112 protein-coding genes (1 of these 112 only partly in view) are annotated in these 115,343 nt (G+C 33.2%); 61 read left to right on the forward strand and 51 right to left on the reverse strand.

The annotated features are described in order from the left end of the window. Nucleotides 1–33 precede the first annotated feature (33 nt). Complete coding sequence (gene rplS, locus NAT50_RS03690; protein WP_250591621.1) at nucleotides 34–384, reverse strand: 50S ribosomal protein L19; 351 nt, start codon at nucleotides 382–384, stop codon at nucleotides 34–36. Between the two features lie 431 nt (nucleotides 385–815). On the opposite strand from rplS, the gene NAT50_RS03695 reads away from it, so the two are divergent. After that, the gene (locus NAT50_RS03695) at nucleotides 816–1,631 is read left to right on the forward strand and encodes an SDR family NAD(P)-dependent oxidoreductase (RefSeq protein WP_250591623.1); all 816 of its coding nucleotides are present in this window, start codon (nucleotides 816–818) and stop codon (nucleotides 1,629–1,631) included. Between the two features lie 37 nt (nucleotides 1,632–1,668). Here the strand turns inward: NAT50_RS03695 and trmD are convergent, their stop codons facing one another. Both trmD and NAT50_RS03705 read right to left on the reverse strand, forming a co-directional pair. Continuing rightward, nucleotides 1,669–2,346, reverse strand: coding sequence for a tRNA (guanosine(37)-N1)-methyltransferase TrmD (trmD, locus tag NAT50_RS03700; RefSeq protein ID WP_250591625.1), 678 nt, complete (start codon nucleotides 2,344–2,346; stop codon nucleotides 1,669–1,671). A 134-nt stretch (nucleotides 2,347–2,480) separates the two neighbouring features. After that, on the reverse strand, nucleotides 2,481–3,197 hold the full coding sequence (locus NAT50_RS03705; RefSeq protein ID WP_250591627.1) for a 3-ketoacyl-ACP reductase: 717 nt from the start codon (nucleotides 3,195–3,197) through the stop codon (nucleotides 2,481–2,483). Nucleotides 3,198–3,386: 189 nt separating this feature from the next. On the opposite strand from NAT50_RS03705, the gene NAT50_RS03710 reads away from it, so the two are divergent. After that, the gene (locus NAT50_RS03710; RefSeq protein WP_250591629.1) at nucleotides 3,387–4,319 is read left to right on the forward strand and encodes a peptidylprolyl isomerase; all 933 of its coding nucleotides are present in this window, start codon (nucleotides 3,387–3,389) and stop codon (nucleotides 4,317–4,319) included. A gap of 97 nt (nucleotides 4,320–4,416) precedes the next feature. Here the strand turns inward: NAT50_RS03710 and NAT50_RS03715 are convergent, their stop codons facing one another. The 5 genes from NAT50_RS03715 to gloA2 form a co-directional block, all read right to left on the reverse strand. Then, nucleotides 4,417–8,811 (reverse strand): T9SS type B sorting domain-containing protein, encoded by a 4,395-nt coding sequence (locus tag NAT50_RS03715; protein WP_250591631.1) that lies wholly within the window; start codon nucleotides 8,809–8,811, stop codon nucleotides 4,417–4,419. A gap of 33 nt (nucleotides 8,812–8,844) precedes the next feature. Continuing rightward, complete coding sequence (locus tag NAT50_RS03720) at nucleotides 8,845–11,130, reverse strand: choice-of-anchor L domain-containing protein (protein ID WP_250591633.1); 2,286 nt, start codon at nucleotides 11,128–11,130, stop codon at nucleotides 8,845–8,847. Nucleotides 11,131–11,234: 104 nt separating this feature from the next. Continuing rightward, nucleotides 11,235–12,293, reverse strand: a complete 1,059-nt coding sequence (locus tag NAT50_RS03725; RefSeq protein ID WP_250591635.1) for a nucleoid-associated protein — start codon at nucleotides 12,291–12,293, stop codon at nucleotides 11,235–11,237. 104 nt (nucleotides 12,294–12,397) lie between these two features. Continuing rightward, nucleotides 12,398–12,934 carry a plasmid pRiA4b ORF-3 family protein gene (locus NAT50_RS03730; RefSeq protein WP_250591637.1) on the reverse strand — a complete coding sequence of 179 codons (537 nt, stop codon included), beginning with the start codon at nucleotides 12,932–12,934 and terminating at the stop codon, nucleotides 12,398–12,400. Between the two features lie 85 nt (nucleotides 12,935–13,019). Continuing rightward, nucleotides 13,020–13,409, reverse strand: a complete 390-nt coding sequence (gloA2, locus tag NAT50_RS03735) for an SMU1112c/YaeR family gloxylase I-like metalloprotein (RefSeq protein WP_250591639.1) — start codon at nucleotides 13,407–13,409, stop codon at nucleotides 13,020–13,022. Between the two features lie 392 nt (nucleotides 13,410–13,801). Between gloA2 and NAT50_RS03740 the strand changes: the two genes are divergently transcribed. The 6 genes from NAT50_RS03740 to NAT50_RS03765 all read left to right on the forward strand — a co-directional run bounded on the left by NAT50_RS03740 (nucleotide 13,802) and on the right by NAT50_RS03765 (nucleotide 17,706). Beyond that, a complete protein-coding gene (locus tag NAT50_RS03740) occupies nucleotides 13,802–14,029 on the forward strand; it encodes a hypothetical protein (protein WP_250591642.1) in 228 nt (75 codons plus the stop codon). Beyond that, nucleotides 14,026–15,369, forward strand: a complete 1,344-nt coding sequence (locus NAT50_RS03745) for a 2TM domain-containing protein (protein WP_262918582.1) — start codon at nucleotides 14,026–14,028, stop codon at nucleotides 15,367–15,369. The genes NAT50_RS03740 and NAT50_RS03745 overlap by 4 nt, the downstream gene beginning before the upstream one ends. A gap of 18 nt (nucleotides 15,370–15,387) precedes the next feature. Beyond that, nucleotides 15,388–15,756 (forward strand): 2TM domain-containing protein, encoded by a 369-nt coding sequence (locus NAT50_RS03750; RefSeq protein ID WP_250591644.1) that lies wholly within the window; start codon nucleotides 15,388–15,390, stop codon nucleotides 15,754–15,756. 53 nt (nucleotides 15,757–15,809) lie between these two features. Next, complete coding sequence (locus NAT50_RS03755) at nucleotides 15,810–16,562, forward strand: LytR/AlgR family response regulator transcription factor (protein WP_250591645.1); 753 nt, start codon at nucleotides 15,810–15,812, stop codon at nucleotides 16,560–16,562. Nucleotides 16,563–16,624: 62 nt separating this feature from the next. Continuing rightward, a complete protein-coding gene (locus tag NAT50_RS03760) occupies nucleotides 16,625–17,116 on the forward strand; it encodes a TlpA family protein disulfide reductase (RefSeq protein ID WP_250591647.1) in 492 nt (163 codons plus the stop codon). After that, nucleotides 17,113–17,706: a thioredoxin family protein gene (locus NAT50_RS03765; protein ID WP_250591649.1), complete on the forward strand. Its 594-nt coding sequence runs from the start codon at nucleotides 17,113–17,115 to the stop codon at nucleotides 17,704–17,706. Before NAT50_RS03760 ends, NAT50_RS03765 begins: the two co-directional genes overlap by 4 nt. Nucleotides 17,707–17,746: 40 nt before the next feature. Here NAT50_RS03765 and NAT50_RS03770 read toward each other — a convergent pair whose 3' ends face one another. The 4 genes from NAT50_RS03770 to NAT50_RS03785 form a co-directional block, all read right to left on the reverse strand. Continuing rightward, nucleotides 17,747–18,766: a COX15/CtaA family protein gene (locus NAT50_RS03770; protein ID WP_250591650.1), complete on the reverse strand. Its 1,020-nt coding sequence runs from the start codon at nucleotides 18,764–18,766 to the stop codon at nucleotides 17,747–17,749. A gap of 73 nt (nucleotides 18,767–18,839) precedes the next feature. Further along, nucleotides 18,840–20,255 carry a CCA tRNA nucleotidyltransferase gene (locus NAT50_RS03775; RefSeq protein ID WP_250591652.1) on the reverse strand — a complete coding sequence of 472 codons (1,416 nt, stop codon included), beginning with the start codon at nucleotides 20,253–20,255 and terminating at the stop codon, nucleotides 18,840–18,842. A gap of 26 nt (nucleotides 20,256–20,281) precedes the next feature. Beyond that, the gene (locus NAT50_RS03780; protein ID WP_250591654.1) at nucleotides 20,282–20,665 is read right to left on the reverse strand and encodes a GxxExxY protein; all 384 of its coding nucleotides are present in this window, start codon (nucleotides 20,663–20,665) and stop codon (nucleotides 20,282–20,284) included. A 34-nt stretch (nucleotides 20,666–20,699) separates the two neighbouring features. Then, on the reverse strand, nucleotides 20,700–21,269 hold the full coding sequence (locus NAT50_RS03785) for an L-threonylcarbamoyladenylate synthase (protein ID WP_250591656.1): 570 nt from the start codon (nucleotides 21,267–21,269) through the stop codon (nucleotides 20,700–20,702). Between the two features lie 107 nt (nucleotides 21,270–21,376). Between NAT50_RS03785 and NAT50_RS03790 the strand changes: the two genes are divergently transcribed. Together NAT50_RS03790 and NAT50_RS03795 are read left to right on the forward strand one after the other, a co-directional pair. After that, entirely contained in the window at nucleotides 21,377–22,489 is a 1,113-nt protein-coding gene (locus tag NAT50_RS03790) for a glycosyltransferase family 4 protein (protein ID WP_250591658.1), read from the forward strand. A gap of 141 nt (nucleotides 22,490–22,630) precedes the next feature. Continuing rightward, the gene (locus NAT50_RS03795) at nucleotides 22,631–23,374 is read left to right on the forward strand and encodes an ATP-grasp fold amidoligase family protein (RefSeq protein WP_250591660.1); all 744 of its coding nucleotides are present in this window, start codon (nucleotides 22,631–22,633) and stop codon (nucleotides 23,372–23,374) included. A gap of 93 nt (nucleotides 23,375–23,467) precedes the next feature. Here the strand turns inward: NAT50_RS03795 and NAT50_RS03800 are convergent, their stop codons facing one another. From NAT50_RS03800 to NAT50_RS03810, 3 genes are read right to left on the reverse strand one after another with little or no spacing between them, the layout of a single operon-like run. After that, the gene (locus NAT50_RS03800; protein ID WP_250591662.1) at nucleotides 23,468–24,265 is read right to left on the reverse strand and encodes a glycosyltransferase family 2 protein; all 798 of its coding nucleotides are present in this window, start codon (nucleotides 24,263–24,265) and stop codon (nucleotides 23,468–23,470) included. 46 nt (nucleotides 24,266–24,311) lie between these two features. Beyond that, nucleotides 24,312–25,037 (reverse strand): 7-cyano-7-deazaguanine synthase, encoded by a 726-nt coding sequence (locus NAT50_RS03805; protein ID WP_250591664.1) that lies wholly within the window; start codon nucleotides 25,035–25,037, stop codon nucleotides 24,312–24,314. Beyond that, nucleotides 25,038–25,889, reverse strand: a complete 852-nt coding sequence (locus NAT50_RS03810) for a glycosyltransferase (protein WP_250591666.1) — start codon at nucleotides 25,887–25,889, stop codon at nucleotides 25,038–25,040. 76 nt (nucleotides 25,890–25,965) lie between these two features. Between NAT50_RS03810 and NAT50_RS03815 the strand changes: the two genes are divergently transcribed. From NAT50_RS03815 to NAT50_RS03825, 3 genes are all read left to right on the forward strand, one after another. After that, a complete protein-coding gene (locus tag NAT50_RS03815) occupies nucleotides 25,966–26,733 on the forward strand; it encodes a lipopolysaccharide kinase InaA family protein (RefSeq protein ID WP_250591668.1) in 768 nt (255 codons plus the stop codon). A 77-nt stretch (nucleotides 26,734–26,810) separates the two neighbouring features. Continuing rightward, nucleotides 26,811–27,635, forward strand: coding sequence for a glycosyltransferase family 2 protein (locus NAT50_RS03820; protein WP_250591670.1), 825 nt, complete (start codon nucleotides 26,811–26,813; stop codon nucleotides 27,633–27,635). Beyond that, a complete protein-coding gene (locus NAT50_RS03825; RefSeq protein ID WP_250591672.1) occupies nucleotides 27,635–28,579 on the forward strand; it encodes an NAD-dependent epimerase/dehydratase family protein in 945 nt (314 codons plus the stop codon). The genes NAT50_RS03820 and NAT50_RS03825 overlap by 1 nt, the downstream gene beginning before the upstream one ends. Here the strand turns inward: NAT50_RS03825 and NAT50_RS03830 are convergent. Together NAT50_RS03830 and NAT50_RS03835 are read right to left on the reverse strand one after the other, a co-directional pair. Further along, nucleotides 28,569–29,621 (reverse strand): glycosyltransferase family 9 protein, encoded by a 1,053-nt coding sequence (locus NAT50_RS03830; RefSeq protein WP_250591674.1) that lies wholly within the window; start codon nucleotides 29,619–29,621, stop codon nucleotides 28,569–28,571. The two genes, NAT50_RS03825 and NAT50_RS03830, sit on opposite strands and share 11 nt — an antisense overlap. A 15-nt stretch (nucleotides 29,622–29,636) precedes the next feature. Beyond that, entirely contained in the window at nucleotides 29,637–30,452 is an 816-nt protein-coding gene (locus NAT50_RS03835) for a 2,3,4,5-tetrahydropyridine-2,6-dicarboxylate N-succinyltransferase (protein ID WP_250591676.1), read from the reverse strand. Between the two features lie 107 nt (nucleotides 30,453–30,559). On the opposite strand from NAT50_RS03835, the gene NAT50_RS03840 reads away from it, so the two are divergent. From NAT50_RS03840 to NAT50_RS03870, 7 genes are all read left to right on the forward strand, one after another. Beyond that, nucleotides 30,560–31,408: an META domain-containing protein gene (locus tag NAT50_RS03840; protein WP_250591678.1), complete on the forward strand. Its 849-nt coding sequence runs from the start codon at nucleotides 30,560–30,562 to the stop codon at nucleotides 31,406–31,408. A gap of 31 nt (nucleotides 31,409–31,439) precedes the next feature. Next, a complete protein-coding gene (gene ruvX / locus NAT50_RS03845) occupies nucleotides 31,440–31,853 on the forward strand; it encodes a Holliday junction resolvase RuvX (RefSeq protein ID WP_250591680.1) in 414 nt (137 codons plus the stop codon). Between the two features lie 94 nt (nucleotides 31,854–31,947). Continuing rightward, entirely contained in the window at nucleotides 31,948–33,444 is a 1,497-nt protein-coding gene (locus NAT50_RS03850; RefSeq protein ID WP_250591682.1) for a malate:quinone oxidoreductase, read from the forward strand. 193 nt (nucleotides 33,445–33,637) lie between these two features. Continuing rightward, a complete protein-coding gene (def, locus tag NAT50_RS03855) occupies nucleotides 33,638–34,228 on the forward strand; it encodes a peptide deformylase (RefSeq protein WP_250591684.1) in 591 nt (196 codons plus the stop codon). A gap of 27 nt (nucleotides 34,229–34,255) precedes the next feature. Continuing rightward, nucleotides 34,256–34,759 carry a DUF5606 family protein gene (locus NAT50_RS03860; RefSeq protein WP_250591687.1) on the forward strand — a complete coding sequence of 168 codons (504 nt, stop codon included), beginning with the start codon at nucleotides 34,256–34,258 and terminating at the stop codon, nucleotides 34,757–34,759. Nucleotides 34,760–34,836: 77 nt separating this feature from the next. Then, entirely contained in the window at nucleotides 34,837–35,610 is a 774-nt protein-coding gene (gene mazG / locus NAT50_RS03865; RefSeq protein ID WP_250591689.1) for a nucleoside triphosphate pyrophosphohydrolase, read from the forward strand. 170 nt (nucleotides 35,611–35,780) lie between these two features. Continuing rightward, nucleotides 35,781–36,572 (forward strand): hypothetical protein, encoded by a 792-nt coding sequence (locus NAT50_RS03870; RefSeq protein ID WP_250591691.1) that lies wholly within the window; start codon nucleotides 35,781–35,783, stop codon nucleotides 36,570–36,572. A gap of 15 nt (nucleotides 36,573–36,587) precedes the next feature. Here NAT50_RS03870 and NAT50_RS03875 read toward each other — a convergent pair whose 3' ends face one another. Continuing rightward, nucleotides 36,588–38,453, reverse strand: coding sequence for a DUF349 domain-containing protein (locus NAT50_RS03875; protein ID WP_250591693.1), 1,866 nt, complete (start codon nucleotides 38,451–38,453; stop codon nucleotides 36,588–36,590). A gap of 191 nt (nucleotides 38,454–38,644) precedes the next feature. Here NAT50_RS03875 and NAT50_RS03880 point away from each other — a divergent pair, with 191 nt between their 5' ends. Further along, nucleotides 38,645–39,007 (forward strand): hypothetical protein, encoded by a 363-nt coding sequence (locus NAT50_RS03880; RefSeq protein ID WP_250591695.1) that lies wholly within the window; start codon nucleotides 38,645–38,647, stop codon nucleotides 39,005–39,007. Here NAT50_RS03880 and NAT50_RS03885 read toward each other — a convergent pair. The 15 genes from NAT50_RS03885 to NAT50_RS03955 form a co-directional block, all read right to left on the reverse strand. Then, nucleotides 39,004–39,741 (reverse strand): shikimate dehydrogenase family protein, encoded by a 738-nt coding sequence (locus NAT50_RS03885; protein WP_250591697.1) that lies wholly within the window; start codon nucleotides 39,739–39,741, stop codon nucleotides 39,004–39,006. The genes NAT50_RS03880 and NAT50_RS03885 overlap by 4 nt on opposite strands. Continuing rightward, nucleotides 39,738–41,135 (reverse strand): tetratricopeptide repeat protein, encoded by a 1,398-nt coding sequence (locus tag NAT50_RS03890; protein ID WP_250591699.1) that lies wholly within the window; start codon nucleotides 41,133–41,135, stop codon nucleotides 39,738–39,740. Before NAT50_RS03890 ends, NAT50_RS03885 begins: the two co-directional genes overlap by 4 nt. A 105-nt stretch (nucleotides 41,136–41,240) precedes the next feature. Further along, complete coding sequence (locus NAT50_RS03895) at nucleotides 41,241–42,443, reverse strand: aspartate aminotransferase family protein (RefSeq protein WP_250591702.1); 1,203 nt, start codon at nucleotides 42,441–42,443, stop codon at nucleotides 41,241–41,243. 72 nt (nucleotides 42,444–42,515) lie between these two features. Continuing rightward, the gene (locus tag NAT50_RS03900; protein WP_250591704.1) at nucleotides 42,516–44,201 is read right to left on the reverse strand and encodes an OstA-like protein; all 1,686 of its coding nucleotides are present in this window, start codon (nucleotides 44,199–44,201) and stop codon (nucleotides 42,516–42,518) included. A gap of 72 nt (nucleotides 44,202–44,273) precedes the next feature. After that, entirely contained in the window at nucleotides 44,274–46,094 is a 1,821-nt protein-coding gene (locus NAT50_RS03905; RefSeq protein WP_250591706.1) for a chloride channel protein, read from the reverse strand. 137 nt (nucleotides 46,095–46,231) lie between these two features. After that, complete coding sequence (locus NAT50_RS03910; RefSeq protein WP_250591707.1) at nucleotides 46,232–47,503, reverse strand: adenylosuccinate synthase; 1,272 nt, start codon at nucleotides 47,501–47,503, stop codon at nucleotides 46,232–46,234. Between the two features lie 24 nt (nucleotides 47,504–47,527). After that, nucleotides 47,528–47,980, reverse strand: coding sequence for a Fur family transcriptional regulator (locus tag NAT50_RS03915; RefSeq protein WP_250591709.1), 453 nt, complete (start codon nucleotides 47,978–47,980; stop codon nucleotides 47,528–47,530). 180 nt (nucleotides 47,981–48,160) lie between these two features. Then, entirely contained in the window at nucleotides 48,161–50,377 is a 2,217-nt protein-coding gene (locus NAT50_RS03920) for a RelA/SpoT family protein (protein ID WP_250591711.1), read from the reverse strand. Nucleotides 50,378–50,587: 210 nt separating this feature from the next. Next, on the reverse strand, nucleotides 50,588–52,093 hold the full coding sequence (locus NAT50_RS03925) for a serine hydrolase (protein WP_250591712.1): 1,506 nt from the start codon (nucleotides 52,091–52,093) through the stop codon (nucleotides 50,588–50,590). A gap of 174 nt (nucleotides 52,094–52,267) precedes the next feature. Continuing rightward, nucleotides 52,268–53,059 (reverse strand): TrmH family RNA methyltransferase, encoded by a 792-nt coding sequence (locus NAT50_RS03930; RefSeq protein ID WP_250591713.1) that lies wholly within the window; start codon nucleotides 53,057–53,059, stop codon nucleotides 52,268–52,270. Nucleotides 53,060–53,156: 97 nt separating this feature from the next. Then, the gene (locus NAT50_RS03935) at nucleotides 53,157–54,488 is read right to left on the reverse strand and encodes a DUF58 domain-containing protein (protein WP_250591714.1); all 1,332 of its coding nucleotides are present in this window, start codon (nucleotides 54,486–54,488) and stop codon (nucleotides 53,157–53,159) included. Between the two features lie 43 nt (nucleotides 54,489–54,531). Then, complete coding sequence (locus tag NAT50_RS03940) at nucleotides 54,532–55,524, reverse strand: AAA family ATPase (RefSeq protein ID WP_250591715.1); 993 nt, start codon at nucleotides 55,522–55,524, stop codon at nucleotides 54,532–54,534. 4 nt (nucleotides 55,525–55,528) lie between these two features. Then, nucleotides 55,529–56,734 carry a DUF4350 domain-containing protein gene (locus tag NAT50_RS03945; RefSeq protein ID WP_250591716.1) on the reverse strand — a complete coding sequence of 402 codons (1,206 nt, stop codon included), beginning with the start codon at nucleotides 56,732–56,734 and terminating at the stop codon, nucleotides 55,529–55,531. Then, nucleotides 56,731–57,462, reverse strand: coding sequence for a DUF4129 domain-containing protein (locus tag NAT50_RS03950; protein ID WP_250591717.1), 732 nt, complete (start codon nucleotides 57,460–57,462; stop codon nucleotides 56,731–56,733). Before NAT50_RS03950 ends, NAT50_RS03945 begins: the two co-directional genes overlap by 4 nt. 12 nt (nucleotides 57,463–57,474) lie before the next feature. Further along, nucleotides 57,475–58,461, reverse strand: coding sequence for a stage II sporulation protein M (locus NAT50_RS03955; RefSeq protein ID WP_250591718.1), 987 nt, complete (start codon nucleotides 58,459–58,461; stop codon nucleotides 57,475–57,477). Between the two features lie 20 nt (nucleotides 58,462–58,481). Between NAT50_RS03955 and NAT50_RS03960 the strand changes: the two genes are divergently transcribed. The 5 genes from NAT50_RS03960 to NAT50_RS03980 all read left to right on the forward strand — a co-directional run bounded on the left by NAT50_RS03960 (nucleotide 58,482) and on the right by NAT50_RS03980 (nucleotide 63,526). Next, a complete protein-coding gene (locus NAT50_RS03960; RefSeq protein WP_250591719.1) occupies nucleotides 58,482–59,225 on the forward strand; it encodes an RDD family protein in 744 nt (247 codons plus the stop codon). Nucleotides 59,226–59,229: 4 nt separating this feature from the next. After that, the gene (locus NAT50_RS03965; protein ID WP_250591720.1) at nucleotides 59,230–60,180 is read left to right on the forward strand and encodes a FemAB family protein; all 951 of its coding nucleotides are present in this window, start codon (nucleotides 59,230–59,232) and stop codon (nucleotides 60,178–60,180) included. Continuing rightward, nucleotides 60,177–61,256 (forward strand): DegT/DnrJ/EryC1/StrS family aminotransferase, encoded by a 1,080-nt coding sequence (locus NAT50_RS03970; protein ID WP_250591721.1) that lies wholly within the window; start codon nucleotides 60,177–60,179, stop codon nucleotides 61,254–61,256. The genes NAT50_RS03965 and NAT50_RS03970 overlap by 4 nt, the downstream gene beginning before the upstream one ends. Continuing rightward, nucleotides 61,256–62,248 (forward strand): glycosyltransferase family 2 protein, encoded by a 993-nt coding sequence (locus NAT50_RS03975; RefSeq protein WP_250591722.1) that lies wholly within the window; start codon nucleotides 61,256–61,258, stop codon nucleotides 62,246–62,248. The genes NAT50_RS03970 and NAT50_RS03975 overlap by 1 nt, the downstream gene beginning before the upstream one ends. Before the next feature lie 66 nt (nucleotides 62,249–62,314). Beyond that, entirely contained in the window at nucleotides 62,315–63,526 is a 1,212-nt protein-coding gene (locus tag NAT50_RS03980; RefSeq protein ID WP_250591723.1) for an O-antigen translocase, read from the forward strand. On the opposite strand, the gene NAT50_RS03985 is transcribed toward NAT50_RS03980, so the two are convergent. Then, nucleotides 63,465–64,400 (reverse strand): glycosyltransferase, encoded by a 936-nt coding sequence (locus NAT50_RS03985; RefSeq protein WP_250591724.1) that lies wholly within the window; start codon nucleotides 64,398–64,400, stop codon nucleotides 63,465–63,467. The genes NAT50_RS03980 and NAT50_RS03985 overlap by 62 nt on opposite strands. Nucleotides 64,401–64,445: 45 nt before the next feature. Here NAT50_RS03985 and NAT50_RS03990 point away from each other — a divergent pair, with 45 nt between their 5' ends. Both NAT50_RS03990 and NAT50_RS03995 read left to right on the forward strand, forming a co-directional pair. Further along, nucleotides 64,446–65,540: a glycosyltransferase gene (locus tag NAT50_RS03990; RefSeq protein ID WP_250591725.1), complete on the forward strand. Its 1,095-nt coding sequence runs from the start codon at nucleotides 64,446–64,448 to the stop codon at nucleotides 65,538–65,540. A gap of 1 nt (nucleotide 65,541) precedes the next feature. Continuing rightward, complete coding sequence (locus tag NAT50_RS03995) at nucleotides 65,542–65,937, forward strand: sugar 3,4-ketoisomerase (RefSeq protein WP_250591726.1); 396 nt, start codon at nucleotides 65,542–65,544, stop codon at nucleotides 65,935–65,937. On the opposite strand, the gene NAT50_RS04000 is transcribed toward NAT50_RS03995, so the two are convergent. From NAT50_RS04000 to rlmH, 3 genes are read right to left on the reverse strand one after another with little or no spacing between them, the layout of a single operon-like run. Beyond that, a complete protein-coding gene (locus tag NAT50_RS04000) occupies nucleotides 65,934–66,869 on the reverse strand; it encodes a glycosyltransferase family 2 protein (protein WP_250591727.1) in 936 nt (311 codons plus the stop codon). The genes NAT50_RS03995 and NAT50_RS04000 overlap by 4 nt on opposite strands. Then, a complete protein-coding gene (locus NAT50_RS04005; RefSeq protein WP_250591728.1) occupies nucleotides 66,870–67,766 on the reverse strand; it encodes a glycosyltransferase family 2 protein in 897 nt (298 codons plus the stop codon). It lies immediately after the preceding gene. Beyond that, on the reverse strand, nucleotides 67,767–68,240 hold the full coding sequence (rlmH, locus tag NAT50_RS04010; protein WP_250591729.1) for a 23S rRNA (pseudouridine(1915)-N(3))-methyltransferase RlmH: 474 nt from the start codon (nucleotides 68,238–68,240) through the stop codon (nucleotides 67,767–67,769). It abuts the gene before it with no gap. A gap of 119 nt (nucleotides 68,241–68,359) precedes the next feature. Here rlmH and nadC point away from each other — a divergent pair, with 119 nt between their 5' ends. Genes nadC through priA form a run of 4 tightly spaced genes read left to right on the forward strand, consistent with a single transcriptional unit; the run spans nucleotide 68,360 to nucleotide 73,059 of the window. Further along, entirely contained in the window at nucleotides 68,360–69,217 is an 858-nt protein-coding gene (gene nadC, locus NAT50_RS04015) for a carboxylating nicotinate-nucleotide diphosphorylase (protein ID WP_250591730.1), read from the forward strand. Next, the gene (locus tag NAT50_RS04020) at nucleotides 69,218–70,162 is read left to right on the forward strand and encodes a YihY/virulence factor BrkB family protein (RefSeq protein ID WP_250591732.1); all 945 of its coding nucleotides are present in this window, start codon (nucleotides 69,218–69,220) and stop codon (nucleotides 70,160–70,162) included. A 23-nt stretch (nucleotides 70,163–70,185) separates the two neighbouring features. Next, the gene (locus tag NAT50_RS04025) at nucleotides 70,186–70,608 is read left to right on the forward strand and encodes a DUF2147 domain-containing protein (protein ID WP_250591734.1); all 423 of its coding nucleotides are present in this window, start codon (nucleotides 70,186–70,188) and stop codon (nucleotides 70,606–70,608) included. Next, nucleotides 70,609–73,059, forward strand: a complete 2,451-nt coding sequence (gene priA / locus NAT50_RS04030; protein WP_250591737.1) for a replication restart helicase PriA — start codon at nucleotides 70,609–70,611, stop codon at nucleotides 73,057–73,059. Here the strand turns inward: priA and NAT50_RS04035 are convergent. Next, nucleotides 73,056–73,748, reverse strand: coding sequence for a LytR/AlgR family response regulator transcription factor (locus NAT50_RS04035; protein WP_250591739.1), 693 nt, complete (start codon nucleotides 73,746–73,748; stop codon nucleotides 73,056–73,058). The genes priA and NAT50_RS04035 overlap by 4 nt on opposite strands. Before the next feature lie 169 nt (nucleotides 73,749–73,917). Here NAT50_RS04035 and rpsF point away from each other — a divergent pair, with 169 nt between their 5' ends. The 6 genes from rpsF (at nucleotide 73,918) to NAT50_RS04065 (ending at nucleotide 78,475) form a co-directional block, all read left to right on the forward strand. Further along, nucleotides 73,918–74,259 (forward strand): 30S ribosomal protein S6, encoded by a 342-nt coding sequence (gene rpsF / locus NAT50_RS04040; RefSeq protein WP_250591741.1) that lies wholly within the window; start codon nucleotides 73,918–73,920, stop codon nucleotides 74,257–74,259. A 5-nt stretch (nucleotides 74,260–74,264) separates the two neighbouring features. Further along, complete coding sequence (gene rpsR / locus NAT50_RS04045; RefSeq protein ID WP_014164395.1) at nucleotides 74,265–74,561, forward strand: 30S ribosomal protein S18; 297 nt, start codon at nucleotides 74,265–74,267, stop codon at nucleotides 74,559–74,561. Between the two features lie 66 nt (nucleotides 74,562–74,627). After that, nucleotides 74,628–75,071: a 50S ribosomal protein L9 gene (rplI, locus tag NAT50_RS04050; protein WP_250591743.1), complete on the forward strand. Its 444-nt coding sequence runs from the start codon at nucleotides 74,628–74,630 to the stop codon at nucleotides 75,069–75,071. Between the two features lie 145 nt (nucleotides 75,072–75,216). After that, complete coding sequence (locus NAT50_RS04055) at nucleotides 75,217–75,687, forward strand: DUF6495 family protein (protein ID WP_250591745.1); 471 nt, start codon at nucleotides 75,217–75,219, stop codon at nucleotides 75,685–75,687. Nucleotides 75,688–75,765: 78 nt separating this feature from the next. Further along, complete coding sequence (gene ligA, locus NAT50_RS04060; protein ID WP_250591747.1) at nucleotides 75,766–77,769, forward strand: NAD-dependent DNA ligase LigA; 2,004 nt, start codon at nucleotides 75,766–75,768, stop codon at nucleotides 77,767–77,769. After that, entirely contained in the window at nucleotides 77,759–78,475 is a 717-nt protein-coding gene (locus NAT50_RS04065) for a hypothetical protein (RefSeq protein ID WP_250591749.1), read from the forward strand. The genes ligA and NAT50_RS04065 overlap by 11 nt, the downstream gene beginning before the upstream one ends. A gap of 143 nt (nucleotides 78,476–78,618) precedes the next feature. Here the strand turns inward: NAT50_RS04065 and NAT50_RS04070 are convergent, their stop codons facing one another. Continuing rightward, nucleotides 78,619–79,533: a bifunctional metallophosphatase/5'-nucleotidase gene (locus NAT50_RS04070; RefSeq protein ID WP_250591751.1), complete on the reverse strand. Its 915-nt coding sequence runs from the start codon at nucleotides 79,531–79,533 to the stop codon at nucleotides 78,619–78,621. 4 nt (nucleotides 79,534–79,537) lie between these two features. Continuing rightward, the gene (locus tag NAT50_RS04075) at nucleotides 79,538–80,293 is read right to left on the reverse strand and encodes a 5'-nucleotidase C-terminal domain-containing protein (RefSeq protein ID WP_250591753.1); all 756 of its coding nucleotides are present in this window, start codon (nucleotides 80,291–80,293) and stop codon (nucleotides 79,538–79,540) included. Nucleotides 80,294–80,393: 100 nt separating this feature from the next. Here NAT50_RS04075 and NAT50_RS04080 point away from each other — a divergent pair, with 100 nt between their 5' ends. The 13 genes from NAT50_RS04080 to NAT50_RS04140 all read left to right on the forward strand — a co-directional run bounded on the left by NAT50_RS04080 (nucleotide 80,394) and on the right by NAT50_RS04140 (nucleotide 93,242). Next, a complete protein-coding gene (locus tag NAT50_RS04080) occupies nucleotides 80,394–80,912 on the forward strand; it encodes a DUF6913 domain-containing protein (RefSeq protein ID WP_250591755.1) in 519 nt (172 codons plus the stop codon). Between the two features lie 2 nt (nucleotides 80,913–80,914). Beyond that, on the forward strand, nucleotides 80,915–81,796 hold the full coding sequence (gene dapA / locus NAT50_RS04085; protein ID WP_250591757.1) for a 4-hydroxy-tetrahydrodipicolinate synthase: 882 nt from the start codon (nucleotides 80,915–80,917) through the stop codon (nucleotides 81,794–81,796). A 106-nt stretch (nucleotides 81,797–81,902) separates the two neighbouring features. Then, nucleotides 81,903–82,697, forward strand: a complete 795-nt coding sequence (locus NAT50_RS04090) for an outer membrane protein assembly factor BamD (RefSeq protein WP_250591758.1) — start codon at nucleotides 81,903–81,905, stop codon at nucleotides 82,695–82,697. Between the two features lie 8 nt (nucleotides 82,698–82,705). Continuing rightward, nucleotides 82,706–83,020 (forward strand): DNA-directed RNA polymerase subunit omega, encoded by a 315-nt coding sequence (locus NAT50_RS04095; protein WP_250591759.1) that lies wholly within the window; start codon nucleotides 82,706–82,708, stop codon nucleotides 83,018–83,020. An 8-nt stretch (nucleotides 83,021–83,028) separates the two neighbouring features. After that, nucleotides 83,029–84,237, forward strand: a complete 1,209-nt coding sequence (gene coaBC / locus NAT50_RS04100; RefSeq protein WP_250591760.1) for a bifunctional phosphopantothenoylcysteine decarboxylase/phosphopantothenate--cysteine ligase CoaBC — start codon at nucleotides 83,029–83,031, stop codon at nucleotides 84,235–84,237. Then, on the forward strand, nucleotides 84,230–85,117 hold the full coding sequence (gene porD / locus NAT50_RS04105) for a type IX secretion system protein PorD (RefSeq protein WP_250591761.1): 888 nt from the start codon (nucleotides 84,230–84,232) through the stop codon (nucleotides 85,115–85,117). The genes coaBC and porD overlap by 8 nt, the downstream gene beginning before the upstream one ends. 15 nt (nucleotides 85,118–85,132) lie before the next feature. Further along, nucleotides 85,133–86,785, forward strand: a complete 1,653-nt coding sequence (recN, locus tag NAT50_RS04110; protein WP_250591762.1) for a DNA repair protein RecN — start codon at nucleotides 85,133–85,135, stop codon at nucleotides 86,783–86,785. Nucleotides 86,786–86,832: 47 nt separating this feature from the next. Further along, complete coding sequence (fabV, locus tag NAT50_RS04115; RefSeq protein WP_250591764.1) at nucleotides 86,833–88,023, forward strand: enoyl-ACP reductase FabV; 1,191 nt, start codon at nucleotides 86,833–86,835, stop codon at nucleotides 88,021–88,023. A gap of 86 nt (nucleotides 88,024–88,109) precedes the next feature. Then, nucleotides 88,110–89,219 (forward strand): T9SS type A sorting domain-containing protein, encoded by a 1,110-nt coding sequence (locus NAT50_RS04120; protein ID WP_250591767.1) that lies wholly within the window; start codon nucleotides 88,110–88,112, stop codon nucleotides 89,217–89,219. Nucleotides 89,220–89,299: 80 nt separating this feature from the next. Further along, a complete protein-coding gene (locus NAT50_RS04125) occupies nucleotides 89,300–90,298 on the forward strand; it encodes a glycosyltransferase (protein ID WP_250591769.1) in 999 nt (332 codons plus the stop codon). After that, nucleotides 90,298–90,882 (forward strand): dephospho-CoA kinase, encoded by a 585-nt coding sequence (gene coaE / locus NAT50_RS04130; protein WP_250591771.1) that lies wholly within the window; start codon nucleotides 90,298–90,300, stop codon nucleotides 90,880–90,882. The genes NAT50_RS04125 and coaE overlap by 1 nt, the downstream gene beginning before the upstream one ends. Nucleotides 90,883–90,953: 71 nt before the next feature. Next, the gene (locus NAT50_RS04135; RefSeq protein WP_250591772.1) at nucleotides 90,954–92,537 is read left to right on the forward strand and encodes a sensor histidine kinase; all 1,584 of its coding nucleotides are present in this window, start codon (nucleotides 90,954–90,956) and stop codon (nucleotides 92,535–92,537) included. 3 nt (nucleotides 92,538–92,540) lie between these two features. Next, a complete protein-coding gene (locus NAT50_RS04140; RefSeq protein WP_250591773.1) occupies nucleotides 92,541–93,242 on the forward strand; it encodes a response regulator transcription factor in 702 nt (233 codons plus the stop codon). 68 nt (nucleotides 93,243–93,310) lie between these two features. On the opposite strand, the gene NAT50_RS04145 is transcribed toward NAT50_RS04140, so the two are convergent. Beyond that, nucleotides 93,311–93,592, reverse strand: coding sequence for a hypothetical protein (locus tag NAT50_RS04145; RefSeq protein WP_250591774.1), 282 nt, complete (start codon nucleotides 93,590–93,592; stop codon nucleotides 93,311–93,313). A gap of 89 nt (nucleotides 93,593–93,681) precedes the next feature. On the opposite strand from NAT50_RS04145, the gene NAT50_RS04150 reads away from it, so the two are divergent. The 3 genes from NAT50_RS04150 to NAT50_RS04160 are packed head-to-tail and all read left to right on the forward strand — an operon-like array spanning nucleotide 93,682 to nucleotide 97,328. Then, nucleotides 93,682–94,530 carry an aldose 1-epimerase family protein gene (locus NAT50_RS04150; protein ID WP_250591775.1) on the forward strand — a complete coding sequence of 283 codons (849 nt, stop codon included), beginning with the start codon at nucleotides 93,682–93,684 and terminating at the stop codon, nucleotides 94,528–94,530. Between the two features lie 2 nt (nucleotides 94,531–94,532). Continuing rightward, nucleotides 94,533–95,081, forward strand: coding sequence for a GNAT family N-acetyltransferase (locus tag NAT50_RS04155; RefSeq protein ID WP_250591777.1), 549 nt, complete (start codon nucleotides 94,533–94,535; stop codon nucleotides 95,079–95,081). Between the two features lie 54 nt (nucleotides 95,082–95,135). Further along, entirely contained in the window at nucleotides 95,136–97,328 is a 2,193-nt protein-coding gene (locus NAT50_RS04160; protein ID WP_250591779.1) for a TonB-dependent receptor plug domain-containing protein, read from the forward strand. 48 nt (nucleotides 97,329–97,376) lie between these two features. On the opposite strand, the gene NAT50_RS04165 is transcribed toward NAT50_RS04160, so the two are convergent. Next, complete coding sequence (locus NAT50_RS04165; protein ID WP_250591781.1) at nucleotides 97,377–98,882, reverse strand: S8 family peptidase; 1,506 nt, start codon at nucleotides 98,880–98,882, stop codon at nucleotides 97,377–97,379. Between the two features lie 176 nt (nucleotides 98,883–99,058). Further along, nucleotides 99,059–99,694 (reverse strand): hypothetical protein, encoded by a 636-nt coding sequence (locus tag NAT50_RS04170; RefSeq protein WP_250591783.1) that lies wholly within the window; start codon nucleotides 99,692–99,694, stop codon nucleotides 99,059–99,061. 139 nt (nucleotides 99,695–99,833) lie between these two features. Here NAT50_RS04170 and smpB point away from each other — a divergent pair, with 139 nt between their 5' ends. Further along, entirely contained in the window at nucleotides 99,834–100,289 is a 456-nt protein-coding gene (gene smpB / locus NAT50_RS04175; protein ID WP_250591785.1) for an SsrA-binding protein SmpB, read from the forward strand. A gap of 56 nt (nucleotides 100,290–100,345) precedes the next feature. Here the strand turns inward: smpB and NAT50_RS04180 are convergent, their stop codons facing one another. From NAT50_RS04180 to NAT50_RS04190, 3 genes are all read right to left on the reverse strand, one after another. Then, on the reverse strand, nucleotides 100,346–100,978 hold the full coding sequence (locus NAT50_RS04180) for a PAS domain-containing protein (RefSeq protein ID WP_250591787.1): 633 nt from the start codon (nucleotides 100,976–100,978) through the stop codon (nucleotides 100,346–100,348). Nucleotides 100,979–101,065: 87 nt separating this feature from the next. Next, entirely contained in the window at nucleotides 101,066–101,707 is a 642-nt protein-coding gene (locus NAT50_RS04185; RefSeq protein WP_250591789.1) for a protein-L-isoaspartate(D-aspartate) O-methyltransferase, read from the reverse strand. 195 nt (nucleotides 101,708–101,902) lie between these two features. Continuing rightward, nucleotides 101,903–103,195, reverse strand: a complete 1,293-nt coding sequence (locus NAT50_RS04190) for an MgtC/SapB family protein (RefSeq protein ID WP_250591791.1) — start codon at nucleotides 103,193–103,195, stop codon at nucleotides 101,903–101,905. A gap of 178 nt (nucleotides 103,196–103,373) precedes the next feature. On the opposite strand from NAT50_RS04190, the gene NAT50_RS04195 reads away from it, so the two are divergent. The 4 genes from NAT50_RS04195 (at nucleotide 103,374) to NAT50_RS04210 (ending at nucleotide 107,348) form a co-directional block, all read left to right on the forward strand. After that, nucleotides 103,374–104,339 (forward strand): Gfo/Idh/MocA family protein, encoded by a 966-nt coding sequence (locus NAT50_RS04195; RefSeq protein ID WP_250591792.1) that lies wholly within the window; start codon nucleotides 103,374–103,376, stop codon nucleotides 104,337–104,339. 87 nt (nucleotides 104,340–104,426) lie between these two features. Continuing rightward, nucleotides 104,427–105,317 (forward strand): 3-hydroxyacyl-CoA dehydrogenase family protein, encoded by an 891-nt coding sequence (locus NAT50_RS04200; protein WP_250591794.1) that lies wholly within the window; start codon nucleotides 104,427–104,429, stop codon nucleotides 105,315–105,317. A 62-nt stretch (nucleotides 105,318–105,379) separates the two neighbouring features. After that, nucleotides 105,380–106,612, forward strand: a complete 1,233-nt coding sequence (locus NAT50_RS04205; protein WP_250591796.1) for a DUF1015 domain-containing protein — start codon at nucleotides 105,380–105,382, stop codon at nucleotides 106,610–106,612. Nucleotides 106,613–106,694: 82 nt separating this feature from the next. Next, the gene (locus NAT50_RS04210) at nucleotides 106,695–107,348 is read left to right on the forward strand and encodes a YggS family pyridoxal phosphate-dependent enzyme (RefSeq protein WP_250591798.1); all 654 of its coding nucleotides are present in this window, start codon (nucleotides 106,695–106,697) and stop codon (nucleotides 107,346–107,348) included. Between the two features lie 18 nt (nucleotides 107,349–107,366). Here the strand turns inward: NAT50_RS04210 and NAT50_RS04215 are convergent, their stop codons facing one another. Genes NAT50_RS04215 through NAT50_RS04230 form a run of 4 tightly spaced genes read right to left on the reverse strand, consistent with a single transcriptional unit; the run spans nucleotide 107,367 to nucleotide 111,228 of the window. Beyond that, nucleotides 107,367–108,095, reverse strand: a complete 729-nt coding sequence (locus NAT50_RS04215; RefSeq protein WP_250591801.1) for an acyl-[acyl-carrier-protein] thioesterase — start codon at nucleotides 108,093–108,095, stop codon at nucleotides 107,367–107,369. A 2-nt stretch (nucleotides 108,096–108,097) separates the two neighbouring features. Further along, a complete protein-coding gene (gene miaA, locus NAT50_RS04220) occupies nucleotides 108,098–109,018 on the reverse strand; it encodes a tRNA (adenosine(37)-N6)-dimethylallyltransferase MiaA (RefSeq protein WP_250591803.1) in 921 nt (306 codons plus the stop codon). Nucleotides 109,019–109,024: 6 nt separating this feature from the next. After that, nucleotides 109,025–109,861, reverse strand: a complete 837-nt coding sequence (locus NAT50_RS04225) for an ion transporter (RefSeq protein ID WP_250591805.1) — start codon at nucleotides 109,859–109,861, stop codon at nucleotides 109,025–109,027. Continuing rightward, nucleotides 109,858–111,228, reverse strand: a complete 1,371-nt coding sequence (locus tag NAT50_RS04230) for an exonuclease domain-containing protein (protein WP_250592027.1) — start codon at nucleotides 111,226–111,228, stop codon at nucleotides 109,858–109,860. The genes NAT50_RS04225 and NAT50_RS04230 overlap by 4 nt, the downstream gene beginning before the upstream one ends. Nucleotides 111,229–111,712: 484 nt before the next feature. Between NAT50_RS04230 and NAT50_RS04235 the strand changes: the two genes are divergently transcribed. Then, on the forward strand, nucleotides 111,713–112,234 hold the full coding sequence (locus tag NAT50_RS04235) for a hypothetical protein (protein WP_250591807.1): 522 nt from the start codon (nucleotides 111,713–111,715) through the stop codon (nucleotides 112,232–112,234). Nucleotides 112,235–112,316: 82 nt separating this feature from the next. Here NAT50_RS04235 and clpB read toward each other — a convergent pair whose 3' ends face one another. Further along, on the reverse strand, nucleotides 112,317–114,911 hold the full coding sequence (gene clpB, locus NAT50_RS04240; RefSeq protein ID WP_250591809.1) for an ATP-dependent chaperone ClpB: 2,595 nt from the start codon (nucleotides 114,909–114,911) through the stop codon (nucleotides 112,317–112,319). 223 nt (nucleotides 114,912–115,134) lie between these two features. Between clpB and ytxJ the strand changes: the two genes are divergently transcribed. Beyond that, nucleotides 115,135–115,343 carry the 5' portion of a bacillithiol system redox-active protein YtxJ gene (ytxJ, locus tag NAT50_RS04245; RefSeq protein ID WP_250591810.1) on the forward strand. The gene runs 178 nt beyond the window's last position, so the window shows 209 of its 387 coding nt (coding positions 1–209); the start codon lies at nucleotides 115,135–115,137; its stop codon lies off the right edge, out of view.

A 115,343-nucleotide genomic window follows, 5' to 3' on the forward strand; every position in this document is an offset into this window, starting at 1 on the left:
ACGAGACTTTTTTTATTGCATTCCAATGAAAGATTAACCTCTTCTTTCTTTGATTTTTGCTTTTTTACCAGTAAGATCTCTGAAGTAGAAAATACGAGCTCTTCTAACTTTACCTCTTTGGTTTAATTCAATTTTTTGTAATGCTGGCATGTTGATAGGGAAGATACGCTCTACACCTACAGCACCTGACATTTTACGGATAGTAAAAGTTTCAGTAGCACCAGTACCTCTTCTTTGGATTACTACTCCTTTGAAGAACTGAGTTCTTGTTTTTTCACCCTCTTTAATTTCATAGTACACAGTGATAGTATCACCAGCACCAAATGCAGGGAAATCTTTTTTTGCAGTTAATTCGTTGTTTACGAAATCTAATAAACTTGCCATTTTATTGAAAATTATGGTTAAAATCTGAACAACATTCACGGTTATCGCCAGAGGTTGGTCAAAGTGGGTGCAAAATTATAAATTTATTCTCAAAACCCAAAATAAATTTAACTTTTTAAAGCATTGATTTTCTGTCTCTTTTAGGATTTTTAATGTGAAATTGTTTTTTGACTGTTGTATGTCGTCATCAATAAGATTCGTTCGAGTGTTTTTGTGTATTGAAAGAAGCAAAAAATGAACAAAGAATCGTATTTAATGTTTTTTAATCTTGGTTTTGATGCAATTTTTCAACTAAAATTAATCGAAATTAATGTGAAAATAATGATTAACAATGACTTATGCTAACATTTTTATAAGCAATGACAATCGTATTTTCGAAGGTGTTATTTCGAAAATTATTACTATTTTAGAATTCTAATTTTTAAAAAAATATGGCAAAATTAATATTTCAGAATAAAAAAGTTTTAGTTACCGGAGGCGCTTCAGGTATTGGAAAAATTATGGTTAGAAAAGCTTTAGAACGAAAAGCTTCTCATGTAGTAATTTGGGATGTGAATGCCGAAGGGTTAGCTAAGGTAAAAGAAGAGTTTGCTTCTTTTGAATCTGAAATTGTCACCTTTGTAGTCGATATTTCTCAGGTAGATCAAATTGTTGCCACAGCAGCCAAGGTAAGGGAAGAAGTCGGTGTCATTGATATTTTAATTAATAATGCAGGGATTGTTGTAGGAAAATATTTTTCAGAGCATTCTCATACCGATATTTCAAGAACAATGTTAATCAATTCCAATGCTTTAATGCACACAACCTTGGAATTTTTGCCAGAAATGAAAAATCAAGATTATGGCGCAATTTGTAATATTGCTTCTTCGGCTGGATTGATCTCTAATCCCAAGATGTCTGTTTACGCTGCTTCAAAATGGGCCGTGGTAGGATGGAGTGATAGTTTGCGAATTGAATTGAGCGAGACGAGTCAAAATGTTTCGGTTACTACCATTATGCCTTTTTATATTAATACCGGAATGTTTGATGGGGTAAAGTCTAAAGTATTACCAATACTAGATCCAGAAAAAACTTCGGAACGAATTATCAGAGCCATCGAAAATAGAACCAAAATGTTGGCGATACCTTTGCCATATTGGGTGATTCGATTGTGTCAAGGTATTTTTCCTTTAGCAATTTACGAATGGATCATGAAACATGTTTTTGGTATTTATGATTCTATGAAAGATTTTAAAGGAAGAAAATAACCAAAACTAGGCATTAGACCAGTATTTTCTCGGAATATTAATCTTCTAGTAAATCTGGTCGTCTGTTTTTTGTATGTTCGAAGGCTTTTTCTTCACGCCATTTGTCTATGTTGGCGGCGTGTCCACTTAGCAAGACATCGGGAACTTTCCATCCTTTATATTCTGCAGGTCGGGTGTAAATAGGAGGAGAGAGTAAGTTGTCCTGAAAACTATCGGTAAGTGCCGAAGTTTCATCGCTTAAAACCCCAGGAATCAATCGGATTAGGGCATCACACAAAACAATGGCGCCAATTTCGCCACCGCTGAGGACGTAATCGCCAATAGAGATTTCTTTGGTTATGAAATGATCTCTTACCCGTTGATCCACCCCTTTATAATGTCCGCATAATATGATAATGTTTTCATACATCGACATTTTGTTTGCCATGGGTTGATTTAAGGTTTCCCCATCGGGTGTCATGTAGATGATTTCATCATATTCTCGTTCCGATTTTAATTTTGTGATACAATCGTCTATGGGTTGAATCATCATTACCATTCCAGCACCTCCACCAAACTGATAATCATCAATACTTCTGCGTTTGTCGTAAGCGTAATCTCTTAAATTATGGAAGTGAACTTCTACCAAGCCTTTTTCAATTGCTCTTTTCATAATAGATGCTTCAAATGGGCTTTTTAGTAATTCTGGTAAAACAGTGATAATATCTATACGCATATTTATTGTATCAAAGTGGCAAAGGTACAAAGTTTAGCTATTTGTACTTCTAATAAAATTTAAAATTGAACAGATGAATTAAAAAAAGAAAGCGATTTGAAACAAACCGCTTTCTATAGTATCAAGAATATTTTTTATGGATTGGTTGACCACAAAGAAGCCGTTTTTAGCATGGCTCTTCTTGGCAGTTGTAAACTCGCAACAATTAATTGTGCAAAATCTTCCGGTTGTAATACTTTTTCAGTATTTCCGTCGGTAATTCCTAGTTCTAGCGACATGTCAGAAGCTATTGTACTAGGCGTTAGAGTACAAACACGGATGTTGTTTTTTCGTACTTCTTTCATTAAAGATTCAGATAGTCCAATTACAGCAAACTTTGATGCTGAGTAGGCTGAAGTTCCTGGATTTCCGTTGATTCCGGCAGTAGACGACACATTAATAATGTCTCCTTGGTTTTTAGCCACTAAATGCGGTAAAACTTCTTTGGTTACATAGTACATACCCAATACATTGGTTTGAATCATGTTAACCCATTTTTCTGTCTCCATTTCAAGAAAAGATCCGAAAGCAGCTATTCCAGCGTTATTCACTAAAATATCTACAGTTCCTAATTCAGCAATAATTTTCTCAATACCTTCTTTTACTGCGTTATAATCACTAACATCAAAAACAGCATAAGTTGCATTCACTCCAAGTGCTTTTAACTCGTTTACCGTAGCTAGTAAGTTTTGTTCATTTCTACCCGTAATGGCTACATCTACTCCTTCTTTAGCTAGTGCAATAGCAGTTGCTTTTCCTAGTCCTCTTCCTCCTCCGGTTATAATTGCTTTTTGACCTTTTAAATTTTCCATATGTTTAATTTTAAAGTGCAAATTTAAAAGGAATAGATTTTAAAATATTTAATTTTAAATTAAGTTTATGAGTTGTAACCCTATTAAAAAACTTTTGTGTTTGAGCAGTAAGGAATTATTTAATATCCAATATCAGGTACTTTCTTTTAATATTTGTAATTTTGTGACTCAAATTTAAATAAATATACTATGCAAGACGGTATTTACGCAAAATTTAATACTTCAAAAGGCTCTATCTTAGTAAAGTTAACGTACGATTTGACTCCAGGAACTGTAGGGAATTTCGTTGGATTAGCAGAAGGTAATTTAGAAAATTCAGTAAAACCTCAAGGACAAAAATATTATGACGGCTTGAAATTTCACCGCGTGATTCCGGACTTTATGATTCAAGGAGGATGCCCATTGGGAACAGGAACAGGAGATCCAGGATATAAATTTGACGATGAGTTTCACCCTTCATTAAAACACGACAAGCCAGGTGTGTTATCTATGGCTAATGCAGGACCGGGAACCAATGGTTCACAATTTTTTATCACACACGTTCCAACGCCATGGTTAGATGGAAAACATTCTGTTTTTGGTCATGTGGTAGAAGGTCAAGATGTGGTTGATGCAGTAGCTCAGGGAGATACTTTAGAAAGCATCGAAATAATCCGTCAAGGCGAAGAAGCTCAAAAATGGAATGCGGTAGAAGCTTTCCGTACTTTTGAAGGTTCTAGACTGAAAAGAATTGAAGAGGCTAAGCGTCAAGCTGAAGAGGCTATGGAAAGATTGGCTGCTGGTTTTGAAAGAACAGAAAGTGGTTTACGTTATAAAATCATTCAAAAAGGGAATGGTAAACAAGCGGAGAAAGGAAAAACAGTTTCTGTGCATTACGAAGGTAAATTAGAAAACGGTAAAACATTTGACAGTTCTTATCCTCGTAAAAAACCAATTGAATTTCCATTAGGGAAAGGATTTGTAATTGAAGGATGGGACGAAGGAATTGCATTATTGCAAGTAGGAGATAAAGCACGTTTTGTGATTCCATCTTATTTGGGTTACGGTGATAAAAGTGTAGGCGGAGTGATTCCTGCTAATGCAACTCTTATTTTTGACGTAGAGTTAATGGATGTAAAATAAGATTTACACCCTCATCAATAAAAAAATCTCCGTTCATTAGAGCGGAGATTTTTTTTATCACTATTTATTAAATAATACGATTAGATAATCATTTTGTTTATCGTTTTAAAGTGAAATGACCTCTTACTTCACGGCCGTCTTCTAAAATAGATTTGTACCAATAATCGTCAGAGGGTTGAGGTACTCCCAAATAGGTACCATCCCAACCTTCATTAAGAGGATTAATTTCTTTTAAAAGTTTGCCGTATCGGTTAAAAATGTAAATTTTAGCTTTGGAATTAAATTGACTGCTAGCTCCAATCATATTCCAATGATCGTGATATCCATCACCATTTGGGGTAAAGTATTGAGGAAACCCAGTTATAGAAATAGGAACTTCTAATACAGGACAGCCATTTAAGTCTAATACATAAACGGTATGTAATCCCGGACGAACATTTTCGAAATATCCTGTGGTTTGTCTTTCAGCATATAAATCGTCTAACGTAAATACATAATTTCCTAATCCGGTTACGGTAATAGAAATACTGTTATTCTCAGTTAAATCTTTAACGACTGGTTCTCCAATTAATGTAGCAGTGTTTGAGGTATTCACAGTAATGATACGTTCTTTACTACATTGCAAACCATTAGCGTTAGAAACAGTAACTTTATATTCACCCGCTTCATTTACATTGAGATAAGGATTGTTTTCACCGTTCAATGGAGTTCCATCTTTATGCCATTGGAATAAATAATTTGAAAAATTAGAATTTTGAGGAAGCCCCGAAGTTAAGGTTTGATATATATTAGCATCATTGGTACAAATATAAGTATCATCCTCCTTATCAACATTTGTATCAATAGCAGGTAAAGGTTCTACAACAACATCAAAAGTGATAGGTTTACCAAAACAAGCATCTGTAATTTTGTCTTCTATTCTGATCCAGATGGTTTGTCTGTCTTTATAACCTGTATTTCTGTAATTTGAAATATCCGAAATAGCCAGAGAGTTTCCGTTTGCATCATTCTCTAAATAATAATCATTCTCGTTTTTATAAAATTTAAATTCGAGATTAGTATTGTTTAAAAAAGTAGTCAAATCATTGGCGATGTCAGTAAAATCAAAGGAAGCAATTCCGTCATAATCATTATTAACCGCGTCTACATAATCGTCACATTGATGTTTGTCTGAAGGTTGAGGGAAAGTAATTGCCCCAGCCGTTGAAACATACAATTCCATGCTAGTAACACTGAAACAGTTGTTGTTATTGGTTACTCTAACCCAGATGGTTTGAGGAGATGAAGTATTTTCATAAGAAGTTGGATTGGTGATTAAATCACTAGCTTCATTGTTTCGCGCACCTGTTTCCGTTAAGAAAAAGTCTATCTTTTCATTGACATAATTGTTTGAAAGTTGGCTTTCTTTATTTCTTAAATTGAAAATACTTTGATTGTTAGTGTCGGTGTCACACTGAATATAAGTAACTCCACTATTTACAATAGGCAATTCATAAATAATTAACGATGCATGGTTTGAATAAAAATCACAACTATTACCGCTTCGGTTTAATTGTACACGATAAACAAAACCATTCATATTACTCTGTAAATTTGTAATGGTTAATTGATTAGTGTTAGTTCCATAATAGGTAGTGTCGTTGCTAAGATTGCTCCAGTTTAAACCATTATCTGTCGATAATTGCCATTGAAAAGTCTCCGCATTTACGTCTATTTCAAAAGTAGTAGTTTCGAATAAACATTGAGCTTTATTGCTAGGTTGAGCGATAATTGTTATTGGGGCTACCGTAGTATAATCCGGGTGAGGAGTAGTGTAACCTATGGCGTTTGTTACTAGTCCGTTAGCATTTACCATAACTGTAGTATCTCCGAGAATCCCGTCGAAGTTGTTGTCTGAAAAGCCAGCTTCTTTAACATCAAAACAAAGATCATTGTCGCTGTCTAATTCTCTAAAATTCTTTATACCATCTGTATCAGTATCTACTATACCTTCAACAGAATCAAGGATACCATCATTATCAGAATCCAAGTCTAAATAATCAGGAACTAAATCGTTGTCGTTGTCATAAGGGATGAATCCATTTTCGAAAGCGTTATCTAAACCATTTAAATTGGTATCAGAATTAGATAAAACTACTGGTGCATTACCTTGAGCTTCAATCACATCACTTATTCCATCGTTATCACTGTCGTTATCGAGTTGATCAGGAATGCCATCACTATCAGTATCTTTGTAAACACAAGTCGCTAGTACTTTAAAAGTAGATTTGTTGATTTCTGTATCAGATAAATTTTTATGGGTAATTTTTAATGAAGCAGTTTGATAGGACTGAAATTTAAAATCAGCGTTTCCGGCAGCTAAAGGTGTGCTTCCATTCAAACGGAATCGGATTTCGAAAGAAGAGTATTGCGTTACATCGCTCTCATAAATTCCATCATAATTAGTATCAATTAATAACTGATTTGACGGGTTTAGCACCGTGATGGTTTTATTGATATCACTATTTACAACATATTCAGCATTTGAATTGATTAGATCGTTTGGCGCTGCTGTTTGAGGATATTCTAGAGTGATGTTGGTCGGTTGACTGAAATTTAAAGTGTAATCTACAAAATATCCTTTTCCGGCTGGGACTTCTGTAATGAAACTTCCGTCGGCATTTCCAGTAAAAGGAATGGCTGCTGCCATAGTAGAAGTTGAGTAACTGGTATTGTAAGTAATGGTTGAATTGGGAATGTTACCCGTGGTTACTGCTGTGTTAATGATTTGATTGCCAAACGATTCAGTGCAATTGGTAATTCCGTCGTTGTCATTGTCAATATCAATGTTATCATTAGCCAAATCACCATCTTGGTTCGTAGAACAAGAACTAACAGGAATTCGATCAGATTCAAGACTTCTTCCACAAGAAGAAATAGAAGCTTTAACATGATAAAACCCAGGTTGTGTAGGAGTGTAGGAATTATTGGTTGCCCCCGTCGTGATAGGCACTTCATTGAAATACCATTGAAATTGATCAAAAGAAGTAACATCATTTACTTTTAAAACAATATTAGGTATACAATTTTCATTACTTACGGAAACTTTTTGAAAAGCAACTTCAGGGGCAAAAGTAAAACCAGAGTAAAAACCTCCGTATGTTGCAAATCCAGAAGATCCAAAATAGGATAAATAAACCGATTCACTCGAAAAAACAGAAACATTTCCACTTAATCCATTGAAAATATAGGTAACATAATCTGGATTTCCGGTAACGTTAGAAGGACCAGTATAACTCACACCAATGTTTGATAAATTAGCCAAAGTATAGTCAACACCGTTGATAATAAAATTTAATGAGGCGCCCTTTTTAGTTACAATAGAAACTGTGCCTCCAAAATTACTATCAGTACCTACTTCATTTATTTTAGGGATATTATTGATAATTTTAGGAGTTTCGCAACTTAAAGGCGGCACAAAATGCATGTTCTGATTAGCTTCATTTCCAGAACCTCCTAGGCCTTGATAGGCAAATACATTTTTAGAGGTTTTAACATATAAATTATTGTCGCTGGTGAAATTAAAACCATTGATTGCTAAATATTCACCCGCATTCAAGATAGCTGTCGGCGTTGTATTTCCGTTAATAAAAACCTCGGTTCCGTTTTCATGAGCAACTAATAAGGGTTTTTCTACATCGTTGTTTCCTTTTCCTTTAATGAAGATGTATTCGTTACCAATATTTTTTGTAGACACAATTTGGTCAAAACCAAAATCGGAACTATTGGTAACAGAACCGTTTGAACCTCCATACGAGCCACAATTCACTGCGATAGGTTTGTTGGAACTAATAAGCGCCCCGATTAGCCCGTCTCTATTTGCATTATTTGGTCCTTGAGTAGCTATAATATAACTTTCACCACTATTTAAGGTAATGCTGAAGGGAGCATTTCCGGTATTTTGATTGACTAGTGTAGTACCTGGTTTGATATCACTGAATGTTACAACGGTATTGTTTTCGGTTGCTAAAACTGAGGCAAAAGTATAATGTCTAGTATCTGTAATTAATCCGGGACTGTTGTTGGTAAAAGCCCCGATTCTGTATTCAGTACCCAATGCTGCTAAACCTTTTGAAACGATACCTCCAGCTTGATTTATAGCGGTTAATCGGACAGTAACATAAATTAAATCGTCTGCTTCAACGATATACCCTTTGTTATTTAGCACCGAACCTACAGAGAATCCGTTAGCTAAAATTTGTGTATCGGAACCATTTCCTATAATAATTGACTGAGGATTATCTCTACTCACGACTCCAGTGGTTGAAGCCCCACCTAAAGCAGTGATTTTATAGTTTACATTGGTTGTACTTGGACAGGAAATATATAAGGCTTGTTCTAAAGACTGATATGCTTCACTGTTTGAAATAGGAGGGATATAATGTGTTTTACTGAATTGCGCATAACCATTTAGCCCTAAAAAAAAGGTTAACAATAATAATTTAATTCTCATAAGTTTGTTTGGTTGTGGTCCAAAGGTAGAGAATTATCTTTTAAGTGAAAAATGACCTTTTACAGTTCTCCCATTGTATAGATTTATTACAAACCAATAATCTCCAGCGGGAAGAGGCTCTCCTCTAAACGTACCGTCCCAACCGTTGGATTGTGAAGACAATTGCTTTAATAATTTTCCGTAACGATCAAAAATATTGATGTATGATGTTGGGTATAATTCTAAAAAGTTAATTTTCCAATAGTCATTGTAACCATCGTTATTAGGTGTAAAATATTTTGGAAAGTCTAATAAGTATATTGTTTTAGAAGGAATTGGTTGGCACCCATTTTTATCTCTTACATAAATAGTGTATTCTCCTGTTTCCAAATTCTCGAAGGTGGGGCTATCTTGGTAAATACTTCCGTCTATTGAAAATTCGTAATCACCTCCATTATCAGTATAGGTAATGGTAATCGAATTATTTTCAGAAAAATCATAAATAGTAGCATCAATATCACTAGCTGGTGCCGAAGGGAGAATATTGAATGTTTTAGTGGCTTTACAACCGTTTGAATCGGTCACTTCAACAGTGTAAATTCCTGAAGTGCTAACCTGAGTTTCAAAATCTTGGTCTCCGTTAGACCAGTTATAACTGGCAAAGGTATTGGCTACATTCAAAGTTACTGTAGCGTTAGGACACAAATATAAAGTGGTTTCATTGTTAAAGTCCGCAGGCGCATTGTAATTGACCTGTAAAATTATTTCTATGATGTCGTAACAATCCGATCCGTTCACTATTCTGGCAAAAATACTTTCAGTATTTGCTTTTTGGTTGGTATAATTATTCGGTAATGGATTACTTTGTGCTTCCGCATCTAAACTTGTAGCGTAATATTCAACCACGAGCCCAGATGGTAAACCGCTTGTAATTATTGGACTAATTTCCGTATTTAAATCGAAAGAAGTGATTCCATTTTTAGTACCATCTTCATCACACTTTGCCACTGTTTGAGGCGAGGTTACACTTTGATTGGAAATTTCTAAGTTTACTTCGGCATAAGAAGAACAATTGTATTGGTTATCAACCCTTGCATAGATTTTTTTTGGAATACTATTATAAGCAGAAGGATTTGTTATAACGGCTCCTCCAATATTCTCGTAATATGTAACGTTACCAAGAGAAAGATCATTGTTTTTAATTAGATTATCTAACTTGGTTAGGTTGAATAAGGCGTTTCCGTTGGAATCATAATCGCATTGAACTAGAGTTTGATTAGATAAGATTGGTTTTGAGGCAAATTGAATGTTTACTTCACCCGTTGAGATACAACTACCGTTTATAGTTACTTCGACACTATAATTTACAACAGCCGTATTGGTATTATCTGTAATAGTGAATGTAGGTGTTGTAATGCTTGTCGGATTACTATCAATGAACCATTTGTAAGTATTGTTGGTTCCTGGTTGTGTTGCATCGAGAATTACGGTTTCGCCTTCGCAATAAGGATTGTTATTGCTGATGAGTCTATCTTCTCCCAGATCTGTTTCACTTTTAAAAGTACCGCCTCCTAGAAATATCGCCGAGTCAAAAAGACCATTTCCTTGATCTGCTATGACTAATTTAATGTGATAGGTATTACCAGAGATTACATTGGCTTGGGCTTTTAATACTTTGGTTTGCCCGTTGAAAGTGGTTGGATGATCATAATCGTTAAAGGCATCGAAATATTCTTCGTTACTGGCTGTGCATATAGTTCCTGATCCTCTGATTGTATTAACTGATACTGGAGTATTTGTTCCTGGGACTAAAGCAATATTTTCATACGTTCCGCCGGCAGGTTTTATTAAAAAAGCAAATCCATCAGTATATCCACATTGACTTGATCTAGGATTTTTTAAGTATTGCTCAGAAGAAAAAATATAATCGAAACTAATTTTATCTGTGAAAGGAATAAAGTCAAACTCTAAGATGGTTGCATTGTAAGTTCCAGAAAGTCCTAAGGCTTGCTCTAAATCACTGTCGCCAGCCCAATCACCAAGATTGTCACTTTTGTCTCCATCATTAGGACCAATGGCAGAAGTGGCTTTTCCGGTGCTTAAAATAATACCATCGTTAAAAGGGAAAAGACTGCTTCCTTTAGTAAAGTATCCGTAGCTATTAGCATTTGTGAAATTCCCACCATTAACAGAGACATTAAAGGCTTGACCACAACCACCATTGGCTGCAAAGAAATTATCAACCAATTGTTGTGCAGTAAAACTATCATCAACTTGAATGTATTGTGAATATCCTGTTGTTGAAAAAATAAATAATAAATAAAATACTACCTTTTTCATTCTTTAGTTTAAGAATACAAATATAAGTGAAATGAAGTTTTCGTAGGATTTTTAACAATTGTATAACAAAAAAGAACCTCAAGGCTATTGAGGTTCTTTTGAATTTATGATTTTTGCTCTTTATTGAAGTAAACTAAATAGTAATACATTTGCTTTTCTTCGTCCCATCCTTTTTCCACAAATTTTTCTGCACTTTCAGGATTAATAAAGTCGAGTTTGATTTGAATGTTAGTATCCAATTCAATGATATTTTTCATTTTTCGACGGGCATCACTCACCGCAGCATTGGCAATAGGGAACGAGGTCAAGTCTTCAATACTGTATTTTTCTCCTTTATCTACTTTGTAATTTTTGAATTCGGAGATTAAATCAGGATTATCGATTACTTCATTTAAAAAGTTAGTTTCTTCGAAATTGTCGTTTTTAGCAAAATGATTTACTGCACGATTCATAAACATAACCTCTTCTTTCTTGTCTTCGGCTGGTAAAACCACATCTTTTGCAAAATCCTGACAGAATTTCAAATACTTTTTAGTCAAGAAATTTTCATCTTGAAAGGCATCAACACTTAAAAAGTGTTCCAACCAATAACGGGCATCATAACGATTACTGTCGATGGTTAAAATTTTATATCCTTCTTCTTTTTTGTAGTTAAAGATTAAACATCCTTTGTCCAATTTTTGAAGATTGATTCCTTGTTGTAAAATCATTTCCAGTTGCGAATCTTTTTCTTCAAACTGAAGGAAGTCCGATTTTAACTCACTTTTAAATACTCCAATGGCATCAACCGGTTTATTGTCTATAGAAACATTGGTAAGGTAGGCAACATAAACTTCACCATTTTTTATGTGTGGATGGTTGGATTGTTCGTATAAATGACGTGTAATTTTTTTAGATACCTCATGAATATTACTAGGGTTTGCAAATATTTCGGTTGCAAAATTGTACATTTCATTATATTCTAAATCTACATCATGTGCAAATTGAAAGTAGTTTTCTTCTTTTTCTCGGAAAGGTTTAAAGAAAAACTCTTTCAGTAACGGCATAATTTCATCGTTCAAACTGTAAGGTTGATTCGATAAAAAAATAGCTTCGTTACGGCTTTTATTTCCCACTCTGTGAATGGATAAATTGTCTATGTGAGTATTAAATAAATTGATCATATCTTTAGGACAAAGAGAAAAAGAGAAAAGAGAAAAACTCTTTTTTCGATACTCTTAATTAAATTATTATTGTCTTTCTTCTTTATTCTTTCTGCTAAAAGAGATTAATTCCAGTTTTCTTCAAAACCGTAATCTTCAAAAGAATCGTCACCATCAAACATATCGAAATCTTCGTCGTCATAATCGTCATCAAACTCACTACGGAAGTCATCATTATCAGCTTCGAATTCTTTGTCCGGCGCACTTAAAGGCATTATTCCGTGGGAGAATAACAAATCAGGGTAACTTACTCCAGCTTCAGGTTCTTCAATAGCGGCTAATTCCACAAAGAAAGTCCACATATTTAAGAAGTCATACACATAAATCATTTTGGTGTTTTCTTCGTCAAATGAAGACGATAACAGATAATCAGCCATGGTCAAGCCTTCGCCCGGATTGTCTCCGGTGTCAAACAAAGGAATTTCGTCTTCCTGATTCCATTGATCATCACAAGTATAAAAGGCTGCCATTTCCATTCCGTCGAAACCAAATGCATTTACAATCGCATTGTGTAAATCTTCCAAAGTATCTTTTTCCTCAATGGCGATATCTCTGAAAATATCTTCTTCGGCGTCAAGAATGACTCTAAATTTATATATCATAACACGGATTATTTTAGAAGGTCAAAGGTAATTATTATTTTATATTATATTTTTTAGATTTAGGATTTGTTGATAACATTTCTAATTAGCTCTCATAGAATTCTATAGGCAAATTGTCTGGATCGCTACAAAAGAAAAACTGTTTTTGTGTCGTTTCATCAATTCTAATTTCTTCACAATCGATGTTCTGGTTCACCAATAATTCTCTAGTGTTTTTTATATCGTCAACTTCAAATGCCAAATGGCGTAAACCTTGAGCTTCCGGTCTTGTTAATCTTTGAGGAGTATCGGGAAAGGAAAATAGTTCAATTGCGTATCCATCATTAAGAGCTAAATCTAATTTATACGAATCTCGTTCGGCTCTGTAAACTTCTCGAATGATTTTTAAACCTAAAATTTCAGTGTAAAAATCTTTAGATCTTTTGTAATCGGAACAAATAATGGCTATATGATGTATTTTGTTGATTTTAAGCATTTGTGTAATTTTTGTATCGTACAAATAAGTCGAGATAATTAAGAATAATAATATTACGCTACTTCGAGTGATTTTATTCAAAAAAATACCTCCATTTTAATAAAATGAGCATGAAACAATTCTTGATACCTATTTTTTTCATTGCAAAAATACTCGAATTAATTTCACACCTAAATTGTAATCAATGTATTCATGTAAAATTAAAAAATGAATGTAAAATTCGTTTCATTTTGATTGCTTCAAGAATCCTTATTTTCTTTTAAAGGAGAAGAATTACAATTCATCCTCAAAAAATGACAGTTCGGTTAGTTTAAGTTTTTTCAGAAGAGGTTCTGCTGCAACTTTGCCTCAATAAAATAAACAAACTGTTAAACTATTAATCAAATTAAATTATGACAAATTTATTCACTGTTATCGTAATGTTAATCGCATCGATGGTCTCGGTACAAAATTCTTCGTTTGAAGAAGGAAGAGAAAATGCTTTGCCAACTTGTGAAAATGTAAATTTCAAAGAAGCAATCGAACTTTTTGCTACTTTTAAACCTGAATCGACTTTGCATCCTAATGGGGGATTGGACAGAACAGAAGCCGAATTAACAAATGTAAAAAATCATTTATGATAGATAAACTAATAAAACAATTTCCGAGAGCCACCATTATTATGTTATTGGTATTTGTAGCTTTAATTATTATAAAATTGCTTTCGGGAGGTTCTGTGAGATTAAATGAAGGATTAGCTTGGCAATTTTTCTACACAATGCTTTACGGGTACTCACTCTATTATGCTAACGCTTTTATTTTTATAAAATTAGATGATGTTTATCAAATCGATAGATTTACAAGAAATCGAATTGTTACAGGATTTGTTCTTTCATTTATTGTGTCAGTAGGTGTAATTTTTCTGCTTCGAATTGTAGAAGATGTAATCATTGAGGGAAGAACTCTTCAGACGTTTTTAGCGAATGAAAAATCTTCAAATTATATAGTTTCAATCATCATTACGTTTGTGGTAACCTTAGCATTTCATGCTTTTTATTTCTATAAAGCGTATCAAGAAAACAAGTTAAAAGAGCAAAAAATTATAGCAGGAACGGCTTCGGCGCAGTTCGAAAGTTTAAAAAATCAAATCGATCCTCATTTTCTTTTTAATAGCCTCAATGTATTGAGTTCGTTAATCGAAGAAAATCCTGAAAGTGCTCAGAAATTTACCACTTCACTTTCAAAGGTATATCGATATGTTTTGGAACAAAAAGACAAAGAGTTGGTTTCGGTTGCAGAAGAATTACAATTTGCTAAAACGTATATGAATTTGCTGAAAATGCGATTTGAGAACAGCATCACATTTGAAATTCCTGAAAATTTTGAAAATGAAGAGGCCAAAGTAGTTCCGTTATCGTTACAATTATTATTAGAAAATTGCATCAAGCACAATGTAGTTAGCGAAGTTAAACCGCTACATATAAAAATTAATATTGAAAAGGGGATGTTAGTCATCACTAACAATCTTCAGAAGAAAGAAGTTTTACAAGACCGAAAAGGCGTAGGGTTACAAAACATTGTGAATCGCTACGGAATTTTAACCAAAAGGAAAGTATTGGTAGAAGAAAACGAAAAAGAATTTAAAGTATTTCTACCGATTTTAACTAAACAAATATCAGTTATGGAAACATCAAACAATTATAATGAACAAACCGCTTATAATAGAGCATCAATAAGAGTCAAAGAAATAAAAGAATTTTACGGAAGTTTAATTTCTTATCTTATAGTAATTCCAGTTTTAGTATTTATCAATTTTAGAACTTTTTCCGGATTTCAATGGTTTTGGTTTCCATTGCTAGGTTGGGGTATGGGGTTGTTCTTTCATGCATTAAAAGTTTTTGGTTACGGAAGTTCTTGGGAAGAACGAAAAATTCAAGAAATTTTGAACAAAGAACAAGAGAAAAACAATAAGTGGGAATAATTAAATAAAATAGAAATCATGAGTTTAGAAAATAGAATATATAGAGGAATGGATAAAGAAGCATTTAAAAACTTTATTCCGTCGAATGCAGAAGAAGCAAGATATTATCAAGCGGTAAAAAAAGTAAAGAAAATCAAAGGGTTTTATACACACGCAGTAGTGTATTTAGTAATTAATATTATGATTTTGATTATCAATATTCAAAATTTGAAAGAGGGAGAAAGTTATTTTCAAGCCCATAATTTCTTAACGGCTTTCTTTTGGGGATTGGGATTGTTTGCACACGGATTATCGGTGTTTTTGCCTGATTTTATAATGGGTCAAAATTGGGAAGAACGCAAGATTAAAGAATTCATGGAGAAAGAAAAGACTAATAAGTGGGAGTAATAATAATGGTTTTTAATAAAAGGTTATAATCCAATAAACTTGAAACAAAAACAATGAATATATTAATTATTGAAGACGAAAAACCAGCAGCACGCTTGTTACAACGCAAAGTAGAAAAATTAGGTTTACAAGTAAATACACTACTGCATTCTGTGGAAGAAGCTGTTTCATGGTTTCAAAATAATTCACATCCTGATTTAATTTTTCTCGACATTCAATTGTCTGATGGTTTATCGTTTGAGATATTTGAGCAAATTGACATTAAAAGTGCCGTGATTTTCACAACCGCTTATGATGAATATGCTTTACGGGCTTTCAAACTTAATAGTATCGATTATTTATTAAAACCCATCGATGAAGAAGATTTGGAAGTGGCGGTCAATAAATTCAAAGCTAGAACCCAATCGCAAAATATTTCATTAGATTTTGAAGCTATCAAACGCATGTTAGTCAATCCCATTGAAAAAGAGTATAAAAAACGTTTTTCTGTGAAGATTGGTCAACAATTAAAAGTGATTTCCATTGATGAAGTCGAATGTTTTTACAGCGAAAATAAAGGAACCTATATTCATACTTTAGACAATAGAGATTATTTAATTGATTCTACTTTAGAAGTTTTGGAAGCTGAAATCAATCCAAAAGAATTTTATCGCGTAAGCCGAAAATTCATTGTTCCATTGAAAGCAGTGAAAGAAATTCAAATGCATTCGAATTCACGATTGAAAATCATTTTACCAACATTCAGAGACGATGAAGTTGTTGTAGCTAGAGAACGCGTCAGTGATTTTAAAGAGTGGATCAGTTGATAAAGAATTGTTAATTAACACCAGAAAAAATAAATATCTCATTAGTTTTGATAAAAAAGCAAATGAGATATTTTCGTTTTATAGCGCTTTCCCTTTTCTTTTTGAGTTTTTCTGCGAAAGCTCAGGACTTAATTACATTTCAAAATTTCGAAGAATTGAATTCCTATATTCAAAAGAATTCCGAAAAACCTTTGGTAGTTAACTTTTGGGCAACTTGGTGTGCGCCTTGCGTAAAGGAATTGCCGTATTTTCAAAAATTACATCTAGAAAATCCAAATGTAAAAGTGGTAACGGTGAGTTTGGATTTCGATAAACAAGTAGAAAGTAAATTGAAACCTTTTTTGAAAAAGAAAAATTATTCATTTGTTACGACTTACATGGCCGATAAAAAATTCAATAATTGGATTTCAAAAGTTGATGAAAATTGGTCGGGTTCTATTCCTGCTACTTGGATCATCAATGGAAATAAAACCATTTTTGTGGAACAAGAATTTGCTTCGTTTGAAGAATTAAATCAGTTTGTAAAAGAATCACTAATCAAATTAATACTATGAAGAGAATCGGATTTTTAGCCTTGTTAATGGGCGTTTTGATGAGTTTTACGAATCCTACGGGATACAAAGTAGGCGATAAGGCTACTGATTTTAAATTAAAATCGGTTGACAATAAAATGTACAGTATGGCTGATTACAAAGATGCGAAAGGTTTTATCGTCGTTTTTACTTGTAATCATTGTCCGTATGCAGTGAAATATGAAGATCGAATTATCGATTTAGCTAAGAAATACAAATCAAAAGGTTATGTTTTGTTAGCAATTAATCCAAATGATCCTGCAGCGCAACCTGAAGATAGTTTTGAGTTGATGCAAAAAAGAGCAAAAGAGAAAAAGTTCACTTTCCCGTATTTGTTTGATGAAGGTCAGAAAATCTATCCGCAATATGGCGCAACGAAAACACCTCACGTATTTTTACTAGACAAAAATTTAATTGTGAAATATATTGGTGCTATCGATGATAATGTGGAAGATGCTTCTCAAGTAAAAGAAAAATATTTAGAAAACGCCATTGCTGCTTTGGAAAAAGGGCAAGAGCCAACACCAAATACTACAAAAGCTATTGGTTGTTCTATCAAGGTTAAAAAGTAATTAAAAAAGGGCGAAACAATTGTTTCGCCCTTTTTTAATTTTATTTACTAAATCTGTGTAAGGTAAATGTCATGGCTGTTAATAAAAAGAACGCCATGATTTGATGCGCTAATCCTAACCAAAGCGGTACATGGAATAACAAAGTAAAGATTCCTAAGATGAATTGGATGAACACAAAAACCAGTAAAGTTTTTACGCCATTATCTTGTGCTTTGTCCAATGCAAATTTTCTACTTTTTATAAATAAGAAAACAATCATTCCAACTACCACATAAGCAAATGTTCGGTGAATGAATTGTACACCACTTTTTCCTTCGGTAAACGATAAAAGTAAATTCGATTGTTCTAATCGGATACTTTCATGGAAGAATTGTCCGTCGCTCATTAATGGCCAATGATTGTGAATCAATCCTGCATTTAATCCTGCCACAAATCCACCGTAAATAATTTGAAGGATTAAAATTACCAAAGCAATTCGGGCAATTTTTCGCAATTCTACAATAGGTGATTTTCTTTCAGGATAAATTAAATCTAACGCCACCCATAGTGTGTAAGCAAACGTAATGAAAGCAAACGTTAAGTGAATCGCTAATCTGAAGTGGCTCACATCCGGCATGTCTTTCAAACCGCTGGCTACCATAAACCAACCCAAAAATCCTTGAAATGCACCCATTCCCAATAGAATGATACATTTTTTAATCGTTGCTGCATCTAATTTCTTTTTAATTAAGAAGTAAACGAATGGAATGATGAAAACCATTCCAATAATACGTCCGATAAATCGGTGAAACCATTCCCAAAAGAAAATAAATTTATAATCGTCTAATTGAAAATCTTTGTGCTTATTGATAAGTTGATATTCTGGGTATTTTTTGTATTCTTCAAAAGCTTCCACCCATTTTTCTTCACTCATTGGTGGAAAAGTATCATTAATCAAATGCCAATCGGTCATCGATAAACCAGAGTTGGTTAAACGAGTTATTCCCCCAACAGTTACCATGATAAATAACAAAACACATCCAGAAAGTAGCCAATAAATGACTGATTTATTTGTTTTCATTTTTTTGATATTCAAAAAGCACCCCAAATTTACGTAATGCTCATTTGAAAAGTGCTTTAACAGATTATAATTTTTATACTTTTTTCAATCCCATTTTTGAAGCTTTGTTCAAGACGAAAGTTTTTGCCGCTTCATACTCGTTTGGAATTTCTCCTTCCAAAATAGCTTCTTTTACCGCTTCTTTTAAAACACCAATTTCTCTACAAGGTTTCAAACCAAATAATTCCATGATTTCTTCACCAGAAATAGGCGGTTGAAATACGCGAACACGGTCTTTTTCTTCTACTTCCACAATCTTTTCTTTTACGATGTCGAAGTTTTTGTGGTATTTCTGGAATTTTTTTGGATTTTTTGTTGTAATATCGGCTTTACACAAGGTCATCAAACTGTCAATATCTTCACCGGCATCAAAAACCAAACGACGAACGGCACTATCGGTCACAATATCTTCTGCAATCACAATAGGACGCGAACTCATCATCACCATTTTTTGAACGAATTTCATCTTATGATTCAAAGGCATGTGCAAACGCTCAAATATTTTTTTGACCATTTTTCCACCTAAAAATTCATGTCCGTGAAACGTCCAACCTTGTTTTTTGTTGAATCTTTTGGTTGGTGCTTTGCCAATATCATGCAACAGCGCTGCCCAACGCAACCAAACATCATCAGTATTTGGACAAATATTATCTACTACTTCTAACGTGTGATAAAAATTGTTTTTATGGGTATGACCTTCGACTTCTTCTACATTATTTAAAGCGGTAAGTTCAGGTAAAATAATATCTAATAAACCAGTTTGGTACAAATGTAAAAACCCGATAGAAGGTTTTTTAGAAGCTAAAATTTTATGCAATTCATCAACAATTCGTTCACCTGAAATGATATGGATTCGGTCTTTGTTTTTAGAAATAGCTTCTAAAGATTTAGATTCGATTTCGAAATTCAATTGAGTGGCAAAACGAATCGCACGCATCATACGCAACGGATCATCCGAATAGGTGATGTCAGGATTTAAAGGCGTTTTGATAATTTTGTTTTTCAAATCTTCCACACCATTAAACGGATCTATTAAATCACCATAGTTTTCAGAATTTAGAGAAAAAGCCAAGGCATTTATTGTAAAATCGCGTCTTTCTTGGTCGTCTTTTAAGGTCCCATTTTCTACGAAAGGATTTCGGCTATCGTGGGTGTACGATTCTTTTCTAGCGCCTACAAATTCCACATCGATATCATCGTAACGCAACATCGCGGTTCCATAGTTTTTAAAAACTTGTACTTTTGGATGGAATGGAATTAATTCGGAAACTTTTAAAGCCAATTCGATTCCGCTACCAACAGCAACGATATCAATATCTTTTTTATGATCTCGGTTTAATAAAATGTCGCGTACAAAACCACCAATAACATAACATTCCAAGTTGAGTTCTTGAGCTGCTTGTGAAATGATTTTGAAGATAGTATGTTCTAAATGTTGTTTGTAATTCATGTTAGTACCGCAGATTCGCAGATTTTTTATTTTTTTGAAAGTGCAACTCTTTTGTGTTCAAGTGAGATAGAATTAAAATTAACTAAAAGTGCTAATTCATTTCCTGAAACTTTCAAATAATTTAAATATTGATTGTAGTGAGCATTGTTAAAACAATCAACAGTTTTTATTTCTAATATAATTTCGTTAAAAACTACAAAATCAGCATAAAACTTATGTTTTAACACAGTATTTTTATAGTTCACTAAATATTCTTTTTCTCTTTCGTATGGAATGTTTACTTGTTGAAACTCAAATTCAATAGCATCTTTGTATACAATTTCAGAAAATCCTTTTCCTAAATTTTTATGGACTTCAAATAGAATTCCAATAATTTGGTAGGTTTTGTCTTTATATAAAAAATCATCCATAATGCTATTTTAATCTGCGAATCTGCGGTGTTTTTTATTTGCGAATCACTTTTACCTGACTATCCAAACCTAATTTAATTATCGTAGAAGGATTTTGGGAAATTTTGTCGTGGTGCAAATTTACTACATAGTCGACACCTTTTATAATTTCAGGACTGATTTCTTTAAAAGATTTTGGGGTAGGTTGTCCCGATATATTTGCTGAGGTGGAAACCAATGGTTTTTTCATACGTTCCATTAGTTTAAAGCAAAAAGGCTCGGTTACGATGCGAACCCCCAAAGTGTTGTCTTCTGCCACGATATTCTTAGCTACATTTCGAGGATTGTCCAAAATTAATGTAGTTGGTTTTTCTGATAAATCTAAAATTTGCCATGCCACTTCTGGAATATCTTTAAAAACATTGTACATCATGCGTTCGCCATTCATTAAAACAATCATGCTTTTGGTTTCTTCGCGTTGTTTTAAAGCATAGATTTTTTTCACGGCTTCTTCATTAGTAGCATCGCATCCAATTCCCCAAACTGTGTCGGTTGGATACAAAATGATGCCACCGTTTTTTATAATTTCAAATGCGTTATGTACTTCGGTATTGATATCAGCCATAATGTTATTTTTTGCAAATTTAATCAAAGTCAGATTATTTTTACTTTTAAATTTTTTTTGTTAAGAATATTGATACTTTTGTTAAAAAACTAACTTGATTTTTATTAATGAGATTATTACAAATAACAGCTTCAAAAGGATGGAGAGGTCATGAACAAAAAATTATTTATTTATATGAAGCATTCAGAGATTATGGTTACGTGAAAGATCAATGGATTATTTGCCCTAAAGATTCCGAAACCTTTAAAGCTGCAGTAAAAGGGGGAATGCAGGTTTATGGGTGTGATATTAAGTCGGAATATGATTTAAAATTTGCGAAATATCTTAAAAACTTTACTGATAAGCATAAGGTAGATGTAATTTTTATTCACAATAGCGAATCACATACTCTTGCGGTTTTATCTTCTATTCTTTTTAAATTAAAAGTTCCTATGGTGTTGTGTAGAACATTGATAAAAAGAGTGGATACAAATTTTTTTAGAAAATGGAAGTACAATTATTCAGGAATTAAAAAAATAATTTGTGTTTCTCAGCCAGTAGTAGACGTTTTAAAATATGCTGTAAAAGATCATAATAAATTATGTGTTGTAGGTAGTGTTACCGATATACAAAAATTTAAAAAACAATCTCAAATTGGCATTTTACACCAAGAATTTAACATTCCTAATGATTACAAAATTATTGGAAATATTGCCGCCTTTACCGGATTTAAAGACCATGTAACATGGGTAAAAGTTGTTGCTGAATTGGTTAAGAGGGGGACTAAGGCTAAATATGTTTTAGTTGGAGAAGGACCATTAGAAAACGAAATAAGGTCTCAGATCAAAGAGCTCGGTTTAGAAAATGAAATTATTTTCACAGGTTTCCGAAAAGACATACCTGAAATTTTACCGGAATTCGATTTGTTTATGTTCACCTCAAACAATGAGCCTACCGGAGGGGTATTGTTAGAATCATATGCTTGTAGAGTGCCAATTGTAGCAGCTAATGCCGGAGGGATTCCAGAAGTGGTCATAGACAACGAAACTGGCCTACTTGCTGAAGTTGGCAATCCCATCGATTTTGCAGATAAAGTACAATTGTTGTTATATAATGAAGTACTGCAAAAAAGATTGACAGAAAATGGATATGAATTCTTGAAACAAAATTTTATCAAAGAAATAATAGCCAGAAAAATGTTTGACGAACTTAATGAAGTAATTATTAAAACTCTTAACTAATTGAAATTCTTTAAAAGAAAATATTACCAACTTTATTTGAAATTCCTTGAAAGTTTTTCAAAAAACGATGTTTTATTCTGTAAAACGAAATATTATTATAATAATAATTTGCCTTTGAATCTTGATCAACCGATAGAGTTTATGGAAAAAATTCAATGGCTAAAATTGTATTATTATAAAGAGAAGTTTGGAAATTTGGTTGATAAATATGAAGTAAGAAATTTTGTTGAAAGTAAAATAGGAGCATCTTATTTGAATCCTATCATTGGGGTTTTTAATTCAGTTGAAGTTATCGATTTCAAAAGTTTGCCGAAACAATTTGTAATCAAGGGCACACATGGTTCAGGTTATAATATAATTGTTAAGGATAAAAATTCTATTAACGAAAAAGGAATTAAAAAAGAATTGTATCAATTTCTAAATGAAAATTATTTTTTTAGGAATAGAGAATATATTTATAAGGAAGTCCCACCAAGATTGATAGTCGAAAATTATATTTCTGAATTGGATTCAGACGAGTTGATTGATTATAAATTCTATACTTTTCATGGAGTTCCAAAATATGTTTTGGTTAAAAAAAACGAAAATGGAAAAAGTAAAAAATGTTTTTACGATTTAAATTGGACTAAAATTTATCCAGATTCAATTTCACAGGATTTTTTAGAAGAAGAAATAGCTAAACCAGAAAATTTAGATGAAATGATTACAGTAGCTAGAAAATTAGCCTCAGATTTTATATTTGTTCGGGTTGATTTGTATTATGTTTCAAGTAAAATTATTTTTGGAGAACTTACTTTTTTTCCAACGGCTGGAATGAAAAGATTTAAAATAGAACATTTCAATAAAGAACTAGGGGAAGCAATTATACTTCCCGCTATAGCTTAAAAGTATTAGTTTTGGGATAGAAGTTTATTATTTTAATGTAGTTTGTTTTTAAAATAAATCGATTTCAAATCTATAAGATTACTAAAAACTAATCTATAAGTATTGATTTATTCCTTTTTCAGCAAAAATTATTTTTTTCTCTCTAACTTCATCTTCAATAGCACTATTCAAATGAATATGACTTTTGTCTTGTTCTTTGTGATAAATATGAAATGCAATTCCAACGTTTTTTAAACGTTTCCCTTGGATCCCGATATTGTGCAGGCGTTGAATTAACTCTGAGTCATCAACTCCCCAACCTATTAAGCTTTCATTAAAACCATTGACCTTAACGAAATCCTCTTTCCAAAACGACATGTTACAACCTCTAAGTTTTGAAGAACGTCTGTCATGAAGTTTAGCGAAATTCATGAAGAATGGGATTCGCAGTGTTCTTCCTCGTTTTTTGATTCCTTTGGAAAACAAATGGAATGAAGTGGTTTTATTCTTGAAAATGGTTTCTAAAATCGATTTTTGGATATTTACTCTCGAACCAAATAAGTATACACCTTTTTCAGCGTAAGTTAAATGATCTTTTACAAAATCAGGGTGCATGATGATATCGCCATCAATTTCAACAATGTATTCGTATTGCGCTTGTGCAATGGCTTTGTTCATTATTTTAGGCTTTTGATTGCCATTGTCTTCATGCCAAATGTGAATTAGTGGAACAGGAAACGATTTTTGAAAACGCTCTATCAGTAATCGTGTTTCTTTTCTAGAACCATCATCAGCAATAATTACTTCGTTAGGTAAAATGCTTTGCTTGGTGATACTCAAAAGTAATAGTTCAAGTGCTTCGGGCCAATTATAAGTAGGAGTTACTAAGGAACATTTGGGATATGATTTCATAGAAAAAAAATGTTTAAAAATATAAAATTATTCAATAAAAGTCAGCTTAATTGAAAATCGATTTTATTCTGTTTTTTAAAATTTTGATATGCCCTTTCATTCTATTAATCAAAGGAATTCTGAAGCCTAATCCATCTTTGCTAGTGTTTTTGCAAGGATTACATTTGCCGCAAGGTTGATTTTTCTTAGGATTGTGACAAAACCACGTCAGTTTCATGATTTCGTACCAATTATTCTCTTTTACAATTTGTAAAGTTTCACTTTTTGATAAATGAAAAATAGGGAATTTAAAGTATTTAAAAACAGTATCTATTGTATCGTAAAGTTCTAGGTCTGTTGCTTCTGAACGACTAATAGTGGAATAATTTTTTTCAAAAATATTTCCAAAAGAATTCAAACTGGAATCTTTATCAAAGCTCATTTCGACATCTTTTAGGTCATACATTTTACAAAATTCAGCTAACCAAATGTATTGACTTCCAATTTTCACTTTGGAGTTAAATTTGTTATATCCTGTAAGGATTTCATCGTTTTTAACTAAACTATCTTTTTCTTCAAATCGAATAGGAAGTATCAATGCTGCATTTGTAGGAAACTGTTCTTTTATTTTCGCTTGAATGTTTTCTAATGCTTTTAACTCATGTTGCAAAGATTTTCTTTTTCGGTCAATAATGTAAATAGGTTGAACAGTTTTCTTTTCAATCAAGATAATTTGGAGTAGACGAAAGGTAGAATCCCAACCGCTAGTCCATAATAAAAGTATTGGTTCCATTTATTTCAACTTATAAATTCCTAGCTTCTTTTTTATTACTTTACTAAACAAAACCATTTTAACATACAAGAAATTCTTAAGACTTAAAAACCACCATGTTTTGAAAGGCATTAGCTCTTGAATGATTTTTTCATTAATTTCTTTAGATACAATAAACTCATTATTAATGTCTTCCCATTTTATGTTACCGTATCCGTCAAATTCATTTACTTTGTTTTTTTCGTGAATAATAGATAACCAAAGACGTTTATTGGTAATTTGCATGATTCGGGTTTCTTTTTTCCACATATTATGATCACTGAACCAAACAGTTTTAGGATGGTCATTTTTTTCAATCAAGCTGATAAACGGATTAAAGATGTGTTCTTTTTTACCTAAAATAAAGTTGGGTTTTACTTGAAGCGAGTAACCATTAATAATGTCTATGGCTTGATATTCCTGAAAAGAAAATTGTTTCTGGATTTCGTCAATAAAATGTTTACTGATGCTGTCATCGTTGTCGATACGTGAAGTGATTAGATGCGATTGACCTTTACTGCGGTTCAGAATATAATTTTGAATTTCATTATAAAATGCAGGCATCCCATCAATAAAAAAAGTCTTGATATTGTTGTAATCCTTTACCAGATTTTCTATTCTATTTCGAAAAATTTCATTGGTCGTGATATCAAAAAACAATAACCATTCAAAATTCTGATTGGTTTGAGCTGTTACCGAAGGAAAACAAAAATTTTCAAAGAGCCACATTCGATCTTCCATCCACTCATCGGTTAAAAGCGATTCGTTATTTTTGGTAACATCCCATTTTGGATTTCTTAGATTGAAGCGGGTAATTAAATAATGATCAAACATCTTACAACTAATATTTGGCGTAAAATTAAAGGAAATATATTAAAAAGGTTAATTTTGTCCTATTAATTACAAGTGCATGATATTTCAATTTAACCCGCAATTTCAGAATAGACAAGAAACAATACTAAATTGTATTGAAAATTTTGAGTCTGAGGGAGAAATTGTATATGGCGGTAATCGTAATACCATTAAAACCTTTTCGATAAACAACGATTTGGTTATCAATGTAAAAGCTTTTAAAATTCCTAAATTTTTCAATCAATTCATATACCGTTATATTCGTAAGTCGAAAGCGCAAAGATCTTTTGAAAATGCGAATTATCTCATCGAAAAAGGATTTCATACACCGCAACCTATCGCTTTTATTGAAAATAGTAATCTTTTCGGATTGCAAAAAAGTTATTATATTAGTGAACAATTGCAAATGGATTTAATGTTTAGGGAATTAACCACGAATAATTATTATCCAGATTTTGATGAGATTGTTAGACAATTTGCGCGTTTTTCGTTTCTGTTGCATGAAAAAGGAATTGAGTTTATCGACAATACTTCTGGAAACACATTAATAAAGAAGGAAAACGGGCAATATAATTTTTATTTGGTAGATTTAAATCGAATGAACTTTCACGAAAAGATGTCGTTTGAACTCCGAATGAAAAATCTGTCGAAACTTACCTCAAACGATAAAATTATTAAAATTGTTAGTGAGGAATATTCAGTTCTAATTGGTAAAAAGTTTGAAGAAGTTTACAGTGTATTGAAAAACAAAGCTGAAGATTTTCAGTACCGTTTCCACAAAAGAAGAGATCTTAAAAGAAAAATATTCTTTTGGAGAAAAAAGTAATTAGTTACTTGCCAATAGGAATTCTTATAAATCCTAAAAATCATTTACCTTTGCACTCTTAAGTTATAAAAATTTATATGAAAATATCGGTTATAGTTAGTACATACAATGCTGAAGAATGGTTAGAAAAAGTGTTAATCGGTTATAGTGTGCAAACCTATAAAGATTTTGAAGTCATCATTGCAGACGATGGTTCACGACCTTCTACTAAAGCATTAATCGATAAATATGCAATAGATTATCCTGTGCCTTTACGTCACATATGGCATGAAGATCAAGGCTATCGCCGTCAGGAAATTTTAAATGTGGCTATCGTTGAAGCTTCTCACGAATATATTATCATGACCGATGGGGATTGTATCCCACGAAAAGATTTTGTTGAGATACACGCTCAACAGGCCGAAAAAGGAAGATTTCTATCTGGAGGATACTGCAAGTTACCTATGCGTACTAGTAAACAAATCACCAAAGACGATATTATTTCCGGTAGATGTTTCGATGTAGAATGGTTAAAAAGTATCGATAAATTAAGATTTTCTAATGTGTTGAAGTTAGGGGCTAGCCCTTTTCTTGCTAAAATTTTAGATACCGTTTCTCCTACCACTCCTTCATTCAACAATTGTAATTCATCAGGATTTAAGCAAGATATGATTGCCATTAATGGTTATGATGAACGTATGAAATACGGAGGACCGGATAGAGAATTTGGTGAACGTCTAGAGAATTTCGGCGTTAAGGGGAAACAAATACGTCACAAAGCAATTGTACTACATTTAGATCATGCTAGAGGCTATAAAACTCCTGAATCGTTGGCTGCAAATTTAGCGATACGTAAAGAAGTTAAAGATAAAAAAATCAAATGGACTCCGTTTGGAATTAAAAAACAAGAACAGCCATCATAATGAGAATATTAGTTACAGGAGCCGCTGGATTTATTGGTTCACATTTGTGTGAAAAATTGCAGAGTCTAGGTCACGAAGTAGTAGGAATTGATAATCTCAATGATTACTACGATGTGCAATTAAAAGAAATGAATGCCGAAGATTTGGCAGAAAAAGGCATTGCTATATACCGTATTGATCTTAATGATGATTTGAAAGAAGTTTTTGCAAAACCATTTGATTATATATACCATTTAGCAGCTCAACCTGGAATTTCAGCTTCAACTTCTCTAAAAGAATATGTAGATAATAATGTATACGCTACCCAAAATCTTTTGGAAGCGGTATTACAGTATAATCCTAATTTAAAATCGTTTGTAAATATTGCTACTTCTTCGGTATATGGGGTAGAAGCTACTGTTGATGAAGAAGTACCTGCAAAACCAGTTTCTTTTTATGGAACTACGAAACTAGCGGCAGAACAATTAGTTTTAGGATTACAGCGTACAGGAAAGTTAAAAGCTTGTTCAATACGATTGTATTCTGTATATGGCCCAAGAGAGCGTCCGGAAAAATTATATACCAAATTAATAGAGAATCTATACTACGATAAACCATTTCCACTTTTTGAAGGCAGTGTTAAACACGAAAGAAGTTTTACTTATGTGGGTGATATTGTTGATGGATTAGCCGCAATCATAGGAAAAGAAGACGTGGTGAACGGTGAAATTATTAATTTAGGTACAGATGAAATTAATACAACCGCTGAAGGAATAAAGAGAGTTGAAGAGATTATGAATAAAAAGTTAATCATAGATCATCAACCACCACGCAAAGGAGATCAACAAAAAACAGCAGCAGTAATCGATAAAGCTAGAAGATTATTAGGCTATGAGCCTAAAGTTAGCCTTAAAGAAGGATTACAAGAACAAGTTAAATGGTATTTGCAGAAATTTACGAAGTAATTCTTTTTACAAAATCAATTAATGACGCTCGATATAAATCGGGCGTTAATTTTTTATACAATTCTAATGCTTGTTTTTTAAAATGCTTCGAATGTTTCTCTTTGTAGATTTCAGGATAATAATCGTTTAGGTGAACAGCAATATGATTTGTATCTCCTGTGAGCATATTCCATGAAGATTTATTTATCCAAGGAGAAAAAATAGTAAAAGTAGGGATGTTTAAAGCTTTTGCCATGTTTACCGCTCCTCCTTCATTACCAATCATAGCATCACATTGAGATAAAATCGCTAAGAAAGAGCGAAGACCTTTAATTTGAAAATCAAAAAGAATGTTCTTTTGGGTTTCAGGTAAACAAGACTCATAAATCACTTTAGCTTCCGACTCCTGATTTGGCATATAGTTGAACAACAATTGTGCATTGCTATGAGTAGCAATATCATCAAGTGTTTTGGCCATTTGTTGTACAGGTAAACTTTTATTGAATCCGCTACCTAAAACACTTATCATAAAGATTGGCCTAGTAATGTCTAAATTTCCTGAAATACTTTGTTTGGCGATTTTAATTTCCGCATCGTTTAAGTAAATTTTTGGAAATAGGATCGCAGGAACTTGTGGTAGGAGAGTAGCTGCTAACTGAAGACGATGAGCAATAGCCGAGCCTTCGATGTTTTGCTGAGGAAGAATTGTTTTTGTGTAAAACAACTTGGTATACCATTTTTTAAAACCAATTCGGATGTTCGCTCCAGAAAAATAGGCAGGAATAATACTTTCCCATTTTCCATAAGCATCTATAACGGCGTCGTAATTGTTTTTTTGTAAATTTTTACCAAATTGAATTAAATCCCACAATCCCTTATCTTTTGTTTTCTCAAAAAATATAATTTGGTCAATGAAAGGATTGTTCTCCACCACCGCAAAGGTGTTGGGTTGTATCATATAATGAACTTCCCAATCCGGATAAACGGTTTTAATGGCTTCACAAATAACGGTGCTAGCCAATACATCACCGATCATCTTTTGTTGAATAACTAAAACTTTCATTGACCTAATTTAGGATTATACCGCTACGTTATATTCTCTTAAAGCGTCGTTTAATGACGTTTTTAAATCGGTAGAAGCTTTACGTTTACCAATAATTAAAGCGCAAGGAACTTGATATTCGCCAGCTTCAAATTTTTTAGCATAGCTACCAGGAATCACCACCGAACGCGCAGGAACTACACCTTTATATTCAACAGGTTCAGGCCCCGTAACATCAATGATTTTTGTCGAAGCTGTCAAACATACATTAGCACCTAGTACCGCTTCTTTTTCTACTCTAACACCTTCAACTACAATACAACGAGATCCAATAAAAGCACCATCTTCAATAATAACCGGAGCCGCTTGTAACGGTTCTAATACTCCTCCAATACCAACACCACCGCTTAAATGTACGTCTTTACCAATTTGGGCACAACTTCCAACAGTGGCCCAAGTATCTACCATGGTACCTTCGTCAACATAAGCTCCAATATTTACATAACTAGGCATTAAAATAACCCCTTTAGAAATATAAGCTCCATGGCGAGCCACAGCATGAGGAACTACACGGATTCCTTTTTCGGCATAACCTCTTTTTAAAGGCATTTTATCGTGGAATTCGAAAATACCCACTTCAATGGTTTCCATTTTTTGGATTGGAAAGTATAAAACCACAGCTTTTTTAACCCATTCGTTAACTTGCCAGCCGTTTTCAATAGGCTCTGCCACACGCAAAGTACCAGCATCAATAAGGTTAATAACTTCTCGGATAGCTTTTTGCGTAGCTTCTTCTTGTAATAAAGCACGATTTTCCCAAGCTTGTTCTATTGTAGATTGTAAATTGGTCATGTTTTTTAAAAATTATCTAGCAAAGATAGTATTTTATGATTTTTGGAATTGTTTTTGTAGTACAAAAAAAAAGTAATTTTATAAATATAACAAAATACAAAAAAACAATGAAAAAAACATTCCTTTTTTTAGGTATTGTCACTTTAAGTTTAACAGCTTGTAAAACTAATTTTTCAGGTATTGAAGAATCAAATAGGACCGATTCGTTAGCCATTCAACTTAGTGAAGATAATGCAAAAAATAGTTTAGATTATGTCGGCACCTATAAGGGTAGTTTTCCTTGTGCAGATTGTGAAGCTATTTTAACTACAATTATTATCAATAAAAATTCTTACAGCAAGGAAATTATTTATAAAGGTAAATCAAGTAAAGTACTCAAAGAAACAGGTAAGTATTCATGGAATGCAGTAGGAAATACGATTACACTTTTGGGGTCAGAAGTTCCAAACCAATATTTTGTAGGCGAAAATGTCTTGTTTCAATTCGATACAGAAGGAAAACGTATTCAAGGGAATTTAGCTTCTAAATATCAATTATCAAAAATCCAAACTTCTGATGAAATAGTTCTAGACCAAAAAGAAGAGACAAAAAATGATGAGGTTGCTAAAGTTGATTTAAAGGACTCAAAATGGCGCTTGGTGAAATTAAATGGAAAAACTATCAAAAAAAATAAAGATAATAAGAGAGAATATGGAATCTCTTTCAGTGATACTGGAAGATTCTCTGTCTTTGTTGGTTGTAATAATATGATGGGCAGCTATAATCTGAAAGAAGAGGTTAGTCGAATTGAATTTTCAAAAGTAGCTTCCACTATGATGGCTTGCGAAAATATGGAATTAGAAAAAGAATTTGCTCAAGTTTTAGAAACGGTTGATAATTACAACTTTGATGGAAAAACATTAAAATTGAATAAAGCTCGAATGGCACCCTTGGCTGAATTTGAAATTATCAAATAATTGGGCGTATATTTGTTGCAAATAATCAAAAATGAGAATATTAGCCATAGATTACGGAATAAAAAGAACGGGAATAGCTGCTACTGATGAATTACAAATTATAGCCTCTGGTTTAACAACGATCCCTTCAGAGACAGTGATAGATTTTCTGAAAGATTATTTTGCAAAAGAAGAGGTGCTGAAAGTGCTTATTGGTGAACCCAAACAAATGAATGGATTGCCTTCTGAAAGCACGCCAATCATAGAAGCATTTGTAGCTAAATTCAAAGAAGTTTTTCCGGAAATGCCCGTTGTTAGAGTAGACGAACGTTTTACGTCAAAAATGGCATTTCAAACCATGATTGATAGTGGCTTAAAAAAGAAAAAAAGGCAAAACAAAGCTTTGATCGATGAGATTTCCGCAACAATTATGCTTCGAGATTATTTAAGTCGAAAAATGATTTAAGATTTTTTAACAATGTGTTAAAAATGGTTAAATCCTTGAATTTAAGATGAATTTTGCTTTTTTTGATGGTATCTTTGCAGTATAATTATTGCAAATGACAACAACAACTCCTACAACTGAAACCGATGTAGTATTAATAGGCGCAGGGATTATGAGTGCGACTCTTGGATTACTACTTAAAGAATTACAACCTAATTTAAAAATAGAAATTTTTGAGCGTTTGGATGTGGCTGCTGCAGAAAGTTCTGATGCATGGAATAATGCGGGTACAGGTCACGCTGCTTTTTGTGAATTAAATTATACACCAGAAAAGGAAGACGGTACAATTGATGTGAATAAAGCAGTCAAAATTTCTGAAGCTTTTGAAGTGTCAAGACAGTTTTGGTCTTATTTGGTAGAAAAAGGATTATTGCAAAATCCGGAAAGTTTCATTAAAACAGTACCTCATTTGAGTTTTGTGTGGGGCGATAAAAATGTAGATTATCTTAGAAAAAGATTCGAAGCCCTACAAAAATATGAGCTTTTCAAAGAAATGCAGTATACGGAAAGTCCTGACCTAATTAAGGAATGGGCTCCATTGATTATGGAGAATAGAAAAAGCAATGAAAAAATTGCCGCTACTTCGATGAAATATGGTACCGATGTTAATTTTGGAGCTTTAACGCGTAGTATTTTCAAATATTTAGAAACTTTAGACGGAGTGAAGATGCACTTCAATCATGAAGTTTATAAAATAAAGAAAAAAGAAGATGGACGATGGAGAATTAAAGTACAAGAGTTAGAATCGGGTAGTAAAAAACGCGTTTTAACACCGTTTCTATTCATTGGAGCAGGAGGTGGATCTTTGCTATTACTTGAAAAAGCAAATATTCCTGAAGGTCATGGTTATGGAGGTTTCCCTGTGAGTGGTCAATGGTTAAAATGTACAAATCCAGAAGTAATTAAAAAACATAGTGTAAAAGTTTACGGAAAAGCTTCTGTAGGAGCTCCACCTATGTCGGTTCCTCACATTGACACGCGCGTAATCAATGGTAAAAAAGAATTACTTTTTGGACCTTATGCTGGGTTTTCGACAAAATTCCTTAAGAATGGATCTTATTTCGATTTGATTAAATCTATTGAGTTAGATAACATTAAACCGATGCTAGGAGCAGGAATTAAAAATATTCCGTTAACAAAATACCTTATCGAACAAGTTTTTCAGTCTTCTAACGACCGAATGAAAGCATTAAAAGAATATGTTCCATCGGCTAAAAAAGAAGATTGGGTTCTAGAAACAGCAGGGCAAAGGGTTCAGGTAATTAAAAAAGACAAAGACGGAAATGGCGTTTTAGAATTTGGTACTGAAGTAGTTTCGGCTGCAGATGGATCTTTGGCTGTATTACTTGGAGCCTCTCCGGGTGCTTCAACAGCTACTTCTATTATGCTTGAATTGATTGGAAAATGTTTTCCAGAACAATATAAATCTCCTGAATGGCAGGGAAAACTAAAAGAAATGATTCCTTCTTTTGGACAAAAACTCAACGAAGATCCTGAATTTTCTAAGGCGATAAGAAAAAAAACGAATGAAGTACTAAAATTGAATGTTTAATTCTATTTTTACTTACTTTTGCAGTCTAATTTTTTAAAACGCGTCAAGGGTTCTAAATGATTTATCGGATGTTTATCATTTCAGAATTAGAACATGCGAACTTAAAACGATAAAGAAATTAAGCCCCACTGCGTGAATTGTATTTTTGTTAAAATGATGCATCTTCACAAAGAAACGCCAAAAATGTAAAAAGATGATTTATCCCATTGTAGGTTATGGTGATCCTGTTCTACGAAAAGTAGGAGAAGAAATCACTAAAGATTATCCTAATTTAAAAGAAGTAATCTCAAACATGTATGAGACCATGTACAATGCACATGGAGTAGGTTTGGCTGCACCTCAGGTTGGTCTACCGATTCGATTGTTCATTGTAGATGCTGATCCGTTTAGTGATAGTGAAGATTTGTCTAAAGAAGAAGCAGAACAATTAAAAGGATTTAAAAAAACATTCATCAATGCCAAAATCTTGAAAGAAGAAGGTGAAGAATGGGCTTTTAATGAAGGTTGTTTGAGTATTCCAGATGTTCGTGAAGACGTTTACAGACATGAAAGAATTACGATTGAATATTTTGATGAAAATTTCGATAAAAAAACCGAAGTTTACGACGGATTAATAGCTCGCGTAATTCAACATGAATACGATCACATCGAAGGAGTTTTATTCACAGATAAAATATCGATGCTGAAAAAAACGTTAATCAAGAAAAAACTGCAAAATATAATGGATGGGAAAGCACGTCCTGATTATCGTATGCGTTTTGCAGGGCCAAAAAAAGGAAGATAATTAGTTGAATAATATAGATTTACGAAAATGAAATTAGAAAGAATTTTAGCCATTTCAGGAAAACCGGGGTTATACGAGTTAAAATTGCAAACCAGAACAGGTTTCGTGGCCGAATCATTATTAGATGGCAAAAAAATAACTGTAGGAATGCGTAGCAATGTGAGTTTGTTATCAGAAATCTCTATCTACACTTATGCTGAAGAAAAACCATTGGTAGAAGTAATGGAAGCTATTGCCAAAAAAGAAAATGGAGGAGCAGCACCTCAGTTAAAAGATGATAAAGCGGCTTTAATGGCTTATTTCTCGGAAGTATTACCAGATTATGATCAGGAAAGAGTATATGCTTCTGACATCAAGAAAGTAATCAACTGGTATAATATCTTACAAGCAAAAGGATTAGTAGTTTTAGAGGAAGAGGTAAAAGAGACTCCAAAAAAAACAACTAAAAAGGCTGTAAAAGCAGAAACTTCTACCGAAGAAGCAACAGAAGCAAAGCCTAAAAAAACAAAAGCAACTAAAGCTTCAGAATAAGTAAGTTTTAACATAATTATAAGTCCTGCTGTTTACAATCAACGGCAGGATTTATTATTTTTACATAAACCGTTTTTATGAACACACGCCAACAACAACTCGATGCTTTCGGACGTTTATTAGATATCATGGACGATTTACGCGAAAAGTGTCCGTGGGATAAAAAGCAAACTCTAGAATCTCTTCGTCATTTAACCATTGAAGAAACCTACGAATTAGGTGAGGCAATTCTTGACAATGACCTAGAAGAAGTTAAAAAAGAATTAGGCGATTTATTATTGCATATTGTTTTTTATGCCAAGATTGGAAGTGAAACCCAAAGTTTTGATATTGCCGATGTGGCTAACCAAATTTGTGATAAACTAATTCATCGTCATCCTCATATTTATGGTGATGTGCAAGTGAAAGATGAAGAAGAAGTAAAACGAAATTGGGAAAAATTAAAACTCAAAGAAGGGAAGAAATCGGTTCTAGAAGGAGTACCTAAAAGTTTACCGGCCATGGTTAAAGCCAGTCGAATTCAGGACAAGGTAAAAGGAGTAGGGTTTGATTGGGAAGAACCACAGCAAGTCTGGGAAAAAGTACAAGAGGAACTACAGGAACTTCAAGCAGAAGTCGCCTCTGGAGATAAAGATGCTATTGAAGCTGAATTTGGAGATGTTCTTTTTTCTATGATCAATTATGCTCGTTTTTTAAAAGTCAATCCCGAAGATGCTTTAGAACGAACAAACAAAAAATTTATGAAACGTTTTACTTATCTAGAAAGCAAAGCTGGCGAATTAGGTAAAAATCTTTCAGAAATGACTTTAGCAGAGATGGATGTATTTTGGGAAGAGGCTAAAAAATTATAAGTATCAAATTTTAATGATTGCCAGAGTATTCCAGAATAGTTAGATTCTTGATGTGGGAATTTTACCGTTTTTAAAAAAAGAATGTATTTTTAAAGCATTCGTTTTTCATGGAAAAATTTGATTCATAAAAATTAACTTGAAATTGGAATAATTTTTGATAGATTTACGACGTGAAAAATATAATTTTAATAGCAGTATTATTACCATTTATTGGTTTAGCACAGGATGGAAAACCCATCAAGTCTGTGGCTATCCCTCGTGTTGATTTGCCAAAACCGGATGAAAAACCTGAAACATCAACGACTGCACCGCAATATTCTTTATCCAAACCGTTTGAGCCCAAAAAGTTCAAGTTTCCTTCTAAAGTATATGAAGAACCCAAAACTGCTTCACCAGGGATGACCAATCAGCCTAAAAGCGATTTAAATGTTGGGAAACAGTATGCTGAGAAGATGAATAAGTCCAATGTAATTACCAAGGAAGGTTCTGGAGATTCAAAAGAATTCAGGCGAGATATGTATTTTGGTGAATTTGTAACAGAATCAGCTACTATAAGTCTTTCTTACAGAGATTTTGGTGAAGTAGACGCGGACCGAATCAGAATTTGGATCGATGGTAAATTACTTTCTGAATTTTTAGAATTAGACGGTCTTTCGAAGAAAATTTACTTTGGACTTATTGAAGGGGTTAATTTTATAGAGATTGAAGCTCTTAACGAAGGAGCGTTATTTCCTAATACGGGAGAATTTGGTTTTTATGATGAGAATAACAAAGTCATTACTCAAGATCTCTGGGGTTTATCTACTGGATTTAAAGCGAAATTCAATATCCGAAGAGTTCCAAAAGGAACCTTGTCTAAAAATAAATTAGAAATGAAGGAAAAAATGAAAGAGGTCGAAACGAAACAACAAGTAAAAAATACGGATACAGACCAAAAAGAAACAGAAAAGCCATCAAATTGATGGCTTTTATATTATTTAGATGTTTCGAAGTTGTTTTAGTTTTTCTTTCCAAGTAGCTAATTCTTCTTTATGGCGATCAATACTTTTTTTCACCTCAATCACCATCGGATTGTCTTTTTTAGCATTGGCAAAGAATTGAATGTTGTTTTCTAATTGGAAAATCTCGTTTTGAACTTCTTCAATTTTACGTTGAATGAAAACTTTTTCACTGTCAATTTTTCGGCTATCATTGCCAAGTTGTTCTAATCGACTGTTGAAACGCATCATCTCGGCTTCTTTTTTACTAGAACTTAGTTTTTCAAACAATACATCGAGTATTTTGTTAAACTTCCCTTCGATATGACGTCTAGCAAATGGCACTTTTCCAAAACTTTTCCAGGTTTCAATATGCGCTTTTATGGCATCCAAATCGGTTTTATGATTGCCTGTCAATTCAAAGTCTTTAATTTGATCTAAAAATTCTTTTTTCTTTTCAAAAGCAATCAATTCTTCTTCCTCGTTAGCATTTCTATGCTGATGTAAGCGATCAAAATAATGATTGCAAGCTTCTTTGAATTCGGCCCAAACACTATCAGAGAATTTTTTAGGCACATGACCTATTTTTTTCCATTCCTCTTGTATTTGTTTCATTATTGGTGTGGTTGCCGCAAAATCTTCACTTTCTTGAAGCTCTTTGGCGCGCGCTACCAATGCCGTTTTTTTATCTAAATTAACCTGTTGTTCTTTTTTAATGTCTTTGTAAAACGAATTTTTATGGGCATTAAAATTTCTTACCGCAGTTTTAAAATCAGCCCAAGTTTGTTCGTTCACTTCGGTAGGAACTTTTCCGGTTGCAAAAAACTCCTGACGTAAAGCTTCTACTTTATTAATTAGGGCTTGCCAACCGGTATGGACTTCAACTTTTTCTGAAGCAATCGCTTCGATAGCAGCAATAATTTCTCTTTTCTTTTCAAGATTTTTTTGTTCAATTTCACGGATTTGACCAAATAAAACTTCACGTTTGTCGTGCATTTGTTTGGTAATTTCGCTAAATTGATTCCAAATTTCCTCTCTGTGTTCTCTTGAAACTGGTCCTATTTCTTCTTTCCAGATTTTGTGTAGCGATTGTAATTCTCTAAAAGCTTTAAATACATCCGAATCGTTCAATAAATCTTTGGCTCGGGCAATAATTTTTTGCTTTTGTTCTAAGTTGTGTTTGAAATCTAAATCTCTAGCTTCACGATCTAAATGAAGAATATCATAGAAATTCTCCACATGAAAATGGTAATTATTCCAAACATGATTGTATTTGTCTTTAGGAATAGCACCTGCATTTTTCCAACGATCACGAATGTCGTTAAATTGTTTTAACGCATCTTGAATGTTATCTGTGGTTTGAATTAAGGTTTTGAGTTCTTCAATTAAATCGAGTCTTTTTTGAAGATTCGTTTTTAATACCATTTCTAAATTCTTGAAATGGTTGTTCTTTTTATTCTTATAATTGTTGTATAATGAATCGAATTTATGCTTCAGAGGAAAATGGTATTCAAATTCTTGATTTGGATTTTCTTGTAAAAAAGCTTCTCTCTTTTCTTCGATAAAGTGATTGTATTTAGATAAAAAAGCTTGTTTGATTTCCTCTACATGATTTCTGACTGCCATTACTTTTTCGTTGGCTGTTAGCTGCTCCAATTCGGATATGAGTTGATCCATATCAAGAGCGCTATAGTCTTTCATAGGGATATTTTGGCTTTCGTCAATAGTAGCATCTTCGCTAAATTCAGCGTTTAGCGTTTCAATAGCTTCTACGGCTTCATTGACAGCCTTTGGTTCTTGTTGCGTAACGTCTCCGTCTGCCAATGTGTTCTCTGTTGGCAGGTTATCGTGTTGTTCTTCTTGCATAGTGCAGGATATTTACAGTTAATGATTGCCGAAGTTAGTAAAAACAAGCTAAAATCAAAAGTAAAAAACGTTATAAAACTGATTTTTGCCGATTAACTTTTTTTTGGAGACTTATGACCATTTATATGCTGTCGGAATCGTTGTACATTTCAATTAATTTTTTAAATTTACAATCAGTAAAACCCACTATCATGAAAAAATTATTCGTTGTTTCTGTCTTTTTGTTTTCGCTGACGTCTTTTGCCCAATCGAATTTAGAGCATTTAGACAAAGAGATAAGAGCTGATAAAGAGTACAAAAAAGAAGTGACGGTGTTAAAATTGTCGTCTGCACAAGAAGAACAATATTTACAAATCACTAAAAAGTATCTTTTGTCTGTAGAAGATGTGAGAGAACTGAATATCCCTTCTGAAGAAGTTCGAAAAAAAGAAGATGTTTTAGAACTTCAAAAAGCGGAAGAGTTGCAAAAGATTCTAAATGAAAGCCAATTTGCTAAATATAAGGAAATAGCTGCCGAAAAAATAACAGCGTATCGCTCTAAGAAAAGATACTAGTTAGTCCATATTTCCCAAGCTTTTTCCGCTTGTAAAACTAACATTTCATAGCCGTTCTTTGTAACGGCTTTTTTTTGTTTGGCTCTTTTCAGGAACTCGGTTTCTTCTGGATTGTAAATAAGATCATAGGCAATATGCTCCTTGCTAAAATATTGATAGGGTATTGGCGGACAATCTTCAATATTTGGAAAAGTTCCCAATGGTGTACAATTAATGATCAGGTGATGGCTCTCTAAAATAGTTTGATTAAGATCTTCATAAGAGAGAGTGTTTTCGGAAGATTTTCTAGAGACATATTGGTAGCTAATTCCTAATGTTTCTAAACCATAGGCTATCGCTTTAGCAGCGCCACCAGTACCTAAAATAAGGGCTTTTTTATGATGAGATTCCAATAATGGTTTCAAAGAGTCAACAAATCCAATATAATCGGTATTGTGGCCTTCTAATTTTCCGTTGGGTAAAACTTTTATGGTGTTCACCGCTCCAATTGCACTAGCATTAACAGACAATTGATCTAAAAAAGGAATAACGTCTTGTTTGTATGGTATAGTGACGTTCATTCCAATTAGATCCGGATTGTTTTTTAGAACGGTACTGAATTCATTTATCGAATCAATATCAAAATTTTCATAAGCAAATTCATTAGTTAATCCCTCTGCTAAAAATTTTTCTCTGAAATAATTTCTTGAAAAAGAATAGCTGATGTTCCTGCCTAGTAAACCAAGCTTTTTCATAGAGGTTTATTTTTCGCTATGATGTCTTGAACCATTTTTCTTTCCCAAACGATAGGGAAGAGTTCTTCTAATATGGTTTGGTTATTGTAATTTAAATGCAAAGCATTGGTTAGGTGGTAAGATCCTTTTTCATGTTCTTGAAGCATAAAATATAATCCTGACAATCGGTATTCAATTTCATATTCGTCAGGGAAATACTCGCTAGCTTGTAATAAGGTTTGAATGGCCGTATCGAATTCTCCTAAAAATTGAAGAATATCTACCCAATACAACCAAGTATCTAACTCATAATCGCCATATTCTATTGCCTTTCTATAGCCTACCTCGGCTTCTTCGTAGAAGTTTAAAGCTCTGTTTATTGTGGCATAACGTTTCCAATACAAACTATTTTCACTATCAATAGCTAAGGCTTTATTGATAAAAAATAAGGCTTTCTGAAAATTTTTCTTTTTGAAATACAAATCCGTAATGGCCACCCAACCTTTGTCTAAAAGAGGGTCTTCGTGAACGGTTTGGTTATAATATTTTAGTGCTTCGATTTCGTTACCTAATTTCTCGTAACATTTTCCTATACGCAACAGAGCGTAAGAAGTAGGATCCTCTAAGCGAATGGTTTCCTGATAGTTTTCAATGGCTTCCTCATAACGGTTTAAACGCTCTAATGCCTTTGCTTTTTCCATGAAAGCCCCCATAAACTGATCGTCTATCATGGTAGCATAATCGAAAGCTTTGTAGGCTTCTTCATAGTTTTTAATGCTATAATATAAGCGACCCAACTGATGCCATGCTATTTCACTGTATGGATTAGTGTCGATGTATTTTGTAAGGAAAGCAATCGCTTCTTCGTATTGTTCTAAGAATTCAAAACAATAGATCACATTATATAAACCCGATTGTTCTTCGGGTTCTTCTTGTAGACATTTGATAAAGTTTTCTTTAGCCAATTCCAATTCGTCCATGAAAAGGTATTCCATACCAATAAGATTGTACACATCGGCATAATCATCGGTATATTTCAAGGCAATTTTCAGCAATTCTACTGCCTTTTCGTGATTGTCGCGTTTCGAAAAAATATTAGCCTTCTGGATATAAATTTCTTCATTGGTAGGTTCAATGGCATACAACTCGTTAAGCAATTTTTCGGCTGTATCCAATTTGTCTTCGAAAACGAGCATTTCCACCTGAACCAATTTCAATCCAGTTGATTTCGGATGTTGTTCTAAGGCTAGTTTCAGTGCTTTTTTGGCCAAAGAAGGTTTACCTGTATCCATATAATGGAGTATGATATCCTCAAATTCTTCGGAATCAAAAAACAGAACCTTGTTGGTTTTAAGCATTGATTCAAAGCGGGATAAGGATAAATTGCGATCTTCTTCTTCGTGACTCAAATTCATACGCATTATATTTAGAAATGTCCTAATTAAAAATAGGAAATCTTAGATTGGTTATTGGTGTGGGTAAAGAATTGTTGTAAACAATTTAATTAACAATTAGGTGAATTATTCATTCTCGAGAGTCATCTCATTCATTACCTCATTCATAGCTTCAATAATGATGCCACAACCTTCTTCAATTTCTTCATTAGAAAGCGTCAGTGGAGGAGTGATACGGATAGCACATCCTTCAAACAGTAACCAAAATAAAATTAATCCTTTGTCCTGACACTTAAAAATTACTTTATTGGTAATTTCTGGACTTTCTGTCATGGCAGCAAGCATTAATCCTTCTCCACGAACTTCTTTAATTAAAGGATGAACCAATAATTTTCGAAATAATTGTTCTTTTTCTAAACATTGAGCCATTATATCGGTTTCAACCAATTCTTGTAAGGTTGCCAAACAGGCAGCAGCAATTACAGGATGACCTCCGAAAGTGGTAATATGACCTAGTTTAGGATCATGACTCAATAAATCCATGTGTTTTTCGTTAGCGGTAAAAGCACCTACAGGCATTCCACCGCCCATCCCTTTACCCATTACTACAACGTCTGGGACAACATCATAGTTCTGAAATCCGAATAATTTTCCAGTACGTCCAAATCCTGGTTGAATTTCATCCAAAATCATCATAGCACCCACTTCGTCGCAGCGTTGACGAACTTTTTTTAGGAATTCGTTTTGCGGTTGAATAAAACCAGCACCACCTTGTATCGTTTCTAGAATGATTCCAGCGGTTTTAGTGGTGATTTTTTGGAGATCCTCTTCATTGTTAAAAGTGATAAAATCGACATCCGGAATAAGTGGGCGGAAAATTTGTTTGCGCTCTTCAAAACCCATAACACTCATAGAACCCATGGTGTTTCCATGATAGGCGTTAAAACATGAGATAAGTTGACTGCGTCCCGTTACACGTCGGGCTAATTTTAAAGCACCTTCAGTAGCTTCTGTACCTGAGTTAACTAAATAGGTTTTATTGAGGTACAATGGCATGTGTTCTGCTAATAATTTGCATAATGCCACAGCTGGGTCTTGTGCGTATTCACCATAGACCATCACGTGTGCATACTTATCCAATTGATCTACGATAGCTTTTTTTACTCTAGGATGTTGATGACCTAGTGTACAAGCGGAAACTCCAGCAACAAAGTCTAGGTATTTTTTTCCGTTGGTAGCATAGATGTAAGAACCTTCGGCGTGTGAAACTTCCATTCCTAGCGGATGTGGAGAAGTTTGAGCTTGATATTGGTAGAAATCGTTTAACATAATCGTAAAATATCTAAAATTGAAAGTCTGATAGTCAAAAAAAATATTTTGACCGAGACTAATTTCTGAAAATTATTTTCTTTTTTTGGTACCCTTTTTGGGAGTTACTTTGGGTTTGTCATATTCTAAAGTTTCTTTACTGGGTAGCATTGGCGAATCCGGTTCTTTTGCTTTCTTTTCGGTTTCCGCCTGAACTTTCGCGTCAATTTCGAGTTCTTCTTTAGGGAAAATGTCAGCTACAGAAAGTAATTGTTCCTCGCCGCGCCACACAAAACCTCTTAATTTACTATCTCCTTCAAGAAACTCATTTTCGGGATAAATATCGCCATCTACATCGGTAAAAAAAGTAATGGCATCAATTGTGTTTCCTTCTAAAACCATATTGATTTTGCTACTTTTGTTCTTATTAACACCAATAAGTTCTTGTTTGTCATTTCTCATGTAATAAATGACTTCTGTGTTTTTAACAATGTCTACTTCATGGAGTTTATTGTCTTTGAATTTGCCGAATAAATTTTGTCCTTTTACCTGATTGTATCCGGTTCCAATTGTATCTTTTGAGATTATAAAAGCATTATTTAAGACCTTTAAAGAATCGATTTTCTCCGTTTTTTGATCGGAAATTAAATGCATTAAATCTCCGGTGAGTTGGTTTTTTCCGTTCCACAAAATTGGATTGCCAATCATTTGTGTTAAGCCTCTTTTTTGGTCATAATGAATCGAATCACATTTTCCGCTCATATCATTTTTAAAGAATCTCGCATTGTTGTATCCACGTAAAATACGCTCTTGCTGTTTTCCCGAAACAACTATTTTTTTTGCATGAAACCAAACAGAATCTTTCTCGAAAAGTCCAGAAACCAAAGCTTTTTTTGTGATAAGCATAGAATCTTTTTGTTTGTAAACTTCGGCATAATGACCTTTTACAATCATTTTATTGATGGTGTCGGTGATTTTTACATTGTTTATGGCACGTGCGAAATCTTTTTTCCGGTCGTAATATAAATCGTCACCTTCTATGAGTCGATCCCGATATTTAATTTTAGAACCTTTTAAAAGTTTGCCTTCGTCTTTTTTAGTGTCATAAAAACCTTTAGTTGTATGTATGGTATTGTTCGCAGAGGCTATGGTAGATGGCCCAAAAACATAGGCATGTCCTGAGTTTGTATAATAATCTAAGTGGTTGGTTCTAATCGTGTGTGTCGGATTTTTAACAGTTACAGCCGTGTTGAATTGGAATTTTTTTTGATTCAAATAGTACGTACCCGCTTTACTTGTCAAAGTATTTTCTTCATCTCTGATAGTTCCTCCAGATTTGTAATAGGCAACTTGACTGTTTCTGTCGAAGTTTATAGTATCGGTAGTAATCGTCATTTTTGGGTCAGTCATTACGACATTTCCTGATGCAAAAGCAAATTTTTTGTTACCGTCGTATTCTGCGTATTTGCTACTCATAGTTAAAGTGTCGCCTTGAATCATATTTACGTTTCCAAAAGCTTTAACGTAATTTTCCTTGGTGAAATGATAAGCTTTGTTACAAGACATACGTACACCTTGATGAATGATTCGCACATTGCCGGTTAACACAATAGCGCCAGGTACTTCCGATTCGGTAATGTCCATGAAATCAGAATTTTCAATAATGATTTGTTTTCCGTTTGTTGGAGGGATAGAAGTAACAGGAGCTACTTGGGACCAAGTTGTCTGTTGACTGAAAATCAGAAGGAAAACTAAAAGGCGTAAATATAGTGTGTTCAAAGTGCTTTATTTTTTTGTCAAAATTAACTAAAATAAGACAATTGAAGATTCTATTAAGAATTATTTATCATCTTATTCTATGACCATTTCTTTGAATTTATGGCGGTATGCTTCGAGTAAATCCAATTTAGAAAGGAATCCATACATTTTTTGGTTTTTTATAACCGGTAGTATTTCTTCATCAGTGTCATCGAATTTTGCCATAATTTGATCAATTTCATCATCATAATTCAAAAGCGTTTCGGGAAAACTCATGATGTCTTTAATTGTAGAATATTTGATCTGAAATGAATTGAAAATAATACTTCGAATTTTATCAAAATGAACCAAACCGATTAATTGGCCTTTGGTATCAAGGACAGGATATAATTTTTGCTTTCGTGTTTCCAAAAGAGAAACTACTTTTTCAACCGGAGTATCTTCGGTTAAACTCTCGAAGCGTGTCTCAATCAAATTAAATACATCAATGCTTAGTAAGATATTTCGATCTTTATCACTAGTAAAAACATCACCTTTGTCCGCCAAAGCTTTAACATCCATAGAATGTTTTTCAAAAGTTTTAGAAATAGCAAAGCTAATAGAGGAAACAATCATTAAAGGAATCATTAAATCATAGCCGCCGGTTATTTCGCCAATTAGGAATATTGCTGTTAAGGGCGCATGAAATAAGCCACTCAATATCCCAGCCATCCCAACAATAGTGAAATTGGTTACCGGTAGGTTGTGGTTAATATTAAGTAGTTGCATCGATTTGGCTACAAAAAAACCTAAATACGAACCAACGAAAAGAGAAGGAGCGAAGTTACCTCCGTTACCGCCACTACCTAAAGTAATTCCCGTAGCAATCGATTTTATCATGGCTATTGCACCAACAAAGAGCAGTAAAACCCATTCTTTGTTCTTTTGACTTTCTAGAAGGGTATTTTGCAGTAAATCTTCTGGGTGTGATGTGGATAAGGTTTTGATACTTTCATAACCTTCTCCGAAGAGAGTAGGAAAGAAAAAAATTAACAATGCTAAAATACTGGCACCAAATAAAGCTTTAACGTATCTTCTTTTTGAAAAGTTATTGAAAAAATGTTCAACTTTTCGAAACATTCGAGCATGATATACCGATAAAAATCCTGCCAATATTCCTAAGAGAATATAATAAGGAGTGTTTCTGAAATTAAAATCTTGTTCCTGACTGAAGCTAAGTAATACATCGCTACTGAGGATTATTTTAGAAACTAAGGTTCCTGTTGCGGCAGAAATCATGATAGGGATAAATGCCGAAATGGTAATATCTGTTAGAATAACTTCAATGGCAAATAATACGCCCGCAATAGGAGCATTGAACGCGGCCCCAATTCCTGCTGATACGCCACAGGCTAACAGTAAAATCCTGTCTTTTTGAGATAATTTGTATTTCTGCGCATAATTAGACCCAAAAGCGGCTCCGGTAATTACAATAGGACTTTCTAATCCTGCAGAACCACCTAAACCAACAGTTAAAGAGCTAGTTAAAATTTGAGCATACATTTGTTTTCTAGGAACAATTCCTCCTTTTTTTGCTACCGAGTATAGGATTTTTGAGCTCCCTTTTTCGATACTTCCTCCAAGAAATCTCTTGATGACAAAAACCGTTAACAAAATTCCAATGATGGGTAAAATACTGTTGGAATAAGGAAGTTTTAGATAATTGTTAATATAATTAGCCCAAAGAAAAACATTGTGAGCAAAAGTTTTTAATAGGATTACCGCTAAAGCACAAGAAATTGCTACAGCGACACAAGATAAATATATGAAATTGCGTTCCGAGAGAATTTCCTTGGCAAGGAGGAAAAATATCTCAAATTTGCGCAAGATTCTTCTTAAAAAAAGTTGGAATGATGCTGAAATTCTATTTGGCATTTTTCAATTTTGAGTAGAACTTCAAAGATAGTTTTATTTTTTTAAATTGGAAGTATAGTTCAACTCTCAAATGCGAAAGGAGCAATTTTACAACAAAAGAAAAAGGCTGTCTCACTTTGGAGACAGCCTTTTTTTATTTATTTGGTAATTGTTTGTTTTCTATTCGGACCAACCGAAATAATGGTAATTGGAACACCTACTTCTTTTTCAATGAAATTAATGTATTCTTTTAATTCCATTGGTAATTGATCATAAGAACTCATGCCGGTTAAATCGGCTTTCCAACCTTTAAATTCGGTATAAACCGGTGCTACATTTTCGGGTTCAATGTTGTAAGGCAAATGATGTATGGTTTCACCTTTGTATTGGTAAGCGGTACAAACTTTCAACGTTTCAAAACCAGAAAGTACATCGCCTTTCATCATCATTAATTGCGTAACACCATTTACCTGAACAGCATATTTAAGTGCTACTAAGTCCAACCAACCGCAACGACGCTGACGTCCTGTGACTGAACCAAATTCATTTCCAACTTTAGCCATGGTGGTACCTGCTTCTTCAAAATCTTCGGTAGGAAAAGGTCCGCTTCCCACACGTGTGGTATAGGCTTTAAAGATTCCATACACTTCTTTGATTTTGTTAGGAGCAATACCTAAACCAGTACAAGCTCCGGCAGCTGTTGTATTAGAAGATGTTACATAAGGATAAGTTCCAAAGTCAACGTCTAATAAAGAACCTTGAGCCCCTTCACAAAGGATCGATTTTCCTTCTTTTTGTGCTTGATGTAAATATTCTTCGGAATCGATGAATTTTAATTTTCTTAATTCGGAAATAGCATCAAAAAATTCTTTTTCTAACTCCGCTAAATTATATTGAATGGAAACATCATAGAATTTGATCATTTCCTCGTGTTTGTTGGCTAGATTACGGTATCTTTCTTTGAAATCTTCCAATTCTATATCTCCGACACGAATTCCGTTACGACCGGTTTTATCCATGTAAGTGGGGCCAATTCCTTTTAGCGTTGATCCGATTTTCGCTTTTCCTTTAGAAGCTTCAGAAGCAGCATCTAACAAGCGGTGTGTCGGTAAAATTAAATGTGCTTTTCTGGAAATTAACAACTTCGATTGAATATCGATGTTGAATTTTTCCAATCCTTCAATTTCTTTAATAAAAACAACAGGGTCAATTACGACTCCGTTGCCAATAATATTAATGGAGTTTTTATGAAAAATTCCAGAAGGAATAGTACGTAAAACATGTTTGATACCATCAAATTCTAAAGTGTGTCCTGCGTTAGGCCCTCCTTGAAAACGGGCAATAATGTCGTACTTAGAGGTTAATACATCGACAATTTTTCCTTTGCCTTCATCCCCCCATTGTAATCCAAGTAGTAAATCTACGGTCATTGTGTTGTGTTGTTGTATTAGAAGTTATTGTTTTTTTGTTGCGTAAAAATACAAGGAGTGGTTTTGAATTTCGATTCCAAAAAGTTCTTCCATTGTTTGTTTGATGGTTTGGATTCTTGGATCACAAAATTCGATCACTTCTCCGGTATCTGTTAGTATGATATGATCGTGTTGTTTATCGAAATAAGATTTTTCGTAATGCGCCTGATTTTGTCCAAACTGATGTTTCCGGACCAAGCCACAGTCTAAAAGCAACTCGATTGTATTGTACAAGGTTGCGCGAGAAACACGGTAGTTTTTATTTTTCATTTTGATATATAAATTTTCAATATCAAAATGTTCTTCACTTTCATAAATTTCCTGAAGTATAGCATATCGTTCAGGAGTTTTACGATGTCCTTTTTGTTCCAAATAATTTGTAAAAACGTTTTTTACAATCTCTTGGTTGTTAGTATTGTCTGAAGCTATCTGTGTCATAAGCGACAAAGATAATTTTTTTGTTGCAAAGATTAAAATCTTACATGGTAAACTTTAACGATGCAGAATATGTAGCAACTCGATATTAAATCAGTTAGTAAATAATTTCTAAAAGCACGAGACTGCTTCTTATCAATTTTTTTCTTTCAATATCAGTGAAAACATGACGTATTTAAAAAATTAACTATTGTAAACTCTCGCTACTTTATCTATTCCGTCTATCTTTTTAATATTATCGATTAATTTCTTTAGAATCGTATTGTTGGGTACTACTAAAGTAATTTTCCCATTAAAAATACCGGCTTCTCCTGATAACGAAATACTTTGAATATTTACGTGCATATTATTCGAAATAACACGAGTTAATTCATTAGTTAAACCAAGAGTGTCCATTCCTGTAATTTGCAAAGTAGCTTTAAATTCTTGTTGAGTCGAATCGATCCAACGTGCTTGTATAATTCTGTACGCATAGTTTGATTGAAGACTAATAGCGTTGGGACAATCTTTTTTGTGAACTTTAATCCCTTCGTTAATGGTTACAAATCCAAATACAGGATCGCCTGGGATAGGGTTGCAGCAACTTGATAACTTATAATCCAATCGATCTTGTTCAATTCCAAACACTAACAAGTCATAATTACTAGTCAGTTCTTCTTTTTGAATTAGTTCTGGATTGGTAGGTGTTCTTTTGATTTTACTTTTAAAGAAATTAAAGAACGTATTGCTTTTTTGAGCCGCATATTCTTTTAATTGCTGATTGTCTATAGAACCGATACCTACGCGATAAAATAAATCTAAACTCGTTTTTAATTTAAAAAAGGCTACTAGCTCGTTGACTGAAGTTTCATTTAGTGTTATTTTTAAATGACGTAGTTTTCTTTCGAGTATTTCTTTTCCTTCTTCTCCTATTTTTTTAGTGTTTTCGTTGAGTACGTTTCTAATTTTATTCTTCGCTCTAGAAGTCGTTACAAAATCTAACCAGTTGGCAGTAGGTTTCTGATTTTGTGAAGTTATAATTTCGATTTGATCCCCGCTTTTTAATTCGTGATTTAAAGGAACTAGTTTTCCGTTAACTCTTGTTCCTCGGGTTTTTACACCTATTTCAGAGTGAATGGCAAAGGCAAAATCCAAGGATGTGGCTCCTTTGGGTAACGATTTAATGTCACCTTTAGGAGTGAAGACATAGATTTCTTTAGAATATAAATTCATTTTGAAATCTTCTACGAAATCTACAGCATTGGTTTCTGAATTTTCTAGAGCTTCACGTAATAAATTCAACCAGGTGTCTAAACCGCTTTCTTCAGTAGCTCCTTGCTTGTATTTATAATGAGCCGCATATCCTTTTTCGGCAATTTCATCCATACGTTCACTGCGAACCTGAATTTCTACCCAACGTCCTAAAGGTCCCATTACAGTGATGTGAAGTGCTTCGTATCCTGTAGATTTAGGAGAAGAAATCCAGTCTCGCAAACGACTTGGTGAAGGGCGGTAATGATCCGTAACAATCGAATAGATTTTCCAAGCGAGAAACTTCTCATCGTGTGGATTTGATTTATACACGATACGCAACGCAAATTTATCGTAGACTTCATCAAAAGTTACGTTTTGAGCTGCCATTTTTCTTCGTATGGAATAGATAGATTTCGGACGTCCCTTAATAATGTATTCGATACCTTCCTCGTCCAAGGATTTTTTTAAAACATCGGATATGTTTTTGATGTAAGCATCTTGTTCTTCTTTGGTTTCTTTTATTTTGCTTACAATGTCGTTATAAACGTTTGGCTCTGTGTATTTTAATCCTAAATCTTCGAGTTGGGTTTTAATATTATAAAGTCCAAGACGATGCGCTAGCGGGGCATATATGTACAAGGTTTCCGAAGCAATTTTGACTTGCTTGTAGTCTGCCATAGACTCCATGGTTTGCATGTTGTGAAGTCTATCGGCCAATTTGATAATGATTACCCGCACGTCATCGTTGAGTGTCAACAACATTTTACGGAAATTTTCGGCCTGCATCGAAATGTTCATGTCCTTTTGGACTTGAGCTATTTTGGTTAATCCAGCTACTAACTGTGCTACTTTAGGATTAAACATTTTCTCAATATCCTGAACAGTAATATCTGTATCTTCTACCACATCATGCATTAGGGCTGCAGCAATGGCTGTCGCACCCAAACCAATTTCTCCTGCTACAATTTTAGCAACAGCGATAGGGTGGAATATATAAGCCTCTCCCGATTTTCGGCGTTGATCTTGATGTGCTTCAACAGCAAAATCGAAAGCTTTTCGGATAAGTTTTTTGTCTTCTGTGGTAAGGGTTTGGTAACTTATGCGAAGTAATTCTTTGTATTCTTGAGCTATTGCTTTGTTTTCCTTTTCGATATCTATCTCAACCATGTCATTATACTTCTAGTTTCTAAAATTAATGACTTTTTGAAACATTTCAAAACGATTTGAGAGGAATTACAGTGTTTTTTAGTCACTATAATCTATTTTTTGGGAGAATGTTTTTTTTGGAGGTAAGTTCGGAATCAAAAGCCTTTGTTTATGATTTTTGAGAGTATTGAAAATACAAAAAAAGGGAGCCTTAAAGCTCCCTGAGTATTTTTATTTTTTATGGAATTCTAAATCGTGAAAATCGTAACTGAAATCAGTCATTTCAGAAATGGCTTTCATTGTCATTTTTTCTCCGTTATTTTCAAAAGTCATGTAAGCATCGGCAGTTAACGTACGATTATCCCATTTAACAAGGAAAGTATTGTCTTTAAAACTGAATATTTGCCCTTTTAAATTTTTAGAACGGTTGGCTTTAAAATAATATTTGCCTTTTTCTTGATAGAGTTCAATATCTCCAAACCAATTGTCTTTGTAGTTTCCAAGATAAGGAAACGAAAATTTTTCTTTGGCTTGACTCCAGATTTCAGCTAAGTGTTTTTCATTTTTCTGGAAGCTTTCCGTTTCTCGTTCACTAAATAATTTAACGTAATCTTTAGTTTCAACATTTAGATAACTGTCTTTTATTGTATTGGTGATTGCAGAAAAAGCGGCTCCAGATTGTTGATTCGTAAATACGATGATTCCTAGTTTGATTTCAGGGATTAAAGTAAATTGAGTCACGTTTCCTTCTAAACCTCCGGTATGAGATATTTGTTTGTAGCCTTTAACATCGCTCAAGAACCAACCTAAACCATAACCACTAAAATGAGTGTTGTACGGAGGTTTGGTATTACTTGGAATAATTGTTTGCAATTGCGTAAGTTCTTTAAACTGATTTTCTGAAAGTAGTGTTTTGTTATCGTTTAATTTTCCTCCATTTAATTGGAAAAGCGCCCATTTGCTCATGTCATTAACACTACTGTAAATTCCTGCAGCACCATCAAAAATGTGATTATTATACCTTGGAATAATTACTAATTTTCCTTCCGTTGGAACATGTGGATCAATCACATTAGCATCAGGTTTCAAATTTCCAACATAACTCACGCTATTGGTCATTCCTACAGGATTCATGATACGTTCTTGTACAAAATCGGCCCATGATATTCCACTCACTTTAGCAATTACTTCACTGGCTGTTACATAAAGAACATTGTTGTATTCGAAATTGTTTCGGAAACTCGTTGTAGGTTTCAGAAATTGTAGATTTTGTACCAATTCAGAAGGAGTGAAGTTGGTTCCATCAGGCCATAACATTAAATCTCCTGAACCTAAGCCTAATCCACTACGGTGAGTCACTAAGTCTCGGATAGTAAATTCTTTGGTTACATAAGGGTCATACATTTTAAAATTGGGTAGGTATTGAACCACTTTGTCATCCCATTTTATTTTTCCCTCATCGACTAACATGGCCAAGGCTGTACACGTAAAAGCTTTACTGTTTGAAGCAATACCGAAAAGTGTATTTTCGTCTACGGGTTGTTTGGTTTTTAAGGAACGAACGCCATATCCTTTGGCATGAACTACTTTGCCGTCTTTTACAACCGCTACAGCGATTCCGGGTACATTAAAAGCTTTTAAAGTTTTAGTGGCTAGCTCGTCTATTTGTTCTGATGTGATTTGTGCCCAACTACTAAAACTGATAAAACTTATAGCAAAGATGAATATTTTTTTCATTGTATTTGATTTTTTATTGCTGGTTGGATGTTCGAATATAATTCATTTTCCTCACTTTTATTAGGAATTAACGAGAAATTATAATTCAATCGTAAAAAGGAATGAGAGAATAAAATGAGAATAATTACTTCAATGTTTTTTAATTCTATACTCTAAAAATTATTCTATTACACTTTATTTGAAATTTCGTTGTCTTTTTGCTTCAAATATTAAGATGGCTGCCGCTACCGAAACATTCATACTGTCAATTTCACCTTGCATGGGAATAATTATGTTTTGGGTGGCATGATCACGCCATTCCTGACTTAATCCAGTAGCTTCGGTGCCAACCACTAATGCGGTAGGTTGGGTATAATCGATCAAATGATAGCTGGTTGAATTTTGTAAAGTTGCAGCGTAAAAATTAATGCGTTTTTCTTTTAAAAAAGCTATGATTTCTTCTGTAGTTCCTGTAGCAATTTGATTCGTAAACAAGCAACCAACACTGGAGCGTACAATGTTGGGATTGAACATGTCTGTTTTTGGATTTGCAATTAGGACCGCATCAAGATTAGCGGCATCGGCCGTACGAAGCATAGCACCAATATTTCCAGGTTTTTCAGGAGCTTCGGCGATTAAAATCAGAGGATTTTCAGGTAATTGCAATGCTGAAAGCGCAAAAGATTTAGATCGAGTTACGGCCAAAATTCCTTCAGTTGTATCTCTGTAAGCTAATTTCTGATAAACTTCTTTCGAGATTTCTATGAATTGAATCGACGTATTGCTAAACTGATGGAGTTGTTTTTCGGAAATAATTTCCGGTAAAAAGAGTATCGTTTCTATTTCGTAGCCTCCTTTTTGGGCTAGTTCTATTTCTCGTACTCCTTCAATTAAAAAAGTACCTGTTTTTTTGCGTTCTTTCGATTTTTCCTGTAATAAAACCAGCGATTTGATGTAAGGATTTTGTGCCGAAGTGATTTGTTTCATGAATCGATAATCTTAAGGGTCAAAATTATTCAAAATTAATCCGAAAAGAAGTGAAAATTCAGAATTTATTTCATCGTTACTATTCGAAAGTATTCTGCTATAAAATTCCTCGAGCTTTAATCTCTAAATATTTATTGATGGTATCTAGCGTTAAATTTTCGGGTTGAGTTAGTACCGTATAGATTCCGTATTTTTTTAATTCATTTACAATCAAACGTTTTTCGAAAATGAATTTCTCAGCAATAACTTTATCATAGATTTCCTGTAGAGTTTCAGTTTTTTTATCGACAAACTGATTTAATTCTGTATTATGAAAGAATACAACTACCAATAAATGGTTTTTTGCAATCCCTTTTAAATAAGGAAGTTGACGGTTTAAGTTGTCTAAAGTTTCAAAATTAGTATACAAAATAATCAGACTGCGATGGGTGATATTTTTTTTGATATCTACATACAATCGACTGTAATCACTTTCAAAGAAATCGGTTTTAATGTTGTATAACGATTCTAAAATTTGCTGCATTTGTCCAGAGCGTCTTTCGGCGATGACTCTGTTTTCTACTTTTTTAGAAAAACTCAGTAGACCGGCTTTGTCTTGTTTTTTAAGTATGATGTTTGATAATACCAATGCCGAATTGATAGCATAATCCAATAAACTTAAACCATTAAAAGGCATTTTCATGACACGTCCTTTGTCTATGATCATGTAAACCGATTGTGATTTTTCATCCTGATATTGGTTAACCATTAATGAATTTCTCTTGGCGGTGGCTTTCCAATTTAGTGTTCTGATATCATCACCTTGAACATATTCTTTAATTTGCTCAAACTCCATGGTGTGGCCAATTCGTCGAATTTTTTTTAATCCTTGTTGGTGTAATGTATTGGAAAAAGCCATCAAATCATATTTTCGCAATTGAACATAGGAAGGATAAGTAGGCACTTTTTTCCCGTTATCGAAAATAAATCGTTTCGAAATCAGTCGGAGTGGGGAAGACACATAAATATTCAAATTTCCAAAATGGTATTCACCACGTTCTGTGGGACGTAAATCGTAGTTTAGACTAACTTCCGAAGAAGCTTTTATTTTTCGATGAATTTCAAAATTTCTAATTTGAAATTGGAATGGAATCTCATCGATGATTTTGACCCAAATGGGAAATGTAAAATAATTTTTAATCTCGATTCTAATCGTATTTTCGTCCCCGTTTGATAACTTTTCAGGAAGCACCCTAGTAGCTTCGATACCTGTTTTGGCAAAGAAAATGATCAGGATATCTAGAAACAGAAAGGCTATTAAAATTAAAACCAGATTCCAAACCATGTCATAGAGTAGCGGAAAAATAAATGCCAAACAAAACAAGGCTACGATACCAATGAGGCAGTAGAAGAAAAAATTATTGATATAGAGTTGTTTGAAGAATTTCAAGTTTTAGGTATTTAAGTTTTTATCGGTTTTAATACGTCTTAAATTATCTCGGAATTTCAACAGAATCTATAATTTGCTTAATTACTTGCGTACTCGTAATACCTTCCATTTCTCGTTCCGGAGTTACAATGATACGGTGTTGAAGTACCGGTATAGTAGCTTCTTTGATATCTTCCGGTGTAACGAAATCACGTCCTTTTATGGCTGCAAAACCTTTGGCTGCATTTAAAATGGCTATAGAAGCTCGCGGAGAGGCTCCAAGATAAATGAAACCATTTTCGCGGGTGTTGGTTACAATTTTTGCAATGTATTCTATCAGATGAGGTTCTACAATAACTTGTTTTACCAATGTTTGGAATTGCAGAATATCGTTTGCTGTTAAAATCGATTGGATGTTTTCTAGTTTATTGTTATTCTGTAAAGAATGTTCTTTTTGAATAATTGCAATTTCTTCTTCTAATTTCGGGTAATCGATTACGATTTTGAATAAAAATCGGTCTAATTGAGCTTCCGGCAAACGATAAGTTCCTTCTTGTTCTACAGGGTTTTGTGTTGCAATTACTAGAAATGGAGCACTTAAGGCAAATTGATTTCCATCGATAGTAATTTGGCGTTCTTCCATTACTTCAAACAAGGCAGCTTGCGTTTTGGCAGGAGCGCGGTTAATTTCATCGATTAAAATTAGATTAGAAAAAATAGGACCTTTTTTGAATTCGAATTCCGATTTTTTCAAATCAAATACCGAAGTACCTAAAATATCCGAAGGCATTAAATCGGGAGTGAATTGAATACGACTGAAATCGATATTCAAGGTTTTAGCAATTAATTTGGCTGTAATAGTTTTAGCTACTCCTGGTACACCTTCAAGTAAAACGTGACCATTAGACAATATTGCGACTAAGAGTTGATCAATCATTTTTTCTTGACCTACAATAACACTTGAGATTTCTTTTTTAATGTTGTTTATGTTTTCCAGAAGTGGATTTAAATTGATGCGAGATTCAAAATTTACTTCTTGAGCGGTGTTTTCTTCCATAATTTTAGTCTTTATGTAAAACGTTTTCTATTGCGTTTGATATTTGAATTAAATCGGTTTCAATATTCGTGTGCGGACTTTTTCGGTAAGCATTAATCAAGAATACGGCTTTTTCAATAACTTGAATGTCTTTTCCTGATTTTTGGTGTAATCTTTTAATGAAATGATCGTCCAGTTTTGTGGTGTCTATTAAATATTCATTTCTGATTTTTTCTAAGAAATAAATGATTTTTTTCTGAATAATATTGTCGAAATCACTTTCTTGATGGTATAAGTTTCCAATAGTTTTGACAAAATCGATTGTAGTATTAGGCAATGGTTTAATAATTGGAACAATTCTCTGTTTGCGTTTGGCGTTAAAAATCATGAAAAGCAACATTCCCAATAGAAAAATATACCAAGCCCATTTCAAAGCCGGTTGACTTAAAATAAAACGTAACGGAGATTCCGAAGCTTCACTGTCCTCTTGTTGGCCCGTGTACCAATAGACAGGTTCTTTGGGTAGATAAGACAACACTTTTTCGGCATACTCATAATGATTGTCTTTTAAGAGATGAAAATTAGTGAAAGCCGCTGGTTGATTGTGCAGATAAATTTCACCGTTGTAATATTTTACTTTTACAAAATTGGCTTGAGCTGTATCTTGGCGAATATGACCTAAAATGGTGGTGCTTTCAGGATCTATTTTGTTAAAATAACCATTTGTGACTCCTTCTACGATTTTGTATTCTTTAGTGCCTAATTCAGGATTAACCACAGAGTTGTAAATGGTTCCTTTTTGATTGTATTCGGAAATTTGATTAATATTTAAACTATCCAAAAGGTTTCTCGGGAAATCTTTAGCACTAATAAAGGCTTTGTTTCCGTGGGATACATAATATAATAGTTCATTAACGGACTCTACATCTAAATTTGAAAACTCATCGATATATAAAAAAGTGCCATTTTTGGTATACCCCGGGTTTATAGAATCATAGGTATACGTAGTATTGAAGAATTCATAGGGAGTTTGATGTATTTTTTCGATTTTCGTGTCTTTCAGGAAAGTATCAATTTCTTGATCTAAGACATACAAGCCAAAAGGTATCTTATCCCCAGTTTTATACGAAGGAGTCCAATCAATTGGTTTTGGTTGAGTAGAGCCTATGAAGCTAATCCCAGCAATCAGCAATACTAGCAAAATTATGTAGATGATAATATTCCTGTTCATTTTACTAAAGATTGAAATGTAGTTTCGAATGCTTTTTTAGTTTTATCGAAAGCATCATCGGTTAGTTCAAATTCTCCATACCAAATATAGTTGTACAAATAGGAAAGATAGCTGAAATCTTCTTTTAGTTTTTCATTTCGTATTTCGTAGCTGTAATCCGAATTCGTTTTTTCAATATCCCATTCGATGATGTTTTTGTCTGTCATTTTCTTCAATAACCACAAATAATAATAACGAATGGCTAATCGTTTGTTTCCTTGTGATAGCGCTTCTTGAATTAATTGTTGGAAATTAACGATGTGAATATTTTGTTCTACATCGTTATAATCGATGATTTTTTTGTCATTACTTCGTCCAAAAATCCATTTCCCTTCTCGATTCATTATGGCTTTCACGATCAAATAAATCACAAACAGGATAATGAGTCCGGCAATAATTTTCAGAATTGTTTCTACTGTTTTTCCTGAAATGGATTTGCTGGTCGAGCCAAATAAATCGTTCAGAAATTCTGCAATTGCCTCTTTAAATTTGTCCGAAGCAGTTTTTTCGGGAGCTTTGTATTCGTAAATGAAACTTTTGTCTTTGTATTTGGCTTTAAAGTCAGCTTCAAAATGTCGTGGCTCTATATCCGAATCCTTATCCACAGCGGCTATAGCTACGTTCAAAGTGTTTTCTTTGGCATAACTTAACGAAAGGGTGAATAAAAAGAAAAGTAGAAATTTATACACTTTTAGATTTGTTTATGGATTAAAAGGTTGGATAGGGTTTACAGTAGTCTTTTTTTGTACTTTGAAAGGATAAATTAAGTAGTAGTACGAAATAGCAGCTAAAGTAGATAAGATGATAAAACTACTCAACCAAATAGGCATATCGATAGAGTAGCGAGTGATGAAACCTTCCAAGAAACCTGCGGAAATCGTAAACGGGAAAGTACTTAAGAAAATCTTGAAACTATCTTTGAAACCTATTTTAAAAGAATTCATTCTAGAAAAAGTTTTCGGAAATAAGATAGAAGCTCCTAAAATAAAACCGGCTGCGGTTTCTATGACAATGGCAAAAACTTCCATAGAACCATGAATCCAAATCCCTCGGACACTTTCCCAAAACACCCCTTGCTCGTAAAAAAAGTATTGAAAGGAACCGAGCATAATACAATTTTGCAGGAAAATATAAAAAGTACCAATACCACCAAAAATGCCATAAATGTAACACATCATGCCTACTTTCAAATTGTTAAAAGTAATCCCTACAAAACTTCCCCAATTACTTCCCGATTTGTAAATAGCTACCGGATTCCCTTGTTTGATGTTCTCTAAGGTTTGGTTTACATATTGATCTCCTAAAATCAATCGAACAAAATCACTGTCGTATTTGGCCGAAACCACTCCCATGCCTACAGTTGCGAAAAACAAAATAAATGCATAGACTAGATATCTTCGGTACTGAAAAACCAATAAAGGGACTTCTGTTTTAAAAAAGTGAAGTATTCTGTTGCTCTCTGTTCTTTTGGTTCTATAAATTTTTTGAAATATTTGTGAAGCCAAATAATTTAGGTACACAACCGTCTTACTTTTAGGGTAATAAGTTTGTGCGTAAGATAAATCATTCACTATTTGAATGTACAAATTAGCGATTTCATCAGGATTTTTTATAGATTTACCCAAAATTGCTTGTTCAAGTTCAAGCCATTTTCCTTTATTTTGTTTTATAAAAGCAACTTCTCTCATGGATTGCTAAAATATAAATTATGTCAGAATTAACAATAAATACGACACAAAATGTCAATATAAATTTCAGAGCTGCTTCTCTTGGTGACAGAATGTTGGCTGGATTTATCGATCTTTTGGTAAAGGTTGCTTATGTACTAATTGTTTTGTATGTTTTTTTCGATCTTTTAGGTCTTTCCAACTACATGGATAAAACCGATACTTGGTCTGGAATGGCGATAGTAATTATGCTTTTTTTTCCGGTTTTTGTATATTCTCTAGTTCTAGAAGCCATTTTCGAAGGACAAACTATTGGGAAAAAATTATTGAAAATCAAAGTGGTAAAATTAGATGGTTATCAGGCTGGTTTCGGAGATTATCTAATAAGATGGATTTTCAGAATTATTGAAGGAAATGGCTTTTTAGCTTTAGTTGGTATTATTGCTATGGCAACTAGTAAAAAAGTACAACGATTGGGAGATATGGCTGCTGGAACAGCAGTAATTGCTTTAAAAAATTCGATTACCATTAACAATACCATTCTGGAAGAAATCGGGAACGAATATGTGCCAACGTATCCTTTGGTTATTAAACTTTCGGATAATGATATGCGAATTATCAAGGAAACTTTTAATAATGCTTTGGCGCAGGATGATTTTGAGTTGATTAACAAGTTGAAGGAAAAGATCGAAACAGTTACCGGAATCCGAAAACAATCTGAAAGTAACCGAGAATTCATAAGAACAATATTGAAGGATTATAATTATTACACTCAAAACATGTAAGTTATTGAAAACGTATACAGTTCGAAAATACCAACCCGATGATTATACTATTTGGAATACATTGGTTACGCAGTCTAAAAACGGTACTTTTTTATTCCATCGAGATTTTATGGAATATCATCAGGACAGATTTGAAGACTTTTCGTTGTTAGTTTTCGACTCGCAGTCAAAGTTAACCGCTATTGTTCCCGCAAATATTGTAGAAAACGAGGTTTTTTCCCATCAAGGATTAACCTACGGAGGGATAGTGCTCAAGAGAAATATCGGGGGACATGCTTTGAAAGCTATTTTGGATGCGATCTCACAATTCTTAAAAAATAATTCTATTAGAACCTTTGTAGTTAAATCCCTTCCTCCTTTTTATAGTTCTATTGGAAATGTTGGGTTGGATTATTTTTTGTTTCAAAGTGGTGCTGAAATTTACAGAAGAGACATGAATTTGATGATTGATTATTCAAGACCTTATCAAATTCATCCATCAAAAGTAAAGCAATTGAAGAAATTTGACGGTTTAGACTTAGTAATTCGAGAAGAAACTTCTTTCAAAACGTTTTGGGAAGCAGTTTTAATTCCACGACTTGAACAAAGACACAAAGCGAAACCGGTTCATACCCTTGCAGAAATAGAAAAGTTAAAAGCGTTTTTTCCTAAAAAAATAAGACAGTTCTCCATTTATGAAGGGCGAAATATCCTGGCAGGAATTACTATTTTTGAGTTTGATGAAGGGGTAAAATCGCAGTATGGAGCCACAACGGATAGGGGAGCAGATTTGCGTGCTATGGATTATCTTTTTATGCATTTGATAGAAATGTTTAAAAGCGAAGGCAAAAAATTTTTCGATATGGGTATTGTAAATGAAAACGAAGGAAAGTTCTACAATGCTGGTTTGTTAAAACAAAAAGAAGAATTAGGTTGTTGTATTTACAATCAAGATTATTATAAAATTAGCTTATGATTTCGTTTTTAGATCTACAAAAAATCAACCAACGATATGAAAATGCTTTTCAAGAAAAACTGAAAAGTGTTTTAGAAAAAGGCTGGTATGTTCTAGGTGACGAAGTGAGAAAATTTGAAGAAGATTTTGCTCATTATTCGGGTTCCAAATATGCTGTTGGTATAGGTAATGGCTTAGATGCAATTACCCTTACTTTTCTGGGATACATAGAAATTGGAGTTTTGAGAAAAGGAGATGAAATCCTGGTTCCTGCCAATACATATATCGCTTCGATTTTAGGAATTATTCATGCAGGATTGATTCCAATATTAGTTGAGCCCAAAATAGAGACTTACACTATCGATCCTGATCTGATAGAATCCAAAATAACTTTCAAAACCAAAGGGATTCTGGTAGTTCATCTTTATGGACAGTTGGCAGCAATGAAACGTATCAATGAGATTGCCAAATTACATAATTTAATTGTAGTCGAAGATGCGGCTCAAGGTCACGGTTTACCTTTTGAAGGAGACCATACTCGAACGTTTAGTTTTTATCCGGGAAAAAATCTTGGAGCATTAGGTGATGGGGGTGCTGTAGTTAGCAATGATAGTCAATTGGTGGAGGTGATTTCTAAACTCAGAAATTATGGCTCTGAAAAGAAATACTTTAATGAAACGATAGGATTCAACTCTCGTTTGGACGAACTACAAGCGGCTTTTTTGAATTGTAAATTGCCGGATCTGGATCAAGATAACGATAAAAGAAGAAAGATAGCAGCACGTTATATTCGAGAAATTATTAACGATAAAATCATCTTACCGCAATGGGATTTTAGTACTTCACATGTGTTTCATCTCTTTGTTATTAGAACTCAAAATAGAGATCAGCTACAAAAATATTTATCCGAGAATGGTATTCAAACGTTGATTCATTATCCTATCGCTCCTCATCAACAAAAAGCGTTACAAGAATGGAATCATTTGAGATTTCCTATTACAGAACAAATTCATAATGAGGTTTTAAGTTTACCGATGAGTCCGGTTCTAAACAATGATGAAGTAACTCACATTATTAAGGTTTTAAATCACTATTGATGGATAATCAATTTTTGGTAACGATTTTTATTCCTGTTTTTAATGGTGAAAAGTATTTAGAACGAACTCTTTTATCTGTTTTAAATCAGAGTTATAGCAATTTTGAAGTTTTATTGGTAGATGATTCATCAACGGATAAAAGTCTAGCGATTGTCAACAATTTTGCCGAAAAAGATTCTCGGTTCAAAGTGTTTTCAAAACCAAATGGAGGAATGACATCTATTTCTTGGAACTATATTTTGCCAAAAATTAAAGGAAATTTTCTGTTTTATTTATCTCAAGATGATTTACTTTCTGAAGATTTGCTTGAGAAAGCGATCATTAGACATAAAGAAACAAATGCAGACTGCGTACTCTGTGATGCAGTATTTTATTTTGAAAATAAGGAAGGCAAAAGATTAGGAGGTGTTAATGGCGACAGAAATATTATCTTAAATGGTAGGGATGCTTTTTTAAAATCGCTGAAATGGGAGATACACGGATTTGGGTTATATAAAACTAAATTATATGAATCAGAAATTTTTCCTGAAGACGCTTTTGATAGTGATGAATATATGACTCGAAAAATTTTCTTGAAATGTCAAAAAGTTGCTTTTTGTGATTCGGTGTTTTACTACAGACAAGACAATCCTAAAGCTATAACTAAAAGTTTTTCCGAAAAAAACTTTTACAGATTAAATACATTCAAAAGAATTTGGTTTTTAATAGTCCATCATAAATTCGATTCAAGAATAGCTTTAGAATATCTATTTGGATTAAATTACAACTTTTTAGCTTTAAAATGTTTGTCTCGAAGATTTAACTTTAACTCTAAAGATGAAAAGATCAGAATCGATAATTTTTTAAAAGATTTTCAAAGAGAATTGATTAATATTAATACTAATTTTGATTTTAAGCAAGAAGCTAGTTTTAAGTTAAAACTCCTCTTTATGACGGTGAAAAATAATTTTGTAGGCTTCATTTTTTGTCTGTATCAACATTGTAAAAAATAATTGGAATTTTTAAAGAAAAATATCAAATCTAATTTTTTCAAACTTCTCTCTTTGAATGGTTTGAGTGTGTTTGTAAGATTTGCAACAGGTTTTTTAACCTCAAAATTTCTGGCACTAACCATTGGTACTGTTGGGTTGGGATTGTTAGGGAATTTTAGAAATTTTATGTCTTCTATTGAAACGGTAGGGACTTTAGGAATGCATACTGGGATTGTAAAATTTGTGGCAGAAGCGGGAACAGAGACACAAAAATTAAAAAAAATTGTTTCAACTGTTTTTGTTTGTCTTTGTGTAAATTCTGTTTTAATTGGTGCAATTCTTCTTCTTTTTTCAGGTTTCTTTTTTCAGGAAATACTAAATGGTCAAGTTGAATTTTCCTATTTATTTGTTTTATTGGCTCTCGTTCTTCCTTTGTATCTAGGAAACTTATTCCTTAACTCTATTTTGACAGGCTTAGGGAATGTTAAAAATACTCTTATAGTAGGAATAATAGGGAACCTAATTACTTTAGTAATAACAATAGGTTTAGTCTATCAATTTGAATTAGTGGGGGCTTTGTTGTCTTCTGTTTTAATACCATCAATTCTTTTTTTCTTTAATTATTATTTTGTTTCTAGAAAAATAGAGTTATTAAAAATAAGTTCTTTACTCGATTTTGATTTTGGTATTTTTAAGAATTTAATGCACTATTTTTTGATGGGTTGCGTGACCGGTCTTTTAGGGTCTGTTGTACCCTTAATTATAAGAAATTGGTTAATACAAAACACAGGATTGGAAGAAGCAGGGTATCTAGAAGCAATGCTCCGCATATCTACATATTATTTTTTGTTTCTCCACAATTTTGTATCAATCTACTATTTTCCGAGATTGGCAAGAGCAACTTCTGTCTCTGAGGAAAGAAAAGTTATTTGGGAATATTATAAGTCAGCAATACCGCTTTTTAGTTTATTATTGATAGTGACTTTTATATTAAAAGACATAATTATCCGAATACTTTTTACGTCTGATTTTTATCCGGTGAAGGAACTTTTTGTTTGGCAGATTATTGGAGATTTCTTTAAGGCGATTTCCTGGATCTTAGGAATCATTTTTCTTGTAAAACAAAAGACCTTGTTGTTTATTGTTGCAGAAGTTATCTCTTTTTCAATTTTATTAATCAGTAGTTTAATTTTAATCAAATTGTACGGCGTAGAAGGAGCTGTTATGGCTCATGCGCTTAACTATTTTTTGTATGCGTTGATGTTGATTGTTTATTTCTGGAAAAAAATATTTCGCTAAAAATTAGATTTGTTAATTTTAAATGTACTCGAAATTTGAGTAATATTAATTTAAGTAGAAGAGAAAAATCTTTCAATTCAAATGTTAGTTTTATCTGACTGTGAATTCTTCTTAATAAAGCTTGATGTTCAGATTTAGATTTGTTTAATGAAAAAACATTCTTTAAAATCCGATAGGTTGATGTATTAATTTTATGAGAACGTTTTTTATTGGCAAAAAAGGAATTTCCTAAAGAGTTTTCAAGTTCTCTTTTTTTTACAACTACTTTATCCAAATATTGTATGGGATATTTTCTAGAAGTTCTAATCCAAAGATCTAAATCTTCATAAGCCAAATTTTCGTTGTAGCCACCCAGTTCATCCAATAAACTCCTTTTAACCATTGATGCTGGTGTGCAGATTTTATTATACTGACCAACGATTGATTCGTATAAATCTCCAGATGGTGCAGGCTGATTATAATAAAATCCTAAATGTTGTCCTTTCTCATTTATTAATTCAGCATTCCCGTAAACAATTTTAAGGTTTTTATAAGAACTAGTATAAAAGGTGTTTATTAGTTCTGATATACAGTCTTTTTGCAATAAATCGTCAGCTGCCAGATCTATAATATAATCTCCTTTTGATAATTGTAGAAGCTTGTTAAAGGTTTTCGTATTGCCTAAGTTAGTTTGGTTAAAAACAAACGGAATTGTTGGATGATCTTTAAGCCATTCTGAAATAACAGTGACCGAATTATCAGTACTAGCATCGTCACCAATAATGAGTTCTACATTAGGATAAGACTGATTAAGGACAGAATTGAGACTCTCTAGGACATATTTTCCATGATTATAGCATAAACAAATGACACTAACCAACGGATAATTTTGCATAGACTTATTTAGTAGTTATATTAGCTGCAAATTAATAATTTGTTTGTGGTAAATACAAGGACAAAATGTAAAATTGCTTTAGTAGGCTATTCTTTAAGTCATGGTGGACTCGAAAAAGTAATAGCTAATTTGTCCTTTATGTTAGGGAAAAATAATTTTGAGGTTCATACTATTATTCTGAGTGATGATATTGGATATGATTTCCATGGAAAGTTGGTGAATATTGAAAAGAACGTGGCAAAATATCCTTTTTCAAAATTATCAAAATATGCCTACTTTTTTTTCTATCTCAGAAAACACAAGTTCGATTACATTATTGACTTACGTTATAGATTGAACCCTATAACCGAAATACTGATTTGTAAATTGATTTACAATGCAAAAATTATTTTTGGAGTCCATAGCTCTAAAATTGATACTTATTTTTTTAAAAACCGATTTTTAACAAAGTTTATATACAGTAAGAATTATGCGATAGTTTGCGCATCAAAAGGAATTGAAGAGAAATTAAGAAATACTCATGTTTTAAGAAACATAGTAACAATTTATAATGGAATTGATATTGCCGAAATTCAACAAAAATCAAAACAAGAAGTAGATCTTCCTTTTAAATTCATAATTTCGATTGGAAGATTTGAAAGACAAAACATCAAGCAATTCGATAAACTGATTGAGGCTTATTTAGAATCGAATCTTAAAAATCAAGGTATTCATTTACTTATTATTGGTGATGGTATCACACAATCAGAGATGCAACATAAGTTTAGTAACGAAGAATATGTTCATTTCGTTGGTCATATTTCAAATCCGTATCCTTATATACATCAATCTGAGTTTTTGGTATTATCAAGTAAATACGAAGGTTTTCCAATGGTTTTAATCGAATCGTTGGCTTCTGGTGTCCCAGTAATTTCATTTGATTGCCCTACAGGTCCCAATGAAATTATACTTCATGAAGAAAACGGTCTATTAGTTAGCGATCAAAATTTTGAAACTCTAAAAAAAGCCATGGAAAGAGGGGTAAATGATGTAGAGTTTTTAGAAAAATGTAAAAAAAGAGCAAAAGAATCCGTTGAAAAATTCGATTTTAAAGTAATTGCCAATAAATGGATAGAACTTTTTAATAAAAATATTGCATAATATGAATGTTGAAATTATAGATATTCCCAAGGTAGAAGATTACAGAGGAAACTTGGGGATTATTGAAAAAAATACAATTCCTTTCGAAATAAAGAGGGTTTATTATCTATTTGATGTTCCTAGCAGTGCCCAACGAGGAGGACATGCACATAAAGAACAGCAAGCTTTAATGATAGCGCTTTCAGGTAGTTTCGATGTGTTGTTAGATGACGGAAGCGATAAAAAAACTATTACACTAAATAAGCCTGACAAAGGTTTGTTGATTCGTTCAAAAACATGGAGAGAATTAGACAATTTTTCCTCAGGAGCCGTTTGTTTGGTGATTTCTTCTGGAGAATTTGACGAAGAGGATTATATCAGAGAATATGAAGTTTTTTTAAAATACGTTACAACCTAATTATAAATAGTAAATTCCAACCCTTTTTTATTTAAAAACCGTTTGAAGCGCAGTAGATTGATTAGTATAATTCTTGGCAAAAAATAAATAACTTTAAATTTAAAAGAAATATTTTCAGGATGAATTGTAGAATAGAAATCGTGTGAAGTTTTAGAATCTCCTGCTATTTTATAATGTAAAGCATATTCTTTTCTGTAATTATCTAGAAATCGTTTTAAGGATTTATTCTTTTTCTCTTTTTCATCAAATTGTTTCAGATCCGGAAGTGTTTTTTTGATGATAGGTGTTTTAGATAATTGATTTTCAATAGAAAAATTATATTCAACAGTCATTATATTAGTAATTGCAACTGGATATTCTATTGCAATCTTGGTAAAAAGTTCTAAATCTTGACCACTAGAAACCTTGGTGTTAAATGAGTTATTACGAATTATTTTTTTAGGTATGCAAAGTGCAGAAGTTAATGCCACACGATATACTAAACTAGCCTCAAAAAAATCAGGAATAATTCCCCTAAACTGATTCGCGATTGCATAAGAAAAACTAGGTTGAAAAATATTTTTTTCAGATAATTGAATCAAATATCTGCTACAGTATAGACCACAATCAGGAAAATCATTGTAAAGATTGTATAACTCCTCCAAATGATTCTCCAACCAAAGATCATCTGCATCAAGAAATGCTATTACTTCACCGGTTGCTGCTTCTACACCAAAATTTCTAGCACTAGCAGCTCCTTTGTTCTCTTGATTGAAAATTTTTATACGAGGATCCTTTAGCGGTTCAACTTCTAAAAGACTGTTATCTGTACTTCCATCATTTACAACAATAATTTCAAAATTCTGAAACGATTGTTTCAAAACATTCGTTAAAGTTTTTCGGATGAATTTTTCTTTATTGTAAAGCGGAATTATAACTGAAAAAAATGGCATTTATTTATTCTTTATATAACAAAAGTAACCTAATTTATATAAATCAAATACAAGTAAATGAGGATTAGAGGATAAAAGATTCTTTTCAGCCTTGGTTTGAAAAGATATAAATAAAAATGATATCGTACGATTTAATTTCAATAGAGAAATTAACCGATATGCTTTTTGGATTTTAGATTCGAGGGAGTTTAAAATTTTATGTTCATCAATATATTTTAGTGTATCTAAAGCTTTTTTGGTTTTGTTTAAAAAGACCTTAGAAGTTTCATAGTTTAGATGATAGGTTGGATTATTAATTTGATTAATGGTGATGTTTTTAGCTTTTAATTGTTTTATAAAAACTAAATCTTCATAACCATATTCAATGATTCGTTGATCAAAAGGTATCGAGTTTAAAATTGATTTATGTATAATTATATTGGAAATCAGTGCAGTATTATAGGGGTTTTTTAGTCTAATTTTAAAAGAAATTTCTTCTCTCTTTTTTCCGTATTTCCAACGTAACAATTGCGTTTGCTCTGGTGGTTCATTCTTATAACAAATACCGCCAAAATGGACATAATAGTTATTTCGTGTAATGTTAACTATGTAATTCGTTATAAAGTTTTTATTTTTTGGAAAGGTATCACTATCCATAAATAATAACCATTCAAAACGCGCTTTTTTAGCCAGTAAATTCCTTATACCTGCACGTCCAATGTTACATTTGTTTTCTTCAAAAAGTGATTTAGAGAGTAGATTGATTTTTCTGTTTTCCTCTAAACTATTTTCCTCAGTAGAACCATCATCCAAAACGATTATTTCGTAGTTGATTTCGGCTTTTTCACATTGTTCATGAATTTCTTTTACTAGAGGAAATGCGTTGTAGTTATAAGTTGGAATTAATACAGATAACATCTACTGATGATGATAAGGTTCGTTACGCAAGATAGTAAATCCGCGATACAATTGCTCAATAAAAAACAAACGTACCATTTGATGCGAAAAGGTCATGGCGGAAAGTGAAATTTTACCATTGGCTTTTTTATAAACTTCGTCACTAAAACCGTAAGGTCCACCAATAACAAACACTAATGTTTTAACCCCTGAATTCATTTTTTTCTGCAATTCCTCGCTAAAACTGATGCTAGAGAAGGTTTTTCCATTTTCGTCTAGAAGGATTAGCTGATCAGTATTGGTTAATTTGGATAAGATCAATTCGCCTTCTTTTTCTTTTTGCTGTGACTCACTCAGATTTTTAACATTTTTGATGTCTGGAATGATTTCAAGATCAAATTTGATGTAAAAAGACAGACGCTTTGTGTAATCATCAATCAATGTCTGAAGATTTTTATTATCCGTTTTGCCAATGGCCAATAGTTTAATGTTCATTTTTAGTAAGTTGCAAAACGACAAAGTTACAAACTTGAAAAGCTTTGTCAAATAATAAAGCAAGAAATAACTAAATCCACTTTTTTCCTTATTTTAGCAGTCCATATAAATTATGCTGTATGATTTCAGAAGCTCAATTTCAAGAAGAATTACTTTCTCTTATAAAAAACGGAATCAGAGAAGATATAGGACCAGGCGATTATAGTTCTTTGGCTTGTATCCCAGATTCTGCCATGGGAAAAGCCAAACTTTTGGTAAAAGACCAAGGAATAATTGCAGGTGTCGAGTTTGCTAAAATGATATTTAGTCATGTAGATCCAACATTGCAAGTTGAAACATTCATGCATGATGGTACTCCGGTGCAACACGGTGATGTGGTTTTTCATGTTTTTGGAAGTTCACTATCTATTTTAAAAGCGGAACGATTAGTATTGAATTCTATGCAGCGAATGAGTGCTATAGCAACAAAAACCTATGGTTATGTGAAGCTTTTGGAAGGTACAAATACCAAAATTTTAGATACTCGTAAAACCACTCCTGGTTTTCGCGCTGCCGAAAAATGGGCAGTTAAAATTGGAGGAGGAGAAAATCATCGATTTGCCTTGTATGACATGATTATGCTTAAAGACAATCATATTGATTTTGCTGGAGGTATTACACAAGCAATCCACAAGACAAAGCAATATCTTGAAGAGCATAATTTAGATTTGAAAATCATTGTAGAAGCAAGAAATTTGGCCGAAATAGAAGAAATTCTTGAATCTGAAGGAATCTATAGAATCCTTATCGATAATTTTAACTTTGAAGACACTAAAAAGGCAGTCGCTTTAATTGGTGATAAATGTCTAACAGAATCATCGGGGAATATCAATGAAAAGACGATTCGTCAATATGCAGAATGTGGTGTAAATTATATTTCTTCAGGAGCATTAACACATTCTATCTACAACATGGATCTTAGTCTAAAGGCTTTTTAAATGAATGAAGTTCGAAAAATACTCGACAAAATTCCCCTTGTAAAGCAATTGATAATACTCTTAGATAATATCAAATTGCCATGGTTGCATGGGGTTTCTTTGTATGATTTAATCGAATTTTACCTCGTTGGAATTCTGAAAGGAGGAATAAGTTATCGAGCGGCAGCTATTGCTTTTAGTTTTTTTATGGCGTTGTTCCCTTTCGCATTATTTGTTCTAAACTTGATTCCATATATTCCTATTGAAGGATTTCAGCAAGATTTTTTACATTTTGTAAAAGATAATGTACCGCCCACGACTTTTGCTGCCATAGAAAAAATTATTAATGATATTTTGCACAATAGTCATTCTGGCTTATTGTCTGGAGGGGTTATATTATCTGTATTCTTGATGACTAATGGTGTTAATGCGGTTATGAATGGCTTCGAAACGTCATTGCATATCACTCACAAAAGAACATATCTGAGTCAATATTTTGTGGCGCTGTTAATTTCGTTGTTTTTTGTGTTGATTTTAATCGTGACAGTTTCCGCTATAATTGTCCTTGAAATTGTTATTCAGCAAACTATTATTCAGGATGTTTTAACGAGTAAAATTTCAGAAAAAATCTCATTATTAGAATTTGGACGATATATTTTTGTTGTTTTAATGATTCTTTTGGCTACGGCTACATTATTCAAATACGGAATAAAACAAACCAGTAAACGAAAACTAATCACAATAGGTACAGTATTTACCACGATATTAATTTTGGTATCTTCTTATTTTTTTGGAATTTGGGTGGTCAAATTTTCAAAATATAACGAACTTTATGGATCCATTGGTACACTTTTGGTAGTAATGTTCTACCTGTGGATTAACTGTATGGTGTTGTTGCTTGGTTTTGAACTAGATGCTTCCATTAATAAATTAAAAACTCATCCTACAAAAGACCCTCATCTTTAAACTTTAAACTTTAAACTATAAATATGAAAAAAACAGCGTTACTATTATTATTCTTGGGTTGTATTCAAATGAATGCACAATCGGTATTGGGCAAATGGAAAACGATAGACGATAAAACAGGAAAAGCCAAATCGATTGTAGAGGTTTACGAATCGAATGGTAAAGTTTTTGGCAAAGTTATCGAGATTTTAGACGCAGAAAAACGCGACAAAAAATGCGATAAATGCGAAGGAACAGATAAAAATAAGCCAGTTTTAGGCATGTTGATTATCAAAGGACTATCAAAAGATGGTGATGAATACAATGGCGGTAAAATATTAGATCCAGAGACAGGAAATCTATACAAATGTTTTATTAAATTAGACAATAAGGATAAACTCTTAGTTCGTGGTTATATGGGTATTTCATTAATTGGTCGTTCACAAAATTGGAATAGAGTTCGATAAATGGAATATTTTATAGAAGTTATTTTACCCATTGCACTTCCGCAGACTTTTACGTATAAAGTTTCAGAAGCTGAATTTGATTACATAAAAATAGGCTCTCGTGTGGCAGTGCCGTTTGGGAAAAGTAAATTCTATACCGGATTAGTTCAACAAAAAAATTATAATCCTCCAACTTTATACGAAGCAAAAGAAATTCATCAAATTATTGATGCTTTTCCAGTAGTGACACAAATCCAACTCAAACATTGGGAATGGATTGCTACCTATTATATGTGTTGTATCGGCGAAGTTTACAGAACGGCTTTGCCTACAGCCTTATTATTAGAAAGTGAAACCATTATTTCGGCGAATCGAAATGAAGAAATAATAACAGATAACCTCACAGATGAAGAGTATCTGGTGGTTGAAGCTTTACAACAACAAAGTTCTTTAAAAATTACAGAAGTAACGTCTATTCTTAACAAAAAGAAGGTGCTTCCAATTGTACACCAATTGTTAAATAAAGGGGTAATCACGCTTCAGGAAGAAATGGTGGACCAATATAAACCAAAATTGGTGCGCTATGTTCGTTTGTATCCTGAATTTAATGAGGCCAATAAGTTAGAATCACTTCTGTTGCTACTGAAAAGTGCTCAGAAGCAAAAAGAAGTAGTGTTGAGTTATTTTCAATTGAAAGCGACTCTGAAAAAGCCTATTTCCGTAAAAGAATTATCAGAATCTTCAGGAATAAGCACGACGGTTATCAAAGCATTAATCGATAAAGAAATTTTTGAAGAATACTACATTCAACAAGACCGAGTTTCTTTTGATGAGGTTGAAGAAAGTCAAATTAATTTAAGTCTGCCTCAATCTGAAGCCTTACAAAAAATACAACAAGGGTTCGACAATAAAGAGGTATGCTTGCTGCATGGAGTTACAGCTTCAGGTAAGACAGAAGTGTACATTAAATTAATAGAAAGTTACTTATTACAAGGGAAACAGATTCTGTATTTATTGCCAGAAATAGCATTAACAACACAATTGGTTTCAAGACTAACTCAACATTTTGGAAATAAAGTAGCTGTTTTTCATTCTAAATATACAAATAACGAGAGAGTAGAGGTTTGGGGTCAAGTCTTACATTCTTCAGAGAAAGCGCAGATAGTAATTGGGGCTCGATCGGCTTTATTTTTACCTTTTCAAGATTTAGGTTTAATTATAGTCGACGAAGAACACGAACAGACTTTTAAACAAGTAGATCCCGCTCCAAGATATCATGCCCGAGATGCGGCAATTGTATTGGCTAAGTTTCACGATGCTAAAGTTTTGTTAGGGTCAGCAACACCAAGTATCGAAAGTTATTATAATGCACAAATTGGCAAGTATGCTCTAGTCGAATTAAGTGAACGTTTTGGTAATGCCGTATTGCCTGAAATTCATTTAGTGGACCTAAAAGACAATTACTTTCGAAAAAAAATGACAGGCCATTTTAGTCAATTTTTAATCGATGCGATCACCGAAGCTTTGTATAATGGAGAACAAATTATTTTGTTTCAAAATCGTCGAGGTTATTCTCCGGTAATCGAATGTTTAACGTGTGGACATGTTCCGCAATGTCCTCATTGTGATGTCAGTTTAACCTATCATAAGTTTAAAAATCAGTTGCGATGTCATTACTGTGGCTATAGTATGGCTAAACCTAATGCTTGCCACGCTTGCTCCAGCATAGACCTTACTTCGAAAGGATTTGGAACCGAGCAGATTGAAATGGAATTGAGTTCCTTGTTTCCAACCAAAAACATCAAACGAATGGATCAAGATACTACTCGTGGGAAATATGCTTTTGAGAGGTTGATTGATAGTTTTAAAAACAGAGAAATAGATATTTTGGTGGGAACTCAAATGTTGGCCAAAGGACTCGATTTCGATAATGTTTCTTTGGTGGGAATTCTAAATGCCGATTCTATGTTGTATTTTCCTGATTTTAGAGCCTTCGAACGTAGTTATCAAATGATGACTCAAGTATCGGGTAGGGCAGGGCGATCAGAAAAAAAAGGAAAAGTAGTCATACAGACTTACAATCCGATTCATAATACAATACAGCAAGTAACTCACCATGATTATATCGGTATGTATAAAGAGCAACTTTACGAAAGACATATTTATAAATATCCGCCCTATTTTAAGTTAATAAAACTGACGTTGAAACACAAGGATTTCGATAAGCTCAAAGAGAGTTCTATGTGGCTGTATCAGGTCTTCAAGCAACAATTTGATATTCCTATTCTTGGTCCGGAAGAGCCGCCGGTAAGTAAAATCAGAAACGAATATATTCGCACGATTCTTATTAAGATTCCGCAAGAAAAACATTTGGGTAATACCAAGAAAGCTATTCGAAAAGTACTCAACAGCTTTGAGGCTATTTCTCAATACAAAGCTGTTAAAGTTTCGGTAAACGTTGATTTTTATTAAGATTCAAGTGCTTTTACCAAATCTTCTTTCTTGTTTCGGCTCAAAGGAATTTTGGTTACCCCAATTTCAGCAAACTTACTGTTGAATTTTTCAATCTTATCGATATTGATAATGAAGGATTTGTGCACCCGAATAAATTTATCTTTAGAAAGATCTTTTTCAAAAGATTTCATTGTAGAAAGAACCAAGTGGCTGTCGTCTTCGGTTACAATTTTAACGTAGTCACCGTAAGCTTCAATCCATTTGATTTTAGAAGTGTAAATTTTAAGTTTTTTCAGGTTACTTTTAATAAAAATGTGCTCCCCTTCTTCTTCTACACTTTCTCTTCGAAGTTGGTGTAAATCCATGGCGCGTTTAATCGCTGCATTGAAACGCTCTTTGGTAATAGGTTTTTGCAAATAATCAGTTGCATCGTAGTCAAAAGCTTTTACAGCATATTCTGCTTTGGCAGTGATAAAAATAATCTGAGGTTTTTCTTTTAAACCGTCCAACAAATTGAATCCATTAATAACGGGCATCTCTATGTCAAGAAATAACAAATCAACTTGCTTGTTAGCCAAACAATTTTTAGTCTCTACTGCGTTAGAAAATTCGCCGACTAAATTTAAATTAGGGTGCGCATCCACTAATTTTGTAACCAAAATTCTTTGGATAGAGCTGTCATCAACTACAATACAGTTCAACTTCATAGGTCTCGATTTAATAAAAATCCATGTTAAAAATAACATAAAAAAATAAACTTCCAAAGTTTTTTGTTTGTTTAAATCAATTTCATCGATTATTTTGAATAATAGTTTGTCTCTTAAAATTAAAATGTTACTTTTGCACCCAATTTTATAACAAATAAATTTTATTACTATGAATCATTATGAAACTGTTTTCATCTTGAATCCCGTTTTATCTGAGCAACAGGTAAAGGAAACAGTAAGCAAATTTGAAGACTATTTAACTTCAAAAGGTGCTAAGATGGTATCCAAAGAGGATTGGGGCTTGAAAAAATTAGCTTACGAAATTCAAAACAAGAAAAGTGGTTTTTACCATTTATTCGAATTCCAAGCAGAAGGCGAAGTGTTAAAAGGTTTTGAAACTGAATTCAGACGCGACGAGCGTGTTATGCGTTTCTTAACAGTAACTTTAGACAAACATGCAATTTCTTGGGCGGAAAGAAGAAGAGAAAAATTAAAATCTAAAAAAGCTTAATTATCATGTCAACAATCGAACAATCTGCAAAAGGAAAAAAAGACGGAGATATCAGATATTTAACGCCTTTGAACATTGATACGAACAAACAAAAAAAATATTGTCGTTTCAAAAAATCAGGAATCAAGTACGTTGATTACAAAGACGCTGATTTCTTATTGAAATTCGTAAATGAGCAAGGTAAAATCCTTCCTCGTCGTTTAACAGGAACTTCTTTAAAATACCAAAGAAAAGTATCTGTAGCGGTAAAAAGAGCACGTCACTTAGCTTTAATGCCATACGTAGCTGATTTATTAAAATAATAATTAACACAATAGTTGTTGCCACGCCATGGGCGGGCTAACTTCTAATAATATAAGGACAACAACATGGAACTTATTTTAAAACAAGACGTTCAAAACTTAGGTTTTAAAGATGATGTAGTATCTGTTAAACCAGGTTACGGTCGTAACTTTTTAATTCCACAAGGATTTGCTGTATTAGCAACTCCATCAGCAAAAAAAGTATTAGCTGAAAACTTAAAACAAAAAGCTCACAAAGAAGCAAAAGTTGTAGCTGATGCAAAAGCTTTAGCAGAAACTTTAAAAGCTTTAGATATCAAAATTACAGCTAAAGCTGGTGGTGAAAAACTTTTTGGTTCTGTAACTAACGCTGATATCGCTGAGGTTTTAGAGAAAAATGGTCAATCAATTGACAAAAAATTCATCACTTCTGGTATCGTGAAAAGAACTGGTAAATATACTGCTTCTATCCGTTTACACCGTGATGTAATCGTTGAATTACCATACGAAATTGTAGCTGAACAAGCTTAATTTTTGTAAAATATACATTTTGAAAGTCCCGTTTTTCGGGACTTTTTTTATAATGTAAAATTGAGATTCTTAATTTTAACCGTTTTTGTGTAAATAGTGACCATAAATTGGCAAAGGAATTTGCATAAAGACAAATTATTCAGGTATGAAATATACTAGATTATCCAAAGAACAATTAGAAGAGCTTCACGAAGAGTTTATCAATTTTCTTGCTGCTCAACAAATAGATAAAAAAGAATGGGACTTAATAAAAGAGCATAAACCCGAAGTAGCGGAACAAGAAATCGATGTGTTTTCAGATTTGATTTGGGAAGGAGTGCTGACCAATGCAAAATACCTTGAGCATTATTCTAAAAATTATATATTCTTGTTTTTTACTGACGAGGTTTACATGCGTTCCATTATTATTAAAACAACAGAAGATGTCGATTTTTTAACGAAGCAAGGACTAGAATGGTTGAGTGACAATCTTTTTACAGACGCTGTTGAGGTGCAAAAAGGACAAAGAGTTTTCACGGGTGAAAGAAATGAGGAAATTTTTGCTTTAATAAAACAAGGTGCTATTTTAAGTAATGGAGAGCTATACGAGCAAATGTCGTCTATTTTAGAGCAATAGAGGCGTATTTTTAGTGTTTTTTTTCGAAAATTGGCTAAATTAGTTGCATCAAACTAATTCAGACAATTTTTATATTTTATGGATGTTTTACAAAGAATTAAAGCCTTAAGAGAAGAATTAAATTTACACAATTATAACTATTACGTATTAGATCGTCCAACAATTTCTGATTACGAATTTGATGTGAAACTCAAAGAGCTTCAAGATCTTGAATCGAAACATCCGGAATATTTTGATGAATCTTCGCCCACTCAACGAGTAGGAGGAGCCATAACTAAAAGTTTTGAAACGGTACAGCATCAGTACAGAATGTATTCGTTAGATAATTCGTATTCTAAAGAAGATGTTTTAGATTGGGAAGCCAGAATACAGAAAGTTTTAGGAAATGTCCCTCTTGAATTTACTTGTGAATTAAAATATGATGGCGCTTCTATTAGTATACAATATGAAAATGGACGTTTAGTAAGAGCTGTCACTAGAGGAGATGGATTTCAAGGTGATGATGTTACTAATAATATTAAAACCATTAAAGCGGTACCTATTCAATTAAAAGGGGATTATCCAGAAAAATTTGAAATTCGAGGTGAAATTATTCTTCCTTTTGCCGGATTTGAAAAAATGAACCAAGAATTGATTGAGATTGGTGAAACACCTTATGCTAATCCAAGAAATACAGCTTCGGGCAGTTTAAAATTGCAGGATAGTGCAGAAGTTGCCAAACGTCCGCTAGATTGTTTGTTATATACGCTTATTGGTTCTAATTTGCCTATTGTTTCTCATTTTGAAGGTTTGGAAAAAGCACGTCAATGGGGTTTTAAAGTCCCTAAACAATCTCAATTGACTAAGAATATTCAAGAAGTTTTTGATTTTATAGATTACTGGGATCACCATCGTCATGAATTGCCTTATGAAACAGATGGAGTGGTAATCAAAGTAAATAATTTAAATTTCCAAGAAGAATTGGGTTACACCGCCAAATCTCCTCGTTGGGCTATAGCTTATAAGTTTAAAGCAGAACAAGTTGCAACAAAATTAAATTCTATTTCTTATCAAGTTGGTCGTACAGGAGCCATAACACCTGTCGCTAACTTAGAACCAGTTCAATTAGCTGGGACTGTTGTCAAAAGAGCTTCTTTACATAATGCGGATCAAATAGAAAAGTTAGATATCCGTATTGGAGACACTGTTTTCGTGGAAAAAGGTGGAGAGATTATCCCTAAAATTATTGGAGTCGATTTGAGCCAAAGGGATGCTAACTCGGAGGTAGTGCATTATATTACACATTGCCCGGAATGTCAAGCATTGTTAGAAAGAAAAGAAGGAGAAGCAAATCATTATTGTCCTAATTTTTATGGTTGTCCTCCACAAATAATCGGACGAATTCAACATTATATTACCCGAAAAGCCATGAATATTGAAGGCTTAGGGGCAGAAACCGTAGCTTTACTCTATAACAATGGTTTGGTTCTTAATTACGCTGATTTGTACGAACTAAAGAAGGAACAAATCGTGATTTTAGACCGAATGGCAGATAAATCAGCTGAGAATCTCATATCTGGAATACAAAAGTCTAAAGAAATTCCTTTTGATCGTGTTTTGTATGCATTGGGAATTCGTTATGTTGGAGAAACCGTTGCGAAAAAATTAGCTAAACATTATAAAAGTATCGATGCCTTAGCGTCTGCTACAATGGAGGAGTTGGTTACAGTAGATGAGATTGGTGAAAAAATAGCCCAAAGTGTCATTGAGTATTTTGAAAATGAAGAAAATAAAATCATTATCGAAAGGTTAAAGAAATACGGGATTCAATTGCAGTTGTCTGAACAGGCTAATACTTTAGTTTCGGATAAATTGTCAGGAAAAGTTTTGGTAGTTTCTGGTGTTTTTGAGAAGTTTTCTCGAGACGATCTTAAAAAAGCTATTGAAGACAATGGTGGAAAGGTAGGTAGTTCTATTTCTTCCAAAACAGATTATGTGATAGCAGGAGATAATATGGGGCCAGCAAAACTTGAAAAGGCTAAACAACTCAATATTCCTATAATCAGTGAAACAGATTTCGAAAAAATGATTTATGGACAGTAAAAACGTATCGGTTTACTTGTATATCATAGCAGGTTTTTTATCGTTATTGGCGACTATAATCGATAGTGAAGGTCTTATGATTTTGTCCAAACCGGTGATTATTCCTGCTTTATTAACTTATTATTTTGTTTCTACAAAAAAAGATCCTAGTTTGATTTTATTAGGTGTCTTAGTGTTGTATTTTATTTCAGACGCTATCACTTTAATACGTATAGAAGATGCTGTTTTATACATCATGATTCTTGACTTTATTCCTTATTTTTTGTTGCTTATCACTGTATCAAAAGATACTTCACAATGTGCATTTCGTCTTAAAAATCTTTTCATTGCGTCACTGTTATTTTTAATTTTAATGGTAGCAATGTATTTCTTGGTAGACTCATTTCGTTTGCAACAGCCAGATTTTGTTATTCCGGTTATTTCTTATGGGGTGTTTTTAGCGCTGTTTGTTTGTGTAAGTTTCTATAATTATTTCGCAACAAATTTTTCTGATGCGGCGTCATTCATCTTTTTTGCAGCTTTGTTTGGGTTAATAGCAGATGTTATATTTGTAATGACTACTATGGTTTTTAATGTCAAAGCGCTGACATACATAGAATTTGCCTTTCAGTTTATTTCTTACTTTTATATAGTGGCTTATTTTATTGACAGAGATACTATGTTTGTTGAAGAAAATTTAGAACAGAATAGTATTGCTAGCAAATAGATAAAGTAAATACAAATAGATAAAGTAAATAGTTGAAATCATAAAATTCAATCGATTGTTGTCTGACAATTGTATATGTTTGATGCATAAAAAAGCCCATATCTTTTTATATGATATGGGCTTTTATTATAAATAATATTCTTTTAGATCACTATTTTTTTACCTGTAGAAGATAAATTCATTTTGTTGTCAAAGAAGAAATCTATTCGACCAAGATTCACCCCATAAGCACCAACTTGATTCACGATTACCTCATTGCCATCAATATTCTTTTCAACAACTGGTTTGTCTAAGAAGGTGTGAGTATGACCTCCGATGATTAAATCGATATATTTTGATTTACGTGCTAAAACAATATCTGAAGGTTTTTCAGGTTCATTTTTGTAGTTAAATCCTAAGTGTGATAAGCAAATAACTAAATCACATTTTTCCACTTCTTTTAATTGCTTTTCAATATCTTGAGCAACCTCAATAGGATTATTGTAAACGGTTTCTTTGTATAATTTTTTGTCTACCAATCCTTTTAATTCGATTCCTAATCCGAAAACACCAATTTTAAGCCCTGCTTTTTTAAATATTTTGTAGGGTTTAACATGAGTATTTAAGATGGTATTTTTGAAATCGTAATTAGCAGAAACGAAATCAAATTTAGCGAAAGGCAATTGCGCGAAAAATCCATCAATACCATTGTCGAAGTCGTGATTTCCCATCGTAGCTAAATCGTATTTCATCATACTCATTAGTTTGAATTCTAATTCACCACCGTAGTAGTTAAAATAAGGAGTACCTTGGAAAATATCTCCAGCATCGAATAATAAAACATTTTCCTCTGTCTTTCTAATTTGTTCTATAACAGCGGCTCTTCTAGCAACACCTCCCATATTTGGATTTTTTGGGTGATTGCTCGGAAAAGGATCAATTTGACTGTGTGTATCGTTGGTATGTAAAATAGTTATCTTTTTAACGTCTACAGAATCAAAACTGCTTAAAGACAAGCCTCCAAGACCTAATAATGTTGTTCCAGCTGCTGTTCTTTTAATAAAATCTCTTCTTTTCATAGCATTATTTTTCTTGTGTAACTTTTACTTCATTAACTAATTTTAAAGTATCAACATCTTTCATGTAGTCTATTAGTATGTTTCTTAAAAGATACTCTAAGTTATATGTTTGGGTAGATTTGGTGAAAAAACCCATATTATCTCCACCGTTTGCTAAATAATCATTGGTAACCACGTAGTAAGTTTTAGTCAAATCTATGGGCTCTCCTTTTACTTTAATATCTTTCGCTTTTTTATCGGCAGTTATCGTAAAGGTTAATCCTTGAATAGGATGTGGTTTTTTTTCTTTGATGAAATAATTCACAAAATCAACAATTTGTTCTCCTTTTAATTCAAGTACCACAGCATAATTTTCAAAAGGCATCATCTCAAAAGCTGCTCTTGCCGATACATCGCCTTGTGGAATCATTGCTCTGATTCCTCCGTGATTTAAGATACAAATATCAATATTTTTGTTTTCTCTTTTGTTGAAAACAGGATTACTGTATTCTAAAACTATTCGAGCTAAAAAATCACCTACATTAGATTGAAATTCTCCTTTAGTTTTGTCTAGGGTTTCCGGATTAAAGGCCAAGACTTGATTTAAATCCTTATCGATTTTTTGTTTGTAAGGAGTAATGAATGCTTCATATTCTGCTTTAGCAGTATATTTATCATTGACATTAATTTGTTTTCCCTCGATGACAGTAACGACATCTTGTTGGGCAACTGAACTAAAACTGAACGCCAGTAACGTTAAAATTAAACCAAAATGTTTCATTTGTAATATTCTATTTTTATTTTTACAATTGCATTTATCGTGCCAATCAAATCTACTTAAATTTAATCTAGTTTCGAATATTGCAAGACGCAAATATAATATGTTTATAAAGTATATAAAAGAATTATCTGTAAAAAAAATACTCAAAAGAAGTCTTCATAATGTTAACCCTAGTGCTCTAGTAACTCCAGTTAAAACAATTGGATTGTTAATAGATGAGAGTTATTTTTACGAAAAAGATCTCTTGGTTAGGGAGTTTGTCAATCAAGGTATTTCGAAAGAAAATATCAAACTATTGGTTTACAGAGATAAAATTAAAAAAAACGAAGTTTTTAATCAACCTACTTTTAGTAGTAAAGATATGGGGTGGAATGGGGAATTTTCTGCTACATTTGTCAAAGAATTCATAGAAACACCTTTTGATATGTTGGTGAGCTATTATGATTTAGAAAAAGCACCGTTGTTGTTGGTTACCCATCGTTCAAAAGCTTTGTTTAAGGCAGGTTTTTCGTCAGTTGACAAAAGATTACATCACTTGATGATTAATACCAATGCCGAAAATTATAAAGTTTTCGTTCATGAATTATTTAGATATTTAAAAATTTTAAACAAAATATAATTATGCAATCATTGATAGGAACTGGAGTTGCACTAGTAACCCCATTCAAAAAAGACTTTTCTGTAGACACGGAAGCACTGAAAAGAATAGTAAATTATGTAATTGAAGGCGGTGTAGAATACCTAGTGGTTTTAGGTACTACTGCTGAATCAGCTACGCTGTCTAAGGAAGAAAAGGAATTAGTGGTTCGTACAATTACAGAAGCGAATAGCGGAAGAGTTCCTATGGTATTAGGAGTTGGTGGAAATAATACGCTAGAAGTGGTAGAAGAATTACAAAAGAGAGATCTTTCAGATTTTACGGCTATTTTATCGGTTTCTCCTTATTATAACAAACCAACGCAGGAAGGAATTTACCAACATTTCAAGATGGTTGCAGAAGCATCACCTATTCCCGTTATTTTATATAATGTACCTGGACGTACGGCAAGTAATATGTTACCAGAAACAGTAATGCGTTTGGCGAATGATTTTAAAAATATCATTGGTATTAAAGAAGCGGCTGGAGACATTGTTCAGGCTATGAAATTAATTCAACATAAACCAGAAGGTTTTCTTGTAATCTCAGGAGATGATATGATTACTCTTCCTATGGTATTAGCGGGTGGAGCAGGAGTGATTTCTGTAATAGGTGAAGGATATCCTAAAGAATTCTCCGAAATGGTGCGTCTTGGATTACAACGCAAAGTAGACGAAGCTTATGCTTTACATTATAAAATCATGGACAGTATCGATATGATTTTTGAACAAGGAAATCCAGGTGGAATTAAAGAAATTTTCAAATCATTAGGTTTGTCTGAAAATACAGTTCGTTTACCATTGGTGAATGTAAATGAAAATTTAGCTCAAAGATTAGATGCTTTTACAAAACAATTGCTTAAATAGCCGTTGTGAAAATAAGTTTTGTAAAAATAAATTAATGACTAACTTTGCCGTTCGTTTTGAATAGAAGGTAACTTCTGTTGATATGGAACGGTTTTTAAAAATTATTATGAACAAACTATTATACGTATTTCTTTTAGTAACAGTCTTATCTTCATGCGGTGAATACCAAAAAGCATTAAAATCAGAAGATGTTGCATTAAAATTAGAGGCTGCTACAAAGCAATATGAAGCGCAAAAGTACAACAAAGCTATTCGCTTATTTGAACAAATTGCACCAGTATACAGAGGGAAAAAAGAAGCTGAGAACATGTTCTACATGTTTGCTCAATCGTATTTCAAAACAAAACAATATTATTTAGCAGCTTATCAGTTTGAGAGTTTTGTTTCTTTATATCCTAAAAGTAATAATGTAGAGGAAGCCGCTTTTTTAAGTGCTAAATCCTATTCGAAATTATCACCCGTTTACTCATTGGATCAGGTGGATACTGATAAAGCAATTATTAAAATGCAAGCATTTATCGATAAATATCCGGATTCTCAATATGTAGCAGAGGCTAATACTATTGTTAAATCTTTAACTGAAAAATTAGAGAAAAAAGCATTCGAAATTGCCAAACAATACAATACAGTTTCTGATTACAAAACAGCAATTAAAGCACTTGATAATTTCTTAGCAGATTATCCTGGTACTATATTCAAAGAAAAAGCATTATTTTATAAATTAGATTCAAGCTATCAGTTGGCTATTAATAGTGTTCCAAGCAAAATGCAAGAGCGTTTAAACAATGCGAAAGCGGCTTACGATGCTTTAATTAAATTTAATGCAAATACAGAATACAGAGCATTAGCAGACGAAATGCTAGTGCGCGTGGACAAAGAATTACAACAATTTTCAAAATAAGAATGGGTATGGATTTAAAGAAGACTACAGCTCCAGTAAACACAGTGACTTACAATAAGACACAAATCGAACAACCTACTGGGAACGTGTACGAAGCGATTACTATCATTGCTAGAAGAGCCAATCAAATTAACGCTGAGATTAAGAAAGAATTAATCGAAAAGTTAGAAGAATTTGCTACTTACAACGATAGCTTAGAAGAAATTTTTGAAAATAAAGAACAAATTGAAGTTTCTAAATTTTATGAAAAATTACCTAAACCTCATGCTTTAGCAGTTCAAGAATGGTTAGAAGGTAAAATTTATCATAAATCTTCAAAATAAAAAAACTAATGTCTGTTTTAAGCGGTAAAAAAATAGTACTAGCCGTTTCTGGTGGGATTGCCGCTTATAAATCAGCTTCATTGGTTAGACTTTTTATAAAAGCAGGTGCTCAGGTCCAAGTGATTATGACTCCTGCTTCTTTAGATTTTGTCACGCCATTAACTTTAGCAACGCTGTCTAAAAACCCGGTGTATCATTCTTTTTTCGATGAAGAGGAAGGTAACGGAGTTTGGAACAATCACGTAGATTTAGCACTTTGGGCAGATTTTATGGTAATTGCTCCTGCAACAGCGAACACCATGGCTAAAATGGTTAATGGTAACTGTGATAATTTACTTTTAGCAACTTATCTTTCTGCCAAATGCCCGGTGTATTTCGCTCCAGCAATGGATTTGGATATGTACAAGCATCCTTCCACCATTCAAAGTTTCGAAAAATTAAAATCCTTTGGAAATATTATTATTCCAGCTGAAAAAGGTGAATTAGCGAGTGGGCTATCAGGCGAAGGTCGTATGGCTGAACCTGAAAATATATTGACTTTCATAGAAAAAGATATCGAAGGTAAACTTCCTTTAAGAAACAAGAAAATATTGGTTACTGCCGGCCCTACTTACGAAGCCATTGATCCGGTTCGATTTATAGGGAATCATTCTTCAGGTAAAATGGGATTTGACATCGCAAAAGCTGCCGCAAATCTTGGTGCCGAAGTTATTTTAGTATCGGGACCTACACATCTTCAGATGAAACATTCTTTGGTGAAGTTAATTAAGGTAGTTTCTGCTGAAGATATGTATAATGCATGTCATGATTATTTTAACGAAGTAGATGTGGCTATAGCTGCTGCGGCTGTAGCGGATTATAGACCTAAAAATGTAGCGACTCAGAAAATAAAAAAGAATGATTCAGCGTTTACAATTGAATTAGAAAAAACGAAAGATATTTTGGCTTCCTTGGGTCAAATTAAGAAAAATCAGTTTTTGGTAGGTTTTGCATTAGAAACTGAGAATGAAATTGAACATGCAAAGCAGAAAATTCAGAAAAAAAACTTAGATTTGATTGTGCTGAATTCTTTAAATGATGAAGGGGCAGGTTTTGGAAAAGCAACAAACAAAGTTACTTTTATCGATAAAAACTTTACCATTGAGCCTCAGGATTTAAAATCAAAAGAAGAAGTAGCTGTTGATATCGTAAATAAAATTGTAGCTCATTATGCGTAACTATATATTGGTTTTGTCTTTGTTTTTTTTTGGCTTTCTACAAGCTCAAGAATTAAAATGTACGGTTAATTTTAATACCGAACAGGTAGCTGCTACCAACCAACAAGTCTTTAAAACACTTCAGAAATCCTTAACGGAGTTTTTAAACAATACTAAATGGTCCGACAAGACTTATCGAGGAATAGAAAAAATTGAGTGCTCATTTTTTTTTAACATCTTAACTTTCGATAATGTTAACCAATTTACTGGAACATTGCAGGTGCAAGCGTCAAGACCTATTTATAATTCTACTTACAACAGTCCTATTTTAAATATTAACGATAAAGACATTTCCTTTGTATACAACGAGTTTCAGTCCTTAAATTACGATCCAAATAATTTTGATAATAATTTGGTTTCTATTTTGGCTTTTTATGCCAATTTGATTGTAGGAGTTGATGCCGATACATTTTCTTCAGAAGGTGGTACAAAATCACTAGAGACCGCTTCGAATATTGTGGTACAAGCTCAGCAATCACAGGACAAAGGTTGGCTTTCAACGGGAAATCAAAACAGATTTTATTTAGTAAATGATATGTTGTCACCAGCGTATTCTGCATTCAGAAAAGCAATGTTCGAATACCATTTTGAAGCGTTAGACAGAATGAGTGACGATCAAAGAAAAGGAAAAGAAGGGGTCAAGAAAGCTTTAAAAACGTTACTGGAAATTGCAAACGTTCGACCTAATGCTTACCTAACAAGAATTTTCTTTGATGCCAAGACGGATGAAATAGTGAGTATTTTCACAGACGGTCCAAAAGTAGATGTTACCGATTTATTGATTACTTTAAATAAATTATCTCCTACGAATACAAGTAAGTGGAGTCAAATTTCTTATTAAAATTAAATTTGCGAAATGCTTACACAATTATCTATTAAAAATTTTGCGCTTATAGAACAGTTAGAGATGAATTTTTCTAACCAATTTTCTATTATTACCGGTGAAACAGGAGCCGGGAAATCCATTTTGTTAGGTGCTCTAGGCTTAATATTAGGAAAAAGAGCCGATTTAACCTCTCTTAAAGATAAAGAACAAAAATGTATTGTTGAAGCTCATTTTCAGGTCGATAAATACAATTTGAAGGATTTTTTTGCTCAAAATGATTTAGATTATGAGGATCTAACGATTATCAGACGTGAAATTTTACCTTCAGGAAAATCAAGAGCTTTTGTAAATGATAGTCCGGTAAATTTATCGGAGTTGGAGGCTTTAGGAAGCTATCTGATTGATATTCATTCTCAGCACCAAACGCGAGAATTAACTGAAGAAGACTATCAGATTCAGATTTTGGATGCTATAGCCAATCATCAAAATATTTTAAATAATTACCAACAAACATTATCAAAATTTAAGTCGGAAAAAAACACTCTAAAAAAGCTTTTAGCCGAAAAAGAAGCATTGGCAAAAGAAGCCGATTACAATTCTTTTTTGTTGGAAGAATTATTGGCAGCCAATCTGAAAGAAGATGAACAAGCCGAATTGGAAATCGAGTTTGAAAAACTGAATAATGTAGAGTTAATCAAAGAAAATTTAGATAAATCGTTAGTTATTGCTAATGAAGATCAAATTGGTGTTTTGCAAAATTTAAAAGAGATAAAAGTTTCGTTACAAAAAATAGCTGCGCTTTCTCCGGATTTTCAAAATTTATCCGATAGAATTTCAAGTGTTATTATCGAATTTGATGATATTATTTCAGAATTAGAAGCCCAGACCGATAAATTAATCAATGATCCTGAAAGACTAGAATTGGTCAATCAGAAACTCCAAACCATCTATAATTTGCAGAAGAAGCACAATGTAGCTACGGTTACAGACTTACTACAAATTCAAAAAGACTTGGATGCTAAAGTCGTTTTAGCAGATGATTTAGATAGTCAGATACAAAACTCGGAAATTCTATTAAAGGAATTGGATTTAGTTTTAGAAGAATTGGCAGGAATTATATCAGTGAATAGAAAAAATGCCATTCCGATTTTAGTCAATAAAATGACCGAAATTGTGACGCAATTAGGTATGCCAAATGCTCGATTTGAATTTGATATGAAATCAGCAGAAAATTATCTTCATTCCGGAAAAGATCAAATACAGATGTTGTTTTCTGCGAACAAAGGAACCGATTTTGGCCTGTTGAAAAAAGTAGCTTCAGGCGGAGAAATGTCCAGAATTATGTTGGCAATCAAAGCTGTATTGGCAGAGTATTCTAAATTGCCAACAATCATTTTTGATGAAATAGATACAGGGGTCTCTGGAGAAATTGCTCACAAAATGGGTGATATTATGAAAAAAATGAGCGAAAAAATGCAAGTTTTTGCAATTACTCATTTGCCTCAAATTGCTTCAAAAGGACAACAACATTACAAAGTGTTTAAATTCGATCAGGGAGAAAATACAATTTCCGAATTAAAATTGTTGTCAAAAGAAGAAAGAGTTGTGGAAATTGCAGAAATGCTTTCCGGTAAAGATATTTCAGAATCGGCCATAACACATGCAAAAGCTTTGCTGAACTGATATTTTAAATTAAATTTGTTAAAAAATAAACTACAAAAGATAGAGTTATGATTATAGAACCTAGAATGCGTGGATTTATATGCTTAACAGCTCATCCTGAAGGTTGTGCTCAAAGTGTAAAAAACCAAATAGAGTATGTAAAATCTAAAGGGAAAATAAACGGTCCTAAAAGAGTTTTGGTAGTAGGAGCTTCAACCGGATTTGGTTTGGCTTCAAGAATTACTGCTGCTTTTGGTTCAGATGCATCAACAATAGGTGTTTTCTTTGAAAAAGAACCCGCTCCAGGAAAAACAGCGACTCCAGGATGGTACAATACGGCTGCTTTTGAACAAGAGGCCAAAAAAGCAGGTTTGTATGCAAAAAGTATAAATGGAGATGCTTTTTCTAATGAAATAAAACAACAAACTATCGATATGATCAAAGCCGATTTAGGTCAGGTAGATTTGGTTATCTATAGTTTGGCATCACCAGTACGTTTGCATCCTGTTACCGGTGTTTTACATCGTTCGGCTTTAAAGCCAATTGGTCAAACTTTTAGTGATAAAACAGTTGATTTCCATACCGGTAATGTTTCTCAAGTTTCCATAGAGCCTGCAGTACAAGAAGATATTGATAATACTATTGTGGTAATGGGAGGCGAAGATTGGGCAATGTGGATAGACGCCATGAAAAAAGCCGGTGTTTTGGCAAACGGTGCTACAACGGTTGCTTATTCATACATAGGTCCGGAGGTAACTGAAGCTGTTTATCGTAAAGGAACAATAGGACGAGCGAAAGATCATTTAGAAGCAACTGCTTTTGAAATTACTGAAGCGTTAAATGAGTTGAATGGGAAAGCGTATGTTTCTGTAAACAAGGCTTTAGTTACTCAAGCGAGTTCAGCTATTCCAGTGATTCCGTTGTATATTTCGTTGTTGTATAAGACAATGAAAGCGAAAGGCTTACATGAAGGTTGTATTGAGCAAATGCAACGTTTGTTTGCCGATAGATTGTTTAATGGTTCAGAAGTACCGGTAGACGATCAAGGAAGAATTCGTATTGATGACTGGGAAATGCGTGACGATGTTCAGGAAGCGGTAAAAACTTTGTGGGCTCAGGCTGATACGGAGACTTTAAAAACAATAGGAGATTTAGCGGGATATAAGCAAGATTTCTTAAATTTATTTGGCTTTGGTTTCGAAGGTGTTGATTACTTAGCCGATGCAAATGAAATGGTTTCTATTGAGAGTATCAAATAGTTAAAAACGTATTTTTTTATAAAGCCTTGAATTTTTCAAGGCTTTTTTTGTTAATTTAGCATCAATTAAATAAAAAACAAACTAGAATGAAACTAAAATTACTATTTTTTGCTTTATTTTGGATAGTCTTATCCAATGCGCAAGGTGGACCTAAAGCTACTCCAAAAGTTGCAACTAATTATACTTTTGCTCATGCAAATGGTGTTTATCAAGAAATAACCGGAGGTACTGTTTTGGGGACACCTACTTCTAGATCTTTACTTTGCTTTATTGATCCAGCTAATTTGAATGGAACAATTGAGAATTTAATTCCCGGACCAGGTTTTCCTATCGGTTTTAATTTTGTTTTTAACGAAAATACATTTGATAGGGTTGCCATTAACAGTAATGGTTGGTTGTCTTTTGGTAAAAGTAGCTTAGCACCAAATTCTGTATATTCTCAGATCTCAGTAACTCCTTTAAGCCAACTTTCTAACGTCGATGGTAAACAAGGTCATGACATGGGAAAAGATGAGGAATTACGTTGTAGGGTAGCCGCTTTGGGGGTGGAATTAAATTTTACAACGAATTCAGAACTAAGGATAGAGACCATTGGGGCTGCTCCTAATAGAATTTTTGTGGCACAATGGAAAAATTTTATACCGGGAGGAACTCCAGATCCTAGTCATAACTATAATTTTCAAATTAGGTTGTATGAGACTTCTAATCTTGTAGAAGTGGTCTATGGCAGTATGATCTTCGGAACTAGTGGATATACTGCTCATGTTGGTTTAGGAGGTTACGATGAAACAGATTATAACAACAGAGAGGTAAGCTCTTCTTCAGGTTCTACTTCAACTTGGGCAAGCTCTGTTTCTGGTACCAGAAATAATGTTCAATGTAGTTTAGTAAGTACTTTGACACCTCCGGTAGTTGGTGCTATTTTTAGATGGAGTCCGGTGACTTTAAGTATGTCTGAACAGAATTTGAGTACTTTTACTGTTTATCCAACCAAAGTTAGAGATCATTTATTTATCAAAGGAGAGGAAATGGTGCAGGCAATAGAATTGTACGATATTTCGGGAAGACAGGTTTTGAAAGAAAGAATTAATAGCGACAATTATGTTTTAGATATGTCTAATTTCCAGACTGGAGTCTATATCGTTAAATTGACAAACAATGACAAGTCAAAAACGTTAAAAGTCATTAAAGAATAAAATTTTTAGAAATGTTAAAAAAAGTCACAAATTATTGTGGCTTTTTTTGTTAAAATGTACCTTTGTGAAAACGTTAACATATGAAATTTTCTTTTATCATCCCTGTTTACAATCGCCCCGATGAAATTGAAGAATTATTGGAGAGTTTGACCAAACAAACTTATCAGAAACCTTTTGAGGTGGTTATAGTAGAAGATGGCTCTACCATACCTTGTGAACATATAGTAGATAAGTATAGAACAAAATTGAATATTACTTATTACCTCAAATACAATTCCGGTCCGGGGGATTCCAGAAATTTTGGAATGTTATATGCCAAAGGAGATTATTTTATCATTTTAGATTCAGATTGTATTATTCCTCCTAACTATCTCATAGCAGTCGAAAAAAGTCTTGAAGAGCGTTACGTAGATTGTTTTGGAGGTCCGGATAATATGTTGCCTAGTTTTACAGCAATACAAAAAGCAATTAATTTTACAATGACTTCAGTACTTACAACCGGTGGGGTTCGTGGTGCTACAGAAAAATTAGAGAAATTTCAGCCTAGAAGTTTTAATATGGGAATTTCCAGTAAGGCTTTTGAAGCGTCTAAAGGATTTTCCAATATTCACCCAGGAGAAGATCCTGATTTGTCTATAAGACTCTGGAAATTAGGGTTCGAAACGAAGTTAATCCCAGAAGCTTTTGTGTATCACAAGAGAAGAATAGATTGGGAGAAATTCTACATTCAAGTGAATAAGTTCGGAAAAGTAAGACCGATATTAAATCAATGGTATCCAGAATACGCCAAGCCGACGTTCTTTTTGCCTGCATTGTTTGTAATTGGTTTTATCGTAGGAGTATTGGCATTGATTTTTACTTTCGATTGGATTCTAAAACTTTATTTTGCCTATACGGTTTTAATATTTTTAGTGTCTACGATCAAAAACAGGAATTTGAAAGTAGGTTTTTATACAATAATAGCCTTGTGGAGACAATTTTTTGGATATGGTTTGGGTTTTATAGAATCGTATTATAAGATCAATATTTTAAGAAAAAAACCGCAAGAAGCTTTTCCTGAACTTTTTTTTAAGGTATAATGACAAAAATTATTGGGTTAACTGGAGGAATAGGTAGTGGAAAAACGACTATTGCAAAGCTTTTCGAAGCGGAAGGTATTCCTATTTATATTTCCGATGAAGAGGCAAAAAAAATAATGTCTTTGCCTGAAACTGTCAAAGCAATTGAAACTGTTTTTGGTCCCGAGGTGATTTTAAATCAGCAAATTGATCGAAAAAAACTCGCAGCTATAGTTTTTAATGACGAGACCCAATTAAAAGTGTTAAATGAAATTGTTCACCCATTAGTTAAAAAACATTTTGAAGATTGGGTGCAAGCCAAACAAAATTTTCCTTTTATAATAAAAGAAGCAGCAATTTTATTTGAAAGTGGCAGTGATCAGTTTTGTGATAAGATTATTACTGTTACGGCCTCTCAGGAAACCAGAATAAAAAGAGTAATGCAACGCGATCATGTGTCGGAACAGGAAGTTTTGGAGAGAATGAAAAATCAATGGTCAGACGAAGAGAGAATTGCTAAAAGTGATTTTGTTATTGAAAATGAGAATTTCGAATCAGCTAAGGTGAAATTCTACGAAATTCTTAAAATTCTGAAAAATCTTTAATAAATTTATTAGTTGTTAATATTTGGTTAATCCTTTAAGTATTTAAGTGTTAAAATATTAAATTTGTAATAATGAATAAAACCTTGTTTCGTTTAGTAATTGTTCTGATGACGGTAGCTCTTCTGGGGATCATTGCTGTGCAAGGCTATTTAATTCATGCTTCTTTTAAAAACAAAGATGAACAATTTACTTATCAGGTAAAACAAGTCATTGCTAACGTAGCTAAAAAAGTTGAAGAACAAGAAGCGTATTCTTTCTTGAGTCGATTCAATCAACTCAAAGATAGTATTGGAAAAGTGCCGCAACGTAGCGAGTTGATGAAGTTCTTTTATGTGGAAAAAAATGAGTTGACCAATGAGACAATTATTTATTCCAGTAGTATAATTCCTGAAGATTATTCAGTTTCAGCATCGTTCTTTGATAAAAAAAATGATTCTACGAGAATTAAAAATTACGTAGCCAAAAGAGTCACCGAAGTGTACAATGAGAATACTATCGGGCATTCTGATATGAATAATGATGTAATCCCTTCCGAGAAAATTACAAAAACCGGGATAGTAGATATTTTAGACAAAGCGACGTTCAATATTAATTTTAAAGATATTGCTGCTACGAGATACATTACTCAAAGGGTTTCTAACGAACAACTTAAAGCATTGTTAACCAATGAATTGAAAGGTTACGGAATAAAAACGCCTTTTGAATTTAGTGTCTACAGTAATGGATTGGCCACAAAAGTAAGAACCGAGAAGTTTAAATTTGATAAGAAAAATACTTTTGATGCGCCTATTTTTACCGATAATGAAGGTGTGAGTAAATTTCAGTTGTTGGTGAGTTTTCCAGAGAAAAAATCCTTCTTGGCTTCTGATTTGATTGGAATTTCGGTGTTATCGATTTTATTCACAACAATCATTATAATGGCTTACTACAGCGCGTTGAAACAACTAAATACCCAACGTCATATTTCCGAAATCAAAACAGATTTCATTAATAATATGACACATGAATTTAAAACGCCTATTGCAACTATCAATTTAGCTTTAGACGCCATTAAAAATCCAAAGATTATCGAGGATAAAGAAAAAGTGTATCGTTATCTTCAAATGATTAAAGATGAAAATAAAAGAATGCACGCCCAAGTGGAAAATGTGTTGCGAATTTCTAAGTTAGAGAAAAAAGAACTCGATATTAAAAAAGAAAATTGTAACGTTCATGATATTATCGAAGAGGCTGTTGAACATGTAAGCCTCATTGTTGAAGACCGACAAGGAGAGATGACTTTAGATTTAAAGGCAGCCAAAACTTCGGTGTTATTGAATGATGTTCATTTTACAAACGTATTGGTTAATATTTTGGAAAATGCAGTGAAATATTCTCCAGATAAACCAATTATACATGTTTCAACAGAAAATATCAAGAATTTTATTGTCATAAAAGTAAAAGATCAAGGGCAAGGAATCAGTAAAGTTGCCCAAAAGAAAATTTTCGATAAGTTTTACAGAGAACACACCGGAGACATTCACAATGTCAAAGGGCATGGGTTAGGATTAGCTTATGTGAAAAGAATCGTAGACGATCATCACGGTGAAGTTATGGTCGAAAGTGAAAAAGGAAAAGGAAGTACGTTTATAATTAAACTACCATTAATTTATTAAATTATGGAAACAAATAAAAAAATATTATTAGTTGAAGATGATCCAAATTTTGGTTCTATTCTTCGTGACTATTTGTCTATGAATGACTTTGAAGTAACGCTGGCAAAAAACGGCATGGAAGGCTTCGAAAAGTTTAAAAAAGACAATTACGATTTGTGTATTCTTGATGTGATGATGCCTTATAAAGACGGTTTTACTTTGGCAAAAGAAATCAGAGAAAAAAATAAAGAAGTGCCTTTGATCTTCTTGACGGCAAAAACCATGAAAGAAGATGTTTTAAAAGGGTACAAAGTAGGAGCCGATGATTATTTGAACAAACCATTTGATTCGGAAGTTCTACTAATGAAAATTAAAGCAATTATTCAAAGAAAAGCATCCGAAGTAAAAGCTGATGTAGCTAAATTTGAATTTGAAATAGGAAAATTCCACCTAAATTCTAAACTTCGTTTTCTAACCTATCCTGGGGATGAGCCTATAAAACTTTCTCCTAAAGAAAATGAATTACTCAAAATGTTAGCTTTACATGAAAATGATTTAATGCCACGTGAACTAGCATTAACCAAAATTTGGAGGGATGACAATTACTTTACTTCCCGAAGTATGGATGTTTATATCGCTAAGTTGCGAAAATACCTCAAAGCCGATGAAAATGTTGAAATTTTGAATATACACGGTGAAGGATTCCGATTAGTGGTAAAAAAATAAATACAAAAGCTTCGAAATTTCGAAGCTTTTGTATTTTATAGAAGACAATTAGCATCTTAAATATTGTATTATATAGAACTATAAATCCTGTTTACCGGAATAACTACTCCTTGTTTTAGTATTACTCTTTCGTCAGTAACTCCCCAAATAGTAGTTTCTACCATTTTTTTAGAAGTATCGTCTTCGAAATAAATTTTGATTTTAGAATGTTCCAGATTGCCTAGAGTTAAGGCTCTCACCAATTCATTTTTTCTTCTTTCAATGTCTTCTTTTTCTTCCAGCACATCGGTTTTTGGAAAATGTAAAGCAGAAATCGTTTCTTTTTCGATAATTTCAAAATCTTTATTCATGCCATTTAAATTTTAATACATTTGGGTTATTATAAATTTAACAAAATCTTTTGGTAAATCATTAAAAAAAAGATACAATTTAAAAATAAATGCAAATTACAGTTTCAAATTCAATCCTTTCTGCAGTTATAGATACCAAAGGCGCTGAACTCAAACAACTTTTAAAAGGGAACCAAAATTATATTTGGGAAATCGATACCCAATATTGGGACAAAACTTCTCCGGTTTTATTTCCTATCGTTGGCCGTTTGAAAGAGGATAAATATACTATAAATAATAAAGAATATTCACTGCTGAGACACGGATTTGCGAGAAATTTCAATTTTGAAATGGTAAACCATTCGGAAAATCAGGTGGTATTTAGATTATCTGAAAATGAAGAAACCCTTAAAGTCTATCCTTTTCAGTTTGAATTGGAGATGAAATATATTTTAATCGAAAATACACTCACTATTCAATATAGCGTCAAAAACAATAGTGAAACTTCGATGCCTTTTTCTATAGGAGCACATCCTGCATTTGCATTAGATACAAATTTAGAGGCTTATGCTTTAGTTTTTGATCAAGAAGATTCGTTAATAAGACATAAACTTAAAAATGATTATTTCTCTGGTGATACCTCTGAAATTCTATTGCAAGATCATCAACTCCATTTATCGGATGAACTGTTTGAGAAAGATGCAATTGTTTTAAAATCATTTCAATCTAAAGAAATGACACTTTTAAAAAATCAAGTTCCATATCTTTCTTTTCAATTAGAAGGCTTTCCTCATTTGGGTATTTGGAAAAAAGCGAATGCTCCTTTTTTATGTATTGAGCCTTGGCAGGGTTTTGCTGATCATTGTGATGATTCTGGAGAAATCTTCCAAAAAGAAGGAATAATTGTTTTACCACCAAACGAGGTTTTTACCACTTCGTTTTCAATAACTATTTTATAACTATGAAAACTTTTTCTTTTTTACCTTTCACCATTTTAGAATCCGAACGATTGCTACTGCGACAAATAACCCCTGAAGATGTTCAAGAGGTTTTAGAGTTAAGAGGCAATCCTGAAAATATGAAATATATTCCAAGACCTTTGCTTAAAAATAAAGAAGAGGCATTGGATTATATCAAGATGATTCAGGAAAAAATCGAATCTAATGAAGCAATTAATTGGGCAGTTACTCTGAAGCCTGATAATAAATTGTTAGGTGTAATAGGGCATTACCGAATTAAATGGGAACATTATCGTTCAGAAATTGGCTATATGTTATTACCCGAAGCGCATGGAAAAGGAATAGCAACGGAAGCAATAAATCTATTGGTAGATTACGGTTTCAATAAAATGAACATGCATTCTCTAGAAGCCGTTATTGATCCTGAAAATGTAGCATCTGCCAAGGTTTTGGAGAAAAATGGTTTTGTAAAAGAAGCACATTTTTTAGAAAATGAATTTTTTGAAGGAAAATTTTTAGACTCTGTTGTTTATTCAAAATTAAATAAATGATGTATTCTCTTATAAAGGCATGATTTTTGATGATAATGCGGAAAAATATAGTTCATGAAACATCTTTATTTGTCGCTTCTAATTTTGTGCCTTCATCCTGTTTTTAGCCAAGAAAAGGATTCTATAAAAGTGAGTAATTTAGATGAAGTGAAATTAGAATCACAAAGATATTTAGCTTCAAACCGAAAAAATCCACAGCAAATACAGCGAATTTCTCAAAAAGAAATAGAATTTGGTAATTTTCAGACAACTGCTGAAATGTTATCGAATTCAGGAAAACTATTCGTTCAAAAATCCCAACAAGGTGGTGGTAGCCCAGTGATTAGAGGTTTAGAATCGAGCCGTATCTTGTTATTGGTAGACGGTGTCCGTATGAATAATTTGATTTATAGAAGTGGTCATTTGCAAAACGTGATTACCATAGATGAAAATATGCTGGAAAATGCTGATATTCTCTTTGGTGCTTCATCAACTCCTTACGGAAGCGATGCCATGGGCGGAGCTGTAAATATGGTGACTAAAAAGCCAACATTGCTTTCTGAGAGTAATAAATCTTTTTCAGGTTCTTTAAATACAAGATATGGGACTATCAATTCAGAAGGTTCTGCTTATATCGATCTAAAGTATTCAGGCAAAAAATGGGCTACTTTAACGGCATTGTCTTATAATAGTTTCGGCGATCTAAAAATGGGTAAAAAAAGGAATGGTAACAATCCCTTTTTTGGTCTGAGACCTTTTTATGTTGAAACAATTAACGGGATAGACTATGTAACTGCGAATCCTGATCCTTACGTTCAGAAATTTTCCGGTTATAAGCAGTACAATGCCATGCAAAAGATATTGTTTAAGCCGAATGCAACTACTTCTCATGATGTAAACTTACAATTTTCAACGTCTTCAGATATTCCTCGATACGATAGATTGACCGATGTTAGAAATGGAAATCTTCGTTATGCAACTTGGAACTACGGTCCGCAGAAAAGAATTTTAGCAGGATATAAATTCACAAAGCAGAAAGCTTTTTTGAATAGTGATTTAAGTGTTGGAGCCGATTATCAGGATGTTGAAGAGAGTAGAATTCAAAGGAATCGCAATAATCCTTCAGAAGAATCAAGGATTGAAAGAGTAAAAGTGTATTCCGTTAATTTTGATTTGAAAGCGAAAGTTGGAAAAGGTGAATTGTTATACGGTGCAGAACTTTTCTACGATGATTTAAATTCTACCGCTTTTAAAAGAGATATTATTACAGGGGTGAAATCTTCAACGAGTACAAGATATCCTGACGGACAAAATTATACCTTGCGAACCGATGCTTTTGCCAATTATTTTTCAAAATTTAACGATAATACTTCCTATAGTTTAGGAGCAAGAGCAGGGTATTCGAAATTGTCTAGTGAGTTTATTGACAAGACTTTTTTTCCGTTTCCTTTCAGTACCATTGAGCAAAAGAATTTTACCTATAGTGCTGCTTTTGGAATAGTAAACAATTCCACTAAAAATGTTAAAGTCTCTTTTAATCTCGCAACAGGTTTTAGAACACCAAATGTGGATGATTTGGCGAAGGTTTTCGATTCAACTCAAGGCAATTTGATTGTTCCCAATCCAGATTTGCAACCAGAAAAAAACATCACCGGCGACTTAGGAATTACCCTTTATAGCGGTAAAAGTTTTGAATTTGAAAATACCACTTTTGTGACTCGATTATACGATGTGATTGTTACCGACACTTTTACTTTCAACAACCAATATGTAGTTGATTACAATGGGGAAACTAGTATAGTAATGGCCAATCAAAATTTGGGTAAAGGATATATTTTTGGATATTCTTCTTCGTTGCGCTGGAATATTCTGAAAGAATTCAAATTTTATGGAAGTTACAACTTTACTTATGGCCGAGCTCAAGAAGGGGGACAGGAAAGACCTTTGGATCATATTCCACCTCATTATGGTAAAGTGGGTTTTAACTTTGAAAATAAATGGGTTAGTTTAGATTTGAATATGCTTTACAATGGCAAAAAACATTTGAAAGACTATTCAGAGAGTGGGGAAGACAATTTGCAATATGCCCCTGCTAATGGAATGCCAGCATGGCAAACGTATAATTTTAAAGCAGCCATAAGATCGATTGATTATGTTACATTGTATGCCGGTGTCGAAAATATTCTCGATATACAATACAGAACCTTTGCATCAGGAATTAATGCTCCTGGTAGAAACTTCTACTTTGGAACCAAATTAAATTTTTAATTAAAAGAAATCATAAAAAAAGCTCGAAATCAATCGAGCTTTTTTGTTTTATTGAACTGCTAATAAAGCATTAGGCATTCCGTAACCAAACTCAGGATGTTTGTTAGGATATAAATGCGATGTCTGACGCATTTTAGCTAATACCTGATCTCTTGTCCATGTAGGATTTTTAGCCCAAACCAAAGCCGCTATACCAGCAGTAGTCGCTGTAGCTACCGAAGAACCTCCAACGTAGTCTCCTTGAGCATCATAATAGCTGTTAACTGGGATTTTATTACCCGATGTGCGCTCCATCATGATGGTAAAATCGATTTTACTACCAGTGTGGCAAACATCACAGGCTTGGTAAGTTGAAGCTTCTTTAATACCAGTTACTGCAACCGCTTCAGGCATCCAAGCTGGGAAAATTACCCCAACAAAAGAAGTAAAACTTGTAGAAGTACCTCCAGCACAAAAGATTAATTTTCCTTTACTGTAAGCATATTTAACACCATCTTCAATTTTACCAACAGAGAAGATATGTCCCATCGACATAGAAATAATTCGTACACTTGAATTATTTGCTAAACCTGTAAATGCATTCTTTACACCATTTTGTTCATGATAACCATCTAAAACCACATTAGAAGCAGCTCTATAAGCAATTAGATTTGAATTGTAAGCAACACCAACTGGTTGACCTTTATCGTTACGAGGAGCAGTTGCTACTGAAGACATACTTGTTCCGTGTCCACATTTGTCATTAACACCATCAGTGGTAGTACTCCATGGCCAGATAGAATCTACATATACTCCGTAACGTTGTACAGTTCTTCCCGATGAATAACCGTTATTGAAACTTGCATTAAGAAGTGTATTGGCTGTTGAAGCACCAGTATCTACTACACCAATAGTTACTCCTTTTCCAGTACTGTAACTCCATGCAGACGGAATATTGTGTCTTCCAAAAGCCCATGGTAATTTCGCATTGGGAGTAATAGTAGTATAGTCTGTAGAAGCGATTGTCTCAGAACCTAAACCACAACCAGAACTTGATTCAGAATCAGATCGTTGGTATGGATTTTTGTATGAGAAATATCTAAAATCAGCAGGCTCCATGTATCGGATAAATTTATTTTTACGAAGTGCAATTACTGTTTCCTGCTTTTCAATGATTACATCAAGTTGGTTCAAATATGGATCTGTACCTAGTAAGAATTTTTCTGTTTCTTTTCCTTCGTATTTTCTGATGATGTTTAAAATCTGATTTTGGTATTCGGTAGCATTAGTTGATTTTTTTCTGTCAAAATCATTTTTTGAATCTCCAAAACCTATCGAACATACATTATTACCATTTTTCAGGGCACTCCATAGCATGTGATTGTCTGCTTTATCCCATTTGAATGAACCTTTTTGGCTAAATGAACCATCGATTTTTCCTACAACTTCTTGAGCAGAAAGAGGGTCTTGCTTACTTGCTTCAATGATTATTTCTTCTTGTTGTATGTCGTCTTTGTTACATGAAGACAATACAAGTAATGAAATAGTGCATAATTTCAAGAATTTTTTTGTCATTTTGTTTTTTTTTTGGGTTTAATTTTGTGAAAATATTAAAAAATGTTCTTTACAAACAAAAACATCGACTAAGTGTTTAAAAACATCGATAAAATGCATTTATCTAAAAATCTTACAAAAAAAGAGACTGACTTCAAAAAGAAATCAGTCTCTATAAATGTGTGAGAAACAATTAGTTAAAATACAAATTTGAAACCAAATGATAGAGGAGTAGTTAAAGTTGGTAAACTTCCACCTAATTCTGAATTGTATAATGGTTCTGTATTTGCCACATGAGCTACAGAAAAGTCTGTAATAGTAGTCTTGTCACCATTATCTGCTTTTAGCGTTGTTTGGCTAATGTTTACTAAATTATATGAAAATTCTACAGAGATATTTTTTGTAACGAAGTAATCAAATCCACCTGAAGCTGCTAAACCATATTGGTTTACTTTTAGATTGCTTTCTTTCTCTTTTCCAGAAATGATAGGTGCAGCCAACTGACCAAAGAAATATAAATTACCAGAAACATTCCAATATTTTCTAGCTAATGGTTGAACAACTACTAAGCTTGTTTTCGCATTGGTGCCAAATGCGTCTTCATTTTTAATTCCGATATGTCCAACTGCTACACCCAAAGCAGTTGAAGGCGAAACGAAAGTACCTACTATAGGTAAAATGGTAGTGTTTGTTTGTTTAGCATCATCATTTTTTGTTTGTGAATATCCAATCTGTGAAGTAACAAACCAAGATCCTTCAAGACCTTTGCTATCTTGCGCATAAGTTGAAATTCCTGATAAAATAATTCCGGCAATTAAAATTAACTTTTTCATTTTGTTTTGTTTTTAAATTTATACTGTAAATGTACTCTCAACATTTATGGTAAATCCTGATATTAATCATTGTTCAGAAAAATAATCATCAGTATTAATACTATGTTTTTAACCAATTTGTTTATACATTTGCGTTCCTATGCAAAAAACAATTAATATACTTAACAAAAGAGCTAGGTTCGATTATGAAATTATCGATCGATACACTGCGGGTATAGTTTTAACAGGAACCGAAATCAAGTCTATTCGTTTGGGTAAGGCTTCTATTGCTGAAAGTTTTTGTGAGTTTCACAACAACGAGCTTTTTATTATCAATTCACATATAGAAGAATATCTTTATGGTACACATTACAACCATAAAGCAAAAAGTGAACGCAAATTATTATTAAATAAAAAAGAATTAAAAGGTCTTTTAAAAGATGTTCAGAATAAAGGGTTGACGATTATTCCTCTACGATTATTCACGAACGATAAAGGACTAGCTAAATTAGAGATTGCGTTATGTCGTGGTAAGAAAAATTATGATAAACGGGAATCGATAAAAGAACGAGATACCAAACGAGATTTGGACCGAATCAAAAAAGTATATAAATAAAAAGCCGATATTTTTTAAATATCGGCTTTTTTGCCCCTAAATTTACTATTGTGGTATTAATTCCCAAAAAATCTACTGAAGAATCCTCTTTTTTCTTCCTCTTCTTCAGCTGCTTCTACAGGAATGTTATTGTTTTGTTGAGCTCTTTCGTTATCAACCATCAATTTAGTGATTAAATCAACGTAGCTCATTCCTTTTTCTTCTAGGAAACCAATCAAATATTTTTCACTGGCATCAATGCCGCTTGCTTGTTCGATTTGTAATAATTTTTTATACAACGGTTCAATATGATTAGTAATTACTGGTTGAGGAACCGCTTTTCTGCGTGCGATGTAATTTTTAATATTACCATTTTCGTCTCGCATGTATTCGAAATCAGTAATTACCCAGTAATATCTACCCGATTTAGCTAAATTTTTCACGATACCGTGAAACTTATTTCCTTGTTTAATATTATCCCACATTACTTTAAATACCACTTTAGGCATGTCTGGATGTCTGATAATGTTATGTGGTTGTGCCATTAATTCGTAGTCTTCGTAACCACAAACGTCAACAAAAGTTTCGTTGGCATATTCTATTGTACCATATAAGTCAGTTTTACTCATAATGGTTTGTGTTTTATCCCAAGATACTTCTTTGTCTATTGGAATAGGTCTTTTTACTGCATTCTCTGAAAAATCGCTCATACTAAAAATTTTTACAAGATTATGAAGCAAAAATAGGGTCAGAAAAAACAGTAAAAAATGATTTTTATCATGTAAAGGGATAAAAATCTAATTTTTATCTTCTAATAATGGCACAAAGCGAAAATCTCCAAATTCGTGTTTTTCAAATTGAGTTTCCGTTTTGCGTATAAGTAAAGTCATCACTTGAACTTCTTCTCCAACAGGAATGACTAGTCTGCCGCCAATTTTTAATTGGGCCATTAACGGTTGTGGAATAAAAGGAGCGCCTGCTGTAACAATGATACTGTCAAAAGGAGCATAATTAGGTAAGCCTTTGTAGCCATCTCCGAAAGATAAGTATTTGGGACGAATTCCCATTTTAGGTAATAAAACAGAAGTTTTTTTGAACAGTTCGTTTTGTCTTTCTACAGAATAAACTTTGGCTCCCATGGTACATAAAACGGCAGTCTGATATCCGCTTCCAGTTCCAATTTCCAAAATTTTATCTTCCTTTTTCACCTGAAGTAATTCCGATTGAAAAGCTACGGTGTAAGGTTGTGAAATAGTTTGTCCCGCACCAATAGGAAAAGGCTTGTCTTGATATGCAAAATCTTCAAAACTAGAATCTAAAAATAAGTGTCTTGGAATTTTTCGGATAGCTTCCAATACATTTTTATCGGTAATGCCTTTTTGTTCTAATAGGCTTACCAATTGATTTCTAAGTCCTTGATGTTTTGCTGTGTCTTTCAATTTGGAGGAGATTATTTTGGGTAAAATTAACAAACAAATTTTCAAATGTCAATTAAGATGTTTAATTAATTTTTTGCTTCAAAATTGAATTTTTCGAGGTAATTCAACTTTGTTTTGAGGCTTTCAATTTTTCGACAGGTAAAAAAATATCGTTTCAAGATTAAGGCAATAAGTAAGTTGTAATCTTGATGGTTATTAAAAATTCAATAAAATAAGTAGTGATAGTATTGTAAATACAATCATTCCATATCCTATAAAGAGAAGTTTGCGCAACGTTTTGCTACCCGTGCAAATGGAGATCGATAGTTTAATGATGGTATTGGCTAAAATGGCTATCAATAAAGCATTCAAGGCGGTTTGATGTGCCAAGTTAGGGCCTGCCAGTTTTGAAATGGTTATCGTGATAGCATCAATATCTGAAAAACCAGCTATTGCACTAGATAATAAGAACCCTTTTTCTCCTAAATTTTCATGGGAATAGTTCACCACTAACAGTATGGTGACGTAAATTAAAGCAAATACAATAGCTCCTTGTAAGTCTAGTGGTTTATCCTTTCGAATAGAAGGATCTAAGTTGTCTATTCCTTTTTGTTTGAAATAAAAATAGAGTGTTATGCCGATAGCGGTTAAAAATATCAGAAGTATACTCGGATATAGATCGTAAAAAAGATTTACATTGAAAATAAATGTCCATATCAAAACCCTTAAGACCATAATAGAAGAGGCAGATAAAATGGCAATGGCGCAATTGGAAGAGAGTGTCTCGTTTTCTTTGCTTTTTTTAGCAAGAATCCAAGTTACAGCTGTACTAGAAATTAATCCGCCAATGATTCCACTTAATAACATTCCTTTCTTGGCTCCTAGGAATTTCATTAAAATATATCCGATAAAACCCAAACCTGAGGTTAGGATTACTACCCAACCAATTTCATGTGGGTTAATAATGTTATAAGGCCCGAAATTTTTATTGGGAAGAAAAGGAAAAATCAAAAGAGCAATGACTACAAATCGAATGAAATCATACAATTCTTCGATACTGATTTTGCCTACAATTTCATGCAACGGTAATTTAATAGAAAGCATTACGACTACAAAAACAGTAATGATTAGCGCAATGTCTAGAAATCCCAAAAAAGTTAGTGTACCTAAGAAAAAACTAATTAATAATGAAAATTCGGTGGTAGCGCCAATATCTCCTTTAGATGCTGTAATGTAATAAGAAAGAATGGTCAAGACCACAACGCTGGATAAAACCCCCATAAACGCCCATGGAGTCAGAATAAAATAAAATAAACCTCCAATGAAGCCTAAAAGCACAGCAAAAACAAAAGTTCGTATTCCGGCAAAACTGGGTGTTTTTTCTGCAATAGCACTATGTTCACGTTCTAAACCAATAATAGCACCAATTCCTATAGAGACAAGGATTCTGATGATAAAATCAATTTGTGAAAGCTGAAATTCAGGCCTGTTGATTAATAAATTTTCCATGAGCTAGAGTTAAGGAACTGTTTTACCATACTTTAAATATACTAAGAATTGTCTGATTTTTAATGATTAGCGGGTTGATAAAATAAAAATAGGCAATTCATAAAAGAGAACAAACAAAATGTCTATAATCAATCGACATTTCTTAATTAATTTCTATTTTTGTTCAAAATAGATTTATATGCTAAAAGTAGGCGTTTTAGGTGCCGGTCACCTTGGAAAAATACATTTACGATTACTTCAACAATCTGAAAAATATGAATTGGTAGGCTTTTATGATGAAAATGCGGAATATGCCGAAAAAATTGCTGCCGAATTTGGTTACCAGCGATTCGATACAATTGCCAAATTAATTCACGCGGTAGATGTGGTAGATATTGTAACTCCAACCTTATCGCATTACAAGTGTGCAAAAGTAGCCATAAAATCGGGTAAGCATGTATTTATAGAAAAGCCTATTGCTACAACGGTAGAAGAAGCGGAAGAAATAATAGCTTTAGCTCAAGAAAACAAGGTAAAAGGTCAAGTAGGGCATGTAGAGCGTTTTAATCCTGCTTTTAAAGCCGTAAAGAACAAGATTGAAAACCCTATGTTTATTGAAACGCATCGATTGGCAGAGTTCAATCCAAGAGGTACCGATGTTCCTGTTGTTTTAGATCTTATGATTCATGACATAGATGCTATTTTGAGTGTAGTAAATTCAAAGGTAAAAGATGTTCACGCCAGCGGAGTTTCCGTAATTAGTGATTCTCCTGATATTGCCAACGCCCGTTTAGAATTTGAAAACGGATGTGTAGCGAATATCACTTCGAGTCGAATTTCGATGAAAAATATGCGTAAATCGCGTTTTTTCCAGAAAGATGCCTATATCTCTGTCGATTATTTAGACAAAGTATGTGAAGTGGTTAAAATGAAAGATGCTCCCGAAATCCCTGGAGATTTCGATATGATTTTGCAAAATGCAGAAGGCGTTAAAAAACAAATTTATTATGACAATCCATCTGTAGAACCCAATAATGCTATCTTGGATGAATTAGAATCTTTTGCTGATGCGATAAACAATGATACGACTCCAGTAGTTACTCTGGAACAAGCTACAAATGCTTTACGTGTGGCTTATCAAATCATAGATTCAATGAATAAATAAAACTGTCACGAGTTCACGAATGATATTAAAAATCATGTTGGTGAATTCGTGTGAAAATTTCAAAATACAACAACAAACAAATTAATAATGAAACACATAGCTGTAATAGGAGCAGGAACTATGGGTAACGGAATTGCTCATACTTTCGCGCAAAGCGGATTTACCGTAAAATTAATTGATATTTCAGAAAAATCATTAGAAAAAGGAATGGCAACAATTGCTGCTAACCTTGACCGAATGGTAGCCAAAGGAACCATAACCGAAGAAGACAAACACAAAACTATCGGAAACATTATCACGTACACGGATATCAAAGACGGTGTGGTAGGTTGCGATCTTGTAGTGGAAGCTGCAACGGAAAATGTAGGTTTAAAATTGAATATTTTTAAACAATTGAGTGACATTTGCGACCATAACGTGATTTTAGCCACCAATACTTCTTCGATATCTATTACGCAAATTGCGTCTCAAGTAGTTCATCCAGAAAGAGTAATTGGAATGCATTTCATGAATCCGGTGCCTATCATGAAATTGGTAGAAATTATTCGTGGATATAATACTTCTGATGAAGTGACAAAAATCATCATGGATTTATCTATAAAATTAGGTAAAGTTCCTACCGAAGTAAATGATTATCCTGGTTTCGTAGCTAATAGAATCCTTATGCCTATGATTAACGAATCCATTGAAACCTTATACAATGGTGTAGCCGGTGTTCAGGAAATTGATACGGTAATGAAATTAGGTATGGCTCATCCAATGGGACCTTTACAATTGGCTGATTTCATTGGTCTTGACGTTTGCTTGTCTATTTTGAATGTAATGTATGATGGTTTCAAAAATCCGAAATATGCACCTTGTCCGTTATTAGTAAATATGGTAATGGCGGGTAAATTAGGTGTAAAATCTGGTGAAGGTTTTTACGATTATTCAGAAAGCAAAAAAGCAGAAAAAGTTTCAAAACAATTCTTAAAATAGTATTTAGTTATTAGTTGGCAGTTTCAGAACATTCAAAACTGCCAACTGAACACTATCCAATAATGGCAAAAATAATTCCTTTTAAAGCAGTTCGTCCCGCGCCTGATAAGGTTGGGTTGGTTTCCTGCCGAATGTATGACGATTACAGTCCTGCAGAGCTTGTTGCACTGTTGGAATTTAATCCTTATTCGTTTTTACATGTAATTCAGCCGGCCTATACCAATACTCAACGCATTACGAGTGATAAACGATTTAAAGGTGTCTCTCACAAATACAACGATTTCAAAAAAGAAAACATTCTAATTAAAGAACAGACAGAGATGTTTTATTTGTATGAAATTCAGAGTAAACACAATACTTTTACAGGAATTATTGCCGGAACTTCAATAGAGGATTATCAAAATAACGTCATAAAAAAACACGAAGATACCTTACAGTTTCGTGTAGAATTGTTTAAAGATTATTTACATCAAACGGGATTTAATACAGAACCTGTTTTGATTACCTATCCGGACAGTACTGAAATTAATACTTTCATTGCAATTCATAAAAAAAACAGACCTATTTACGAATTTTCCACAACGAATAAAGAAAAACATACGCTTTGGAAAATTGAAACGGAAACAGAAATTAATCTTTTGCTAGATTATTTTGAAAAAATACCGAATCTTTACATCGCAGATGGTCATCATCGTTCTGCTTCGGCAGAAATGTTGTATGAGCAGGATAAAGCATCGGGAAATCCAAATCTGAATTATTTTATGAGTTTTCTAATTGCCGAGAGCAATGTGAAAATTTATGAATTCAATCGTGTAGTTCGCGATTTAAACGGACATACAAAAGAAGAATTCATCAAACTATTGGCTGATAATTTTATTATTAAACCAAAAGAATTGGAATTGTGGCAACCAAAGGTGAAATATGAATTTGGTATGTATCTCGATGGTGAGTTTTATGCTCTTGAATACAAGTACAAAGATAATTTCAGTTCGGATGAAACCGAAAATATATTAAAAAATCTGGATGCTCAGATTTTGTATGATACTGTTTTAAATCCAATTTTAGGCATTGGTGATTTGCGAAACGACGAGCGTATAGATTATATTCCAGGTAAGCAAGCTATTTTATCTATCAAAGAGTTGATTGACGAAGGCGAGTTTGAAGTAGGATTCATGTTGTATCCATCAGATATTAATGAAATTAAACTTTTAGCAGACAACAATTTAATTATGCCTCCTAAATCAACTTATATTGAACCAAAATTCAGAAGTGGGTTATTGGTATATGAGTTGTAAAAATTGATGAACACAATAAAATAAGATCCACTGAATTCATAAATCAAAAGTTTTTAATTGTTTTATCAAAAAAATATAGACAATGTCAATCTCAGAAAACCTTCAAAACATAAAATCAACACTTCCTTCACACGTTACTTTGGTAGCGGTTTCAAAAACCAAACCTGTTAGTGATTTGATGGAAGCCTATAATGCTGGTCAACGTATTTTTGGAGAAAATAAAGTACAAGAAATGACCGAAAAATGGGAACAGATGCCTAAAGACATTGAATGGCACATGATTGGTCATGTTCAAAGTAATAAAGTGAAATACATGATTCCATACGTGAAACTGATTCATGGGGTAGACAGTTTGAAATTGCTGAAAGAAATCAATCGTTTAGGAATTCGATGGAGAAAAACTGTAAATTGTCTTTTGCAGGTTCATATTGCCGAGGAAGAGACTAAATTTGGTCTTAATGAAAAGGAGCTAGAAGAAATTATCCACTATATCACTACTGATGAAACTGCCACCAATATAAATGTTGTAGGATTAATGGGAATGGCCACTTTTACAGATAATCAGGAACAAATCAGAAAAGAATTTCTTCATTTAAAATCATTGTTCGACGATTATCAAAAAACCAATCCTAACTTCCAAATTCTTTCGATGGGAATGAGTGGTGATTATCAATTGGCCATCGAATGTGGAAGCAATATGGTTAGGGTAGGGAGTAGTATTTTTGGAACAAGGTAATCGTTTATTACGATATAGCTATTCTAAAAGTAAAGCAAAACAGATTTTACCTTGTTTGGATACCGAAAAGAAATGATGGTTTTCGTCTGCATGAATTTCTACAGTATCATGTAAATTCAACTCACGAAGAAAATTCATTTCGATAGTTTTAATCTTCTGTTTTAAGACTGTTTTAGGATCTAAAGCATCCAAACACCATTCAAGGTATTTTGTGTTGTTTACATGATTGACAATATCTAAATCGGATAGAACCACTATTCTTTCGTTAATTTTTATAGTTTCTTGCTGGGTGTTAATCCTAGAAAAACTTTTAGAGGTTGCATGATCCTCTGGGTATTTTTCGAAGTGTTCATGAGGTAAAGCCAAGGCTTCTGCTTTTCGGGATTGTGTGTTAAAAACAGCCCAATAGGTTGTTGCACCAGCTATTTTTTTTCCTTTCAGATACATTTCTATGTTACGGATGGAACGAGAGCCTTCTAGATTTTCTATCCAGGTTTTTACTGTGACTTTATCTTGCCATTTCGGTAAGGCATCAATTTCTACACGAATACGACTTAATACCCACGCCTGATGGTGTTCTTGCATATCATTAAAACTCATTCCTCCTAAAATAGAATGTTCAGCAGCTGTGAGTTGTAAAAGATTGCATAAATCGACATATTTTAAATACCCGTTAGGAGCACATTGAGTAAAATTAATTTCCCATTCGTGGGTATATATCGAAGTAAAATCAGGAGAAATAGGCATAATTAGTTAATTTTTGATTGGATATAATCGATGATTGAAGTGGTGTTAGTTTTAAAATCAAACCATTTGGCGTTTTCTAATCGTTTAAACCATGTTAATTGTCTTTTAGCAAATCGGCGGGTGTTTTTTTTGATCTCTTCAATAGCAAACTCTAAGGTGATCTTGTTATCAAAATAATCAAATAATTCACGATATCCTACTGTTTGTAATGCATTCAAATTTTTGTTAGGATAAAGTGAATATGCCTCTTCAACTAGACCTTGTTGTAACATGATATCGACACGCTGATTGATGCGCTCATACATTTTTTCCCGGTTGGCTTCTAACCCAATGATAATAGGCGTAAAGTTTCTTTGGTTTTTTCGTTTACCGATGTACGAAGAATAAGGCTTGCCAGTTCCAATACAAACTTCCACAAAACGTTTCATTCGCTGTGGGTTTTGTAATGTTTGTGGATTTTCGATACTTATTTTTTGATAGTAATCCGGATCTAACTCTTTTAGGGTGTTCTGAAGGTATTGAATACCCAATTCATCATAATGAGCATTAATTTCATCTCTTATGGAAGCATCAATATCAGGAAATTCGTCAAATCCTTTTAAAACAGCATCAACGTACAAACCAGAACCACCAACCATGATTTGAATTGGGTTTTCTTGAAACAGTTTATCGAGTTGTTGTAGTGCTTCCGATTCAAAATCCCCGACAGAATAAGGTTCAAAAATCGATTTGTTTTGTATAAAATAGTGAGGAGCAGCGGCTAATTCTTCTGCATTGGGAACCGCAGTACCTATTTTCATTTCTTTAAAAAACTGACGGCTATCGCATGAAATTATAGCGCAATTAAAATGTTGTGCCAATTGAATACTCAGTGCTGTTTTTCCTATTGCTGTTGGACCTATAATGGTGATAAGATAATTCATAATAGGTTAAATTTCAGGGAATTCATGACCGCATTTATAGCAAAATTTAGCCTGTATGTTGTGATCTGCAGTGCCACATTGACCGCAAGGAATCGCTTTTTTTGTCTGTCTTTTTATTTCAGATTTGGCTATTTCGGCCGTAACAATTCCTGTAGGAACGGCAATAATTCCGTAACCCATAATCATTACAATTGAAGCAATGAATTGTCCTAAGGGAGTAATAGGGGTAATGTCGCCAAATCCTACGGTTGACAAGGTAACGATACACCAATAAATAGCTACAGGAATACTAGTAAATCCGGATTCTTTTCCTTCTACGACGTACATTACAGAACCAATCACAATACAACTGATGATGAGGAAATACATGAAAACCAAAATTTTCCCTCTACTCGCAATGATCGATTCTCTTAATTGTACTGATTGTCCAGAGAATTGTGGGTGATTTAGAATTTTGAAAAGTCTCAACAATCGCAAGGCACGAATTACCGTTAGAACATTGCTTCCTACAATGAATATCGATAGATACATCGGCAAAATAGCTATCAAATCGATGATTCCGTAAAAACTGAAAATATAGTTTTTTGCTTTTTTGATGGTGATGATGCGAAGAATATATTCAATTGTAAAACAGATTGTAATGATCCATTCTAAAACAATTAAAATATTATGATATTTTTTATTGAAGCCTTCAACAGTGTCTAACATCACCAATATGACACTCAATAGGATTAACCCAAGGAGTATTAAATCGAAAAGTCTTCCCGCAACGGTATTGGAACCATATATGATTAAAAATGCTTTCTGTCTGAAAATTTCATATTTCGTTTTTATATGTTTCATGACTTGTTAAATTTCACCGTTTTAAGCATTTTGTTTTTACGGATATATCCTTGAATAATTGTTTTGGTATCACGATTATTCTGCATAGGAATAATGATATTTTTTAAAATGTCTATATTTTTAATCTGATGATTTAAATCATAAAAACAATACCCTTTATAAATCCCGTTTTCAATTAGAACAGCACTTCGTTCCGTAGTCGTTCGACCTCGGTCAATAATAACCATATTTTGGTTTTGAAATTGGTTATTCTGGATAAAATCATTGACACGTTGATTGTAAGATTCTGAGCTTTCTTCCTCGATACAAGCTCCTAAACACTGTTTCACATTGTATTGGAAACATGCCTTTTGTGAATCGTATAAACCATTTATTTTTTGACAAAGTTGGTATTTTTCAGTGATTTTAAACAATGCATTTTTACCTTCCTGATGCGTAGTAAAAGAAGTGATTTCTTTCTTCCTACCATCTGCTTTTTCAATTTTTAAAGCAATGTATCCTTTTTCGTTTTTTTCTGCATACAAAGCCCAAGGAAATATAGTTTTTCGCTGCGAACGATTGTAAATAGGTTTATTGATTTTTATTTCTTCACTTTCTTTTAAAAGTGCAATTAATTCGCTCCCCGTTTCTTCAAAGGTTACCGCATATACATCGCGTTGTATTTTTTTACTTTTGGATGATGTACCCGTAAAATGTTGATTGACTCTTTTTTTGATGTTTTTGCTTTTGCCAATATAAATGAGTTCTCCTTTTTCATTATGGATGTAGTATATCCCTGTTTTTGAAGGTAGAGATTCTACAATGTCTAGTAATTTTGGAGATATTCCGGCTTTAATCTCGGTTTTGATAAAACTTTTAAGAATATTCTTTTCTAGATCTTTAGAAAGAAGAATCTTAAAAAGTTTCACGGTTGCCATAGCATCTCCACTGGCCCGATGTCTGTCGGCTACAGGAATTCCTAAATTACGAACTAGTTTACCAAGACTATAGGAAGGCTGTTCCGGAATTAATTTCTTAGAAAGCTCAACGGTACACAACGTAGGTTTCTTAAACTCGTATCCTAAACGTTTGAATTCTGTTTTAATCACGCGATAATCAAACGAGGTGTTGTGAGCTACAATAGTACATCCTTCAGTAATTTCTATAACGCGTTTGGCGATTTCATAAAACTTCGGCGCGCTTCTAAGCATGGCATTATTAATACCAGTAAGTTTCACTACAAAAGGCTGGATAGGAATTTCAGGATTTACCAAACTAATGAATTGATCTACGATTTCATGGCCATCAAATTTGTAAATGGCTATTTCGGTAATACCCTCTTCATTGTATTGACCTCCAGTGGTTTCTATGTCGAGAATGGCGTAAATAATCTGTTTGTTTTAGTGCTTACTTAAAATAGTAAGGCAGAGATTTATGCAAAGTTCGCAATTTTATTGTAATTTAACTAGGCCTTTATACTTTATTATCGACTCTTCAAGCGGTTATTTTAAGTCGGAAAAATTGCTTTTATTAACTTTTTTGAAAAGGATTTGAAAAGGATTTTTTGTGAATCAATCGGTGTTTTTTAGTAAACCTCACAGACTATAAGGATAGAAGATGACTATGAACAAAAAACGGTATTTTTTTAAGTTTAATAATGTATTGAAACTCGAATAGGTTTTTAACATTACATTTAGAATTAATTAACAGATTTTCAATGATTTATAAGTTAATTTTAATGTACTACTTTCTTTCTTCGAGCAAATTTAATCAGACAAATGGGAATGTTTTGAAAATAGAGTTTCGTAAATCGAAATAATACGATTTAGTATGATTTATTTATTGTCAATTGTTTAATTAAAATTTGTTATTATGAAATTATTATTTAGTGTTATAGCCTTGGTGGGCTCTTCGTTTTTGTTGAGTGCTCAGGTTATTAAAGATGAAGAATTGAAGGAAGAAGAATTACCTGCGGTAGTTATTAAAAGTGCCGGCAAAGATTTCTCAATTTATTTGCCGGATAAAGGTTCCGACTCAAAAGTTAAAGAAATGGAAACGAAGTTTATTGGTTATTCTATAGGTAAAGATTATGAAGGACATGTGGAATATCTAGTCATCATGGAAGGTAATGAAGCTTCTTTGGTAGCGACTTATAATGATCAAGGCAAATTAACCCGAGTGGTAGAGGAGTATAAAAATGTTAGATTGCCTAAAAAAGTAATCTATTCGGTTTATAAATCGTTTCCGGGCTGGACTATAGTGAATGATAAGTTTTTATATACCCAATCTGATGGAGATGTGTTGAAAAAAGAATACCAAATTAAAATTAAAAAGGATAAAAAAGTAAAAAGAATACTCGTGGAACCCAATGGCAATATTGTAGCCGGTCTTTAAATAAAACTACAAAAAAAGGGTTTGGTAAATCACCAAACCCTTTTTTATCCAAAAACCAAAATATTAGAGAAAAATAAACTTATTATTGTTCTTGATTTCTAAATACTAATTGACCATCAAAACTGTCTAACAAAATGATACTGTCGGTAGTTATTTTACCTCCTAGAATCTCTTTTGATAACTGATTGAGTACTTCTCTTTGAATCACTCTTTTTACAGGTCTTGCACCAAATTCTGGATCATATCCTTTTTGAGCTAAATATTCTACAGCTTCTGGAGTTGCATCCATGGTGATATTTTGGTGAGCCAACATTTTGATGACACTTTTTAACTGTAAGCCCACAATTTCTTTGATATTAGCACTCGATAGAGGAGTAAACATCACGATCTCATCGATACGATTAATAAATTCAGGACGAACAGTTTGTTTAAGTAAGCCTAAGACTTCTATTTTGGCAGCTTCAGAAGCCGCTTCGATTCCTCCTTTTAAATTTTCGAATTTTTCTTGGATGATGTGGCTACCCATGTTAGAAGTCATGATGATAATCGTGTTTTTGAAATCAGCCAAACGACCTTTGTTATCTGTTAATCGACCTTCATCTAAAACTTGCAATAAAATGTTAAAAGTATCTGGATGAGCTTTTTCAATTTCATCTAATAATACAACCGAATAAGGTTTTCTTCTCACAGCTTCGGTCAATTGTCCACCTTCATCATAACCCACATATCCCGGAGGCGCTCCTACCAATCTACTCACACTATGACGTTCCTGATATTCGCTCATGTCAATACGCGTCATAGCATTTTCATCATCAAACAGATATTCTGCTAGTGCTTTGGCTAATTCTGTTTTACCTACACCTGTGGTTCCTAAAAATAAGAACGAACCAATAGGTTTTTTAACGTCTTGCAACCCTGCACGGCTTCTTCTTACAGCATCACTTATTGCTTGGATAGCTTCTTCTTGTCCAACAACACGTTTGTGAAGTTCGTCTTCCAGTTTGAGTAATTTTTCACGTTCGCTTTGCAGCATTTTGGTTACTGGAATTCCGGTCCATTTGGCAACTACTTCAGCAATATCATCATGAGTAACCTCTTCTTTAATTAAAGATTGTCCACTTTGTTCTTCGGCAAGTTGTGTTTGTAAAGCATCTAGTTTTTCTTGTGATTCTTTAATTTTTCCATAACGGATTTCAGCAACTTTTCCATAATCACCGTCGCGTTCAGCACGTTCCGCTTCTAATTTGAAATCTTCAATTTCTTGTTTAATAGTTTGGATATGATCCACAATGTCTTTTTCGGATTTCCAACGAGTAAAAATTTCATTGCGTTCCTCTTTTAAATTTGCTAGATCTAATCCTAAAGATTTTAATTTAACTTCGTCATTTTCACGTTTAATCGCTTCAATTTCGATTTCCAGCTGCATGATTTTTCTATCCAAAACATCGAGTTCTTCAGGTTTTGAATTGATTTCCATTCGTAGTTTTGAAGCCGCTTCGTCCATTAAGTCAATAGCTTTATCCGGTAAAAAACGATTGGTAATGTATCGTTGCGATAATTCTACAGCAGCGATGATAGCATCGTCTTTGATTCGTACTTTATGGTGAGTTTCATATTTTTCTTTGATTCCTCGCAAAATTGAAATTGCGCTTTCGGTATCAGGTTCGTCTACATTAACTTTTTGGAAACGACGCTCTAATGCTTTGTCTTTTTCGAAATACTTTTGATATTCGTCTAAGGTTGTTGCCCCAATGGCTCTTAATTCACCTCTTGCTAAGGCTGGTTTTAAGATGTTGGCAGCATCCATAGCGCCTTCACCACCACCTGCACCAACGAGTGTGTGAATTTCGTCAATGAAAAGCACAATGTCACCTTCAGCGGAAGTTACTTCTTTTACAACCGATTTCAAACGTTCTTCAAACTCACCTTTGTATTTAGCACCGGCAATCAAGGCACCCATATCAAGAGAATAGACAATTTTGTCTTTTAAGTTTTCTGGCACGTCACCATCAACAATACGGTGTGCTAATCCTTCTGCAATAGCAGTTTTACCCACACCAGGCTCTCCAATAAGCATCGGGTTGTTTTTGGTACGGCGAGTCAAAATTTGCAATACCCTTCTAATCTCTTCATCACGACCAATAACAGGGTCTAGTTTACCCGTACGCGCTAATTCGTTTAAGTTTTTGGCGTATTTATTCAAAGCATTGTAGGTTTCTTCAGCCGATGCGGATGTTACGCGTTCTCCTTTTCTAATTTCTTGAATAGCAGCTTCGAGTCCTTTTTCGGTAACGCCTTGATCTTTTAATATTTGTGCGACTTTACTTTTTGATTTGAAAATAGCTAGTAATAAATGCTCGATAGAAACATATTCATCGTTCATTTTTTTTGCGATGATATTCGCTTCTGTTAACGTATTAGCAGCATCTCTAGAGAGCATTAAGTCTCCACCGGAAACTTTCGGAAAACTTTGAATGGTGCTTTCCAATACTTTTTTGAAAAGTTCTACGTTTACGTTAAGTTTCTTCAAAATGAACGGAGCTACATTTTCATCTACCTCTAGTATTCCTTTAAAAATGTGTTCGTTTTCTAGTTGTTGTTGTCCGTTAGCTTGTGCAATTTGTTGGGCTTGTTGCAAAGCTTCTTGTGATTTGATAGTTAAATTATTTAAATTCATATTGTTAATTGCTAGTCGTTGTTACTTCTAATTGTTTAGTTTTGTATTGTGATAGACAATTTGTATTCCAAAGGGGTAAATAGGACAAAATGACTTGTTTTTGTGAAGTTTTAAATAAAAACATTATAAATTTAAGACAAAATGTCGTAAAAATCAAATAAAATGATTCCAAATGAAATTGTGATTGTCGTATTTTAAGTTTCAAAAAGATAAAAATATACAGATGAGTTTTTTTAAAAGTTTTTTTGGTAATGATGAGAAGCCATCAGAGGCTTCTAAAGTTCAGTGGAATTATTTGACTGAAATAGACCAGCTCAGTACTCTTGAAGAAGAGTCGAAGGAACAACCTGTGGTTATTTTTAAGCACAGTACGCGTTGTATTATAAGTAGGACAGCTTTAAAACAGTTTGAAAATCAATTTGATTTGCATGA

The organism is Flavobacterium luminosum, assembly GCF_023635005.1.
GTDB classification, from domain to species: domain Bacteria; phylum Bacteroidota; class Bacteroidia; order Flavobacteriales; family Flavobacteriaceae; genus Flavobacterium; species Flavobacterium luminosum.

What these genes read in the sequence shown, in the direction of transcription:
- NAT50_RS03725 (WP_250591635.1), bottom strand. Translation starts at nt 12,293, where the DNA reads ATGATCAATTTATTTAATACTCACATAGACAATTTATCCATTCACAGA.
- NAT50_RS03810 (WP_250591666.1), bottom strand. Translation starts at nt 25,889, where the DNA reads ATGTTTGATCATTATTTAATTACCCGCTTCAATCTAAGAAATCCAAAA.
- NAT50_RS03715 (WP_250591631.1), bottom strand. Translation starts at nt 8,811, where the DNA reads ATGAGAATTAAATTATTATTGTTAACCTTTTTTTTAGGGCTAAATGGT.
- NAT50_RS03750 (WP_250591644.1), top strand. Translation starts at nt 15,388, where the DNA reads ATGAGTTTAGAAAATAGAATATATAGAGGAATGGATAAAGAAGCATTT.
- NAT50_RS03730 (WP_250591637.1), bottom strand. Translation starts at nt 12,934, where the DNA reads ATGATATATAAATTTAGAGTCATTCTTGACGCCGAAGAAGATATTTTC.
- NAT50_RS03945 (WP_250591716.1), bottom strand. Translation starts at nt 56,734, where the DNA reads ATGAACAGGAATATTATCATCTACATAATTTTGCTAGTATTGCTGATT.
- NAT50_RS04180 (WP_250591787.1), bottom strand. Translation starts at nt 100,978, where the DNA reads ATGAGCGATTTTTCAGAGAATGCAGTAAAAAGACCTATTCCAATAGAC.
- NAT50_RS03875 (WP_250591693.1), bottom strand. Translation starts at nt 38,453, where the DNA reads ATGCAAGAAGAACAACACGATAACCTGCCAACAGAGAACACATTGGCA.
- NAT50_RS04195 (WP_250591792.1), top strand. Translation starts at nt 103,374, where the DNA reads ATGCTAAAAGTAGGCGTTTTAGGTGCCGGTCACCTTGGAAAAATACAT.
- NAT50_RS04165 (WP_250591781.1), bottom strand. Translation starts at nt 98,882, where the DNA reads ATGACAAAAAAATTCTTGAAATTATGCACTATTTCATTACTTGTATTG.
- NAT50_RS03825 (WP_250591672.1), top strand. Translation starts at nt 27,635, where the DNA reads ATGAGAATATTAGTTACAGGAGCCGCTGGATTTATTGGTTCACATTTG.
- NAT50_RS04135 (WP_250591772.1), top strand. Translation starts at nt 90,954, where the DNA reads ATGAATAAAACCTTGTTTCGTTTAGTAATTGTTCTGATGACGGTAGCT.
- NAT50_RS03705 (WP_250591627.1), bottom strand. Translation starts at nt 3,197, where the DNA reads ATGGAAAATTTAAAAGGTCAAAAAGCAATTATAACCGGAGGAGGAAGA.
- NAT50_RS03905 (WP_250591706.1), bottom strand. Translation starts at nt 46,094, where the DNA reads ATGCCAAATAGAATTTCAGCATCATTCCAACTTTTTTTAAGAAGAATC.
- NAT50_RS03985 (WP_250591724.1), bottom strand. Translation starts at nt 64,400, where the DNA reads ATGCAAAATTATCCGTTGGTTAGTGTCATTTGTTTATGCTATAATCAT.
- NAT50_RS03925 (WP_250591712.1), bottom strand. Translation starts at nt 52,093, where the DNA reads ATGAAAAAAATATTCATCTTTGCTATAAGTTTTATCAGTTTTAGTAGT.
- NAT50_RS03895 (WP_250591702.1), bottom strand. Translation starts at nt 42,443, where the DNA reads ATGTTAAACGATTTCTACCAATATCAAGCTCAAACTTCTCCACATCCG.
- NAT50_RS04025 (WP_250591734.1), top strand. Translation starts at nt 70,186, where the DNA reads ATGAAAAAAACAGCGTTACTATTATTATTCTTGGGTTGTATTCAAATG.
- NAT50_RS04125 (WP_250591769.1), top strand. Translation starts at nt 89,300, where the DNA reads ATGAAATTTTCTTTTATCATCCCTGTTTACAATCGCCCCGATGAAATT.
- dapA (WP_250591757.1), top strand. Translation starts at nt 80,915, where the DNA reads ATGCAATCATTGATAGGAACTGGAGTTGCACTAGTAACCCCATTCAAA.
- NAT50_RS03915 (WP_250591709.1), bottom strand. Translation starts at nt 47,980, where the DNA reads ATGACACAGATAGCTTCAGACAATACTAACAACCAAGAGATTGTAAAA.
- NAT50_RS04095 (WP_250591759.1), top strand. Translation starts at nt 82,706, where the DNA reads ATGGATTTAAAGAAGACTACAGCTCCAGTAAACACAGTGACTTACAAT.
- NAT50_RS04155 (WP_250591777.1), top strand. Translation starts at nt 94,533, where the DNA reads ATGAAAACTTTTTCTTTTTTACCTTTCACCATTTTAGAATCCGAACGA.
- NAT50_RS03720 (WP_250591633.1), bottom strand. Translation starts at nt 11,130, where the DNA reads ATGAAAAAGGTAGTATTTTATTTATTATTTATTTTTTCAACAACAGGA.
- NAT50_RS03920 (WP_250591711.1), bottom strand. Translation starts at nt 50,377, where the DNA reads ATGGTTGAGATAGATATCGAAAAGGAAAACAAAGCAATAGCTCAAGAA.
- NAT50_RS03885 (WP_250591697.1), bottom strand. Translation starts at nt 39,741, where the DNA reads ATGAAAAAGCTTGGTTTACTAGGCAGGAACATCAGCTATTCTTTTTCA.
- rplI (WP_250591743.1), top strand. Translation starts at nt 74,628, where the DNA reads ATGGAACTTATTTTAAAACAAGACGTTCAAAACTTAGGTTTTAAAGAT.
- NAT50_RS03910 (WP_250591707.1), bottom strand. Translation starts at nt 47,503, where the DNA reads ATGACCGTAGATTTACTACTTGGATTACAATGGGGGGATGAAGGCAAA.
- NAT50_RS03775 (WP_250591652.1), bottom strand. Translation starts at nt 20,255, where the DNA reads ATGAATTACAAACAACATTTAGAACATACTATCTTCAAAATCATTTCA.
- NAT50_RS03955 (WP_250591718.1), bottom strand. Translation starts at nt 58,461, where the DNA reads ATGAGAGAAGTTGCTTTTATAAAACAAAATAAAGGAAAATGGCTTGAA.
- NAT50_RS03930 (WP_250591713.1), bottom strand. Translation starts at nt 53,059, where the DNA reads ATGAAACAAATCACTTCGGCACAAAATCCTTACATCAAATCGCTGGTT.
- NAT50_RS04080 (WP_250591755.1), top strand. Translation starts at nt 80,394, where the DNA reads ATGTTTATAAAGTATATAAAAGAATTATCTGTAAAAAAAATACTCAAA.
- NAT50_RS03960 (WP_250591719.1), top strand. Translation starts at nt 58,482, where the DNA reads ATGTCAGAATTAACAATAAATACGACACAAAATGTCAATATAAATTTC.
- ruvX (WP_250591680.1), top strand. Translation starts at nt 31,440, where the DNA reads ATGAGAATATTAGCCATAGATTACGGAATAAAAAGAACGGGAATAGCT.
- NAT50_RS04150 (WP_250591775.1), top strand. Translation starts at nt 93,682, where the DNA reads ATGCAAATTACAGTTTCAAATTCAATCCTTTCTGCAGTTATAGATACC.
- NAT50_RS04120 (WP_250591767.1), top strand. Translation starts at nt 88,110, where the DNA reads ATGAAACTAAAATTACTATTTTTTGCTTTATTTTGGATAGTCTTATCC.
- NAT50_RS03840 (WP_250591678.1), top strand. Translation starts at nt 30,560, where the DNA reads ATGAAAAAAACATTCCTTTTTTTAGGTATTGTCACTTTAAGTTTAACA.
- NAT50_RS04190 (WP_250591791.1), bottom strand. Translation starts at nt 103,195, where the DNA reads ATGGAAAATTTATTAATCAACAGGCCTGAATTTCAGCTTTCACAAATT.
- def (WP_250591684.1), top strand. Translation starts at nt 33,638, where the DNA reads ATGATTTATCCCATTGTAGGTTATGGTGATCCTGTTCTACGAAAAGTA.
- NAT50_RS03880 (WP_250591695.1), top strand. Translation starts at nt 38,645, where the DNA reads ATGAAAAAATTATTCGTTGTTTCTGTCTTTTTGTTTTCGCTGACGTCT.
- mazG (WP_250591689.1), top strand. Translation starts at nt 34,837, where the DNA reads ATGAACACACGCCAACAACAACTCGATGCTTTCGGACGTTTATTAGAT.
- NAT50_RS03890 (WP_250591699.1), bottom strand. Translation starts at nt 41,135, where the DNA reads ATGAATTTGAGTCACGAAGAAGAAGATCGCAATTTATCCTTATCCCGC.
- rplS (WP_250591621.1), bottom strand. Translation starts at nt 384, where the DNA reads ATGGCAAGTTTATTAGATTTCGTAAACAACGAATTAACTGCAAAAAAA.
- NAT50_RS03760 (WP_250591647.1), top strand. Translation starts at nt 16,625, where the DNA reads ATGAGATATTTTCGTTTTATAGCGCTTTCCCTTTTCTTTTTGAGTTTT.
- NAT50_RS04210 (WP_250591798.1), top strand. Translation starts at nt 106,695, where the DNA reads ATGTCAATCTCAGAAAACCTTCAAAACATAAAATCAACACTTCCTTCA.
- NAT50_RS03790 (WP_250591658.1), top strand. Translation starts at nt 21,377, where the DNA reads ATGAGATTATTACAAATAACAGCTTCAAAAGGATGGAGAGGTCATGAA.
- recN (WP_250591762.1), top strand. Translation starts at nt 85,133, where the DNA reads ATGCTTACACAATTATCTATTAAAAATTTTGCGCTTATAGAACAGTTA.
- NAT50_RS04075 (WP_250591753.1), bottom strand. Translation starts at nt 80,293, where the DNA reads ATGAAACATTTTGGTTTAATTTTAACGTTACTGGCGTTCAGTTTTAGT.
- NAT50_RS04070 (WP_250591751.1), bottom strand. Translation starts at nt 79,533, where the DNA reads ATGAAAAGAAGAGATTTTATTAAAAGAACAGCAGCTGGAACAACATTA.
- NAT50_RS03740 (WP_250591642.1), top strand. Translation starts at nt 13,802, where the DNA reads ATGACAAATTTATTCACTGTTATCGTAATGTTAATCGCATCGATGGTC.
- NAT50_RS03970 (WP_250591721.1), top strand. Translation starts at nt 60,177, where the DNA reads ATGATTTCGTTTTTAGATCTACAAAAAATCAACCAACGATATGAAAAT.
- priA (WP_250591737.1), top strand. Translation starts at nt 70,609, where the DNA reads ATGGAATATTTTATAGAAGTTATTTTACCCATTGCACTTCCGCAGACT.
- NAT50_RS03770 (WP_250591650.1), bottom strand. Translation starts at nt 18,766, where the DNA reads ATGAAAACAAATAAATCAGTCATTTATTGGCTACTTTCTGGATGTGTT.
- NAT50_RS03820 (WP_250591670.1), top strand. Translation starts at nt 26,811, where the DNA reads ATGAAAATATCGGTTATAGTTAGTACATACAATGCTGAAGAATGGTTA.
- NAT50_RS03765 (WP_250591649.1), top strand. Translation starts at nt 17,113, where the DNA reads ATGAAGAGAATCGGATTTTTAGCCTTGTTAATGGGCGTTTTGATGAGT.
- fabV (WP_250591764.1), top strand. Translation starts at nt 86,833, where the DNA reads ATGATTATAGAACCTAGAATGCGTGGATTTATATGCTTAACAGCTCAT.
- NAT50_RS04225 (WP_250591805.1), bottom strand. Translation starts at nt 109,861, where the DNA reads ATGAAACATATAAAAACGAAATATGAAATTTTCAGACAGAAAGCATTT.
- NAT50_RS03995 (WP_250591726.1), top strand. Translation starts at nt 65,542, where the DNA reads ATGAATGTTGAAATTATAGATATTCCCAAGGTAGAAGATTACAGAGGA.
- NAT50_RS04000 (WP_250591727.1), bottom strand. Translation starts at nt 66,869, where the DNA reads ATGCCATTTTTTTCAGTTATAATTCCGCTTTACAATAAAGAAAAATTC.
- NAT50_RS04205 (WP_250591796.1), top strand. Translation starts at nt 105,380, where the DNA reads ATGGCAAAAATAATTCCTTTTAAAGCAGTTCGTCCCGCGCCTGATAAG.
- NAT50_RS04005 (WP_250591728.1), bottom strand. Translation starts at nt 67,766, where the DNA reads ATGTTATCTGTATTAATTCCAACTTATAACTACAACGCATTTCCTCTA.
- NAT50_RS03830 (WP_250591674.1), bottom strand. Translation starts at nt 29,621, where the DNA reads ATGAAAGTTTTAGTTATTCAACAAAAGATGATCGGTGATGTATTGGCT.
- porD (WP_250591761.1), top strand. Translation starts at nt 84,230, where the DNA reads ATGCGTAACTATATATTGGTTTTGTCTTTGTTTTTTTTTGGCTTTCTA.
- trmD (WP_250591625.1), bottom strand. Translation starts at nt 2,346, where the DNA reads ATGCGTATAGATATTATCACTGTTTTACCAGAATTACTAAAAAGCCCA.
- NAT50_RS03745 (WP_262918582.1), top strand. Translation starts at nt 14,026, where the DNA reads ATGATAGATAAACTAATAAAACAATTTCCGAGAGCCACCATTATTATG.
- NAT50_RS04145 (WP_250591774.1), bottom strand. Translation starts at nt 93,592, where the DNA reads ATGAATAAAGATTTTGAAATTATCGAAAAAGAAACGATTTCTGCTTTA.
- NAT50_RS03860 (WP_250591687.1), top strand. Translation starts at nt 34,256, where the DNA reads ATGAAATTAGAAAGAATTTTAGCCATTTCAGGAAAACCGGGGTTATAC.
- NAT50_RS03850 (WP_250591682.1), top strand. Translation starts at nt 31,948, where the DNA reads ATGACAACAACAACTCCTACAACTGAAACCGATGTAGTATTAATAGGC.
- rlmH (WP_250591729.1), bottom strand. Translation starts at nt 68,240, where the DNA reads ATGAACATTAAACTATTGGCCATTGGCAAAACGGATAATAAAAATCTT.
- ligA (WP_250591747.1), top strand. Translation starts at nt 75,766, where the DNA reads ATGGATGTTTTACAAAGAATTAAAGCCTTAAGAGAAGAATTAAATTTA.
- NAT50_RS03755 (WP_250591645.1), top strand. Translation starts at nt 15,810, where the DNA reads ATGAATATATTAATTATTGAAGACGAAAAACCAGCAGCACGCTTGTTA.
- NAT50_RS03695 (WP_250591623.1), top strand. Translation starts at nt 816, where the DNA reads ATGGCAAAATTAATATTTCAGAATAAAAAAGTTTTAGTTACCGGAGGC.
- NAT50_RS04170 (WP_250591783.1), bottom strand. Translation starts at nt 99,694, where the DNA reads ATGAAAAAGTTAATTTTAATTGCCGGAATTATTTTATCAGGAATTTCA.
- NAT50_RS04090 (WP_250591758.1), top strand. Translation starts at nt 81,903, where the DNA reads ATGAACAAACTATTATACGTATTTCTTTTAGTAACAGTCTTATCTTCA.
- NAT50_RS03940 (WP_250591715.1), bottom strand. Translation starts at nt 55,524, where the DNA reads ATGGAAGAAAACACCGCTCAAGAAGTAAATTTTGAATCTCGCATCAAT.
- clpB (WP_250591809.1), bottom strand. Translation starts at nt 114,911, where the DNA reads ATGAATTTAAATAATTTAACTATCAAATCACAAGAAGCTTTGCAACAA.
- NAT50_RS04235 (WP_250591807.1), top strand. Translation starts at nt 111,713, where the DNA reads ATGAAATTATTATTTAGTGTTATAGCCTTGGTGGGCTCTTCGTTTTTG.
- NAT50_RS03800 (WP_250591662.1), bottom strand. Translation starts at nt 24,265, where the DNA reads ATGAAATCATATCCCAAATGTTCCTTAGTAACTCCTACTTATAATTGG.
- NAT50_RS04200 (WP_250591794.1), top strand. Translation starts at nt 104,427, where the DNA reads ATGAAACACATAGCTGTAATAGGAGCAGGAACTATGGGTAACGGAATT.
- NAT50_RS04055 (WP_250591745.1), top strand. Translation starts at nt 75,217, where the DNA reads ATGAAATATACTAGATTATCCAAAGAACAATTAGAAGAGCTTCACGAA.
- rpsR (WP_014164395.1), top strand. Translation starts at nt 74,265, where the DNA reads ATGTCAACAATCGAACAATCTGCAAAAGGAAAAAAAGACGGAGATATC.
- NAT50_RS04140 (WP_250591773.1), top strand. Translation starts at nt 92,541, where the DNA reads ATGGAAACAAATAAAAAAATATTATTAGTTGAAGATGATCCAAATTTT.
- coaE (WP_250591771.1), top strand. Translation starts at nt 90,298, where the DNA reads ATGACAAAAATTATTGGGTTAACTGGAGGAATAGGTAGTGGAAAAACG.
- NAT50_RS03805 (WP_250591664.1), bottom strand. Translation starts at nt 25,037, where the DNA reads ATGGAACCAATACTTTTATTATGGACTAGCGGTTGGGATTCTACCTTT.
- smpB (WP_250591785.1), top strand. Translation starts at nt 99,834, where the DNA reads ATGCAAAAAACAATTAATATACTTAACAAAAGAGCTAGGTTCGATTAT.
- NAT50_RS04020 (WP_250591732.1), top strand. Translation starts at nt 69,218, where the DNA reads ATGAATGAAGTTCGAAAAATACTCGACAAAATTCCCCTTGTAAAGCAA.
- NAT50_RS04035 (WP_250591739.1), bottom strand. Translation starts at nt 73,748, where the DNA reads ATGAAGTTGAACTGTATTGTAGTTGATGACAGCTCTATCCAAAGAATT.
- NAT50_RS04160 (WP_250591779.1), top strand. Translation starts at nt 95,136, where the DNA reads ATGAAACATCTTTATTTGTCGCTTCTAATTTTGTGCCTTCATCCTGTT.
- NAT50_RS03795 (WP_250591660.1), top strand. Translation starts at nt 22,631, where the DNA reads ATGGAAAAAATTCAATGGCTAAAATTGTATTATTATAAAGAGAAGTTT.
- miaA (WP_250591803.1), bottom strand. Translation starts at nt 109,018, where the DNA reads ATGAATTATCTTATCACCATTATAGGTCCAACAGCAATAGGAAAAACA.
- NAT50_RS03975 (WP_250591722.1), top strand. Translation starts at nt 61,256, where the DNA reads ATGGATAATCAATTTTTGGTAACGATTTTTATTCCTGTTTTTAATGGT.
- gloA2 (WP_250591639.1), bottom strand. Translation starts at nt 13,409, where the DNA reads ATGCTTAAAATCAACAAAATACATCATATAGCCATTATTTGTTCCGAT.
- nadC (WP_250591730.1), top strand. Translation starts at nt 68,360, where the DNA reads ATGATTTCAGAAGCTCAATTTCAAGAAGAATTACTTTCTCTTATAAAA.
- NAT50_RS04065 (WP_250591749.1), top strand. Translation starts at nt 77,759, where the DNA reads ATGGACAGTAAAAACGTATCGGTTTACTTGTATATCATAGCAGGTTTT.
- NAT50_RS03815 (WP_250591668.1), top strand. Translation starts at nt 25,966, where the DNA reads ATGATATTTCAATTTAACCCGCAATTTCAGAATAGACAAGAAACAATA.
- NAT50_RS03710 (WP_250591629.1), top strand. Translation starts at nt 3,387, where the DNA reads ATGCAAGACGGTATTTACGCAAAATTTAATACTTCAAAAGGCTCTATC.
- NAT50_RS04215 (WP_250591801.1), bottom strand. Translation starts at nt 108,095, where the DNA reads ATGCCTATTTCTCCTGATTTTACTTCGATATATACCCACGAATGGGAA.
- rpsF (WP_250591741.1), top strand. Translation starts at nt 73,918, where the DNA reads ATGAATCATTATGAAACTGTTTTCATCTTGAATCCCGTTTTATCTGAG.
- NAT50_RS03835 (WP_250591676.1), bottom strand. Translation starts at nt 30,452, where the DNA reads ATGACCAATTTACAATCTACAATAGAACAAGCTTGGGAAAATCGTGCT.
- NAT50_RS03785 (WP_250591656.1), bottom strand. Translation starts at nt 21,269, where the DNA reads ATGGCTGATATCAATACCGAAGTACATAACGCATTTGAAATTATAAAA.
- NAT50_RS03780 (WP_250591654.1), bottom strand. Translation starts at nt 20,665, where the DNA reads ATGGATGATTTTTTATATAAAGACAAAACCTACCAAATTATTGGAATT.
- coaBC (WP_250591760.1), top strand. Translation starts at nt 83,029, where the DNA reads ATGTCTGTTTTAAGCGGTAAAAAAATAGTACTAGCCGTTTCTGGTGGG.